Raw genomic sequence first — 115,343 nt, 5'->3', positions numbered from 1 at the left:
GCGACTCAAGCGCTTGAAAAAGGTCTAGTCGATACCATAGAAACCAGTGATGACACATTGCTTAAGTATCAAGATGAGCGAAAAATATATAAAATTAAATATAAAGTTAAAAAGAGCTTAAGCGACAAGCTTGCTATCGGGTTGAGTAACACTGTTAACAAAACCGGTATATCATTATTGTCTCGTTTAAAAGGGTTAAACCCATAAAGGTTTCCGTTATTAAATGATAAAAAAACCCGCAAATTTGCGGGTTTTTTTCATTATTACACGCACAACTTTAGTCAGTTGATTTGTGATAATCCTCTAAGTCTTTTGCTGCATTAGGGTCGTTAAATACGGCCTCATCTAGTTCACCTTCAGATTTAGCCACTACACATGTCACCATGCAATCGCCCGTTACATTGACCGCTGTGCGGGTCATATCAAGTAACCTATCAACGCCAATAATTATGGCAATGCCCTCAACAGGTAAACCAACTTGATTCAGGACCATGGCAAGCATGATTAATCCTACGCCAGGAACACCAGCGGTGCCTACAGACGCTAAAGTGGCGGTTAAAACTACCATTAAGTAATCTGAAATTGTTAGATCAACACTGAAGACTTGTGCAATAAATACCGTAGCCACACCTTGCATGATTGCTGTACCGTCCATGTTAATAGTGGCACCGAGTGGAATTGTAAATGACGCAACTGAATTTTTTGCCCCTAATTTTTTAGTGGCTGTTTCAAGTGTAATAGGCATTGTTGCACTTGAACTTGAAGTGCTAAATGCAAATAAACAGGCATGCTTCATTTTTTTCAAAAAGATAACAGGGTTTAATCCAGTTAAAAATTTCAGTAATAAACTGTAATTAATAAATGCATGGAAAAATAATGCAGCCACAACAACACCAAAATATTTAGCTAAGCTGACTATCAAGTTCAACTCGATAGTAGTGAAGAGCTTTGCCATTAAACAGAATACCCCATAAGGAGCTACGTTCATTAATAAGGTAACTAATTTTAAAATCACGGTATTTAAATCTTCAAAAACAACCGCTACTCGTTTACCTGCACTGCCGCCAAGTGCCATGGCAATACCAAATAGTAATGCAAATACAATAACTTGTAACATGTTTCCACTGGCCATGGCATCAATTGGATTGGTTGGGAACATGCCAATGATTACTTGTGCAAGAGTTGGTGCTTCTTTTGCGCTATACGTCGCTTCAGAAGGTAAGTTAATCCCTTCCCCTGGATTAACTAATAATGCCAAGGTAATCGCAACCGTAATTGCAATTGCGGTAGTAATAAGATAAAGAGCGATTGATTTACCGCCTAAACGGCCTAATTTTTTCGGATCACTTAAGCTACATGTACCACAAACAAGTGAAACAAATACCAGTGGTACAACTAACATTTTCAAACTGGCGATAAAAATTTGTCCACCAATATGAAATAAACCATCAACAAAAAAGCCTTTAATTGGCAAAGAGAATAATCCAAGTGGGATTAGATAATCGTCTTCGCCAGCTAATATTGCTTGGAATATGAAGCCTACAGCAACCCCCAGAAACATACCTATCATGATACGGGTGGTTAAACTCATTGAACGGATTTTTGACATAGTAACAATCTATTTTTTATAAATTTGCCATAGCCTACCAGCATGCAGATTTTTATACAGAAAAAATCGATAAATATGAAAAAAAAATATGGATCAAAAAAACAACAAAAAACAAATAAAAGTTGTGATTTCCAAGCGTGTTATAGGTTAATATTGAGTAAATGTATTATTTAAATAATTAATAACAAAGCTAGGGAGAGGGCAATGCCTTTAATGCGATGGCTCAGTGTCATACTGTTAAGTTTTTTTATCACTGCGTGTGGTGGCGGTGGAACACTTGAAAAGGACGGTGGAGGCCTTGATGGAGGGGGCACTGATTCTCCTTCATATACACTAAGTATTAATGGTTTGTCAGAAACCACTGGTGAAGCTGCTAACGACGTTTCTTCTGAACAACGTTTAGTGCTCGTGGCTAAGTTATTGAAAGATGGTGTAGCAGCACCTAATGTAATTGTCACTTTTACTACTGATGGCGGGTATGGTGTGCTTGATCCTGAATCAGGCACTGTCAAGACTGGAACTGATGGTAGCGCTAAAATATACCTTTCCGTGGGTAATACAGCTGGAGCCGGTACCGTTAATGCGTCGGTCACAATTAATGGTGAAACGTTTAACACCACAGAGCCTTTTACTTTTACGTCGACAGGTGATCAAGACAGTACAGCCCAAGACACTTATACAGTTACTCTTCAAGGCTATAGCCAAGATACCGGAGCAATTTCAAATAGTGTAACAAGTCAAGCGCCTTTAGACTTAAGAGCAACTTTAAAGCAAAATGGCGAAATAGTCGCTGGCAAGCGTATTTTGTTCACGCTGACAGATGGGATTGGCCTATTACAGCCCACAACAGGCTCAGCATTAACTCAAAATGATGGTATTGCGACAATCGAACTTACTGCAGGTAAAGATGCGGGAGCAGGTAAAGTGACTGCCACTTATAATGTCGGTGGGGAGTCTTATTCTGGAACTTTTGATTTTCAGACTACGGGTGGCCAGGGTAGTGATACAGGGGTCTCGGGTACTATAACTCTAGAGCTAAATATCTTAGATCAAAATGGAGCAGTATTTACAGAGCTAAATCCGGTTAGTAAAGATAATAAAGGTGTTGTTTCTGCTACATTAAGAGATGATGGTGTGCCACTTGCTTCTCAATTAATTAGTTTTACATCTAAATTCACGGGTAAAATCACCCCAGAGTTAGGTACTGCATTAACTGATCAGAATGGTGTAGCCGTAGTAACACTAAGCAGTGGCAACTTCAAAGGAGCTGGTCAAGTTGTTGCAAGCTATGAATCTGAAAGTAACGAGATAATAACAAAAACAGCTGGCTTTGTTTCAAATGGTGACGATGCTCCGGTTGAAAGTGCTCAAGCAGAATTAGATATTAAACTTCTCAAAGGGTGTAATGCTAATTGGGATACAAATCGCAATACTGTCGCATTAAATCCGCTAGACCCTTCTAGTGGTTGTACAGTGACCAATACATTTTCATCCGATTCACTTATTGACGTACTCATTAAGGTTGTAGACACCAGTAGTGGTGATGGTATTTCAGGGATTATTGCTGAGTTATCTACAGATTTAGGTCAATTACTTCCTGATTCAGGAAAAGCCTTAACTGATAACTTTGGATTTGCGCTATTAAAACTACAACCAGGAGCAAGTAGTGGAGCCGGTACTCTAACTGCTACAGCAAAAGATACAAACTTAAATAAAGCATTTTCAATTAGTACGGCAGAATTAAAAGTATCAATAGATAATGGCTTGCCTAATTTATTAGATAGCTTAGGTAATCCAATCGAGGGTCAATATCAGCCACTAGCTGCAGGTGCAACAACCGTTATAACTGTTGAAATTAGAGATACTAATGATGATTTAATCGTAACGCCTTTTGATGTTCAGTTTACATCAAGTTGTGTTGAGAGTGGTAAATCAATTGTTGATGAAAAAGTGATCAGTATTGGTGGTATTGCTACGTCAACATATAGAACAAATGGCTGTAAAAGTGCACAAGGTGATACTGTTATTGCAACAGTATTAACAGGGGGCACGCCCGAAATAGCGTCAGTTAATATTCCTGTTTCTGAAGCTGATGTGGCGTCGATTGAATTTATTTCAGCGACTCAAAATGTAATTGCGTTAAAGGGTACTGGTGGTGTTGGTCGTAAAGAAAATAGTGAACTAACATTTAAATTAATCGACAAAATTGGCCAAGATGTTACGAGTAAACGCTTAGATTTCCGTCTTACTTCTACTAATGGTGGGATCAGTTTATCGCATCATAGTGTTGACACTGATGCTGCTGGCTTGGCCCGAGTTCAAGTGAATTCAGGTTTTGTGCCGATGGCAGTGCGAGTGCAAGCATGTTTTATTCCTGATGAGCAAATACCAGCCGATCAAAATGATAATGTAACTTGCTGGCAAGATGTATATACGCAATGCCAAAAAGCAGAGGCAGACCGTGACCAAGGAGTAAGCTGTCCAACAGGTAACTTGTCGTTGGTGTCATTGGATCAGCAAATTATCACCGTGTCTGATTTACTCTCTATTAGTACAGGGCTTCCTGATAATAATAGTTTTACCGCTTCGATTACTAACTATGCTACAGAGACTTTGCAATACGATAATGAAACGTTTGATATAACAGTGCTCATTGCAGACCATTTTAATAACCCGGTTCCAGATGGTACCTCAGTGTATTTAACAACAGAGGGGGGCGCTATTGGTACTTTAGATGGTGAAGAGGGCAATCCACAACTAGAGTGTCTCTCTGTTGATGGTGCATGTACAGTGCAATGGCGAAGCCAGAACCCTAGACCATTTACTGAAAATAAATGGGGAAATAAATTATCTGATTACAACCCTAAAAAGCTGCTACGTGTTAAAGCAAAATATTTGGAGGATATAGTTGGCGTTACTAATCCTACATTTGTACAAAGTAATGCCGTCACACTTACTCAGTTAAATGCAAATGCAAATTTTGCAGGATTGGTTGAAGAAACACGTAACTGCGATTTATATAAGAATAACCCTGCGCCTTGTATTGATGGGATTTTGAATGCTAACACGAATGAATTAGGTGTACCGCTTGGGGCACGTGCTACAGTTTTAGTTACAGCTAAAGGGCAAGAGTCTTTTATTGATATTAATGGTAATGGCCTATTCGATAGCAATGAATACTATTCAGGCTATGACTTAAATGAAGCGTTCGTTGATCATAATGAGAGCGGAACTTACGACGGTTTATCGGCAATTTATGACCCAGTGACAGCTTCATTAACTAAAGATGCACAAAGCTGTACAGATGGCTCAGATACTGATCCATGTAGTGAGTTTGCAACGAACGGAGCCCATTTTGAGGAGCCAATAGGTGATATAGACTCTAACGGTATGCATACATTACTAGATGGCAAATATAATGGGTTATTATGCACCGAAGCAGCACAGGCTGCTAACATGTGTAATAAAGAGCTTATTGATGTACGCCGTTCATTTGAAGTTATTATGTCCGGCAGTACAGTTTATTACCGTTTTGTAATTGACAAAGAATCATTACGTAATAAGTTTGCTGCGGCGTTAGCTGAAATTGAGTTAGATGACGCTGGTAATCCCACTGGAAATCTTTCAATAAATGCTCTGGGAGTAGCCAATAGTATTGATAGCTGTGAAAACATCACTAATCAATATGATGTTGGGACTACATCTGAGGTGATTCTTGGTCTTGAGGAGAGTGTTAACGATCAAATGTGTGATATCACAGAGCTCAATATTGCAAGCTATGATTCGGGTGTTCAGTTAGCTTCGTTATCTTTTAATTTTTATTACTCTGATATTTACAATAACCCGTTAGCTGCGGAAACAAATGTTGAGATAAGTACAGAAAACGGAGATTACAGTGGTACAGACGGATTTGTGATTGGCAATTCTTCAGCAACAAATGCTGCATTAATTGGCCTTTCTATAAGTCGTGAAGCGGAGCCGAATAAAAAATCTATTGGATTTTTAAAGCTTTCATTTACTTCGCCTAAAGAGAACAATACCACTGCACAATTACAAATTAGTGATGATGGTTAGCTAGTTTCAAACATTTAAATAAAATAAATGCCAACCATAAGGTTGGCATTTTTGTTGCTATTCTATATATTCCACTGCAAATACCTTAAAACACCGTTTTGTCTAAATTAACGACAATAATTGTTTAATTATTCATTAAAAGCAGAAAAGTTTGTATTAAAAGCTTGTAACAATTGGTGTTTGTAGATATACCTATAAATATTCGCGCCCGTAAATGGGCAAAACACATTTAAAATACTTGGTTAGAAATAGGCAACTATGGGCAAATCGCTAGTAATTGTAGAGTCTCCTGCTAAGGCTAAAACAATTAATAAATATTTAGGAAACGATTTTATCGTCAAGTCCTCTATTGGGCATGTACGAGATCTTCCTACCTCCGGTTCAGGCAAAACCAAAACGGCTGCTGTAAAAACACCTGCAGAAGTACGTAAAATGGCACCAGAAGAAAAGGCCGCGTACAAAAAACAGCGTGATTATACAAATTTAGTAGCTCGAATGGGGATTGATCCAGATAAAGGCTGGGAGCCACATTACGAAGTATTACCAGGTAAAGAAAAAGTTGTTCAAGAATTACAAAAGCTCGCTGAAAACGCCGACCAAATCTATCTCGCAACGGATTTGGATAGGGAAGGAGAAGCGATTGCTTGGCACCTGCAAGAAATTATCGGTGGAGAGCCAGAAAAGTATAAGCGTGTCGTATTCAATGAGATAACTAAAAATGCCATTCAGGCCGCCTTTGAGGCCCCTGGTGAGCTAAATACCGACATGGTCTATGCCCAGCAGACTCGTCGCTTTTTAGATCGTGTTGTAGGCTTTATGGTATCGCCATTATTGTGGCAAAAAGTTGCCCGTGGTTTATCCGCTGGACGAGTACAGTCTGTCGCAGTACGTTTGTTAGTTGAGCGCGAGCGTGAAATTAAAGCGTTTATTCCTGAAGAGTTCTGGGATATTCATGCCGATGTGAAAAATACAGAGTCGGCACTTCGTTTAGAGGTGTTCAAGCAAGGTGATAAAGCCTTTAAGCCAGTCAATGAAGCGCAAGCTATGGCAGCTACTGCATCTTTAGAGCAAGCTGAATATAAAGTTGTTAGTGTTGAGGAAAAGCCAAGTAAAAGTCGTCCTAGTGCGCCACTAATTACTTCAACAATGCAACAAGCTGCGAGTACGCGTTTAGGCTATGGCGTTAAAAAGACCATGATGTTAGCGCAACGTTTGTATGAAGCAGGTTATATCACCTATATGCGAACTGACTCAACCAACTTGTCGAAAGATGCAGTTGCAATGTGTCGCGAGTATGTTTCGCAGCAGTTTGGTGATAAGTATTTACCAAAAGAAGCTATTAGTTATAGTTCAAAAGGCAATGCACAAGAGGCGCATGAGGCGATCCGTCCTTCAAGTGTTACTGTGTTATCTGGTCACCTAGATGGCGTAGACCCGGATGCTAAAAAGCTTTATGAGTTAATTTGGCGTCAATTTGTTGCGTGTCAAATGGTCCCTGCTGAATATGACTTAACAACATTAACTGTTACTGCCGCCGATTTCCAATTAAGAGCCAAAGGACGGGTGTTACGTTTTGATGGTTGGACTAAAGTACAACCAGCAGTTCGAAAAAAGAACGAAGAAGATCAATCACTACCAGCTATTAAAGAAGGCGAGATATTAAGCCTTGTTGAACTTGATCCAAAACAGCATTTTACTAAGCCGCCAGCACGCTTTAGTGAAGCGAGTTTAGTAAAAGAACTTGAAAAGCGTGGTATTGGTCGTCCATCTACCTATGCATCGATTATTTCAACGATACAAGATCGTGGATATGTCCGTGTTGAAAGCCGTCGTTTCTTTGCAGAAAAAATGGGTGAAATTGTCACCGACCGTTTAGTTGAGAACTTTACTGATCTGATGAACTTTGACTTTACTGCAAAAATGGAAGGCCGGTTAGATGACATCGCTGAAGGTGAGCGTGTCTGGACACAGGTACTTGACAAGTTTTACGCTGATTTTTCTACACAACTGACTTTAGCCAGTGGTGAAGAAGATGAAGGTGGGATGCGTAAAAATGAAATGGTCGAAACTGATATTGACTGTCCAACATGCGGCAGAAAAATGGGTATTCGAACAGCCTCTACTGGCGTTTTCTTAGGCTGTACAGGTTATAATTTACCGCCAAAAGAACGTTGTACTACCACTATGAACTTAGTGTCAGGTGATGAAGCGGTTGCCGCTGACGTTGAAGATGTCGAAACCGAAACATTGATGCAAATGAAGCGTTGCCCAATTTGTGAAACGGCAATGGATTCATACCTGATAGATGAAACTCGTAAATTACATGTTTGTGGTAATAACCCTGCTTGTAAGGGCTATGTCGTTGAGCAGGGCACGTTTAAAATTAAAGGCTATGATGGCCCTATCATTGAATGTGATAAATGCTCATCAGATATGCAGCTTAAATCAGGGCGCTTTGGTAAATACTTTGGCTGTAGTAATGATGAGTGTAAAAACACCCGTAAATTACTGCGTAACGGCGAAGCAGCGCCACCAAAAGAAGACCCTGTTCAGTTACCAGAATTAGAGTGTGAAAAATCGGATGCATACTTTGTGCTACGTGACGGCGCTGCAGGTATTTTCTTAGCAGCGAATACCTTCCCTAAATCACGGGAAACTCGCGCCCCTAAAGTGGAAGAGTTACAGCGTTTTAGAGATCGTATTTCACCTAAGTTTTATTATCTAGCTGATGCACCAGTAAAAGATCCTGATGGTAACTTAGCAATTGTTCGTTATAGCCGTAAGAATAAAGAACAATATGTAATGACTGAGGTTGACGGTAAAGCAACAGGCTGGACTGCACATTTCAATGCAGGAAAGTGGGTTGAAGAGGCAAAGAAGAAAGCCGCACCTAAGAAAAAACCAGCCGCTAAAAAGGCAACAGTCAAGAAAGCCGCACCTAAAAAAGCCGCTGCAAAAACAAAAAAGGACGCTGAGTAGAATACTAAGCTCTGAAAACAAAAAAACCGGAATGCACACCCTTGTGTCAATTCCGGTTTTTTTATATCAAAAATTATGCCTTTAGAGGCATTTTTGACGTTAGATTTTTACGTCAGTGACTTTTTTATAGCCTTCTGATTCAAGTTCATCATTTACGCACTTTAGTACGTATGGTTTAAGCTCTTCATTGCTGATGTCGTCGTCTTTAGCCCAGTTTAAACACATCTCAGTGTATTCTTTAATTGTTTCGGCGGAAGCTTCAACAGCATCGTCAGCAACAGCAAAAGTTGCATAAACTGCAAATAATGGCGCTACGATAAGCGCTAGCAATGCTTTTTTCATTCGTGTATTCCTAAAAAATGTAGTGACTGCTGTTTTATATTCAAAAACAACAGTGATCCAATCAAGCAACATGCTGTTGGTAAGTGATTCTTAAACGAAATGACAATAAAAGATAACGAAATATTTTTATCGTAAAGACAAATATAATGTAATAAGAGACGGTAAAATAATGAGAAACTTATGTTAATCAATGCTATCTTACGCCAGCTATCAATTTAGGAATAATTATGTCTCAAAGCCAACTACCTGACACCACACCTCGTGTTGCATCTAAACTAGAACAGTTTGTTGAAAGCTTTATTTTTCGAGCCCGCTGGCTACTAGCTCCCTTTTTTATAGGCTTACTCGTTGCAATTGTACTGTTACTTTTGAAGTTTTTTAAATACCTGTATCAAATGGCGATAAATACATTTAGCGCTACTAATGAGCAACTACTGGTGGGTATTTTGACCTTGGTTGATACCGCATTACTGGCAGGATTATTATTAATAATTATTTTTAGTGGCTATGAAAATTTTGTTTCTAAATTAAATATTGGTAATCATGAAGATCGCCCTGCATGGATGGGTAAAGTAGGTTTTTCTGGTCTTAAAATGAAATTGATCAGCGCAATTGTTGCCATTTCTGCAGTCGAACTGTTAAAGGTGTTTATAAGCTCTACTAGTCACTCAAGTGATGAATTGATGTGGAAAGTAATAATTCATGTTACTTTTGTGATATCAGGTGTGCTATTTGCTCTCACTGATTTTATAAATAGCAAAACTCACAATCATTAAATAGCAGATAACGCAACGCTATCTGCCTATATGTTTTGTTATTTAAAGATACTCAACCACATAGCCTTTAAACTCGGTTCTTTTGCGTACATATTCATACCCATTTTAAAAATACGAGCGGCAAATATACGTAAGTAATAAAAACAGCCAATACTGAGAAGCAGGGATAAGAGTGCTTGCCAAATTGGTATTTCAACTAATGACATGCGCACCGGCATAACCGCAAATGCCGTGATCGGCAAGTAACTAAGCACGATTGTTAAAACACTGTTTGGTGCATCGATAACAAAAAATGCAATCACAATAGGTGCCAATGGCAGCATCATTAAGGCACTTTTACTACTGTGATTAGGATCATCAATACCCGCTGCGATCGCAGCCATAAATGCAGCGCAGATGCCAAGACCTACAATCGCATAGGCTAACAACCAAGGCAGTAATGACCAATTAACAAAGTCTAAATTGAGGGCTTGTTGTTTAATGATAACGGTAAAAAATAGCATCGATAAAATAATCGATAGCAAGGTGCCAATCATGGTTTTTACTGCAAGTAATATTTGCCCAAGTAGCTTACCATCTATCCATGTTTGTGGTGTCATGGTGGCTAGCAATTGCTCCGTTACGCGGTTTTGCTTTTCACCGGTAATACTGACAAAGAGTTGGCCAAAGATCCCAAACATCGCAACAAATAATAATATCAGTACCCCAAATGCTGTGTATGTTTGACTACGATCAGCTTGATTTTTCAAAAGCTCGTCAAGTACCCTATGTTCAATTGAAATATTTTTCGTCAATCCTAGTCGTTGTTGCTCGCTTAAGCCTAAGCTATCAAATTGAGCTTGTTGCAATTGCGCTCTAAGGAGCGATTGCAATGTTGTTTGCCATGCTGATTTTACAGCCGTTATTAACGTATATGAGTGAGTCGCTTGGTCAAACTTAAGTACGCCATCATAGCCAGTATCCTCAGCTAAATTTGCAATGATGGCAGTTAAATCATCATGTTTGGTAAACTTAAATTGTGTCGATGTAGGCTCTGTTTTGACGCTAAACTCGAGGTTGCTTGCTAAATGATAACCTTGTTCAAGTTGACTGTTTGCAGTGGCAAAAAAATAAATAACTCCAGCAATAGCGAGCATGATCAACTTCGAAATAATTTCTTGTTTTAATTTAAAAAAATGCAAGAACTCCCATTTTGCAACAATCCAGAGCTGTTGCTGTGTAAGCGATGATTTATTCATAGCGTCGTTCCTTGATCCAGTTTAGCGTTATGCTCAGCTACTGCGTGTAAATAAATTGCATGCAGTGACTGAGCTTTATTTTTGAGTTCACATATTTCCCCGATGCTGATTAACTGAGGAAGTAACTGGTTAAGTGATTGGTGTTGCTTTAGGGTGATAGTTAGTTGCTGTGCTTTTATTTGCTCAACACAATAATGTTCACATAGTTGCTCAAAGTAAGTTTGATTAATTGGATCGTTGAATACGACTTGAATACTATTATTTTGCGCGCTTTGAAGTATATTACTGAGTTTGCCGTATAAAACACTTTCACCTTGATTTAATAGCAATACCCGATCAGCAAGTTTTTCTACCATCGCCATCTGATGTGCACTTAAAATAACGGTCATGCCTTGCTGTTTTAATTGCGCTAAAAATTCAACAACTAATTCCTGATTAATAGGATCTAAGCCAGAAAATGGCTCATCTAAAATTACCCATTTGGGCTTATGTAAAATTGCAGTGATCAATTGGATTTTTTGTTGGTTCCCTTTAGAAAGTGATTTTAAGGGGTCATTCAATCGTGCGGTTAAATTAAATTTAGCTAACCAATAGTCACAGCGCTGCGTAAATTCGCTATCTTTTACGCCGTGTAATGCTGCAAAAAATTGTAGATTTTGTTTTATTGTTTTTTCTGGATAGAGGCCTCGGTCTTCTGGTAGATAGCCCAGTAAATGTGCCGGAATAGATGAATACGCTTGTCCTGCATCATTGAGTTGAATAGAGCCACTATCTGGAGAGGAAAAACCAACGATCATTTTTACTAATGATGATTTCCCCGCACCATTGGGGCCAAGTAAAGCAAAAATCTCTCCTGGTTGCACATCAAATGACAGCTTATTAACCGCAGTAACCGTTTTATAGTGTTTTTCAAGGTTGTTAATAATTAACGACATGTGATCCCTACAATATTGTTTTTTTTGAGTTTAATCGGTTACAACCAAGAATGTAACTACTACCAGAGATGAAATTGTAAGCAAAGATTATGCAATAATTAAATAAGAAGTGTGCAGACACTGCAGTTAATACATATTTGCAAAGCTAATATAGTAAAATTACAAGTTGATTAACTTTTCCTTGATGATAGTTGGGTATTTATTAATATTATTTTCAATTGATTAATAATGAGTGCTGTAGTCTTACAGTTACTTTAGATGCGGTTCATGATGAAGCAAAACGACGGATAGTTTCGCTTTAATGAGCGGTATGATTTAGTCACTTAGGGTGCAAATCTTCGCCATTATAGGCATAATGAACGCGATATTTCGCGAATTCGGTGTAAGCAATGATAAAACAGTTTTTAGACGATCCAACTTTATTACTCAACGCTGTTGGTGAGGGAATATATGGCTTTGATTTAAGTGGTAATGCGGTATTTGTAAACCCCGCTGCTGAACGCATGACTGGATGGCATGCAGATGAGTTGCTGGGTAAAAAAATTCATCAGTACCATCATCATAGTCATGCTGACGGGCGGCCATATCCAGCAGATGAATGCCAGATTTATTGCACTATGTTTGACGGCAAGCATCGGCATGTTAAAGATGAGGTATTTTGGCGTAAAGACGGCAGCTGTTTTGCGGTAGAATATACATCTACACCCGTTTATAAAAATAATCAGTTGATCGGCGCTGTCGCGATATTTCGCGATGTATCAAAACAACACCAGACAGAGCACGCACTGCGTGATGCTTTAGCGCAAGTGAATCACTTAAGTGAGCAATTAAAAGAGCAAAATAGCTATTTGATAGCAGAACTTAATGAAGATTGGCAAGAGTCTGGTTTGGTAGGCAAAAGCCACGTATTTCAAACCATGCTTGAGCAAATAAAACTTGTTAGCCCGACCGATAGCACGGTGTTGATTTTAGGTGAGAACGGCACAGGAAAAGAATTAGTCGCTCGTAACTTACATCGCTTAAGTGGGCGCAGTGGGCAATCCTTTATTAAGGTCAATTGCGCCGCATTTACGCCAAGCTTACTTGAATCTGAGTTATTTGGTCATGAAAAGGGGGCTTTTACGGGGGCTAAGGAGCATCGTAAAGGACGTTTTGAGTTGGCTAATAATGGCACCATTTTTTTAGACGAAATTGGAGAGCTTGCTCTTGAAGCGCAAAGTAAGTTGTTACGGGTATTGCAAGAGCATGAATTTGAACGTGTTGGCAGTAGCCAAACACGTAAAGTTAATATTCGTGTAATTGCTGCGACTAATCGTGACTTATGGGCAATGGTGCAGTCAGGATGCTTTAGAATAGATTTATATTATCGACTAAATGTATTTCCAATCACAGTTCCACCACTGAAAGCGCGTAAAGAAGATATTCCATACTTGTGTAGTAATTTGATTGCGCAATTAAATAAACGTCTTGGTAAACAGCTCAAAGGACTCAGTGAGAAAGCCATAACACAGCTACAAGCGTATGATTGGCCGGGTAATATTCGTGAATTACAGAATGTACTAGAGCGAGAGGCTATTTTATCAAAGCAGTCTGTATTGCAGTTATCGCAACCACTTGATGCCAATGCTAGCGCTAACCTAAACACGGATCTGAGCCTTGACGAAGCGCAGAGACAGCATATCATCGCAGTATTAGAGCTATCAAATTGGCAAATTTCTGGCAGTCAAGGCGCGGCAGTTAAATTAGGCATGCCGGAGAGTACGTTACGATCAAAAATGCGCAAGTTGATGATCCGTAAAAATCGTTAAATATCACGATACTCGCTAAATATCGCGATTTTAGCGAATTTACTAAATAAAAATTCATTAATATTCAGTTGCTTAATTTAATTTCAGTTTGGTCTGAAACTTGCAAACTTACAGGCCTAACCGTCACAGTAAGTAGTTATTATGAAATTTGATATTAAAGAAGAAGATATGATCATCAAGCCCTATAAGCATGAAGGGCCTATTTATATCCGTGAGCAAAAAGGATTTTTCCAGCGTATTCGCCGTAACCTTGGTTGGTTACTCATGCTTACATTCATTCTTATTCCTTGGATCCCATACAAAGGCCAGCAAGCGGTATTGCTAGATGTTGCGAGTCAAAAGTTTGCTATTTTTGGGCTGACCTTACTGCCCCAAGATTTTATGATCTTGGCGTTGTTATTTATGTTAGGCGCTTTTGCGTTGTTTTTTGTTACCAATTGGCTTGGCCGGGTATGGTGTGGATATACATGCCCACAAACAATTTGGATGCTGATGTTTTCATGGGTGGAGCAACGTATAGAGGGAACACGTAATCAACGTATAAAGTTAGATAAATCCGCGTGGACGTTATCAAAATGGCAGAAAAAAACAATCAAGCATAGCGCTTGGTTAATCATATCATTGTTTACAGCAACGTCATTTATGGCTTACTTTATTCCGGCTAAAAGCTTGTATGGAGATATGTTTACTCTGCAATGGTCGGGCATCACTAGTTTTTGGGTATTTTTGTTTGCCTTTTGTACTTATGGAAATGCCGGTTTCTTAAGAGAAAAAATGTGCACCATTGCTTGTCCATACTCACGGTTTCAGGCTGTAATGTTTGATAAAGATACATTACTTGTCACTTACGATAGTGCGCGTGGGGAAAGTCGTGGTCCACGTAAACGTAAGGCCGATCCTAAAGCGTTAGATTTAGGTGATTGCGTAGATTGCAATTTATGTGTGGAAGTGTGCCCTGCAGGGATTGATATTCGTAACGGCTTACAATATGAATGTATTAACTGTGGTTTATGTATCGATGCGTGTGACGACACAATGGATAAGTTTGGCTATCAAAAAGGCTTGATCAAGTACGCAAGCGAAAAACAGATGGCTGGCGAGCAAACTAATCCATACCGGTTGAAACTGGTTGGTTATGGCGCACTCACGGTTTTATTAATGGTCAGTATGTTAGCGTGGTTAGTTCAACGCACGCCAATCGAAGTGTCAGTACTGCGTGATCGTAATGCATTATATCGAGTAAATTATGAGGGCTTAGTTGAAAACCCTTACACCTTGACAATAATTAATAAAACACAACAGTTACTGCATTACCGAGTAGCGATTACCGGTCTTGATGTGGCTAAGTTACAGAGCCCTCAACTTACAGCTGTCGAGCCTGGTCAAATGAAGCGCATCCCGGTCACTGTGGTTGCAGATGGCTATGATTTACCAAATAAGCTCAACCAACTTGATTTTGTGATCACAGCCGAAGAAGACCGCGGTATTAAGGCATCAATAAGTAGTGTTTTTTATCGTAACTAAGTTATGCAGAGTGAAATTGAGCTGCTTTATCGTTCATTGTTTGGTGAACAAAGGTTTTAGCTTGCACTAAACATTTAAACAGACGATGGCGAACATCCACGCTAAGGCCTGCATTGTGAATAATGCGTTGCATTTGATTGATTACGATAGCTGAATCAAAAATATAAGCGCTAGCAATACATCCATTACGAACCATGGCAGAGGCCAACACTGTAAGTTGTTGCTCTGCCTGAGGAGTTGCAGCCAACAGGTTTTGAGAATTACTAATATATCCCCATGGTTTATTGGCAAGCTGACTAACCTGCTCAAATAAGCCATTGCTAAATGCAGTCACTAAACTGGCGTTAAGATTACCGTAAAAATCAGCAATGATAATATTTTGATCGCGGTGTAAACTAACCTGCCCATGTTTATTGCTAAATTTCAACGTGCTTCCTTGTGAGAAAATTTAAGAGAGCGAATTTTATACAATTTAAACGCGGAGTCTAGGTATTTTTTAATTTTTTATCAATTTGCATTAATTAATCAGTGAATAATATATAACCAGATTAAAAATGTCAGAATAGGGCCTAAATATAATTACCAATAGACCCTCGCAATAATTATTTTGTAAGCAGGTGATCTAATGCACCTTTAATTGCAGCCACCTGTGCTGTAATACATAGCTCATCTGTTGCCGTCGGACTATCTGGGTACACTTCTGTCGTCGTGACATACTGTGCATTTGTAAAGCCCATGCATAAACCGAGTTCTCGTGCTGCATAATTGATCACACCATGTTGTTCTAATGGCACTCCAATGAGTTGATTGTTTTCATCACTGGGGGCAATTTGAGTCACATTAGCAACAGTGTCAATAATCGCTTTTTGGAATTGCGCTTCAGGTTTATTGCTATCAGCGACAAGATAAAAACCATCAGGAATATTCCAATTAGTGTTCACCTTGCCATCACGAGCCGCAAGTGCAGGGCGAAACTCACTGTTGTCAGTGTCAGTTGTTTCATGCAGATCAATATGCGCTAATAAAGGTATATTTTGTGCTTTAATATAATTTATTAGTGCTGCTGACTCTGGTGCTGGGCTTGGTGAATAAAACGAACGATTTGGATCTATGGCTGCTGGGTTCCAGCGATTAATGGTTTCATATCCCCACGGGCTAATACAAGGAGCAACCAGTAAGTTAAACTCTTTAGCATATTTCATACCTAGCGTTTTCATAAAATGTAATGCGCCATGAACACCGCTTGTTTCATAGCCATGTACGCCACCGGTGATCAATATGCTCGGTTTATTCGATGCCCACTGTTTTGATCTAATAATAAAAAGAGGGTAGCGAGTAGGATCAAAACTGAGCGCACCATATTGCTCAACCTCGAAATTATTATCCAGTTCGTTGATTAAAGTTACAACTTCAGATTGATAACTACGTTTAATCGTTTGTAGGTTAAACCAGCACTGTTTATCTTTATCATTCCAAGTCGTGCCTTGAGTACCTATTGGATAGTTATTTTCGCTCATAGAACCTTCATTTATTACAATAAAGGTTTAGCTTATCGCTGTACTAACCTCACTGCAACTAGCTGCGACTAATACACAACTGTGAATTATATTTATAAGCTGTTTGTGGACTCATATAAATTGGCATTTTGGCGCTTATGGGCTTCAAATAAATAAGCCCTTAGATGTTCTTTCCCTTGATGAATATGAGTGATCTTGGCAGCCATGCCTCGCTTACTAAAGCGTACCGGTTTGATGTCGATAGTAATATTTTTTTTGTTTGGAAGGGTTAATTTTATCTGTTGCTCAATCGCTAAAGGAGCTTTTTGAGTCGTTGATTTTAGAAAAAGTCCAGTACTTGAGATTGATTCAACTTCAAAGTCTTGGCTCTGAATATTGAGGTTCTCGCCACGCCAACAGCGCTTTATTCCTTGTGTGTCGATGACCTCTGGTGCGCTTAATACAGGGGTTACAACGCCTGTTTTATCAATTCTAATTTCAAGTGGAAACCATAATTGATAATCGCCAACTTCAGCCAGTAGTGTTAATTTTGTATTATTTAGTAATTCAGCAATATTGGCAGGGATAGAGCTTTGTAATGTCAGTGTATGATTGTCCCTCAATTTTGAAGGAACCGTCACTTGGAAAAGATCTGATATAAAATTTAGTTCTTCATTGGTCATATCCATTTAGCATCTAATCCCATGCGCGCGATAATGTAGTTAATACCGTATTTTTAAGTCGAGAGTTTAATTTCATACAATAATGTATAACGGCAGTGTAGTAACATACTTGAGTTATTTAACAAAATAAGCATATTGTGCGCCACAAAGTCGTCTTTTTGGATTGTTAAAATATATAAGAGCTAGCACTTTTATACACTGTCAGATGATAAATCTACCCTTATTTATTCTTACATGATAGTTTTTTGTTTGTTTAATGAACAGCGGCTAAGTTTTATTGCTAAAATAACGTAAATTACTGGACCTGATAAAGTTATTAAGGGTATTTTTAAATTGCGATTTCACTCTTATATTGTTTACATTAATCAACTGCTCTTTACGAATTTTCTCACGCCGAATATTTTCATCTGCTTACATTCCTTTAAATTATTCTGGTGTACTTCCAAGTGCATGTTTTTATGCACACGTAATTAATGGGCAATATATATGGACTATATTTTCTATCAACAATCAATAATTAACTTCGTTGCACAATATGCTGGTAATTCTAAATCACAATTAACAGTGATGGTTGATGACACGCGCAGTATTTTAAGAGTTGATGCGTATAGGCTTTTTGAAAATATTCTTTTAAATTATCAACAATTGGGAGTAATTGAATATAGAAAAGTAGATTGCCTACTTAAAAGTGTTGCCGTGAATTTGAAAACTTCAAGTGAGTCTGAGTATTTTCTCGTTTCACAGTCAGCAACCTGGTGGAAAGAATGGCATTTCACGCTATTGATGCGTGTAAAAACGAGTCAAAATAATGCTGTTATCGTGCAAAATAGTGATTATTCAGCGCAAGATAATAAACCACTAACCCGTCAGCATGATTTGAGTGAGTACGTTAATTATTTATGCAAGTGCCAATACCGTTGTGTAATGTATGTATGCTCACTAAGGATATAATCCTTATAAACCAACGCTTTGTCGATGTGTTCGGTTACACTGTTGACGATGTTCCAACACTTAATGATTGGTGGCTTAATGCTTACCCAGATCCACATTATCTTGTGGGTGCGACAAACGTGGCAACAAGCTCTTAGCTTTGCGTTAGAAAATGATACTGATATTGAAAGGCTTTACATAGTGCATTACAAATCCAGCAAGCAGTAAATAAATTAGCTATTAAGCATGAATATATAGATGTTGGCTATATAACACTAAGCATGGGCATTAAAACTTTGCATAATCCCCAAACTGGCGATTATATCTATTTTGCTGATGCGGCAGATAAAGCTTTGTACCAAGCAAAAAGACAAGGGCGTAATTGTATCGTTGTTAGTGAAGATTGATACAAAAAATCAGCTGAGCGCTGCTAGGCATATTTGAAATAGCTGCGCTCAAGCACAGCTATAGTTCATCTGCGATTATTTTAAAATGGCCATTATCAATTCCTTTTAACGTATAGTCACCAATACGATAGCGGATTAAACGTAAAGTAGGGTGGCCAATATGTGCTGTCATCCTTCTTACTTGGCGATTACGTCCTTCGGTAAGGGTAATACTGAGCCAACTGGTTGGAATGTTTTTTCGCTCTCTAACGGGAGGATTACGTGGCCATAAAGTTGGCTCATCTATGCGTTTAACAACTGCTGGTAATGTTAATCCGTCTTTGAGCTCGACGCCTTGGCACAGTTGTTTAATTGTTGCATCAGTTGGTTCACCTTCAACTTGTGCCCAGTAAGTTTTACTGGTTTTTTTGTTTGGCGCTGTTAAAGTGTTTTGTAATTTCCCACAATTAGTGAGCAATAGCAGGCCCTCACTGTCTCTATCTAATCGTCCTGCAGCATATACATCTTTAATGGTAATAAAGTCAGCTAAGGTTTGTCTGTTTGCTTCATCAGTAAACTGGCACAGCACATCAAATGGTTTATTAAATAAGACAATTTTTCGCTCACTGGCGGCAATGGCTGGTTTTATCTCGCGCTTTATTGAGTTATTCACTTTTTTGGTTGTAATTGCACCGCGATTATAGCTACGGCCGCTATTTCGGCGTTTTGCTGTATTATTTGGTTTAGCTGTTGTCATTGCTAGATGCACCGTGCGGGTTTTGGTAAGCCAGCAATTTTAGTTGCTTGCTTAGCTGGGCCTTTAGGAAAAAGAGTATACAGATAAATACTATTGCCTTTATCTTCACCCAGTGCTTTTGCCATTGCTTTAACTAACATTCTTATTGCTGGGCTGGTGTTGTACTCCAAATAAAAATTACGCACAAAATGAATCACTTCCCAGTGTTGGGAGGTTAATTCAATGTTTTCTTGCTCGGCAATAACGCAGGCTAATTGTTCACTCCATAACGAGTGATCAAGTAAGTAACCTTGTTTATCCGTGTCGATAATTTGATTATTAAATTCAAGCATGTATTACCACGTAATAGAGTGAGATGTTGCTAATGTTAGTGCGACAAAGTCGTCATAACTAAGCGAGTGATCGGGCTGATTGATTGTGATATCTCGTACCTTGGCGTCATCAGCAAGTATTAATAAGTGCGTTGCAAGCTGTCTAAATTGGGCAATAGCAAAGCATGCGTCACTTAATAATAATACTTTGTCTGTTGACTGGATCAGGTTAACTAATTGATCCGTGTTGTAATAGCCAAGTGGCTTGGAAAATATGTGTAAAGTGCTCATAAGTTCACTATGTGTTGTTGCTGGGCAATAAGTTGAGTCTGCTGCTGATAATTAAGCGCTTTTACTTCTACTAACAAGTTATGTTTATCAAGGCCATACTCGAGCAGAGACTTTTCACATACATAAATGTTTTCAACATCGTAAATTTCTAGCGTTCTGATGGTCTTAAAGTAGTTCTTTAAACCTATATGCTCAGGTTGTTGATGTTTTTTTAGGGCAAGTACCGCAGGGCCGCTAAATAACCAACTAATATTTTGCTCAACAGCAGCGAATATTAATGTCATATCTAATGCATCACGAATATGTAAATCATCGAAAGGACTATGGTGGCTTAAAACTAATACATTGATCATTTAAATTGCACCCATTTATCCGCATCACTGGCAAGCATTGCAAACTCAGCTAACCCTGCGACTGCAAAAAAACCGGTATTATTTATATCAAGGCCACGCTTTTCGGCAGCAGTAACACACAACATAAGATGAATCCCTTGCTCATGTAATTGTTGCCATAAAGCGTTAATTGCTAATTCATCAGCTGCCAAATCTAGTTGCTCGCTGGCATGAAAAACGCCGTTTTGATACAAAAAAATGGCATCAATGTTATGCCCTTGTGTTAAACATGCTTGTGCAAATTTAACCAAACGTTGCGTGGTATCATGATCCGATGGTGCGCTGTGCAGAGAAAGTACAAATCGTGCCAAAACTATTCCAATAAAAAAGCCCCTAAAGAGGGGCTATTTTAACAGAACTATTTAATTAGTCATTATTTGCGCCAAGCAGTGCAAGCAATGAAGTAAACAAGTTATATACACTTAAATATAAAGAGACTGTAGCGCGAATATAGTTTGTTTCGCCACCGTTGATGATGCGGCTTGTATCAAACAAGATTAAGCCAGACATGATCAATACAACCGCTGCATTCAATACCATAAACATTAGCGAGCTGCCAATGAAGATATTAACAATGCTGGCCACAATCACAACAATAAGGCCTACCGTTAAAAAACCGCCCATAAAAGAGAAGTCTTTTTTAGTATTTAGTGCATACGCAGACAAACCAAAGAAAATCAGTGCAGTTGATCCTAACGCTTGCATGATAAGCATTGGGCCATTTGGCATCGCTGCATAATGGTTAAGTAACGGACCAAGTCCCGCACCCATTAAACCCGTAAAAGCGAATACCCATGCAACGCCTGACGCGCTTTCGGCTTTTTTATTTACAACAAATAAAAGGCCAAATGAAATAAGAGTAAAAACTAACCCCATAAAATAAGGTAGTTGTAATGCCATTGAGATACCAGCCGTCACAGCACTAAATGCTAATGTCATGGCCAGTAAGAAATAGGTGTTTTTAAGTACCTTGTTTGTTTCAATGGTCGACATAACCGGTCTAGCGGTATTGTACGAATGATTAAATGCCATTTTAGAGCTCCTTTAGAAACCTATTGTAAGTTCCGATAATTAAACTGAAGTTAGATTACCAAGACTTCTATATTTGGGCAAACCTTTGTAGTTCAATAGACCGATAATTAAAAAGAAAAGTTCAATTTAGTGTGATTTTTACTCAGGGGTGAGTTAAGAATAAACAAATCAATGATTTTTTAAGCACTTGAACACTTTTTTGAAAAAAAAGCTTCACAAAGAGCACTGCCTTCTCTATTATGCAGGCCGTGCGGAGAGATGGCAGAGTGGTCGAATGCACCGGTCTTGAAAACCGGCAGGGGTTTATAGCCCCTCTAGGGTTCAAATCCCTATCTCTCCACCACCTAATTAAAATAATTGCGAGTACACTCTTATTCGTGATTTATAAATGTTTCGGAGAGATGGCAGAGTGGTCGAATGCACCGGTCTTGAAAACCGGCAGGGGTTTATAGCCCCTCTAGGGTTCAAATCCCTATCTCTCCACCATATAAAACAAAAGGGCCGTTGATAATCAACGGCCTTTTTGTTTCTGAAGTTCTCCATAAAGATTGACTAAGACAATGTATTTTCATAATGCGCCAAATAACATGCACTTCATATAAATCCGGATAAGCCTTTAAATAAATTAACGGATCAAATCACACGCTAAACTATTGGTCGATTTTATCTGATAAGTTAATTGTTATCGGTGGAGTTGTTAGCTACTTGCAAGGCTTTGGTAATATCATTCATCGGGGCGCTGTGACTCTTCTCTGACCTGCGATATCAGATCATCATTCTTGTTCAAAGCAATAATGACTGTTTTATTATTATCTGGTGGTGCACCCAATGCTTTTTCTTTTAACTGTGAGTCAGAATCTAAGTTTGATCGTGGGAGTGTTGATGCACATCTTTCTTTGGTCTGGCCAATGACGTCCTATTCTGACATAAAAAATGGTAAACTAACAGCCAATACGTCGCGAATCTGATATTTATTATGATCTATTTTTGAGCGTAATATGGTAACTCATTCCTGAGCGAACTTTTTTGCTAGCTTGATAGACCGTTGAAATTTATTCATTGTTTATATTATCAAGCCATTGATGAGCTTCATTCAAAATTAAATTGTTTCTAATCTTTCATATATATCGGGTACATCCCAGTCAAAAATAGCGCGATCCTTCTTAATTAAATTATTCACGTCTTCGATGATATCGTTGCGATGGGCTGCTAACTCTAATTTTTTATTTTAGCCATTTCAGTTCACCTTAGAATTTATAGATAAATCTAGATTAGGCTTTTATTCATGCCAGTTCTGTGCGAAAGCGAACAGATTTAATGAGAAATTTGTTGCAAGCTTTTAGATGAAAACCCTATCAGCGAAACAATAATTTATTGTTTATCATTTTTAATCTGGAGCAAATACGCCATGTTACATACTCTGAATAATTTAAAAAATTTAGCTATTCATGCATCGGATGGAGATATTGGGCTTACCAAAGATTTTTACTTTGATGATAAACATTGGGTGATCCGATATCTGGTGGTCGAAACTGGATCTTGGCTATTAAGTAAAAAAATATTGCTTTCACCTATATCAATCAAAGAGTTGAATCAGAAACCACAGACGCTCACTGTTACAATTTCAAGAAAACAAGTTAAAAACTGCCCTGACATGGATAGCGAAAAACCAGTTTCTAGGCAGTATGAGCTAGAATACATGCGATATTATGGTTACTCACATTATTGGGATAACACTGATATATGGGGTGGTTATTCAAGCCCTAATATGATGTCACCTGGTTATTATAGTGTCGCACCAAAGCCTGATAACTTAGATGCACCAGATAATTTCGCAGATGTTGATGCAGCATTATCTCAAGATAATGATCATCATCTACGCAGTAGTAATGCAGTAACGGGTTATAAACTTGATGTCATAGACGGTGATCTGGGTCACTTACATGGTATGTTGATAGATACCGACACCTGGGAAATTCGTTATTTGATTATTAACACCAGTAATTGGTGGTTGGGTCATCTGGTTTTGATTGCCCCAAAATGGATTAAAGAGGTGAGTTGGCCCACTTCTAAAATCTATGTTGATATGACGCAGCAGCAAGTAAAAGATGCACCCACTTTTGATCCCTCAGTGCCTTTCAGTCTAGAGCATGAGCAAAGTCTGCAAACTCATTATGGTCGTAATGGTGAATAACAATATTACCTTTGAGTTAGGTGTTTGCTTGTCTTAGTTACGTTATTTATTTAAAAATTGTTATGTTAGTAAGTCATTTATTTCAAATATTTTATTCGAGAGTTTGGGTTTAAATCCCTATCTTTCGATCTTATAAAAAAAAAGGCCTAGTACTTACCTTTATTAATGCTCCATTGAATCTATACACATTCGTTGGTATGACGCGTGAGGTAGTAATATAGAAGACTTCAAACACTATTTATCAGCGGCAGTAGTAAGTTGTATACCTATGTTAATAGGCTACGTTTTTTTAAGTAATGAGCTAAATCTTTCTATATCAGAGCTTGTAACAGATTCATATATGCAGGCTTTTTTGAAGAGCTAGTCTTTAGAGCTGCTTTGTTTGGTATGTTGTTTCGCTTTTATCTTTGGGGTCATCTCAGCAGCACTAATTAGTGCTATAATATTCTGCTTGGGTCATATTTATCAATGACATGATGCCATTTCAGCGCAAATGGCTGTTACCATCTCAACAATAGCAGATACATGGTTTACTTGGTTATATTGCGAATGCGGCTTACGTTATATTTAATATGTCTGGTGGCGCAGCTGGCGATTTAAAAGAAAATCTATTCAAAGCAAAAGCCATTATTCTGAGTATCGTTTACGTTAACCTACATATCCGACGTGGGAAAAAGCGTGAAGTAACACTCTCGTCACTATTTCAAAATCAACCATATAGTTCGTCTAGGTTTATTAGAACACCCACTCAAAATATTTAATGGAGATAATGATGCTTGGATTGTTTTGGTCATGATAGTTTTTAGTTCACCTTTTGTATTACTGCTAATAATTAAACATTACTTTTTTTAGAAAACATTAGTTAAAAGAGAGTTGTTTTTCTTAGAACAAGCAAAGAGAACCGATACTGTCTTAGCGATGCAAAAGAAATTAGAGATTCTAGTTGCAAGAGTCATTGAACTTGAAGAAATAGTGACCACAGTAGCATTGATTTATCGAGAAAAATCGATCAACTGTAAATTTATAGCCTCTGTATATACAGAGGCAAAATTATACTTTTCTGTAAAGTGAATAACGCTAAACTCTATAACGGTTTAAAACTGGATCTTGCTTAGGTTAAACGGGCATCAAAATTACCCTATCATGATTGTTGTATGATTTATCATCGTAAATTACGACCATAGTCTCTATTTCGATGTTGTAAAACATCATGCATTCTTAGTATTTATTCAGGTATGATTTTAAGGACGCATTATGAAACATCGGCTTGCAAAAAGTGTTGGGTTATCATTACTTTCACCTGTGATCATTGGCAGTGTGTTAGGAGTTTATTATGCATTAACGCTCAATACCGATCCGCTGACTACCTTTTTCCAGTTACTTATGAGTGCGATAGCTAACGCGCATATTGTCGGTTTAACCATGGCTGCTTTTGTAGTACCCGGATATTTATTGATGTACAAGTACGCGAAAGTTAATTATTCGGGAGTACTGACATTAGGTTTACTCGGTGGTGCAATTTTTAGTTACTTACTCAGTGCAACAGGTGGTATGGTCTTTTTAATTAATACCGCGATGTCAGCTTTAGCGGCGGGACTGTTTTTATATGGATTAAGGTTAGGTGCGATAAAACAACAACCTCCTCAATAGCAGAATTATTAACCAAGCTTGCTGAAAATTAGGGCAAATTGCTTTTTTTTGCCCTGAAAAGGTTTCAATTATTGGCGACAAAGAGTACCTTTAGCTACTGTATGTTTGATAAGAAGTAGTTTGGTATGCAAAAGCAAGAATTTTACCAGTCATTAGTTAAACAAACTGAATCGCTAATTACTGGTGAACCTAACATTATTGCCAATATGGCGAATATTAGCGCGCTGTTATTTACGTCACTCGATGATGTAAATTGGGCTGGTTTTTATTTGATGGATTCACCAACTGAATTAGTGCTTGGTCCGTTTCAAGGTAATCCTGCATGTATCCGAATTCCTGTCGGAAAGGGTGTCTGTGGAACTGCCGCTGCAACTGCACAAACTCAACTAGTTGAAGATGTACATGCATTCGCAGGTCATATTGCCTGTGATGCAGCGTCTAATTCTGAAATAGTAATACCTATTCATAAAAATGGTGAAGTATTTGCTGTTTTAGATATCGACAGCCCAAGTATTGCTAGGTTTGATGTTGATGATAAGCAAGGTTTAGAAGCACTCGTCGCATGTTTTGAGGCAACTATTGCATGAAAGACTTAGTAAATGTACAGGATTATCTGTTTGCCATCACTGATGTAGGTGATTGGGAAGGGGATGAAGAGCATGTAGCGGAAACGCTCAACGATTTAATTCATATTGCATGGGATCGTCTTCCTGATGACACTGAATGTGAATTAATTGATGAAATAATTAACGGTATTTGGGAACACCTTCGAGGCGATATGGCTGTAATTGAAGCCGACTTTGAAGAGTTGGTCGACTGGGTAACACACTACGTCGATTCGTCCCTTGATGAAAAGATGTGAAAAATAGGTTCTAAAATGGAAACCACAAACAAGCTAAAAGATATTAATGAAGTATTGGAATTTTTATACCAAGAATTCCCAGAATGTTTTAAACAAAAAGACGGTATCAAGCCGCTGAAAGTAGGTATCTTTAAAGATATCGCTGAGCGAATTGAAGGTTCTGAAAAAGTAAGTAAGACGCAAGTACGTCAAGCGCTGAGAAAGTATACGTCTAACTGGCGTTATTTAGAAGCTGTTACTAAGTCTGAGTTTCGTATTGATCTTGATGGAAATCAAGGTGCTAAAGTGGAGCAAGAACATATTGATCATGCTCAAAAAGCACTTGAAGAAAGTCGTGCGAAAATGGCTAAACGTAAAAAGTCACAACGTCCACGTAATGATTCAGACACAAAATCTTACAAAAAGAAACCAGGCCAATTCGCTAAACCAGGCGATAAAAACGCTAAAGTTAATGCCACACCAGCAAAAGCTGCGCCGGTTAAACGTTCAGGTAAAATTGAACCTTTACCAGCAAGTGAGGTCAAGGTTAATAACAAAGTTAAAGTTAAACTTGGCCAAGCCCTTGTTAATGCAGTAATCACTGAAGTGAACAAAGAAGACGTTCATGTAGAGTTGGTAACTGGCATGCAAGTTAAAACTAAAGCAGACAGCCTGTACATTATTTAAGCTGTATATAAATTAAGGAGTTGTGTATGAGTCAGAAGTTTAAGCTCATTCCGTTAGTTGCCGCCCTGTATTCAGGTTTATTATTTGCATCAGATATTGCTGATGTTAATGATGTAGTTACAGCAAAAGACTTGCCAGTACTTACGCAAGAGAGTCAGCATAGTACGGCTAGCAAACGGGTGACAAACTTATTTACTCGTGCACATTATAAACCAATTCGTTTTGATGACGCACTTTCAAGTAAAGTGTTTGACCGTTATATCGAATCCCTTGATTTTAATAAAAGCGTCTTTTTGGCTGCGGATATTGCCTCATTTGAGCAATACCGCAACCAATTTGATAATGCATTAACGACCGGTAAACTTGATTTTACCTTTGATATTTTCAACCTAAGCATGCAGCGTCGTTTTGAGCGTTATGAGTATTCTTTAAAGTTACTTGAAACACCAATGACCTTTGATAATGCGGATGAATATTACTTTGATCGTGAGGATGCTGATTGGGCAAAAACGCAAGCTGAGTTAGACGAGCTTTGGCGTGAACGTGTAAAATATGATGCACTACGATTAAAAATGACCGGTAAAGATTGGCCTGGTATAAAAGAATTATTAACTAAGCGTTATCACAATGCACAAAAACGTTTAGTGCAAACCAATAGTGAAGATGTATTTCAGATAGTAATGAACTCTTTTGCGCGAAGTATTGAAGCACATACCTCCTATTTATCGCCACGCAGAGCTGAACAGTTCAAAATGGACATGGATCTGGAACTAGAAGGTATTGGTGCAGTACTAAGCTACGACGAAGACTACACGGTTATTCGCAGCTTGGTTCCAGGTGGACCTGCTGATAAATCGGAGCAAATTAAAGCTGATGACCGTATTATCGGCGTTGCTCAAGACAAAGAAGAATTTGTTGATGTCATTGGCTGGCGTTTAGATGACGTAGTTGATTTAATCAAAGGACCAAAAGGCACTAAGGTGCGGTTACAATACTTAAAAGGTGCTGATGATCATGGCGCGCCTAAAGTAGTTGAAATTATTCGCGATAAAATTCGCCTCGAAGATAGAGCTGCAAAATCAGAAGTATTCAAAGCAAAATATTCTGATTTAACCAGCAAAATAGGTGTTATTGAGATCCCTGGTTTCTACAACAACTTGTCTAAAGACGTTAAAGTAGAATTGGCGAAATTAAAAGAAGCCAAAGTAGATGGCATTATAATTGACCTACGTCAAAATGGTGGTGGTTCATTATATGAAGCAACACAACTATCTGGTTTGTTTTTTGACCAAGGTCCAGTAGTACAAATTCATACTCTAAATAATCGCATTGAAGAGCAAAAAGACCGTGATGGTGTTACGTTTTACGATGGCCCCCTTACGGTGCTTGTTGATCGCTACAGCGCATCTGCCTCTGAGATTTTCGCCGCAGCGATGCAAGACTATGGTCGAGCAGTAATACTTGGTGAGCAAACGTTTGGTAAAGGCACTGTGCAGCAGCATAAGGGCTTAGGCCGTGCTTACGATTTATACGATAATCCACTTGGCAGTGTGCAATATACGATTGCAAAGTTCTATCGTATCAATGGTGGTAGCACACAGCATAAAGGTGTGATCCCAGATATTTCATTCCCATCAGCAATTGATCCAGCGGAATGGGGCGAAAGCCAAGAGGATAATGCATTACCGTGGGACAGTATCGTACGCGCCAAATATAACTCGGTTGATGACTTACACCCAGCCATTGCTTACTTAAGCAAAGCGCATGCTGAACGCATTAAATCAGAACCAGAGTTTAATTATGTTTTTCAAGATATTACGCGTTATAAAGAAGAGAAAGACCGGAAAACTATTTCTCTTGTAGAAGCGCAGCGTATTAAAGAAAAAGACGATGGTGAAGCGCGTGCATTAGCTCGTACTAATGAAAGGCTTACTCGTTTAGGTGAAAAACCGATTGAGAGCTTGGATGATGCGCCTGATGTCTTAGACGACTTAGATCCATTCCTAGAAGAAGCTGCATTAATTACCCAAGATTATATTAAGTTTGGTCGTGTAGCTAAGAAATAACTTGTTTTACATATTAATAAAAAAGGCGCTTTGGCGCCTTTTTTGCTGCCTAAAACTCTTGATATTGCTATAATTACTGATTAAACGCTGACAAAAGTAAGTAACTTAGTTAGGCTAAGCGTCGCGTCTGTGCTAAAAAATAATAATTAAACGCGCATAAAAATGCGCGTAGGAGTCTCAATTTTGAATTCACAAAAAGAAAAACCCATCCTACAGGCCAGCTTTTTCGATGCCTTGATCCCAATTTCTGTACTGATTTGTTTATTAGGTGCTGCGGTCTATTTATTTGGCGATAGTTCGTCATCAGGGCCGAATCAAATTGCGCTACTGTTTGCTACATTTACAGCTGCACTTATTGGCCTTAAAAATGGCTATACTTGGAAAAAACTTGAACAAGCTATGATAGAAGGGATCACTCTATCTTTGGGCGCTATATTAATTTTGTTAATGGTTGGCGCGCTGATCGGCACTTGGCTGCTGTCAGGCACTGTACCTACGCTTATTTATTATGGTTTACAGGTAATTAATCCTAGTTGGTTTTACGCAGCAAGCTGTTTAATTTGTGGCATTGTAGCAATGAGTATTGGTAGCTCTTGGACCACGGCGGCGACAATAGGTGTAGCGCTACTCGGTGTTGCTACTGGCCTTGGATTAGAGCAAACAGTGACGGCCGGTGCCGTAATATCTGGGGCTTACTTTGGCGATAAACTCAGTCCACTGTCTGAAACAACAAATTTAGCTCCTGCGGTTGTGGGAGCTGATTTATTCGAGCATATTCATCATATGCTATGGACGACTGTACCAAGTTTTGTGATTGCACTAATCATCTTTATTTTTATGGGCTTTAATGCCACAGCGTCAAGTGAGGCTGGGCGTATTGATGAAATAACCGCTATTCTACAACAAAACTTTAATATAGGTTTAGAGATGCTGGTGCCACTGATTGTTTTACTGGTGTTAGCAATTAAAAAAATGCCTGCATTTCCGGCAATTTCAATCGGTGCGGTACTTGGTGCAGTATGGGCAATGATTTTTCAATCAGACCTAATTGCAACACAAATTGATGGCTCTCAGGGGCAAATTGTCGGTTATTTTAAATTGGTTTGGAGTACATTTTTTGATGGCTTTAGTATCCTCACAGGCGATGAAAAAATGGATTCATTACTCAGTGGTGGTGGAATGTCTGGCATGTTAACCACAACGTGGCTGATTATGACGGCATTGATGTTTGGCGCCATTATGGAAAAAACAGGTTTATTAGATATTTTTGTAAAAAGTATTCTTAAAATTGCGAAAAGCACTGGCTCTTTAATTACTGCTACTATTGCGACCTGTATTGGTACCAATGTAATTGCTGCAGATCAGTATATCGCTATTGTGGTCCCTGGTCGGATGTTTAAAGAAGAATATGCAAAGCGTGGTTTGAAACCTGTTAATTTATCAAGAACATTAGAAGATGGCGGGACGATCACCAGTCCCCTGATCCCTTGGAATACCTGTGGTGCATATATGCAAAGTGTATTACTGATCAACCCATTTGATTATGCGCTATATGCATTTTTTAATCTTATAAATCCATTACTAGCTGTTATTTATGCTTACCTAGGCATTAAAATTTTACGTATTAAGCCAAAACAATAGCCATAAATTATACGCTCCTCTGCTAAGAGGAGCCACTTTGGAGTTTCACATGACTGCATTAAAAAAACCTCAAGCACAGTATCTTAAAGATTACCAAGCTCCACCATTTTTAATTGATCACATTGATTTGACCTTCGATTTATTGCCGTTAAACACCCGTGTTACGAGTGTAATGACGATCACGAAAAAAATAGCTGGTGTGGCAGATTTAGTGCTTGATGGCATTGATTTGACACTGATCTCAATTACTGTAGATAACAACGCATATACAGATTATGACCTACTTGATGAGCAGCTTGTGATCCATAATTTACCAGCGCAATGTCAGCTTACAATCGTTAATGAAATAGCGCCAAAAACTAACACATCCTTAGAAGGTTTATATCTATCTGGCGGGGCGTATTGTACACAATGTGAAGCGCAAGGTTTTAGAAAAATAACCTATTATCTTGACCGCCCAGACGTACTTGCAAGCTTTGACGTGACGATTATTGCTGACGAGCAGTTTACTCATTTATTATCAAATGGTAATAAATTAGCGGAAGGTAAATTAGACAATGGCCGTCACTTTGCAAAATGGCAAGACCCATTCAAAAAGCCAAGTTACTTGTTCGCACTTGTTGCAGGGGACTTTGATGTACTTGAAGATACCTTTGTTACGCAAAGTGGTCGTACAATAGATTTAGCCTTGTTTGTTGATAAAGGGAATTTACCGAAAACCCCTCATGCGATGGCATCACTTAAAAAATCAATGCAGTGGGATGAGCAGCGTTTTAATCTTGAGTATGATTTAGATATTTACATGATCGTTGCTGTGGATTTTTTCAATATGGGCGCGATGGAAAATAAAGGTCTGAATATTTTCAACTCTAAATGTGTGTTGGCTAATCAAGAAACCGCCACTGATAAAGATTATCACACTATAGAGTCAATCGTTGGTCATGAGTATTTTCATAATTGGACAGGAAACCGAGTGACTTGTCGTGATTGGTTTCAACTGTCGTTAAAAGAAGGCTTAACAGTTTTTCGTGATCAAGAGTTTAGCAGTGATTTAGGCTCGCGGGCACTGAATCGTATTGATGCGGTTAAAGTAATGCGTACTCATCAATTCAGTGAAGATGCCGGTCCTATGGCACATCCGATCCGTCCTGAACAAGTGATTGAGATGAATAACTTCTATACAGTAACTGTGTACGACAAAGGCGCTGAAGTTATCCGTATGATGCACACGTTATTGGGAGAAGAAAAGTTCCAGCAGGGCATGGCACTTTATTTTCAGCGTCATGATGGGCAAGCCGTTACCTGTGATGATTTTGTTGCGGCTATGAGTGATGCCTCAGGTATCGATTTAACTCAGTTTAAACGTTGGTATAGCCAAGCTGGCACACCACGGCTAATCGTAAAACAAGAGTATGATAAGCTCAGTGGTACTTTTTCACTGCATATAGAGCAGCTGGCACCGCTTAATCAGCCAGAAAATGCGCCATTACATATCCCATTTGCTATCGAGCTACTTAATCAACAGGGCGAGTCTGTCTCTTTACAGTTTGAAGGACAGCCACTTGATCATGTCTTAGATGTTACAACAGCGCAGCAAACGTTTAGCTTTGATGGTTTAACCGCGAAGCCTGTAGCGGTGCTACTAGAGGATTTCTCTGCGCCGTGTATTGTTGAGCAACAAAATACAGCCACTGAATTATTACACATTATGCGCTTTGCGCGCAGTGACTTTTCGCGTTGGGATGCTCAACAACAATTGTTCATTGGGGCGGTTAAAGGGGCCATTATAACACCTGAAAATAATCAATTGGATCCAGCAATTATTACTGCATTACGTAGTTTATTAGTTGATCAGGAGGGAGATTTAGCTTTAATTGCTGAATTATTAAAGCTGCCTAGTTTTGATACCCTCGCAGCTGAGTTTAATGTGATCCCTGTGGATCAATTGGTTGCGGTGACAAATCAGTTTGAGTTACAAATTGCTCAGCAACTGCGTAGTGAGTTCTTAGACTGTTATCAAAGTTTAATTGATGACGGCTCTGTAAGTGCAACAGCTGTCGCTATACGTGCATTAAAAGGTATGTGCTTGCATTATTTGGCAAAAATTAATGAGCTTGATATCAATCAACTTCTTGTTAGTACTGCTAATTCACACAATATGACCAATGTACTCGCCGCGCTCAGTGCAGTGGTAAAAGCTGATAATCCATTAGCAAAAGAGTTGTTAAACCAATTTGACAGTCAGTGGCGCCATGATGTGTTAGTGATGGATAAGTGGTTTGCATTGCAAGCAATGCAAGGTGGCGATGACGCCATTACTAATATCAAAAAGTTATATGATCACCCTTGTTTTGATTTTTCAAACCCAAACCGTGTCAGGGCACTAGTGGGCAGTTTTAGTCATTTTAATACCGCACAGTTTCACCGTGAAGATGGTACAGGTTATCAATTGCTAGGTGACTTACTAGTTAAGCTTAATGCAATCAACCCCCAAAATGCATCACGTATGTTAACGCCATTTATGTCATGGCGCAGATATGATGAGGTACGTTCAGTTGCAATCAAAGCTCAGCTGCAACGCCTAGCTTTGCTTGATAATTTAAGTGATGACTTGTTTGAAAAAGTTGATAAAGCACTACAATAAATTATGATCGAATATTATTTTTTACTGAACTTAACCTACAAGCAGTGCATGGATTACTACGAAGGTAAGTATACATCAGTTCAAGTAATTGAAGATGGTGGCAAAAAAGTACGTTTTGCCGCCAGCCATTTGCGTCCTTTTATTTCCTCTTTAGGGGTAAGAGGGCGCTTTCGACTTTTGCTTACTCCAGAGTATAAATTTTTACGTTTGGAGCGTATTGCCTAAAACAATATTTTAAAATAATCACTTATAATATTGTTTTTTTGTTAATTCGATTTGTCCTATTGTTAATTTACGTGTATAAATTATCTGGTAGGACGTCTTACCATTAGGTTAACGTCAACTAAACAGAAAAATTATGACCGATTGAACGCGTTCTATTTGTAATTTCTTTATTTCGCTTCTATCGTTACGACTACACTAAAAACAATAACTTGATCACAAAATTACCCGCGACAGGGGGAACACACAATGATAAGAAGATCGCTTTTTGTTAAAAATAAACTAGTACTAGGCATCGCAGCCGCTACTTTAGGGTTATCAGCAGCACACACACAGGCTGCAACGTTTGAGGCTGGAGGGTTTGATATAACCTTCGACTCTGCTTTTTCTTATGGACAAAGTATCCGTGTTGAAGACCGAAACTTTAACTTAATAGGTAAAAGTAATAACCCGTCTTTTGATTGGACAGGTTATAACTCTGTATTAAATCCAATTTATTCAGCGCAAGATGTCTGGGCCCAACCTGGCTCTTACTCTAATAACGGCGACGCTGGTGATTTGAACTTTGATAGCGGTGAATCTTTTTCAAAGCTGTTGAAAGGGACGCATGATTTATCTATCAACAAAGATAACTATGGTCTATTTACTCGATTTATGTATTTTTATGATTTTGAATTGATGGATGGCGATCGTGCCTATGTTAATCCAACTTCAGGGCAAGGAGTTGATCCTTGTGATGATAAAGACACAAAGAAACAAAGCTGCGCAGATATTCGTCTATTAGATGCTTACGTATGGGCTAACTTTGATTTAAATGACGGCAATAACCCGCTTTCTATTCGTCTAGGACAACAAGTTATAAATTGGGGAGAAAGTACATTAATTTCTCACGGTATTAACGTAAATCCGGTCGATATTGATCGGTTAAAAGCGCCGGGTGCAGAGCTTAAAGAAGCTTTTATTCCAGTTGGTATGTTATGGGCATCTTTAGGGATCACTGAAAATGTGACTTTGGAAGGCTTTTACCAATACCAATGGCATGAAACACGTTTACCTGCAGCTGGAACGTATTTTTCAACCAATGACTTTGCCGCTGAAAATGGTTATCAGCAAAATGTACAGCTTGGTTTTACCTCCAACCCAGATATCGATTTAGCGTTTTTAACTGATAGCTTAAATAATTTGATGACTACCTTTGGTCAAGCTGCTGCCGCTAAAGGGATCGACCCTGCAAGTCCCGCAGGGCAAGCATTATTGGCACAAACTTATCTGGCATACCCTACTAAAGTCGCTCTTAAAGGCAAAGGGGATGATGGTAAAACTGAGCCTGATGATGGTGGTCAATATGGTTTACGTTTAGGTATGTTTTTACCAGATTTTTATGACACTGAAGTTGCACTTTACCATGTAAACTACCATAGCCGCCGTCCTCTTATTTCAGGTCGCGTATCTAACTTTACACAAGCGTCACTGGCCCAAGATTTAGCCATGTTAGCAACGACTAAAATTACCTCTGACAATGTCTCTGATTTAAAAGCATTTGCTAAAGCAACCAATGAGTATCCAGAAGATATTAAATTGTATGGGTTAAGCTTTAATACATCAATTGGTGAAACGGCGTTTGCTGGTGAGTTCACCTTCCGTGAAGACGAACCACTACAAATCGATGACGTAGAATTGCTTTATGCTGCTATGCCTGAGCAATTAGCGTTAGCGGGACTTCGTCCTGAGTTTGCCGGTATTTCACAAATGAGTCAGGGTAACGCAGTTAGTGTTGTAGGCCCTGGGGAATTAGCAAAAGGTTATATTGAGCGTAATACTAGCCAATTGCAGTTTACAGCAACACATTTATTTGGCCCATCACTGGGTGCAGATAGCTGGGCTGTAGTGGGTGAAATTGGCGGCGTGCGCATAAATAATATGCCTGAATACGATGAAATGCGTTTAAATGTTTCAGGCACTGGTCGAAGCGGTATTATGACCGGCCCTAATGCAGATGATTACTCAACACTTCATATGGCTTTGTCTAATGGCCCCGAACAAAAAGAGTTTGCGACAGCATCATCATGGGGATATCGCTTAATTGCTAAAGGCGATTATTACAACTTCTTTAAAGGAGTTAATTTTTCACCTCGCTTTGTTTTCTCACATGATGTAAATGGTAACACACCAGACCCGATGTTCTTGTTTATTGAAGATCGCAAGTCACTTGGAGTGACAGCCAACTTTAATTATCAAAATGCATGGTCATTTGACTTTAGCTACAACTCTTTCTGGGGTGGTGGAGATACCAATACTTTCTCAGACCGTGATTTTGTTTCTTTTAATATTAAATATTCAATTTAAGGGTATCATGATGATAAAAAAACCTACCCTCATTGCACTAACGCTATGTAGTTTATTTTCTACAACAGCGGTCGTTGCAAAAATGACGAGCGAAGAAGTTGCGCGCTTAGGTGCAGATCTAACCCCATTAGGTGCTGAAAAAGCGGGTAATGCTGATGGCTCAATTCCGGCATGGACAGGTGGTATTACTAAAGCACCGGCAGGTTATACGCCGGGAATGCATCATCCAGATCCGTATGCTGACGACAAAGTACTTTTCACCATTGATAAATCAAATGTTGATAAATACAAAGCAAATTTAAGTCCTGGTCAAGTAGCTCTTTTTGAAGCGTATCCAGATACGTTTAAAATGAACATCTATACTACTCATCGCAGTGCTTCAAACCCACAGTTTGTCTATGATGCAACAAAACAATACGCACCAACTGCAGAGTTGATTGAAGAAGGTAATGGGATAAAAAATACTGCTATTGGCATTCCTTTTCCTATTCCAAAAACTGGCTTAGAGGCAATTTGGAACCATTTATTACGCTACCGTGGTCTGTCAATTGAGCGTTTTGGCGGTCAAGCGGCTCCAACAGCCTCAGGTTCGTATAATATGGTTGGCTTTGATGAGCAACTGTTAGTTAAGTACTCAGATCCAAAAGCAACACCTGCAGAGTTACAAGAATCTAATATTTTGTTTAAATTTAAACAAAAAGTCACCGAACCTGCGCGTTTAGCTGGCACGGCGCTATTAGTTCATGAAACCATGGACCAAATTTTAACTCCACGACAAGCGTGGACTTACAATTCTGGCCAGCGTCGTGTTCGTCGCGCGCCTAATGTTGCTTATGATGCACCAGGAACAGCAGCTGATAGCTTGCGTACAACCGATGATTTCGATATGTTTAACGGTTCGCCAAACCGCTATACATGGACGCTCAAAGGTAAGCAAGAGCTTTATGTACCATACAATAGTTATAAGCTACACAGTGATAAGTTACAGTATGACGATATTCTGATGGCCGGTCACATCAACCCGGAACATGTGCGTTATGAAAAACACCGTGTTTGGGTTGTAGAAGCAGATCTGAAAGGCGACACTCGTCATATTTATAAGAAGCGCGTATTTTATATTGATGAAGATAGCTGGCAAGTTCAAGTGACGGATATCTATGATAACCGTGACCAAATGTACCGTGTAGCGATGGCTCATACAATTAACTATTACGATGCGCTCACTAACTGGAGTACGTTAGACGTTTACTACGATTTGAATTCACGCCGTTACCTAGCGATTGGTTTAGATAACCAAGAGAAAATGTATGATTTCTCACAATCGTTTAATGATAATGAATTTACCTCAAGTGCACTGCGCCGCGAAGGTCGTTAATACACTCTAAGCACCTGGAATTATCTAGGTGCTTTTTTATTATTTCAAATCGCGTTTGTCACTCTGACACGCACTGGGTCATGACACTAACCGAGTCCCCCGACTGCACGTTATATACCGACAAACACATTCTTTTCAAGGCGATTTTAATTTATGAAGTACATGCTTTATGCAGGTCTTGCCGCTGTGGCGAGCCTTTCAACTCTTTCTATTGCAGCTGAACCACTTGCTGCAATTGTCGCAACTAAAGCAGATAAAACCCTGTTGACTGATATTGAATACACAGGAAAGCAACTGGTCGCTGTTGGAAAACATGGCACTATAATTACAAGCAGTAATGCAAAAAATTGGCAACAAGCGAGCGTTCCAACGCAAGTGTTATTAACGGCGGTTGCTTTTAGTGGCAGTGAACTTGGTTGGGCTTGCGGGCATGATGCGACTATTATTCATACCAATGATGGTGGTGCAAACTGGCAGTTGCAACAGGTGAACACGCAATTAGATAAACCTTGCTTAGATATTTTATTTACCAGTGAGCTCCACGGCTTTGCTGTGGGTGCCTATGGTATGTTTTATGAAACCAGTGATGGTGGCAAACATTGGCAAAAACGTTTTCTGGATTCTTTATTATTTGCTGATGATAGAGATTACTTAAATGATTTAAAAGAATCAGATCCACAAGGCTATGAAGCCGAAACTGCATCAATATTGCCGCACTTTAATCGTATTGTCACAACAAAAGATAAACTTATGTTAGTGGGCGAAATGGGTTTGTTAGCGCACAGTACAGACAACGGAAAAACATGGCAACGCGATGAAGAAATCTACCGTGGTTCTTTTTTTGCTTATGCCAGCGATGAACAAGGGCAAGAAATAGTTGCGGGTTTAAGAGGCAATATTTTTAGCCGTCAGGTAGGTGAGCAATGGCAACCAATAAGTAATAATAAAACCGCCACAATCAATAGTATTATCGCTAGCGGTGATAATCAATGGTTGTTACTTGCCAACAGCGGTGTGATTTTCCACTATAAAAATAATCAACTTACTATTGAGCAGTTAGCGGATGGTAAAGCAATTCTTGATGCCGTTATTTTTGAAAATCAATTGGTTATGGCATCAGAAAATGGCATTAAAGTGAAGGGGATGGCTCCATAATGCACACAATCGTCAATTTTTTAGAGAAAGCAGTTTTTCGTCATCGATTAATGATGGTGATAAGTTTTATTTTAATAACATGTTTTTTAGGTTTTAAAGCCACACAAATCCAACTTGATGCTTCATTTAATAAAAATATTCCACTTAATCATGATTATATGAAAGTGTATTTAAAACATGAAAAGCAATTTGGTGGCGCAAATAGTATTTTGATCTCAGTGTGTGATGATAGCGGTGATGTTTTTAATCCTGAGTTTTTCACCCAATTAAAAGCTGTTCATGATCAGTTATATTTTATTCCTGGGGTGAATCGTCCGTTAGTGAATTCAATTTTTTCACCCAGTGCACGTTTTGTTGAAGTTGTTGAAGACGGCTTTGCGGGTGGGCCAATTATTCCCGCCAATTTTACTGCTGATCAACGAGGTTTAGCGGTTGTTAAAGAGAATATCGAAAAAGCGAAAGTCGTAGGCAGGATGATTGCCTCTGATTATTCGTGTGCGATGGTAACCGCGCAGTTGATGGAAACTGATCCGCAAACGCAAGAAAAATTAGATACGTTAGCGTTTGCACAAAAGCTAGAAAGCGAAATTCGAGAGCCATTGAGCACTGATAAAGTAAGTATCCACATTATTGGTTTTGCCAAAATGGCCGGTGATATTGCCGAAGGTGCGAAAGGGGTTGTGTTATTTTTTGCTATTGCTATCGCGTTTACTTTCATCATGGTGTGGTTATTTTGCGGCAGCATCAAGCTCACTATTTTACCTATAGCCTGTTCAATTATTGCCGTGGTTTGGCAGTTAGGGATATTGTCGAGCTTAGGCTTTGGTCTAGATCCAATGTCGATTCTAGTACCATTCTTAGTGTTCGCAATCGGCGTAAGTCATGGCGTACAGATGATCAATGCAATAGGTAAAAAAGTCGCCGAAGGAAGCAGTAATACGCGTCTTTGCTGTCAGGCTAGTTTTAGATCACTGTTAATACCCGGTGGTATTGCATTGCTGTCAGACACGGTCGGCTTTTTGACGTTACTAACCATAGATATAGGTATAATTCGTGAACTGGCTATCACAGCAAGTTTAGGTGTGGCTGTTATTATTTTTACTAATTTGATTTTATTGCCAGTATGGGCATCGTATATGCGCTTTGAAAACACAGTGCATATTCAATCAGGCAACAGCGAAAAACCAAACTTACTTGATTCAATTCGTGATCTGTTAGTCAAAGCCACGGATCCAAAATGCGCGAAAATCATTATTGGCTGCACCTTAGTATTGTTTGCTGTAGGTTATTGGCAAGCAGGGAAAATGCATATCGGCGATTTACATGCAGGTGCACCGTCATTGCATCAAGATGCCCGTTATAACCAAGATACCTTTTTAATATCGGACAAATATACAATTTCATCCGATATTCTAAAAGTGATTGTCGAAGCTTACCCTGCAGCATGTACAGAGCACGACGTAATGGATCGCATTAGTCGTTTTCAATATAAAGTTGAAAACTTAGCAGGTGTTCAATCAGCAGTATCCCTAAGCTCAGTAGCGCAGTCGGTTAATGCCGGGTACAACGAAGGTAATTTAAAATGGCAAAGTTTGCCTCGTAATACGGCAAGTTTGGTGCAATCTACCTCACGAGTCGAAACCAGTACCGGTTTACTCAATGGTGATTGTTCAGTTATGCCTGTGATTATCTTTTTAGATGATCATAAAGCGCAGACCATTGAACATATCATTGCCAGTGTTAAGCAATTTGCCATTGAAGAACAAACCGATATGCTGCAGTTTAAGTTGGCCTCAGGGCCTGTCGGCGTCATGGCTGCGACGAATGAATCAGTTTCTGCTGCACAATTACCTATGATGTTATACGTTTATGGTGCAGTTATTATTTTATGCTTGATTAGCTTTAAGAGTGTAAAAGCGACCATAGCGGTAGTGTTACCCTTGTATATTGTATCGACTCTTGCGCAAGCTTTAATGGTACAACTTGAAATCGGTCTGACGGTTTCAACGTTGCCAGTGATTGCACTAGGTGTAGGTATTGGGGTGGATTATGGGATTTATATTTTGTCATCGATGATGGGGCAATTAAAGCAAGGTGTTGCCTTACCAGTGGCGTATCGTAATGCACTAGTTGAGCGTGGTAGTGCGGTGTTATTTACCGGTATCACGTTAGCTATTGGTGTGAGCACCTGGATTTTCTCTGATCTTAAGTTCCAAGTGGACATGGGAATATTGTTAACCTTCATGTTTTTAGTCAATATGCTTGGCGCAGTATTACTTTTACCAGCAATTGGTAGTTTGATCTGGACTGACCAGAAAAAATAATGTGAATAATTTTGCTCCTAAATGGCCTGTAAAGGCCATTTATATCTATAATTTGTGAATAGATGACCAAATAGCTGAAATGCTTAAAATGTTTTCATCGAAAGGGCTGTTTATTAATTTTAAAAGGGTTAGAATTTGCCTGACTCCACACAATAAATTGCTGTACAAATTTTCCATCTAAGTAGGTGGTATAGATTTAAGGAACATGTAATGACACGAAATGAAGGGCAAGCCTCGGTTATCTTAGATAATGTCTGTAAGCTGATCCAGAAAAAAGTTCACGCTGATAATGTGTTACTCGTTGAGAAATTCGCCAAATCCTTGTACAGCAATATGTCTAAAGAAGATTTGGCACATCGCAATGATAGTGACTTATATGGCGCTGCACTTAGCCTATGGAACTCGCTAGAAAAAAATACCTCTGATGATGCGGTGATCCGCGTTTTCAATCCTGAAGTAGCAAAAGATGGCTGGCAGTCATCACACACAATCGTCGAAATTATCGCTAAAGATATGCCATTTTTAGTTGATTCTGTTCGTATGGCGATGACCCGCGAAAATATCGCATCTCACTTGCTATTACACAGCCCACTTAAGATTCAACGCGATAAAAACGCTAAAATTTCGGCTTTATCAAATTTAAAAGCCGAACAAGAGTCTAGCTCTACAAAAACAGTGTTTTTTATCGAAATTGATCGCCAAACAGATTCTTCAGTGATTGACTCGTTCAAAAAAGAGCTTGAGTCAGTGTTGAACGATGTGTCTACTGCGGTAGAAGATTGGCAACCGATCCGCAAAAAGTTAATTGCGGTCAGTAAAGAATTACCAAAACGTAATCATAACAACAATGCAAGTGAAGTTGCAGAGACTGTTGAATTCTTAGATTGGTTAGTAAAAGATAATTTTACATTAATGGGCTATCGCCAATACGATTTGTCGCCAGTACAAGGCGATTACCAGCTCAAAGGTAAAATCGAGGGCAGCTTAGGTTTGATGAAGAATTCAACCGAAGAGCATTCTCGCCTGTTATCTGAATTACCAGAAGTTGCCCGTCAAGAAGCCCGTAGCAATAACCTGTTGATCCTTACAAAAACCAATTCGTTATCACGCGTACATCGCCCAGCATACATAGATTATGTAGGGATTAAACGTTTTGATGATGAGGGGAATGTGATTGGCGAAGACCGTTTCATCGGGTTGTTTTCATCAAGTTTTTATAACAACAGCGCCGCTGATGTGCCAGTTTTAAAAAGTAAAATAAATCGCATCATGGAAATGTGTGATTTTGCCAAAGGCACTCATGCTTATAAAGCGGTATTAAATATTCTTGAAACCTATCCGCGTGATGAACTTGTTCAGGCCCGTGAAAGCGAGTTACTTGAAGTTGCAATGGGTGTTTTACAAGTACAAGAGCGCGATATGTGTCGCTTATTTGTGCGTAAAGATGCCTATGGTCGTTTTTTCTCTTGCATGGTCTATGTTCCGCGTGAGCGTTATAACACAGCACTGCGTCGTGAAACACAAGATATTTTAGGCAATGCATTTAATTCAGACGATAAAGTCGAATTTACTACCTTCTTCTCTGAGTCTACACTGGCGCGTACTCATTATACCGTGCGTGTGACTGACAACAATATAGAATATAACGTGAAAGACATCGAAAATAATTTAGTAGAAGCCGCTCGTACTTGGGAAGATAAATTACAATCAGCACTGTTAGAGTCTGCTGGTGAAGCACGTGGTAACGAATTAAACCGCAAATATTGTAATGCGTTTGCTCGTTCTTACAAAGATGAAGTACTGCCAAGTGCCGCTGTTGTTGATATTGAAAAGCTTGAACTATTGAATGACGATAACAAGCTTGAAATGTTGTTTTACCGTCCGCAAGAAGAAGCGAACAGCAACATTGTACGTTTGAGCTTATTCCACAAAGATGAGCCAATCCATTTATCAGACGTTATGCCAATGCTTGAAAACTTTGGCTTGCGCGTCATTGGTGAAACGCCTTATTCGGTTAAAACCAGCGATGGCCGTATCAACTGGATCATGGATTTCTCAATGCTACTTGATAGCAAAGGCATTGCAGATTTCGATAAAGTATCAGCACGTTTTCGTGCCGCACTTACTAGTGTGTGGAGTAACCGTTTAGAAAATGACGGCTTTAACCGTTTAGTGTTAATGGGTGGCTTAACTGGTCGCGAAGCCTCAATTTTACGCGCTTATGCAAAATACATGCGCCAAGTTGGGGTTACTTTCTCGCAAACCTACATCGAGAGCACATTAGCTAATTACCCGCACATTGGTTCGCAAATTGTTAATTTATTTGCTAAAAAGTTCTCTGTTAAAAGCCCTGCTAGTGTTAAAACGCTTGATAAGCTAATTGCGCAAATTTATGTAGAACTTGAAAACGTTGCTAACTTAGATGATGACCGTATTATTCGTTTATACGTCGATATGATCATTGCTACGCTGCGTACTAACTACTTCCAAAAAGATGACATAGGTCAGTTTAAGTCTTATGTGTCGTTCAAAGTAAATCCAAGCTTAATTCCAGATATGCCATTGCCATTACCGGCATTTGAAATATTTGTTTATTCTCCACGTGTAGAAGGTGTGCATTTACGTGGTGGTAAAGTTGCGCGTGGTGGCTTGCGTTGGTCAGATCGTCGTGAGGATTTCCGTACGGAAGTACTTGGTCTAGTTAAAGCACAACAAGTAAAGAATACAGTTATTGTACCTGTAGGCTCAAAAGGCGGCTTTGTTTGTAAACAACTGCCTACGGATCGTGACGCATTCTTCAAAGAAGGCCAAGAGTGTTACAAAATCTTCATTCGTGGTTTATTAGATATCACAGATAACATTATCCAAGGTGAAATTGTGCCGCCGGTTGATGTAACTCGTCATGATGAAGATGATGCATATTTGGTTGTAGCAGCTGATAAAGGTACAGCTACTTTCTCTGATATTGCCAATGGCATTGCCAATGAATATAACTTCTGGCTAGGTGATGCATTCGCATCAGGTGGTTCAGTAGGTTATGACCATAAGAAAATGGGTATTACGGCCAAAGGCGCATGGGAATCGGTTAAACGCCATTTCCGCGAAATGGACATTGATACACAAACAACTGATTTTACGGTAGTTGCAATTGGTGATATGGCTGGGGATGTATTTGGTAATGGTATGTTGTTATCCAAGCATATCCGTTTACAAGTGGCATTTAACCACATGCATATCTTTGTTGATCCAAACCCAGATTCAGCAACGTCTTACCCAGAGCGCGAGCGCCTATTTAACTTACCTCGTTCATCGTGGGAAGACTACAACAAAGACTTGATTTCAGCGGGCGGCGGGGTGTTCTCACGTGCGGCTAAATCAATCACTTTAACGCCAGAAATGAAAAAAATGTTGGGCACTAAAAAAGCCAGCATGACACCAAACGAGTTGATCAAAGCATTCTTAATGATGGAATTCGATCTATTATGGAATGGCGGTATTGGTACTTACATTAAGAGCAGTAAAGAAAGCGATGCAGATGTAGGCGACCGTGCAAATGACGCCCTACGTATCAATGGTAGTGAGCTTGGTGCAAAAGTACTCGGTGAGGGTGGCAACTTAGGTGCAACCCAATTAGGACGTATTGAATTTGCTGCTAAAGGCGGTCGCGTTAATACTGACTTCATCGATAACGTAGGTGGTGTTGCGTGTTCTGATAACGAAGTAAATATCAAAATTTTACTTAATGGTTTAGTTACAGCCGGTGATTTAACGCGTAAACAACGTGATGAACTACTGTATTCAATGACCGATGAAGTTGCACAACTGGTACTGAAAGATTGTTATCGCCAAACGCATACACTGTCAATTACGCAATCAAAAGGCTCATCAACGCTTAAAGAAAAAGTACGCTTTATTCATGCCCTTGAAAAAGATGGCAAGTTAAATCGTGCAATTGAATTTATTCCAAGCGATGAAGAGTTGGCAGAACGCGCTGCAGCGGGTAAAGATTTAACTCGCCCAGAGTTATCTGTGCTTGTGTCGTACGCTAAAATGGTACTTAAAGAGTCACTCGTGACTGACGACATCACAGAAAATCCATATTATCGTCAGCTATTAGTGAAGTCTTTCCCTTTACCACTACGTGAAAAGTTCAATACTGCGATGGATAATCACCCACTGCGTAAAGAGATTATTGCTACTAAATTAGCTAATAATATCGTTAACGATATGGGTCTGAACTTCATGGTACGTATGCATGAAGAAACTGGCGCAAACGAAGCTGAAATAGCGTTATGTTACTCTGTTGCCAGTGAAGTATTCCAAATGCGTGATACTTGGTCTGCAATTGTTGATCTTGATAACAAGATCCCAGCCGCAGTGCAAACTGAAATGTTGTATCAGTTACGTCGTACAGTACGCCGAGCAACACGTTGGTTCTTACGTCATCGCAATAAAGCGCAAAATATTGAGCAAACAATTGCCTTCTTTGCACCGACCTTCGCTGATTTAAGTGCAAACTTAACTAACTACATGGTTGAAAAAGAAAGTGAACGTTTATCTGCGGCCGCAGACAAGCTTATTGAAAGTGCAGTGCCAGCTGAGCTTGCAACACGCATTGTATCGCTCTCTAGCTTGTTCTCAGTAATGGACTTAGCAGAAGTTGCTGCAAATTCAGGGCGTAGTATTGATATGGTATCTAATACCTACTTCAAACTAGGTGCACGGATGGGACTGCATTGGTTCCTTGACCAAATTACTCATCAGCCGGTGGCGAATCATTGGCAAGCATTGGCCCGCGCTTCATACCGTGAAGAACTTGATTGGCAACAACGTACACTATCTGAAGTTGTTTTAAATAACTTTGCTGGTGATAACAAAGATGTTGACGGTCAAATTGATCAGTGGATGGACAGCCAAGATTTGTTACTACAACGCTGGAAGCAAATGTTAGCTGAATTTAAGACTTCACAAAGTCATGATTTTGCTAAGTTCTCAGTTGCATTACGTGAACTTATGCTACTTAGTCATAACTGTGATACATCTGCAAAATAAGCAATTGACACTGACTGGTTATTTTCTCACATGAAAATAATGAGTTAATCGTTAAAATTGTTATACAATACCCCAGCCTAGTCTGGGGTATTTTTTTATTAAGAGGATTATTTATGTTTTACGATCTTGCTCGCCGTTTTATGTTCACCCGTGATGCGGAATGGGCCCATGAATTTGCACTTCATAACTTACGCCGTTTTAACAATACCCCATTCAGTGCTGCATGGTCGCAATCAGTGGCAGATCGTCCAGTCGAATTTTTAGGTTTACAGTTTAAAAACCCAGTAGGATTAGCAGCTGGCCTTGATAAAAATGCAGAATGTATTGATGCGTTTGCAAAGATGGGTTTTGGCTTTATTGAGATAGGTACTGTGACACCTCGTCCACAAGTCGGTAATGACAAGCCGCGAATTTTCCGTCTGCCAGAGTCAAATGCAATTATCAATCGTATGGGCTTTAATAATAAAGGTGTTGATAACCTAATTAATAACGTTAAGGCTGCTAAATACGACGGCATTCTAGGTATCAATATTGGTAAGAATAAAGATACCCCAAATGAACAAGGTAAAGACGATTACATCCACTGTATGCGTAAAGTGTTTGAACATGCCTCATATATTACTGTCAATATCTCATCACCAAATACGCCTGGACTTCGTGATCTGCAATATGGTGCTGCACTGGATGATCTATTGCAAAGCCTTAAAAATGAGCAGCTTGATTTGATCGCCAAACATAATAAACAAGTGCCAATGCTAGTAAAAATTGCTCCAGACCTTGATGCTGTGCAAATAGCTCAAGTTAGTGAATCATTATTAAATAACAACATCGATGGTGTAATAGCGACGAATACTACCTTAGAGCGCGCTGCGGTGCATGGACAACAATATGCTGATGAAGCCGGAGGCCTGTCAGGTCAGCCAGTACGTGAGCGATCCACTCATGTAGTGCAAGAATTAAAACGTTTAACCGCAGGTAAGTTGCCGATCATTGGAGTGGGCGGAATTGATGATGCTGCCAGTGCGAAAGAAAAATTATCAGCAGGTGCAGATCTTGTACAGGTATACACTGGATTTATATATAAAGGACCGCAATTGGTAAAAACGATCCTGCAAGGCTTATAAGGATCCGTTATTTAAGCTTTTGATCGTTCAATAAATGTTCTAAAGAAATATATATTAATTGGTCAAAAGCCGCTATACTACAATATTCATAAGATTAATTAGTAGGGGCGTAGGGAACGCATGTTACAAGCATCAAAGCAGTGGAAATGGATTGCTTGTCCAGTAAGAAATCGTTTATTGATCGATTTAGATCAAGATATGCAGCTGTGCACGCCTTATAAACTACGTCAACTCACCGATGCTATTTTAACCCAACCTAACTTTAGTTTAGAAGATGCCGCCTTTTATCAGCAGGTTTACCAATATCTTGCTGGATTTAATCTATGGAATGGCGCACAGCTATGTCAAATTGCGCTCAATGCGACAGCAGCTAAATTTTATTTAAAGCCAATGCTGGCAAAAAGTTGGTTTTTCGAACCCTACAAAGGCAATGAGCCCAGTATAGAAGCAGTTATAAAATTGCAAACTAGCGAACAAAGTGGTGAGTTTTTGATTGTTGACCACTGTAAAGAAGCCTCTTTATGCATTTGTCTATCTGAGCATTTTAAGCTTGATGAAAACTTAAGTCTTAATCAATTTGAAGCTATTCGTATACTTAACAATCGTGTCCATCCAATTTATAACCACGCACAAAACAGTAAAACAGCCTAGCATATTTTTTATAGTTCCTTTGTTTATCGCGTGTTTGTCGCCCAACCTATGTTATAATCCCGCGCAATTAGCTATTAAGGGTTATTACTTTGCATTTTATCGCACTTACTTCTATCGGAATCGAAAATTTATTGGTTGATGAACTTACTGACATTGGCGCTACGGTGACCAAACAAACAGTCGGTTCTGTGCGTTTTGACGCCGACACTACATTAGCACAAAAGGTCTGTTTAATGAGCCGCTTCGCGACACGAGTGCTGATGTTGATCGAAGAGAAAGAGGGCGTAAATAATAAAGAAAGCCTTTACAATTTTGCTCGCTCACAGCCTTGGCAGGAATGGTTTGGTCCAACGCAAACTTTTGCAGTCGACTTTAATGGTACCAACGACTCACTTAAAAATACCCAGTTCTCAGGTTTAGTGATCAAAGATGCGATTGTTGATTATTTTAATGATTTATTTGAACAGCGGCCAAACGTTGATAAACAAGATGCCAATGTACGCGTTGTTGCGCGTTTATCGCGTCAAGGTGTGGCCATGTATATCGATTATTCAGGGCCGCGTTTATCTGAACGTGGTTACCGAGAAGGTCAAGGTAAGGCACCTATTAAAGAGCATTTAGCGGCAGCACTGATCAAACGCAGTGGTTGGCTTGAGAATGTTCAACAGCCGCTATTTGATCCCTGCTGTGGTGCTGGCACTATTTTGATTGAAGCTGCTGGCATGGCGCGTAATGAAGCGCCGGGTTTATTCCGTGAGGGATTTGCATTTGAGCGCTTACCAAGTTTCCGTATTGCTAAATACAAAGAGTTAAAAGAGCAGCTTACAGCACAAATTACAGATCCTAAATTATGGCTTATTGGTCATGACAATGACGCTAATGTACTAAGCAAAGCAGTAGATAATGCTCGTAGAGCTGATCTAGGTGATGTGATCAAGTTTAAACAAAGCGATGCAACTAAGCTTACCTCAGTGGCAAAATTACCAGGTGTGGTTATTTCAAATTTACCATATGGTGAACGTATTGGTTCGATGGCTGAGTTGGTAAGTTTACACAGTGCTTTAGGTACAGGCTTTAAAAAACATTTTAATAACTGGAAACTTGCCCTACTAGGCATGGATGAGAGTTTATTTAAATTATTAAAGCTGGTGAAACTCAAGCGTTATAAATTTAAAAATGGTCCACTTGATGTGGTACTTAATTTATATCAACTTGATGACAAACAAGTCAGCCAAACAACTGAAGATAAGCCTGCATTGAACTTTGAAGGTTCAATGTCGTTTGCTAATCGGGTTAAAAAGAATAAGCAAGGCTTGAAAAATTGGCTCAAACAAAATGATGTGCAGGCCTATCGTGTCTACGATGCTGACATTCCTGAATACAATGTAGCCGTTGATATTTATGGTGATTCAGCGGTAATATTTGAGTACGCTGCGCCGAAAGAAATTGACGATGTAACAGCGCATAAACGTTTACAAGACGTGATTTCGTTAACCTCACAGCAGCTCAATATCGCACCTGGAAATATTGCTGTAAAAGTACGTAAAAAGCAAAAAGGTGAAGAGCAATACACACCAATGGCTAAGCAAAATCGTACTCAAGTAGTTGAGGAGTTTGGCGCGAAGTTTAAAGTCAATTTATTTGATTACTTAGATACTGGCTTGTTTTTAGACCACCGTCTTGCTCGTCGTTATATCCAAGAAAATGCCAAAGATAAACGCTTCTTGAATTTATTTGCCTACACAGGGACAGCCTCTGTACATGCAGCTCTGGGTGGCGCTAAAGCGATAACCACGGTTGATCTATCGAAAACCTATTTAAAATGGGGCCAAGATAACTTTGACCTGAACAATATCAGTAATACCCGTTATCGTTTTGAACAGGCTGATTGTTTGAAGTGGCTTGAGCATGCCACAAGCCAATACGATTTGATCTTTTTAGATCCGCCAACGTTTTCAAATTCAAAACGCATGAAAGATGCTTTTGATGTACAAAATGATCATATTAAATTACTGACATGGGTTAAAAAAATTCTCAGTCCATCTGGCACGTTGATTTTCTCGAATAATATGCGTGGCTTCACAATGGATGAAGTGGGCTTGATTGGCTTAGGCTTAAAAGCTGTTAATATTTCAGAGCAGACGATTTCTCCTGACTTTAAACGCAATAAAAAAATACATAATAGCTGGTTGATAACCCATGGCTAAGTGGATTTTGTATCATACCGATGGCTGTCATTTATGTGAGCAAGCGCAGGGCTTGATCACGCCGTTGTTGGGTGATGATCTGTTACAGCTTGTTGATATTATGAGTGATGAAGAATTAATTACAGAATATCAGACCAGTATACCCGTTTTAAAAAGCGATCAAGGCCCGCAATTATTTTGGCCTTTCACTGCGCAAGATGTGCGTCAGTTTTTTACGCAAACAGAATAAGAGTAAACAGATAGTATGGATTTAATTAGAATTTCTAAAGCTCAACTCGCGTATGGTACGCATCCACTGTTAGACAACGCTGATGCCGTCATCGAAACTGGTGAGCGTGTGTGTGTGGTTGGTCGTAATGGTGCGGGTAAATCAACGTTACTAAAAGTCCTTGATGGCCAAGTTATTTTAGATGATGGTGAAATAAATCAGTTAGGTAGTATTAAAATATCTCGTCTAGAGCAAGATCCACCAAAAGGAGCTAGTGGCTCGGTGTTTGATTATGTTGCTCAAGGTATGCCTGAGATTGCAAATTTATTAATTGATTTTCATCACGTCAGCACTGAGTTACAAACTGACTGCACAGATAAACTACTTAATAAACTTGAACGTTTATCAAATCAACTCGAAGCTGCAGATGGTTGGCGTTTTGATAGTAGAATTCAACTTGTATTAACACAGTTAGAATTAGCACCAGAAGCCAAACTTGAATCACTTTCTGGTGGCTGGTTACGCAAAGTTGCCCTTGCACGGGCACTTGTCAGTGAGCCGGATTTATTATTACTTGATGAGCCTACTAACCATTTAGATATGGAAAGTGTAATGTGGCTTGAACAATTCTTAAAAGAGTTTAAAGGCGGTATTGTCTTTATTTCTCACGACCGTGCGTTTATTCGTGCAGTGGCGACGCGGATCTTAGACTTAGATCGCGGTAAGCTGATTTCATACCCTGGCGATTATGCTACTTATTTAGAGCAAAAAGCCCATGATTTAAAAGTAGAAGAAACGCAAAACGCATTATTTGACAAACGCTTAGCAGAAGAAGAAACGTGGATCCGCCAAGGTGTAAAAGCACGTCGAACGCGTAATGAAGGCCGTGTCCGCGAGCTTAAACAGCTACGTAATGAACGCAAACAGCGTGTTGATCAAGTGGGTAAAACTGACTTCAATATTGAAACGGCAGACCGTTCAGGAAAATTAGTATTTGAAGCTAAACATCTAAATCATGCATTTAATAAAGACAAAGTAATTGCCAATGACTTCTCTACATTAGTTATGCGTGGCGATCGTATTGGCTTAGTTGGCCCTAATGGTATTGGTAAGACGACTTTATTAAAACTGCTATTTGGTGATATTGAAGCTGATGCAGGGATTGTAAAGCAAGGGGTGAACTTAGAGTTTGCTTACTTTGATCAATACCGCCAAAAGCTTGATGAAGAAGCCACCGTACAAGATAACGTTGCCGAAGGTAAGCAAGAAGTAATGATGGGCGGACGCTCACGTCATGTACTCGGTTATTTACAAGACTTTTTATTCCCGCCTGCGCGTGCTCGTACACCGGTTAAAGCACTCTCTGGCGGTGAAAAAAATCGCTTATTATTAGCTAAACTATTTTTAAAACCATCAAATATTCTTGTGCTTGATGAGCCGACCAATGATTTAGATATAGAAACCCTCGAGCTGTTAGAGGATATTATTAATCAGTATCAGGGAACCGTGTTAATTGTAAGCCATGACCGTGAGTTTATTGATAATACCTGTACCAGTGTTTGGGCATTTGAAGGTAATGGGGTAATTACAGATATTGTCGGTGGTTACAGTGATTATGAAGCCTATGCTAATTATTTATCACAGGAACAAAAAAAACAGCTAACTACACCTGCTAAAAAAGAAGCAGTCGTTGCACCAGCTCCTGTGGCTAAAGCAGATAACAAAAGTAATAAACTCTCTTACAAATTAAAACTTGAATTAGAACAATTACCCAGTAAGCTGGAACAACTTGAACAAGCATTAGAAGCGCAGCAAGTTGTGGTTAATGACGCTGATTTCTTTAAACAAGATGCCAGTGCGACAACCAAAGAATTGAACCATTTAGCACAACTTGAGTCTGACCTTGAAGCCGCTCTGGAGCGCTGGGAAGAACTTGAAGATTTAAAGAATCAGTAGTAAGGATTAAAATGAAATATAAATTACTCGCGGCTAGTATTCTAGCTACGATGAGTACATCAGCAATCAGTGCAACATATCAGTTGACAGAGCTGAGTTCTTTAGACGAAGCCAAGCATAATTACGTAAAAGATGTCAGCGAAAGCGGCTATATTATCGGGCAGTCTAACGGCTTATATAACTTACCCATAGATGTGAGTTACATCGATTTTACGGATAACTTAATTAAAAATGCATATAGCAACCAAGAAAACTACTTTGAGTTAATTGATAAAGAAATTACCTTTACCTTAGATGATATTGAAAACAATAATGCAGCGGCGACTAACCCAGACGCACATAGTTTTATGCTTTCATTTTTATCAGCACAAGCTAACAACCCAGAATATCAAAAATTGGCTAATATCATCGGTTACAATATTTTGGACGGTATAGCGCAAGAACAAGTTCTTTTTGATGTTGCATCAGTTGATTATGATGGCCTAACACGATCAGTTAGCAATAACTATAATGCAGTAGCAGAAGACGGTATTACGGTAGGTTGGGGCAGTGCGCCTTATGAAAAAACCAGTTTTCTTCCTGATGGTGAAACTGAAGAAGAAACACAATTTGTGCGTGATTTTATCTCCCGTGGCGTTGTTATATCACCATCCGGTTTAAATGTGCCATTAGTGCCAGAATATGCTGAACATGGCGGCTTAAGTTCAGCCAACGGTATAGTTAAAACCAACACAGGATATATTGTAGTCGGGCAAGTATCAACGGGGATCCCAGTTGATAGACAAGAAAATATTGATGATAACTGTGATGGTGAAGATGAACCTGTCAGTGTTTGTATTGAAAATTTGCATAGAAGTACATCATCACGACTGTTTGATAGCCGTGCTATTAAGTGGACACTTGATACAAACTTAAATATTACTAAAACTGAACCGCTTGGTTTAGGCCTTACGCCAGAAGAGGATGACGGGTTTGCATTTATAAGTAATGCACTCGCTGTTAATAGTAATGGCATTGTTGCTGGTTACTCTGACATTCGTGATAATGATAGATCGTCAACAATCAGAGCATTACCTGTTTATTACAAAGACGGTAACGTTGTTGAAATCCTCAATCAAGAAGATGATTGGACTGGTGGTAAGTCAGTAGCCATTAATGAAAATAACATTATTGTTGGCTATGGTATAAAAAGAATTGAAGGCGCTGATCGTCTTAAGTTTTTCTATCATGATATTGCCAGCAGCAGTACTGTATTCCCAAAAGATTTCTTTAATAGTTCTACTTCAGTTGCCAATGATATTAATGATAATGGTTATATTGTTGGTGAAGGTGAAACTGACGTATTTAATGTTGGTGCGCGTCGCCGAGAAGGTTTCCTGTACAAGATTGGTGAAGATGCGATTACAAACATAAATGATTTACTGCCTTGCTATGAAGCAGACGGTGAAACTCGTTATGGTTATGTCGTTGCAGAAGCGAAAGTGATTAACAATAAAAATGAAATTTTTGGTGTTGCTACTAAAACAGTAGAAAAAACTGATTCATTAGGTGGTATTGTTCGTGATATTAATGGTGAGATAGAATACGAAAGTATTGCCGTGCCAGTGAAGTTATCTCCTATTAATGGGACTATTGATAGCTGCTCTGATCCTGAAACTGACACATATGAGCGTCAATCGTCTAGTTTCCCTTGGTATACGTTATTATTACTTCCTCTAGTTGGTCTACGTCGTATATTTCGTTAGTTTTTGAAATTATTACTGGGTGATCCAGCTAACGGTCACTTAGTATTGAAAAAAAACCCTGCTTTGCTAAGCAGGGTTTTTTTTGTCTATACTTTAAATTAGAAACAGTTATTTTTTATGACGATTTAACCATGCTTTACGCACTGAACGACGCCATAGTAAATCAACACCGAAGTAGCCTATTACTGATGCGATACAAGCACTGATCAAAGAGCCAACTAAAAAAGCAGGGCCAATAGTTGTTAAGCTTTCCATAAACCATTGCCAACTTGGTTGAAATGCAAAATGTTGTTCCGGCTGTCCTAACACTAATGTGCCAATTAAATACGAACAATAAAAGATAGGTGGCATGGTTAGCGGATTAGTGATCCAAACTACTGCGACAGAAATAGGAAGATTTACTCGTAACGGAATTGCCAATGCAGCAGCAAGCACCATCTGAAAAGGAACCGGAATGAAAGCAAAGAATAAACCGACGGAAAATGCCCCACGAGCTGAACGACGATTTAAATGCCATAGATTGGCATCGTGGAGTAAACGACCAAAAATTTTTAAATATTTATGATGTTTAACTTTATTGTGATCGGGTAAAAACCGTTGGATCGTTTTTTTAGCCATTTAAAGCAACCATTTACATCTGTTTGGTTAAGCGTTGGGTTTGTCGTTGGTTGTATTATAACCGTTTTTTATTATCAGACCCTTGTATTTACAGTTTTCGCGTTATCTCTGTTAATTGCGAGTCTCTATTTTAAGCCGTTTTACAGTGTATTGTTAGGTTTTATTTGTGGAATTTTGTGTGTATGGGTACATTTTACCAGCTTCTACGCAATTTCCAGCTTGGCTTTGGATGAAAATAAACCATATCTAAGTAATATTACGATTGTTGAGGTTATTTCTCAGCGTGATCACTATTATTTAAAAGTTCGGCTCAATAAGATAGATAATCAACCTCTATCAAATATTAAGCCTCCTTTTGCATTGCTGACTTTTAATAACGACCAGTTACTTAAGGTGGGTGATCATGTTAAAACGTGGCTTGAATTAGAAAAATATCGCAGCCAAAAAAATTATGATGTGTTTGATAAAGAGCGTTACGCATTTAGTGAGCGACTATTTTTTAAAGGCAAGCAAGTTGGTAGTATTATCGAAATCTCTAATAACTATGAAGCTGACCTAATTGAAAAATACCGTAATTTTATCAAACACACCTACCAACATAACTCGCTAAATTGGCTGTATTATCCGCTACTGACTGGCGACCGCAGTGCTATGAGTTTTTCACAAAAGCAAGAATTACAACAATTTGGTATTAGCCATTTATTAGCCATTTCTGGATTACATATTGGCTTGATGTTTAGTATCGGTTTTTTTATAACCCGCTACTTAATAAGTTTTTTTATTTTTGTGGTTAAACCAACAGTACAGCAGATCAATTTGTCGCTTATTTATAGTTTAGGTGGATTTGTGCTTGCTTTTAGTTATGTGTACTTAAGTGCTTTTATCGTATCGGCAACTCGCGCTTTGATCATGTTAGGATGTTATTTAGTTATTTATTACTTTGCTAAACAGGCACTGCGCTGGCGATTTATCTTGTTTGCATTAGTATGTGTATTGCTCATCGACCCATTTAGTTTACTTAATCCAGGACTTTATTTTTCATTCACTGCGGTAGCAATTATCTTTTGGGTTTTTAGTGTCATAACCATAACCAGCTCCGGCTTTTTAGCCATCATAAAAACACTCATTACCCTACAGTTTGCTTTGTTTATTGGTTTATTACCGCTATCGCTTTATTATTTCAATGGGGTCAGCGTAATTGGCTTAGTTGTTAATTTAGTGGCTATCCCATTACTTGGTTTTATTATCATGCCTTGCTTAGTATTATTTTCCGCAATCAGTGTATTTATTGATATTAGCGGGTTGATTAGTGTGTTTGATTCATTATTACAGCATATTTATCAGCTCTTATTGTTGATCCCACAGAATTTTCGTTGGTTTGATACCACAAATTTTAGCCAGCAATTGCTTGTTAGTAGCTATATTGCAGCAATAATTGTGTGTTTTTTGCCCTGGCGTTTGTTGGCATGCATACCATTACTACTGGTTGTACTCGATCACTATTTACTGACCAAACCGCGCTGGCAGCTTAATGTATTCGATGTGGGTCATGGCACCATGGTGTTAGTCAGTAATCAAGACAAAGGTTTTATTTATGATCTTGGCCCAATTTATTTTAATACATTTACGCGGGTCAATAGCACCTTAATACCCTATTTAAAAAGAAACGGTATTGATGTTGAAGTTTCGCTTATTAGCCACATGGATAAAGACCATGCCGGAGGGCTTACCCATTGGTTAGAGCATGGTTACCAGCATACTTTTAAATTGCTACAACCAACTGGCCCAGAGCAAGTTTGCAGAGCGGGCGAATATAGTTTTTATGACTTAATCATTACCGTGAGCGAGCCGGCACAGCATTTAATAACTGACAATGATAACTCTTGTGTAGTGCATATCAGTGATGGCAGGTTCAGTGTTTTGCTTCCTGGTGATATTTCAACAAAAAGAGAAGCACAACTAATCCAGCAGCAAGGTGTGCTTAAAAGTACGGTATTATTGAGTCCTCACCATGGTAGTAATACCTCATCAAGTGATGCATTTATTCATGCGGTTGCTCCTGAGGTTGTTATTCATTCAACGGCATATAAAGGGCAGTGGCAATTTCCACGTACAGAAGTTTTAGCACGTTATGCTAAGCAGCACGCTTTACAATATACAACAGCTGAAAAAGGGCAGGTTAAAATTGAGTTTTATCAACATCACTACACAGTAAACCTAGCTCGTGAAGATGAAAGTTATTGGTTTCTAAAAGATTGAGTTTAGTTTTGTGCAACTGGAGGCTACAATAGCCACAGATTATGAATAAGAGAGTACTATGGACCAAACTACATCACAAATTTATAAGCGTTTATTGACGTATGTGGGGGATTATAAAAGCGTTGCCATTTTTGCTGTGATTGGCATGATTGGCTACTCAGCTATGGATGCTTTATTTATCCAACTAATGAAGCCATTTATAGATCAGGGCTTAAATCAACGCAACGCTGAAGTATTAAAATACGCACCATTTGTTGTCATCGCGTTAGTGTTTGGCCGGGGTATTTTTAACTATATCTCGTCTTATTGTTTAAGTTATGTGGGTTCACAAGTTGTCCGCTCGTTACGTCAGCAATTATTTGAGCATATTTTACATTTACCCGTTGCCTTTCATGATCAAAATTCAACTGGGGATTTAATTTCAAAAATAACGTTCGATACCGAGCAAGTGCAGCAAGCGATCACCAAAGCAATGCTTATAGTAGTCAGAGAAGGCGCATTTGTGGTGTTTTTACTGGCTGTTATGTTTTATACAAGTTGGAAGCTGTCATTAATCTTTTTGATCATAATCCCCCTGGTGGCAGTTATTGTTTCCGTTGTATCAAAACGTTTTCGTCTTATCTCTAAAAATATTCAATCGGCAATGGGGCAAGTTACCCGTAGCTCAGAGCAAATGCTCAGTGGCCATAAAGTGATTCATGGCTTTGGCGGTCAACAGCAAGAAATAACCCAATTTGCAAAAATTAATAATCATAATCGTCAGCAGCGTATCAAAATGGATGCCACTAAAGCACTTAGTGTGTCTGTGATTCAAATTTTGGCTGCAAGTGCAATGGCAGTTATTCTCTGGGTGGTTTCTATGCCATCAATGATTGATACAGTGAGCTCTGGGGATTTTGTGGTGCTTATTTCATCGATGATGATGTTATTACGCCCTTTAAAGCAATTAGCTAATGTAAATAGCGATTTACAGCGTGGCATATCCGCAGCGCAAAGCATTTTTTTAGTGCTTGACCAAGAGGCCGAAAAAGACGTTGGTACAATTAGTGTAGATAAAGTAAAAGGTATGATTGAAGTTAAAAATGTCACCTTTAATTACCCAACGAAAGCAGAAGCTGTATTAAAAAACTTATCGCTCACTATAAAAGCGGGCGAGAGTATTGCGTTAGTTGGGCGTTCAGGTTCTGGTAAATCAACTATTTCAAACTTATTACCACGTTATTATGACTTACAACCGCCAAGCGAGATTTTACTCGATGGCGTGCCACTGGCGGATTATAAGTTAACAGATTTACGTCGCCAATTTGCTCTAGTATCACAGCAAGTAGTGTTGTTTAATGACACCATTGCCAATAACATCAGTTATGGTATTGCACGTCCACTTAGTGATGACGAGGTCTTGAATGTGGCAAAACAAGCACATGTGTGGGAGTTTGTGAAAGATTTACCCGACGGTCTAAATACCATGGTCGGTGAAAATGGCGTTATGTTATCTGGCGGGCAACGCCAGCGTATAGCGATTGCAAGAGCAATCTTAAAAGATGCACCAATTTTGATTTTAGATGAAGCAACTTCTGCATTAGATACAGAGTCTGAAAAACTGATCCAGCAAGCTTTAGAAGCATTAATGAAAAATAAAACCTCTATTGTGATTGCTCACCGATTATCAACAATAGAACAAAGCGACCACATCTATGTTATTGATAATGGTCAAGTGATAGAAAGTGGTGATCACATCAGCTTACTGGCTAATGATGGCACGTATGCAGCGCTTTGCAAGATGCAATTTGGTGAGCACGGGTGAGTAAATTAGAACAAAGCTGGTATCGAGGTATAAGCTTTCTTACCGTATTACTTTTACCACTGAGTGGATTATTTTGGTTTATAAGTAATCTGCGTAAATTAGCGTATGCGCTAGGTTTATTGAAGGCATATCAAAGCCCTGTGCCAGTTATCGTGGTAGGTAATATTAGCGTCGGTGGTAACGGGAAAACTCCCTTTGTGATCTGGCTTGCGGATTACCTACAGCAGCGTGGCTTAAGGGTTGGCATTATTAGTCGAGGCTATGGCGGCAACAGTGATAGCTATCCACTCACTGTGACTGAGCATACTGATACGACTCAGGCAGGTGATGAGCCGGTACTTATTCAACGCAGGCTTGACTGCCCTGTAGTTGTAGGCCCAGATCGACAAGCTAATATAAAGCAATTAATTGCGCAACATCAGCTTGATGTGATTATTTCCGATGATGGTATGCAACATTATAAAATGGCCAGAACAATAGAGTGCTGTATTGTTGATAGTCAACGACGTTTTGGCAATGGCTTGTTAATGCCTGCGGGGCCACTGAGAGAAACACAAAAACGTTTAAAATCAGTTGATTTGGTTATTGAAAATGGGGGGAATGCCATGTTTAATTATCAGCTAAGAAGTGCTGATTTAGTAAATGTTGCCACTAATATAGCCACTAAAGTCCCGCTTTTGAGAGGTCACGCAGTGAGCGCCATTGGTAATCCACAACGTTTTGAAAATAGCTTACGTCAACAAGGCATTACATTGCTAAGTTGTCATCATTTTCGAGATCATTATGGTTATACAGCACAAGATTTCATAAAATTTAATGATGAAATAGTGTTTATGACGGAGAAAGATGCGGTAAAATGTCACTCATTTGCAAAACCAACGTGGTATTTTTTACCTGTTGACGCAGAGCCATCCCCTGCGGTGGTATCTAAACTTAACTTATTACTGAGAGAAAAAGGGATCCTAGATGGCCTTTGATACAAAATTACTTGAAATAATTGCTTGCCCAGTGTGTAAAGGCAAATTACGTTTAGACAAAGAAAACAGTGAATTGATCAGCACAGCTGCAAAACTTGCTTACCCTATTCGAGATGATATTCCTGTATTACTAGAAAATGAAGCGCGTGAATTGAGCTTAGAAGAGATTGAAAAGTGGAATTCGTAGTCGTTATTCCAGCGCGCTTTGCATCGAGTCGTCTACCAGGTAAACCCCTTGCTGATATTTGTGGCAAACCTATGATTCAACATGTTTATGAAAAGGCGATGGCGTCAGGGGCTAGTAAGGTCGTAATAGCCACCGATCATCAACAGGTTTTTGATGTTGTCAAAGGCTTTACTAATAATGTCTTAATGACTCGAGATGATCATCAGTCAGGCACTGAACGGCTAGCTGAAGTTGTTGATTTATTATCACTTAATAACGATATTATTGTAGTGAATGTGCAAGGTGATGAGCCTTTATTAGCCGCTGAAAATGTCTCGCAAGTTGCAGCTTTACTTGCTAATTCAAGTGCGCCAATGGCGACCTTGAGTGCCGCCATTGAGAATGTCGATGAGATCTTTAATCCCAATGCAGTTAAAGTCGTCAGCGATGTAAATAAAAATGCACTGTACTTTTCTCGTGCCAGCATTCCCTATGATCGTAGTCATATGTACACTGGTGAGAATAACGGATTAGACACACAAGATTTTCAACGTCATGTGGGTATTTATGCATACCGCGCTGGTTTTATTAAACAATACATCTCACTGACGCCATCCCCATTAGAGCAACTTGAATCTCTTGAGCAATTACGTGTTTTATATCATGGCTATAAAATAAAAATAGAACAGGCAAAAATAACACCCCAAGCAGGGGTTGATACGCCTGATGATTTAGCGCGTGTAATTGCTATACTGCAAAGTCATTAAGTGGTGAACACGTTCACATTACTCAAGGTTATAGCAAAGCACCTTGATTTTTATATTATAGAAAAACCTGCCGGGCTTAATTTCCATAGTGAAGAAGGCCCAGGTTTTGTAGTACTCGCTGAGCAACAACTCGCAGAAAAGTTATATGCTGTGCACCGCCTTGATAAAGTGACATCAGGGCTAATAATTTTAGCACGCAGTAGTGAAGCGGCTGCAAAGCTGACAGTTTTATTTACTGCTCATCAAGTTAATAAATTTTATTTGGCGATAAGTGATTGCAAACCGAAGAAAAAGCAAGGTTGGATCAAAGGGGATATGGCTAAATCACGCCGTAGTACCTATAAGCTACTAACAAGTAAAGAAAACCCAGCCATAACTCGCTTTTATTCTATTAATTTTAAAGCCAATAGAAGGGCATTTATCTTAAAGCCTTACTCGGGTAAAACGCACCAATTACGGGTCGCGCTAAAAAGCCTTTCTGCGCCGATTTTAGGTGATGTAATATACGGTGGTACTGCTGCTGAGCGCACCTATTTACATGCTTTTGCACTAAGTTTTGTGTGGCAAGGTAAACTACAGCAATTTAGTTTGTTACCGCATTACGATGATGAGTTTACAACATTAATTGAACATGAAAATTTTCAGCCTTGGCAGACACCATGGCAACTGGATTGGTAAATGAGTGAAAAAGTAACCGATATCCGTTTTGGTGGTATCAAAAGATTATATGGCAACACTGAATTTGAATGGCTACAACAAGCCCACTTTTGTGTTATTGGTATTGGTGGCGTGGGCTCGTGGGCGGCAGAGGCTCTAGCACGTACTGGAGTTGGTAAAATAACCTTAATTGATCTTGATGATATTTGTGCAACCAACGTGAATCGGCAAATACATGCATTAACAGGCACGGTGGGTGAAGCAAAGGTTGTCGCAATGAAGGCCCGCTGTGAATTGATCAATCCACTGTGTGAGGTCAGTGTTGTCGATGATTTTATTACTTTAGATAATATTCGTGAGCATATAAGTGGTTTTGACTATGTCATAGATTGCATTGATGCAGTAAAAGAAAAAGCGGCATTAATAGCGCATTGTAAACGTAACAAAATACCGGTGATCACCACCGGTGGTGCTGGCGGTCAAACTGATCCGAGTCAAATCACTTTTGGTGATGTAGCAAAGACCACCCATGATCCATTACTGGCAAAAGTCCGATATATTTTGCGCAAGCAGTACAACTTTAGTAGCAATCCAAAGCGAAAATTCAACATCGATTGTGTTTATTCAACTGAGCAATTGGTATATCCAAGTACTGATGGCAGCGTTTGTCATGCTAAACAGGGGGCTGATGGCTCCATGAATATGGATTGTAACAACGGTTTTGGTTCAGCGACTATGGTAACCGGAAGTTTTGGTTTTTTTGTCGCAGCAAAATCAATACGTAAATATTTAGATCGCTGCGCACGTACCGTGAAAAATTAGTTTTTCTGTTCTGCCATGGTTTGAATACGCTCAACCATGGCTTTAATACCGTTGCCTCTGGAAGGACTAAGGTGCTGGATAAGCCCTAAATGATTAAACTGTGCAAATGCGTCAGTGTTAATAGCTTGTTCAGGGGTTAAACCATTATAAAGCGACAGAATAATCGCTAATAACCCTTTTACTATACGGGTATCTGAGTCACCAATAATAACCAAGCAATTTTCTTCAAGGTCAAAATCCAAATACAGCCAAACTTTACTCTCACAGCCAGGTACAAGGGCATCGCTGGTTTTTAAAACAGCCGGCATAGCTGGTAATTGTTTACCTAGTAGCATTATTTCACGGTATTTTTGTTGCCATGATGGCGAGCTCTCAAGCGATGAAGCAATTTCTTTAAACGTTTTAATCATGTCTTATCCATAATTAGTCTAATAACTCTAAGCAATTTTGCAAAGCAGCGATAAATAAATCAACATCGCTATGGTTATTATAAAATGCAAAGCTGGCTCGAACACTGCCATTAATACCTAAATGTTGCATTAATGGCTGCGCACAATGATGACCGCTGCGAACTGCTATACCATAACCATCTAAAAGTGTTGCTATATCGAAAGGGTGTTCGTCTTTATAATTGAAACAAAGGGTACCAATATTGTTCTCAATGTTGCTATAAACGGTAATTCCTGCGATGGCTTGCAGTTTTTCTGCCGCATAATTAAAAATTACTTGTTCATGAGTATATACATTAGTCTTATTTAAACTGGTTAGATAATCGATTGCAGCTGCAAAAGCGATCACTGCAGCAATGTTTGGTGTACCTGCTTCAAACTTTGCTGGTGCCTGACGAAATATTGTTTTTGCTAATGTAACAGTTTCAATCATTTCGCCACCAGTTTGATACACAGCTAAACTATTTAATCGATCATAACGACCATATAATCCTCCTAATCCGGTCGGCCCGAGCATTTTATGAGCCGAAAAAACATAAAAATCACAACCAAGTTGAGGTAAATTTGGCTGTAAATGCAGCGCAGCTTGCGCACCATCCACTAAGGTAATTGCGTCATGGCGTTTTGCGGCATGTAATATTGGGTCAAGATCTGTGATATTACCAAGTGCATTAGACGCGTGAGTGATAGCAAGTACAGATGGCTTATGCTGACTGATGAATTCAACACATGCTTGAACATCAAAGCTGCCATTTTTTTGTAACGGAAGTGCCAGCAGCTTTGCTCCCGTGCGCTTTGCTAACTGTTGCCATGGCACAATATTAGCGTGATGCTCTAAGGCTGAAATGATGATGGTTGAATCATTATCAAGCTGCTCAGTTAAACCATTCGCAACTAAGTTTATTGCCTCAGTAGCTCCTTTGGTCCAAACTAACTCATTTGCGTCGATATTAAAATAATTGGCAACGGTCTGTCTTGCTTGTTCATAGGCGTGGGTTGCTTGTTCGCTTAAGCTATGGCGGCCACGATGAACGTTAGCATTATTACGTGCGTAAAAATGCTCAGTCGCGCTGATAACTGACAGTGGTTTTTGGGTGGTTGCAGCCGAATCAAGATAGACCAGCGGTTGCCCGTTGATGAGTTGTTTTAGGGCAGGAAAGTCTGCGCGAATTTTTTCTATATTAAACATAACTTTTCAACATCAAGCACACCAAAGCCGAATTAAAAACTGAACCGGAATTGTAATGGCTTTGTGATATTTCTCAAGGACTAGATACAAAAAAGGCCGCAAATGCGGCCCTTTTTAGCATCAACTATAAAATTAACGCTTGTCTGTTGCTACGTAATCACGGTGTGTGTGACCAGTATATAGCTGACGTGGACGGCTGATCTTATGACCAGGTTGAGATAACATCTCGTCCCAGTGTGTGATCCAACCAACAGTACGTGCCATTGCGAAAATCACAGTGAACATGCTTGTTGGGATACCAATTGCTTTTAAGATAATACCTGAGTAGAAGTCTACGTTAGGGTAAAGTTTCTTCTCAACAAAGTATGGGTCTTCTAATGCAATTTGCTCAAGTTTCATTGCAATATCTAGCAACGGATCTTGAATATTAAGCTCAGCAAGTACTTCGTGACAGGTTTGACGCATTACAGTTGCACGCGGATCGAAGTTTTTGTAAACACGGTGTCCAAAGCCCATAAGACGGAATGGGTCCGACTTATCTTTTGCTTTAGCAACGTATTCGTCGATGCGATCAACAGAGCCAATTTCTTCTAACATGTTTAAACATGCTTCGTTAGCACCGCCATGTGCAGGGCCCCAAAGTGATGCGATACCTGCGGCAATACATGCATATGGGTTAGCACCAGAAGAACCAGCTAAGCGTACTGTAGACGTTGATGCATTTTGCTCGTGATCAGCGTGAAGCATAAAGATTTTATCCATTGCTTTAGCAGTCACTGGATTAACTTTATATTCTTCAGCTGGTACAGAGAACATCATATGTAAGAAGTTTTCTGCATAGCTTAAATCATTGCGTGGGTAAACGAATGGTTGACCTACGTTGTATTTATAAGCCATCGCTGCGATAGTTGGAAGCTTAGCAATTAATTTTACAGCACTTGTTTTACGTTGTGTTGCATCAGTAATATCAAGATCTTCATGATAAAAAGATGATAATGCACCAACTACACCACATAGCATAGCCATTGGATGGGCATCAAAACGGAAGCCTTGGAAGAAGTTTGCAATTTTCTCATCAAGCATCGTGCTATGTGTGATTTGTGATGCAAAATCAGTATATTGCTCTTTAGTTGGTAATTCACCGTTTAACAGTAAATAACACAACTCAACATAATCTGAGTCTTCGGCTAGTTGTTCAATTGGGTAACCACGGTGAAGTAATATCCCTTTGCCACCGTCGATATATGTAATTGAAGATTCGCAAGAACCAGTCGACATGAAACCTGGATCATATGTGAAATGACCGTGAGCACCTAACGTACGTACATCGATTACATCCTGACCAGCAGTACCTTGGTAAATTGGAAGTTCGATTGGATCTAGACCATCAATATGGACTGTGGCTTTCTTATCCGCCATCTATTTATCTCCTATTAAGATAACAACTCTGATTGTTATGTTCTGAATCTGTTTAAGCACATCCTTTTCATTTTAACGTGAAAGAGGGGGTTAAAGTCAATTTTTATAAACATTATGCACAAATGTATAATAAATATTCTGACGGGATTAAATATTATACCATTGGCTAATTCGCAAATAGCTCTAACTAAACAAGAATTGTAAAAAGACCTTTGGCTATATATACTATCGAAGGTTTTATACCGTATTGTCTGTAGGTAAACGTTATTTTTACAGCTAATCTTTGCAAAAATGTGAATTTTAGTCGTAACAAAAAGCTTTACTTAGATAGTTCCATCAGAAAAATCGTTTTCTGGTGGGTTAAGAAAAACAAGTAGATGAGCTCCTAGTGGGCAAGATGGGCAAGTAACTGTGAAAAAGCAAAGACCTGTAAATCTAGATCTAACAACTATATCAATGCCGGCAACGGCTAAAGCATCAATTTTTCACCGCGTCACCGGTGTTGCGTTATTTTTTGCTTTAACGTTTGTCATTTGGGCTTGGTCTGAGTCTCTTTCTTCTGCTGAAGGTTTTGAATTCGTCAAGGGTCTGTTTAGCGGATTCATTGCCAAATTTATAGCTTGGGGCACCATTTCCGTATTGGCATACCACCTTATCGGCGGTATTCGTCATATCATTATGGATATGGGACATTGGGAAGAACTTGAATCAGGTAACCTCAGCGCTAAAATTGCTATGGCACTTGGCGTTGTGGCTTCTGTTCTAGCAGGGGTGTGGATATGGTTTTAAATCAAGCAACTCTAAAGCGTGATGGTGTACAAGATTATGTCTCATTACGTACCACGGCACTAGTAATTACCGCGTATGCGATTTTTATTATCGGCTACTTCTTATGTACACCAGAAGTTACTTTTGAAGCATGGCAAGGCCTGTTTTCAAACCTCGCAATGAAAGGGTTTACGTTAATTACCCTCGTTTGCATTATGGTTCATACCCGTATTGGCCTTTGGCAAGTACTGACTGATTACGTGAAAAATGCAACATTACGCGCTGTTTTAGGGTTTGTATTAAACCTTATGGCCGTTGCATACGTAGCTATTGGTCTAATCGTTTTATGGGGTGTTTAAGTGAAATATTCTGTTCGTGAATTTGATGCCGTTGTGATTGGCGCAGGTGGTGCGGGTATGCGCGCAGCACTTGCAATCACTGAATCAGGTAAAACCTGTGCGCTTATCTCTAAAGTATTCCCAACCCGTTCTCACACTGTGTCTGCACAAGGTGGTATTACGGTTGCTTTGGGTAACTCACATGAAGATAACTGGGAATGGCACATGTACGATACTGTTAAAGGTTCCGATTTCATCGGTGACCAAGACGCTATCGAATATATGTGTAAAACAGGCCCAGAAGCAATTACTGAATTAGAAAACATGGGTCTACCATTTTCTCGTTTTGAAAATGGCCGTGTTTACCAACGTCCTTTCGGTGGTCAATCGAAGAATTTTGGTGGTGAGCAAGCTGCACGGACTGCGGCTGCAGCTGACCGTACTGGTCATGCGTTATTACACCTTCTTTACCAGCAAAACGTTAAAAACAAAACCAATGTATTTTCTGAATGGTATGCATTAGATTTAGTTAAAAACGATGATGGTAATGTTGTTGGTTGTACTGCAATCGATATCGAAACCGGCGAGGTTGTTTACTTTAAATCTAAAGCTGTTGTACTAGCAACGGGTGGCGCAGGTCGTATCTTCGCATCAACGACTAATGCACACATCAATACTGGTGACGGTGTTGGTATGGCAACTCGTGCCGGCATTTCTATGCAAGACATGGAAATGTGGCAATTTCACCCAACCGGTATTGCTGGTGCGGGTACGCTAGTAACAGAAGGTTGTCGTGGTGAAGGTGGTTATCTTTTAAATAAAGATGGCGAGCGTTTCATGGAACGTTATGCACCGAATGCAAAAGATTTAGCGTCACGCGATGTTGTTGCTCGTTCAATGATGACAGAAATCCGTGAAGGTCGTGGTTGTGATGGTCCTTGGGGTCCACACATTAAGCTTAAGCTTGATCACTTAGGTGAAGAAACGCTTAATCTACGTCTTCCTGGTGTATGTGATCTTGCTAAAACATTTGCTCACGTTGACCCTGCTAAAGAGCCAATTCCAGTAATTCCTACTTGCCATTATATGATGGGTGGCGTACCAACCAATGTAAATGGGCAAGTACTACAAATCGATGCCCAAGGCAATGAGAAAGTAGTTGAAGGCTTATTTGCAGTTGGTGAGATTGCCTGTGTATCTGTACACGGTGCAAACCGCTTAGGTGGTAACTCATTGCTTGATTTAGTGGTATTTGGTCGTGCAGCTGGTAACTTCTTAGGTACATACCTAAATGATGTTGAAGTATCTAAAGATGCCTCTGAGTCAGATTTAGAAGCGTCACTTGCTCGCTTTAATCGTTGGGAAAACTCAACAATTGGTCAAGGCGAAGATCCAGTCCAAATCAAGAAAGATCTACAGCAATGTATGCAACTTAACTTCTCGGTATTCCGTGAAGGTGAGTCAATGGCAGCAGGTCTTAAAGAACTTAAAGAAATTCGTGAACGTCTGCAGCATGCGCGTCTTGATGATAAATCATTAGACTTCAACACTGCACGTATCGAATGTCTAGAGCTAGATAACATGATGGAAACAGCGTACTCAACTGCAGTCGCTGCAAACTTCCGTACAGAAAGCCGTGGTGCACACTCTCGCTTTGACTTCCCAGATCGTGATGACGAAAACTGGCTATGTCACTCTGTTTTCAATCCGGTAACGGATGAAATGAGCAAACGTGATGTTAACTATGCGCCTAAACTGCGCGAAGCATTTCCACCTAAAGCACGTACCTACTAGGAGCGAGACGATGGCACAAGTACAATTTTCTGTTTATCGTTATAATCCAGATGTTGATAACGCCCCACGTATGCAAGAATATACTTTGCAAACGGAAGAAGGCCACGACATGATGGTTTTGGATGCACTTTTATTATTAAAAGAGCAAGATCCAACGTTATCATTCCGTCGCTCATGCCGTGAAGGTGTATGTGGTTCTGACGGTGTTAACATGAATGGTAAAAATGGTTTAGCATGTATTACTCCTTTATCTACGCTACAAAAAAATGGCAAAGGTAAAATTGTAATACGTCCATTACCAGGTTTACCTGTGGTACGTGACCTTGTTATTGACATGAGTCAGTTCTACACTCAATACGAAAAAGTTAAACCATACTTAATTAATGACACGCCAGCGGCGGGTGAACGTCTTCAATCAATCGAAGAACGTGATAAGTTAGATGGCTTGTATGAGTGTATACTATGTGCATGTTGTTCAACATCGTGTCCTTCGTTTTGGTGGAATCCAGACAAGTTCATAGGTCCAGCTGGTCTTCTTCATGCTTACCGTTTCTTGGCTGATAGCCGCGATACGGCAACTGAAGAGCGTTTAGCTGATTTAGACGATGCATTCAGCGTGTTCCGTTGTCACAGTATCATGAACTGTGTTAGCGTTTGTCCTAAGGGTCTTAATCCAACTAAGGCAATCGGACAAATCAAATCAATGTTAATAAGCCGTTCGGTTTAATAATCTTGATAAATGTAAGATGGCTAATGTGAATTGGCCATCTTGTTATTACAATTAATTTCTGCGCTAAAGAAAAGGGCTTATAAATGCACGAAGGTGTGATGAAGGCATGGCTAGAATCTTCACATTTAAACGGCGGCAACGTTGCTTATATAGAAGAGCTTTATGAAGCGTATTTAGACAATGCGACTTCTGTGCCAGAAGAATGGCGAGAAGTGTTCGAACAATTACCAAAAGTTGATGGTGTGGATGTTGAAGTTAAGCATTCAGAAGTTCGTGCACAGTTTGCGGCGCTTGCGAAAAACAAGCATAGAGAAGTAGTGGTAGCAGAAGGTGGAAGCAGTGACCCTAAACAAGTCAAAGTTCTCCAGCTTATAAATGCTTTCCGTTTCCGTGGTCATCAAAATGCCAACCTAGATCCATTGGGCATTTGGCAACGTGAACGTGTTCGAGACTTAGAGCTTGAATATCATGAATTATCTAAAGCTGATTTTGACCGTGAATTTAACGTGGGATCGTTTGCCGTAGGCCGCGATACCATGCCTTTAGGTGAGTTATATCAAGCTCTAATGACCACATACTGTGGTTCTGTTGGCGCTGAGTATATGCACATCACATCAACTGAAGAAAAGCGTTGGTTACAGCAACGTTTAGAGTCAGTGCAATCACGTCCAACATTCAGTAAAGATGAAAAGTTGCGTATCCTTAAAGGATTAACCGCAGCAGATGGTCTTGAAAAATATTTAGGGGCTAAGTTCCCCGGTGCTAAACGTTTCTCACTTGAAGGTGGTGATGCATTAGTACCAATGCTTAAAGAGCTTATTCACCGTGCTGGCGAAAGTGGCCAACAAGAAGCGGTTATTGGTATGGCTCACCGTGGTCGCTTAAATGTTCTTGTCAATGTACTTGGTAAAAACCCATCAGAACTATTTGATGAGTTTGCTGGCAAGCATAAAGAAACATTAAGCTCAGGTGATGTTAAATACCACATGGGTTACTCTTCGGATTTTGCTACTAAAGGTGGCAAAGTTCATATGGCTCTTGCCTTTAACCCATCGCATCTTGAAATCGTAAACCCAGTAGTTATGGGCTCGGTTCGTGCACGTTTAGACCGTTTGGGTGACAGTTCAGGTATTAAAGCACTACCTATCACCATTCATGGTGACTCGGCAGTGGCAGGCCAAGGTGTTGTTCAAGAAACCTTTAACTTATCGCAAACAAATGCGTTTAGTTGTGGTGGTAGTATTCGCATTGTAGTGAACAACCAAGTTGGTTTTACTACAAGCAAACAATACGATGTACGTTCAACAGATTACTGTACAGACATCGCAAAAATGGTGCAATCGCCTATTTTCCACGTTAATTCAGATGACCCTGAAGCGGTTGCATTTGTTACGCAAATCGCACTTGATTTCAGAAATCAATTTAAACGTGATGTGGTTATTGATTTAGTTTGTTATCGTCGTCACGGCCATAATGAAGCGGATGAGCCGAATGCGACTCAACCGATCATGTACCAAAAAATCAAAAAACACCCAGTGCCACGTTTGATCTACGCAGATCAGTTAATGGCTGAAGGCTCGTTTACTGAAGATGAAATTAAAGCACTGGCTGATGACTACCGTAATGGTTTAGACGAAGGCAATTGTGTTGTTGAAGAAATTCAACCAGAAACATCACACTCATCTGATTGGGCTAAGTATGTTGGCCATGAATGGAGTGTTGATTACGATGCCAGCGTTCCAGTTGAAAAATTAAAAGAACTAGGTAACAAAATAGCAAGTTACCCTGAGCAATATAAAGCTCAGTCTCGCGTTAAAAAGATTTACGATGATCGCAAATTAATGGCTAACGGTGAGAAACCACTTGATTGGGGTATGGCAGAAACACTTGCTTATGCAACGATCGCAACTGAAGGTACTGATATTCGTTTAACAGGCCAAGATTCAGGTCGTGGTACTTTCTTCCACCGCCATGCAGTTGTACATAGTCAAACTGATGGGGCCACTTACACGCCTTTACAGCACTTAAGTGAAGATCAAGGTACTTTCCAAGTATTTGACTCAGTGCTTTCAGAAGAAGCGGTTGTGGCGTTTGAATATGGTTATGCGACAGCAGAGCCAACATCACTAGTACTGTGGGAAGCACAGTTTGGTGATTTTGCTAACGGCGCACAAGTTGTATTTGACCAATTCTTAAGTTCAGGTGAGCAAAAATGGGGCCGCTTATGTGGACTGACCATTTTATTGCCACATGGTTATGAAGGGCAAGGTCCTGAACACAGTTCGGCACGTTTAGAGCGTTTCTTACAGCTATGTGCTGATCACAACATGCAAGTATGTGTGCCTTCAACACCGGCACAAGTATATGCAATGTTACGTCGTCAATCAGTAAGACCACTGCGTCGCCCACTGATTGTTATGACACCTAAATCATTGTTACGTCATCCACTTGCAACGTCGTCGCTTGAAGAGCTTGCAGAAGGTGTATTCCATAATATGATCGATGAAATCGATGATATTGATGCTAAGAAAGTAGAACGCGTAGTATTTTGTAGTGGTAAAGTTTACTACGAGCTATTACAAGAGCGTCGTAAGCTTGAGCAAGAGAATGTTGCTATTGTGCGTGTTGAACAGTTATACCCATTCCCACATGATGAAATGGAAGCCATTATGGCGCGTTATCAACATGTGAAAGACTTTGTTTGGTGTCAAGAAGAGCCGCAAAACCAAGGTGCTTGGTATTGTTCACAACACCACTTTGTAGATGCAATCCCACAAGGTGCGAAGCTTAAATATGCAGGTCGTAAAGCCTCTGCTTCTCCAGCGTGTGGTTATATGTCAGTGCATACTAAAGAACAACAAGCGCTTGTCGCAGACGCGCTTACTATTGAAAATAAAGGATAAGCAATGAGCACAGAAATTAAAGTTCCTGTTCTTCCTGAGTCGGTTGCTGATGCTTCCGTTGCTACATGGCATGTAAGTGTTGGCGACAAAGTAAGCCGTGATCAGAACTTAGTAGATATCGAAACAGACAAAGTTGTTTTAGAAGTTGTTGCACCACATGATGGTGTGATCACTGAAATTTCACAAGAAGAAGGTGCAACCGTACTTGGCGACCAAGTGATCGGTATCATTGGTGAGGCTGATGCAGCTGCGCCAACTGAAGACGCAAAGAGCGAAGCTGCACCAGCTTCAGACAAACAAGAAAACGCGCCAGCGGCGCAATCAGCACCAGCATCAGAAGGTAAAGAAGTGGACATTAAAGTACCTGTACTTCCAGAATCAGTCGCAGACGCGACAGTAGCTACTTGGCATGTGCAACCAGGTGACGCAGTAACACGCGATCAAAACCTAGTTGATATCGAAACTGATAAAGTTGTTCTTGAAGTTGTTGCTCAAGAAGATGGCGTAATGGGTGAAATTATTCACGCAGAAGGCGATACAGTACTGGGTGACCAAGTTATCGGTAAAGTTAAAGCCGGTGGCGCACCAGCTGCAGCCCCTGCAGCAAAAGAACAAGCTCCAGCTGCTGATTCTAGCGATAGCTCAGACGTGTTAACACCTTCAGTGCGTCGTTTAATCGCAGAAAAAGGCCTAGATGCTTCTAAAATTAAAGGCTCTGGTAAAAATGGTCGTGTGACAAAAGAAGATGTTGATCAATTCTTGAAGTCACCAGCTCCTGCGGCGAAAGCTGAAGCAGCGCCAGCGGCACCAATGGGTGACCGTACACAAAAACGCGTGCCTATGACACGTTTACGTAAAACCATTGCTAATCGTCTTCTTGAAGCGAAAAACTCTACTGCAATGTTAACGACATTTAACGAAGTTAACATGAAACCAATCATGGATCTTCGTAAGCAGTATCAAGAAGTGTTCGAGAAACGTCACGGTATCCGTTTAGGTTTCATGTCTTTTTACGTAAAAGCAGTGACTGAAGCACTAAAACGTTTCCCTGACGTAAATGCATCAATTGATGGCGATGATATCGTATACCACAACTATTTTGATATCAGCATTGCGGTTTCTACGCCACGTGGCCTAGTGACTCCAGTACTAAAAGATTGCGATAAGCTATCTGTTGCTGAAATCGAAAAAGGTATTCGTGAATTAGCACTTAAAGGTCGTGATGGTAAGTTAACACTTGACGACATGACTGGTGGTAACTTCACTATCACTAACGGTGGTGTGTTCGGTTCGTTACTATCAACACCTATTATCAACTTACCGCAGTCTTCAATTTTGGGTATGCATAAAATCCAAGACCGTCCAATGGCTGTGAATGGTAAAGTTGAAATTCTTCCTATGATGTATTTGGCATTATCTTATGATCATCGCCAAATAGATGGTAAAGAATCTGTTGGCTTCTTAGTAACAATTAAAGAGTTACTTGAAGATCCAACTCGTTTATTACTGGATGTTTAATTCAGTAGTATAAAATATAAGCTGTGAGTCATATTCACAGCTTTTTTTTTGCGCCTTTGGTCGTACTGGGGTTTTCATGTTAAGCCTTGGGATCTATACTAGGTGCGCAATTTGGGATAGCTGTCTATTTATAAAAATAGTCAGCTCTTTTAGTATAAAAAATTGGATAAAGCATCATGAATTTGCATGAGTATCAGGCAAAACAACTTTTTGCCGAATATGGTTTACCAGTTTCTCAAGGTTTCGCTTGCGATACACCTGAAGAAGCTGCAGCAGCTGCTGAGAAAATCGGCGGTGATATGTGGGTTGTTAAAACTCAGGTTCACGCAGGTGGACGTGGTAAAGCTGGCGGTGTAAAGCTAGTTAAAACTATCGACGAAGTTAAAGCGTTTGCAGCTAACTGGTTAGGTAAAAACCTAGTTACTTACCAAACAGACGAGAATGGTCAGCCAGTTGCTAAAATTTTAGTAGAAAGCTGTACTGATATCGCCAACGAATTGTACTTAGGTGCAGTTGTTGACCGTGCATCTCGCAAAGTTGTTTTCATGGCGTCTACTGAAGGCGGTGTTGAAATTGAAACTGTTGCTGAAGAAACACCAGAGCTTATCCACAAAGCAGAGATCGACCCATTAGTAGGTCCTCAAGCTTACCAAGCACGTGAACTAGGTTTTAAATTGGGTCTTAACCCAGTACAAATGAAACAGTTCGTACAGATCTTCATGGGTCTTGGTAAAATGTTTACTGATTTCGATTTCGCACTACTTGAAATCAACCCGCTTGTTATCACTGATGAAGGTAACCTTCACTGTCTTGACGGCAAAATCGGTATCGATGGTAATGCACTTTACCGTCAACCTAAAATGCGTGATTTCCACGATCCATCACAAGAAGATGCACGTGAAGCACATGCAGCAAGTTTTGAACTTAACTACGTTGCATTAGACGGTAACGTTGGTTGTATGGTTAACGGTGCAGGCCTAGCAATGGGTACTATGGACATCGTAAACCTACACGGTGGTAAGCCTGCAAACTTCCTGGATGTTGGCGGCGGCGCGACTAAAGAACGTGTATCTGAAGCATTCAAAATCATTCTTTCAGATGACAACGTTAAAGCTGTTTTAGTTAACATCTTTGGTGGTATCGTTCGTTGTGACATGATCGCTGAAGGCATCATTGGCGCAGTTAAAGAAGTTGGCGTAAACGTACCTGTAGTTGTACGTTTAGAAGGTACTAACGCTGAGCTAGGTCGTGAAGTTCTTAAGAATTCTGGTCTAGATATCATTGCTGCTGAATCACTAACAGACGCGGCTGAAAAAGTTGTTGCTGCTGCGGAGGGCAAATAATGTCTGTATTAATCAATAAAGATACAAAAGTTATCTGTCAAGGTTTCACCGGTGGCCAAGGTACTTTCCACTCAGAGCAAGCGCTTGAGTACGGTACACAAATGGTTGGCGGTGTAAGCCCAGGTAAAGGCGGTCAAACGCACCTTGGTCTTCCAGTATTTAACACTGTACGTGATGCTGTAGAAGCAACAGGTGCAACTGCATCAGTTATCTATGTACCAGCACCTTTTTGTAAAGATGCTATCTTAGAAGCAATCGATGCGGGCATCGAGCTAATCGTTTGTATCACTGAAGGTATCCCTACACTTGATATGGTTGACGTTAAAGTTAAACTAGATCAAACAGGTACTCGTATGATCGGTCCTAACTGTCCAGGTGTTATCACTCCTGGTGAGACTAAGATTGGTATCATGCCTGGTCACATCCACAAACCTGGTAAAGTAGGTATTGTTTCTCGCTCTGGTACTTTAACGTACGAAGCTGTTAAACAAACTACAGATGCAGGTTTCGGTCAGTCTACCTGTGTTGGTATTGGTGGCGACCCAATTCCTGGTACTAACTTTATCGACGTTTTAGAAATGTTCGAAAAAGATCCACAAACTGAAGCGATCGTAATGATCGGTGAAATCGGTGGTACTGCAGAAGAAGAAGCTGCAGAGTACATCAAAGCTAACGTTACTAAGCCTGTTGTTTCTTACATTGCTGGTGTTACTGCACCAGAAGGTAAGCGTATGGGTCATGCTGGCGCAATCATCGCTGGCGGTAAAGGTACTGCTGATGAGAAATTTGCTGCATTAGAAGCTGCGGGCGTAAAAACTGTACGTTCACTTGCTGATATCGGTAAAGCACTTAAAGAAAAAACTGGCTGGTAATAACCTGCTATGTTTTGAAAAAAGGCTCACTTAGTGAGCCTTTTTTTTGCCATTATTTATAAAGTATTATGTTTAGATAATGATAAATTTCCGAATCTCTAGCTGTTTATTTAATAATAAAAATCAATAGCTTGTTTCAATAAACTCTACTGGTAATAATCAAAACTGCCGTTATAATGTGCGATTGCTTTTTATCATTGGAAGATCTAGCAGTAATGCGAATAATTTATTTTACAGTCTACCTTGTATGCTTTTGTTGCTCTTTCAATTTATTTTCATCTACTTCATTTCGTACCGCATTTTTAGTAACCGAACAACGCGCATTAGCTGAACCAAATCAGTTGATCGAAGAATTAGTTATTACACAAGCAGCTCAGCGTATTTCTACCACTGAACACGCTTATAATAATACTTTGTTAGCGCGGCTGTATTTATTTAAAGGTGATATCGCACGCTCACAAAGTTACTTTGAACTTGCCCAACAACAACTGCCTAAAGACGATGATTGGATCCAAGGTTATTGGTTAATGTATCGGAGTGTTTTTTCTTTAGAAGAAGGGCTGTTACCTGAAAGTATTAAACAAATCCGCTTAGCACAAAATGCCTTTATTCAAGCAAACGATTTAGAGATGTTGGTACAAGCTGAGTCAATTGAAGGGGCTCTGTTGCTCTGGCAAGAGGAATACCCTAAAGCAATAGAAATTATCGAAAATGCCTACATTGAAGCCAAAACTGCGAATATGTCATCAACTACCATGCTTTATGTTTATGATAGTTTAGCTGCATATTATTCGACCATGTCACTATTTGAGAAAGGTGAGCAATATGCAGTTTTAGCACGCGATCTCGCCAGTAAAAACGGCAATGTTGTCAATGGTTTGCCTGTTATCTATATCTTATGCATGACATATGAGCGCGCCGAAAAACTTGATTCAGCGGCGGTTTGTTATGAAGAAATGATAATGTTATCAGCAATGGTAAAAGCACCGCGCTATCTTTTTTTAGCGCCAGCTGGTAAAGCAAATGTCGCTCTGAAGCAAAAAAAATATTCGCAAGCGTTGCAACTACTATACTTGGCTAAAAGTTATGTCAATAAAGTGATTGTAAATCCAGCGCATATAATTGCGTTAAATAATGGATTTGCTAAAACTTTCTTAGCATTACAGCAACCAGAGCAAGCACTTGAATATATTCAAGCATCAGAGTTATTGTTGACTGATTACGATAGGCCGCTTAATAACCGTTACAGCCGGAATACACTCAGCTTAAAGGCGCAAAGCCTAGAACAATTAGGTCGTTTTGCAGAGGCTACTAATGCACTGAAGTTATTGATTAAGCTTACAGAGCAAGCAAAAGAAACAACGCAGCAGAAACTCGAGCAAGAAGCACGCTCACGATTTGAATCTACTCAACAAGATATCAAATTGCAGTTGGCTGAAGAGAAATTAAAATACCAACAAATTACTTTAGATAAGTTAGCTAAAGAAGGACAGTTACAAGCAGCCTATTCTGTTATTGGTATATTAGCGATATTAAGCATTACAATTTTCGCATTAAATCAACGCAAAGCATATTTACGAAGCCAACGCAGAGCAAATACAGATCCACTCACTGGAGCTCATAACCGTCGCTATATTCTCGATTTTATTGCAGCGCAACTTATCGGGAAGCAACAAAACTTTTCAGTTTCAATTTTAGATATTGATCATTTTAAACAAGTAAATGATCAATATGGTCATGATATCGGTGATCAAGCCCTAATTGCTTTTAGCGCGTTACTTACAGAGCAGTTAGCTGATACTGAGTATCAATTTGCTCGCTTTGGTGGTGAAGAGTTTATTGTGGTAATGCCAAACTTAACACTTGCACAAGGGCATGATTTTATCGGTAACTTATGCATTTGTTTAAAATCGTTAAGCTTGACCGATAAAAAAATCACTTTAACAAGCAGTGCTGGTGTAGCACAAATGCAGCCAGGACTCGCCCTTAATACGTTATTAAAAGTTGCTGACACAAACCTTTACCATGCTAAAAATACTGGCAGGGATAAGGTCTGTAGTTAACCTGAACTTAGCTTAAGGGGTTCATTATCGACAAGCTCGCTATTATAGATAATGATTGATATGTTGAAAAAATCGCACAGTGATATCTTGGCGCTCTATATTAATAAATAATGGTTCGATGAGTGTACGGATCACACTTTCAACTTGATTCATAAACCGACCGTGGCCAATTCCTTGTTCGTCTTTTTCACTGGCAACAATAACAAAATGCAGTGAATCTACTAGTTTTTCATCATGCCAATAATGACTATATTGCGTTTTTTGATCGTCGGTTGAAAAACTTAGCTTTTGCAATTCATGATTGCCATCGTTGTTATCAGTCTTACTGTTTCTAATTATTGGCATCGTACCATTTGCTATCATCGCCGCTAAATGTAAATTTTTGGCGGCGCATTGCTTAATAAATGCGTCATAAAAGTGCTGGTAAAACTCTGTGAATGTTGGCTTATTAAGTAAATGATGAAACTGAGTTTTAATAGTACGTGTTATTGGGATCGCAAATGTCGTATAGGTCATCTCATTATGTTCTGCAGGGAGTGTACAATGGCGGCTTTGGTAGCGAGGGTAGAGTCCTCTGAGTTTATAACCGTAGCTTTCTTTACATCCTTTCGCTTTGGCGAACAAGTCATAGGTTAAATGTTGATGATCACGCACTTTTATTGCTGCTTCATCGATCAATAATGTGCTTTGTAGGTATTCGAGTACTTTTTTAACCCGAGTATGGAATATGGCAGCATTCGCACGCAAGTCTTCACCAGTAGCAAGGAAGAGTAAGCGAATTTTTTTACTGGGTTTGCTGCTGTCGTAAATGCATTTATGCGCTTCATGGTAACGCGGGTTATAAAAGAATAAAATTTGTTTTTCTGTTTGTAAACAATACGACTCTTCATGAAACCTAACAACGGGGAGCTTATCGTTTGCTATCAAATGTACATTGTGTAGCTCGTATTCATCACATGAAGAGAATAGCTGTCGTGCTAAACGTTCATAACATTGCTGTATATTACTAAAACGTGCGTATAAATCGGCACTGGGTACGAACTCCGCTAAGATATATTGGTTTGCGCGTGCAGTAGTTGGGATATAAACGCGATGCTGTGAAAGTGAAGCCATTATTTTCTCCTTAAAAGAATTACTTTAATGACGTCACTGTAGCTTGGTTGAATGACTGTTTTATTGCGCTAGAACAATTTATCGTCATTAAGAGATTAAATAACAACCCAGGCGTGGTTCTTTAGCTAGTATTTTCCGCTAAGCACACAATATGTAATAAACCCGCATCTATTACTGTATGTTAAGGTTTGTTTTTATAATATACCCAAACCACCTCAATATGCAGAATTCAGCGTTTCACAGGGGCTTAATATCAAGGCGTTACTTTGTAACAATGGTAGTCCCTTTTAAGAAGTAACAACGATGAGAGTAAGTGCCTGCGAAACGCCCAACGGGTTGGTTTAAAAGCGATTTATACTGCGTTATTGATTTTACCAATAGAACCACTATTATTTGCAATCAATGCCTTGCCTAAATCGCTTTTAATTCCAACTGAAACTCGCATCTTGGGGTGGTTTGGGTATAATGCAGTAGTTTTGTCACCATGCACTATTGTGAGGATTGTATTCCTATGGCGGAAATTGAGAATCGCCCAAGTAACTTTATAAGAACCCGTATTGATGAAGATTTAGCATCAGGTAAACATGCGTCTACACATACTCGTTTTCCACCAGAGCCAAATGGTTTTTTACATATTGGTCATGCTAAATCAATTTGTTTAAATTTTGGTATTGCGCAAGACTACAGTGGTCAATGTAATTTACGTTTTGATGATACTAACCCTGAAAAAGAAGATATTAACTACGTTAATTCAATCAAAGAAGATGTTCAGTGGTTAGGTTTTAACTGGGATGGTGAAATAAAGTATTCGTCAAATTATTTTGATACTTTGTATGACTATGCTGTAGAGCTTATTAATAAAGGCTTAGCCTATGTGTGCTTTTTAACAGCTGATCAAGCGCGTGAATATCGCGGCACGTTAAAAGAGCCTGGTAAAAATAGTCCAACCCGTGATACTAGTCCTTCAGAAAACTTAGCACTATTTGAAAAAATGCGTGCTGGTGAATTTAAAGAAGGCGAGTGTGTATTACGCGCAAAAATCGATATGGCCAGCTCATTTATGGTGCTGCGTGATCCTATTATTTATCGTGTGCGTTTTGCTCATCATCATCAAACCGGTGATAAATGGTGTATTTACCCAATGTATGACTTTACGCACTGTATCTCAGATGCGCTAGAGGGCATTACCCATTCATTGTGTACACTTGAATTTCAAGATAACCGCCGTTTATATGATTGGGTGTTAGATAACATCAGTCTTGAATGTCATCCACAACAAATTGAGTTTTCAAGGTTAAACCTTGAATACACTATAATGTCAAAGCGTAAGCTAAATGATTTAGTGGTCAATGAGTATGTTGAAGGGTGGGATGATCCGCGTATGCCTACCATTGCAGGTCTTCGCCGTCGTGGTTATACACCAGCATCAATTCGTGAATTTTGCTTACGTATTGGCGTAACCAAACAAGAAAACATGGTTGAAATGGGCATGCTTGAAGCCTGTATCCGTGAAGACTTAAACGAACATGCTCCACGTGCCATGGCCGTTCTCGATCCGGTTAAAATCATCATTGAAAACTATGCTGTTGATACCGTTGAAACCTTATCAATTGCAAATCATCCAAATGATGAAAGTATGGGTCGTCGCGATGTTCCGTTCACCCGTGAAATTTATATTGAACGTGAAGACTTCAAAGAAGAAGCAAATAACAAATTCAAGCGCTTAGTACTTGATAAAGAAGTTCGATTACGTGGTGCTTATGTTATTAAAGCAGAGCGTGTTGAAAAAGACGAAAATGGCGAAATAACCACGATTTTCTGTAGCTATGATCCACAAACGCTGGGCAAAAATCCAACTGATGGACGTAAAGTGAAGGGCGTTATCCACTGGGTGTCAGCCAGTGAGTCAATCACCGCAGAAGTTCGTTTATATGATCGGTTATTCAGCGTACCAAATCCTGCAGCAGCTGAAGACTTTGCAACAACTTTAAATCCTGATTCATTAGTGGTTTTAGCAAACGCAAAACTTGAGCCATCACTTGCTAATGCAGAGCCTGCACAAGGTTTTCAATTTGAACGTACAGGGTACTTCAGCCGTGATACTAAGTCAGAGAACATTGTATTTAACCAAACAGTTGGTTTACGTGATTCTTGGACTAAAACACAGCAGTAGTTTTTTTCCCTTCGCTCAAAGGCGAGGGGATAAAAGTAACAGATATAAAAAAACCTGCAATTTGCAGGTTTTTTTTATTCAGCTAATAAATTATTGGCTATCAGCAAATGCTTTACATGCTGCAGTGTCAGTACACTCGCCATACAAATAAAGAGAGTGGTTGGTTAATTTAATACCATTTTCTTCTGAAATTTCAAGTTGACGACGTTCAATCATTTCATCTTCAAATTCAACAACTTTACCACATTTTAAACATACTAGGTGATCATGGTGTGTGCTACCAGAGAGTTCAAATACAGACTTACCGCCTTCAAAATGGTGACGGCTAACAATACCCGCATCATCAAATTGGTTAAGTACGCGGTACACAGTAGCAAGGCCAATTTCTTCACCTAGGTCCAAAAGAATTTTGTAAACATCTTCAGCGCTGATGTGTTGGTTATCTGGAGATTGTAAAATCTCTAAAATTTTAATACGCGGCAAAGTTACTTTTAAGCCGGCTTTTTTTAATTCCAAGTTATGATCAGTCATTAAATCTGTCTCAATTATATTTGGTTATACTAGACACCTTACAAAGATGTACACGACACATTAGCAACGATAAGAATAACGTGCCTAGTCATTAAGTGCAAAGATCAATTGCTAGAAATACTTATAAAATGTGTAATAGGAAAACGAACGTCACTATTTTATACGATTACTAGCAATAAAGTGCATTTAATCAGCAAGTTCACTTAAACACATTTCTTCATAAACTTGTGCTGACCATGCTTTTACACGTTGTTCAGTAAGCTCTGGTTGACGGTCTTCATCAATGCCTAAACCAACAAAATGGTTGTCATCAGCCATGCCTTTCGAGGCTTCAAAATCATACCCTTGTGTTGGCCAATGACCCACAACAATAGCGCCACGCTCAGTAACGATGTCATTGATCATACCCATCGCATCAAGGAAGTATTCAGCGTAGTCTTCTTGATCGCCACAGCCAAAAATAGCCACAAGCTTGCCTTCAAAATCAACTTCTTCTAATTCAGGGAAAAAGTCATCCCAATCACATTGTGCTTCACCATAATACCAAGTAGGAATGCCAAATAAGATTAAATCAAATTCTGCGATCTGTTCTTTTGAACTTTTAGCAATATCATGCACAGCCACTAACTTTTTACCCAATTCTTTTTGGATCATTTTAGCTACGTGTTCTGTGTTACCTGTGTCACTTCCGAAAAAAATACCTACACTTGCCATGGATTTAAAACCTTTTATCTATCAATAGCCAATCTTTCTTGTAAAATAGTTTCAATCAGCGCACTGCGGCTAATATTTTGTGCATCGGCCATATCGCTTAACGCTTGATATAACTGCGATGAAACTTTAAATTCGACACGCTTTAAACCACGTGCTTTATCTCTTTTTATTTGATTACGTTTATTTACCTTTAACTGAACCTCCCTTGGTAGGGGATTCGTTTTTGGTCTGCCGGGGCGTTTTTCGTATTCAAATAAATCGAGCGTTGTTCTATCTGTTTCAGACTTAGCCATGGTTAACCCACACCCGCACCTTGCCAAAAAACTTGAATAAGTCCTTTAGCGATAAAACCAGAACACCCTAAAAATAGCACAAGCCATACTACATAACGGCCAAATTTAGGCACATTACCTTTTTTTAGTACGTCTTGGATAGCCATACCGATAAAAAAGAACACACCGGCTAAGCCAAAGTACAACCCAAGGGTATCAAATTCGTTAATTAACTGACTGACCATCAACGTATAACCTTTAAATTAAACGGCGCGTACTATAGCATATAAAATTGTAATAATTTAGTGCGCTAAGTCAAAAATACGTGATTAAATTTTGCTTTATTAAGCCATTAAAAAATCATTGATAGACTTATTAACCGCCATTGGTTTTTGGGCATGCAACCAATGACCTGCGCCATGAATAATTTTTGCTTTTGCGTTACTAAATTGAGCCATAATAGCTTCACGATATTCAGGCAATATATAATCAGAATCGTTCCCTTTGATAAATAAAGTATCGCATAAACAAGAATCATTTGCTTTAATATTTGCTAAAATATTGCGATATTTTTCACTTAGGGTAGTCAAATTAAAGCGCCACTGCAGTTCACCAAGTTCGTTTTTCGCATAGCTTTTTAGCAAAAACTGGCGAACACCTAATTCAGGTATTAGCTGCGTCATTAATTTATCCGCTTCTTTGCGGTCATTAATAGCATGGCTTTTTACCAGCTTTAATGCCGCAATGATATCATCATGACGACTTTGATATGCAACAGGAGCGATATCTAATACTACGAGTTTATTTACTGAGCTTGGATTAATATGTGCTATTTGCATAGCAACTTTCCCGCCCATAGAATGACCGACTAAATGGGCTTTATCAATACTTAAATGGTCCATTAAGGCGAGTACGTCGTCAGCCATTGCCGGGTAATCCATAATATCACTGTGTGGTGAACGGCCATGGTTACGTAAATCAAGATTCGTTACTGTAAAATTTTCTGCCAATGCATTGGCTATAACATTTAAATTTTCCAGTGAACCAAACAATCCATGGATCAAAATTACATGCGGCCCTTGGCCAGTTTGTTTGTAATTTAACAGCATCACAGTTTCCAAAAACAATCTCATAAAAGTGTGCCTAGTTTGCCTAGTGAAATAACAAATTGCAAAACATAGAGAATTAAATCAGGTTTGGGTATAATCAGCATGGATGAAAAAAATGTGACCCGTAACGACAGGAATAACATGAAAAAAATTGACATAGACGACGAGTTATATCAATACATTGCAAGTAACACTCAAAGTATAGGCGAAAGCGCCTCAACTATTTTACGTCGTTTATTAAATATTCACGGCGAAAATGATTTAGCCGCGAAAGAAAAACCAGAACAGCCCGTCACGCATGAGGTTGCAAAGACGACTCAAACAACTGAACACACCTCATCGACCGAGAATAAAAAGTCAGCCGCTGTCACACCATTGACACAAGCGCATGCCAGTGTTTTTAATATACTCAATAAAGAAGAGTTGGCGATGCAAAAAGGCGTAGTAGGGCGCTTTTTGTTTATTTTATCTGCTTTACATAGAACTCATAAAACTGATTTTTCAGCGGTATTGGATGTGCAAGGGCGTGATCGCGTTTACTTCGCAACCAGCAAAGAAGCGTTAGTAAACAGTGGCAGCAGTATGAATCCAAAAAACATTACCGACAGTGAATACTGGGTAATGACCAACTCAAATACTACCCGTAAGAAAATGATGCTACACGAAGTGGCACTTGGCTTAGGCTACAGTGCTGAACAAGCTGAAAAAATTCGAGACTACTTATAAAGGAAATGTAATGGCGATTCATTCCGGTGCAGGGAAACCTGCAACACAATCAGATTTAGTAAATGTACCAAAATTAGTGTCTGCTTATTATTTAAATGAACCCGATCTAGAGCAAAACCCTGAACATTGTGTTGCTTTTGGTACTTCAGGGCACCGCGGTTGTTCATATGATGTGAAATTCAATGAATCTCACATTCTCGCCATTACTCAAGCAATTTGTGATTACCGAAAACAAAATAATATTTTTGGACCGCTGTTCTTAGGTAAGGATACGCACGCGTTAAGTGAGGCGGCTTACAATTCAGCGATTGAAGTGCTTGTTGCTAATGAAGTACAAGTGATCACGCAAGAAAACGACGATTTTACACCTACACCGGTGATTAGCCACGCGGTCGTGTGTCATAACAAATTACATCCTCATGAATTAGCTGACGGTATTGTTGTTACACCTTCACATAATCCTCCAGAAGACGGCGGTTTTAAATATAACCCACCTAATGGTGGCCCGGCAGATACTGACGTTACTAAGTGGATAGAAGACAGAGCAAATCAACTACTACTAGAAGATTTAGTTGAAGTTGAGCTATTCCCATTTGCAAAAGCTGCCCGTTCAGGTTTTATTAAATACCAAGATTTAATGACTCCTTATATTGAAGATTTGATTAATGTTGTTGATGTAAAAGCGATTGCAAAGGCAAATATTAAAGTGGGTATTGATCCGCTCGGTGGTTCAGGGATCAACTTTTGGCCTATTATCGCCGAAAAATTTGCTTTAGATTTAACAATCGTTAATGAAAGTGTCGATCCGCGCTTTGCATTTATGCCACTTGATAAAGATGGCAAAATTCGTATGGATTGCTCATCACCTTATGCGATGGCAAACCTAATCGCCCTTAAAGATGATTTTGATATAAGCATTGGCAATGATCCAGACTATGATCGCCATGGTATTGTAACTCCTGACGGCTTAATGAATCCTAATCACTTTTTAGCGGTTGCCATTGATTACTTATTAAATCATCGTGATTGGTCCAAAGACGTTGAAATTGGCAAGACACTTGTTTCAAGTGCGATGATTGACCGAGTAGTTGCCCGTAATAATCGTCAAGTACGAGAAGTACCTGTTGGTTTTAAATGGTTTGTCGAAGGGCTAAGTACTGGAACACTCGCGTTTGGCGGTGAAGAAAGTGCCGGGGCATCATTCCTTCGTTTTGACGGTACAGTATGGAATACCGACAAAGACGGTTTCATCATGGGATTATTAGCCGCGGAAATTTTAGCTGTAACAGGAAAAACCCCATCAGCACTTTATAAAGAGCTTGAGCTCGAATTTGGTGCGCCTATATACAAACGTATAGATGCACCTGCAAGTTCTGCCCAAAAAGAGCGACTTAAAGGGCTAAGTGCGAAAGATGTTACGGCAGACACACTTGCGGGCGAGCCTATTTTACAAAAGCTAACTCATGCGCCTGGTAATAATGCCGCTATTGGTGGTTTAAAAGTAGTTACTGAAAACGGCTGGTTTGCAGCGCGTCCATCAGGGACTGAAGACATTTATAAAATTTACCTTGAATCATTCAAAGGTGAAGAACATTTAGCGCTATTAGAAAAAGAAGCCAAGAAGTTGGTTGATTCAGTGATTAGTTAATAACGCTTAGACTATTTTATAACGGCTGATTTATTCAGCCGTTTTTGTTTCTCATTTGCATAATAATATGAAGGCATTTGGATTATGACAGCCAACTCAGAGTATTTAAACGAATTACAACAGCAAGGCGATTTTTTAACTCTCAGCCGTAATAATGAATGGCACTTAGCACCGAGTGCTTTTACTTTAAGTAATGGTACCACTGTAACTATTCATGACACCGGCGTTATAGAGTTTCAACCAAAATGCGCTACTACAATCGATGTGGTACTTTCAAGTGCGATCCATGGTAATGAAACAGCACCTATTGAAATTTGCGATGAATTAATTAAGCGTATTATCTTAGGCGATTTACAACTAGCACAGCGTGTACTGTTTATTTTTGGTAACCCGCAATCAATTAATATTGACAAGCGTTTTGTAGAAGAAAATCTAAACCGTTTATTTAATGGTCATCACACTGTCGAAGGTGTAAAGATGAATAATGAGCGCACACGAGCGGCCAAGCTTGAACAATATGTTAGTGACTTTTATCAACGCGGTGGGCAGCAGCGAGAGCGCTGTCATTACGATTTGCATACTGCTATTCGTGGTTCAAAAAATGATAAATTTGCTGTATATCCCTTTTTACACGGTAAACCGTGGAAAAAATCGCAACTACAGTTTTTATTAAGCTGTGGAGTAAATACGGTGCTAATGATGAAATCACCAGCCACCACTTTTAGTTACTATTCTTCTTTTGTTCATGGTGCAGATTCATTTACCGTTGAACTTGGTCAAGTAAAACCGTTTGGTGAAAATGATATGAGTCGTTTTGCGAAAACCAAAGCGACCCTAATCGCATTAATTAGCCAAAAAGAAGTGATATATAAAGAATTTGATGCAAGTGACTTTGAGTTATTTGCTGTGCACCGATCAATCAATCGCACTGAACACGATTTTTCGTTTCCTTTTTCGGATGATGCCGAGAATTTTACCGGGTTTAGCAAAGGTGATTTACTCGCAACGGATGGTCAGACCTGTTATTACGCAGATGTTGAAGGCGAAGCAATTATATTTCCTAATGCCGATGTTGCCCTTGGACAACGTGCATTATTAACGGTAATACCATTACAACTGACTGATAATATTATTTAATTTGTTGCTTTGCAGGTCAGCTCAAATCGTTAACTATATGATTGTATATACTTTATGCTCTTGTATAGTTAACTTTCCAATGCCACTGTCGCCAATTAACTTTGTTTCGTCTATGATTAGTTGAATAACACTTTACGTTAACGTAAAGTGTTAGCAGCTTTAATTTAAATACAGTACAGTTTCTGCAAAGTTTATCCTGCAGAGCACAGCCAATAATAACAACTGACTTGTACTGTTTACGACAACAAAAGAAGGTAGGTTATGAGCAATCCAAATAACGTATCGCTGAATATTAGTCATGATCTCTCATTTATTGACGGTCATGCCTTGAATATTCCGACCTTGAGTATTTTAAACGAGGATGGCGATATCCACGACGGTGCAACAGCCCCCGATATTGATGAAAGTACTGCGCTGCGGTTATATGAAACAATGCGTTTTATTCGTGCACTTGATGAGCGTATGCAAGCTGCTCAACGCCAAGGCCGGGTAAGCTTTTACATGCAATGTTTAGGCGAAGAGGCGGCAGTGACAGCGTCTGCTGCGGCACTTGATCAAGACGATATGATCATGGCGCAATACCGTGAGCAGGCTGCACTTCATTATCGTGGCTTCACACTTGATCAGTTTATGAATCAAATGTTTTCAAATGAGTTGGATTTAGGTAAAGGTCGCCAAATGCCAATTCACTACGGTTCAAGTGCACTTAATTACATGACTATCTCATCGCCGCTAGGCACTCAAATACCGCAAGCAACAGGTTACGCGTACGGGCAGAAAATTAAACACATAGATGCAAAATCAGGTGAACTAAGCTCAACGATAGATAACATAACTATCTGTTACTTTGGCGAAGGGGCTGCTTCAGAAGGAGACTTCCATGCTGGTTTAAATATGGCCGCAGTGCATAAGTCACCGGTTATATTTTTTGCTCGCAATAACGGTTATGCGATTTCAACTCCTGCGGATGAGCAATTTAAGGGCGACGGCATCGCTTCTCGTGGCGTAGGTTACGGTATTAAAACGATTCGTGTTGATGGTGCTGATGCACTTGCTGTTTATGCCGCAACTAAAAAAGCCCGTGAACTTGCCACTAAAACAGGTGAGCCGATTTTAATTGAATCGATTGCATATCGCCTTGGCGCGCATTCTACATCAGATGATCCTAGTGGCTATCGTTCAAAAGACGAAGAAGCAAATTATCAATCTTGTCCAATCGAACGTTTTCGCAAATGGTTAATTAAGCAAAACTGGCTTAATGAAGAAGAAGACAATAAAGCCAAAGAGCAAATTCGTGAAGATATCCTAGCCGCATTAAAACGCGCTGAAGTGATTGCAAAACCGGCCTTAGAAGAGTTGGTGTCGGATGTATATGATACACCGATCCCTTCTTTGCAACGTCAATACGAGCAATTGAAAACGCATATCAAGCAACACCCCGATGCTTACCCAGTGACTGCAGGGAGAATTAAGTAATGGCTAAAATGAATATGTTACATGCGATTAATTCAGCCCTTGATATAACTATGGCTGAACATCCGCAAGCGTGTATTTTTGGTGAAGATGTTGGCTATTTTGGCGGCGTATTTCGCGCAACGTCTGGACTACAAGAGAAATATGGTCAGCACCGTGTATTTAATACACCATTAACCGAACAAGGGATCATGGGTTTTGCTAATGGCTTAGCAGCGTTTGGCGCACCAGCACTTGCTGAAATTCAATTTGCCGATTATATCTTTCCAGCCTTTGACCAAATAGTAAATGAGTCTGCTAAATTTCGTTATCGTAGCGGTAACGAGTTTAATGTTGGCAACCTGACTATCCGTACTCCTTACGGTGGTGGTATTGCCGGTGGTTTATATCATTCGCAATCACCTGAAGCTTATTTTGCACATACCCCGGGACTTAAGATTGTTGTCCCTCGCAACCCTTACCAAGCAAAGGGCTTATTACGTGCTGCAATTAAAGATGATAATCCAGTTATTTTCTTTGAGCCTAAACGTTTATATCGTGCATCAACGGGTGAAGTTCCTGAACAAGATTACAGCATTGAACTTGGTAAAGCTGAAATAGTTAGTGAAGGTACGGATGTAACACTACTTGCTTGGGGCGCACAGATGGAAATCATCGAAGATGCTGCAAAACGTGCAAGTGAGCAGGGTATTAGTTGTGAAGTGATTGATCTACGCAGTATTTTACCATGGGATATGGAAACGATTGTTAACTCAGTGACAAAAACAGGGCGACTTATTGTTAGCCATGAAGCACCAATCACTAATGGTTTTGGTGCAGAAATTGCGGCGACAATCCAACAAGAATGTTTTTTGCATTTAGAATCACCTATCTTACGTGTTTGCGGCTTAGATACTCCGTATCCATTAGCGCTTGAAAAAGAATATGTACCTGATGCGTTGAAAGTGCTCGCAGCAATCAAGCAATCGGTCGAATTTTAGGAGTCATCATGGCAAAAGATTTTATTTTACCGGATATCGGTGAAGGTATCGTTGAATGTGAAGTTGTTGAATGGTTAGTAGCCGAAGGCGACACCGTAGCTGAAGATCAACCGATTTGTGATGTAATGACAGACAAAGCACTGGTGCAAATTCCTGCGGTTCATGATGGTGTGATCAGTAAGCTCTATTATGCTAAAGGGGATATTGCTTTAGTGCATGCCCCGCTGTTTGCAATGGATGTAGCTGGTGAGACTACAGCCGATCATACTCAACCAGAAACAACCAGCGCGATAGTACACACGCAAACAAATACTCACTCTGAAGTCGTTGAGGATTTTATCCTTCCCGATATTGGTGAAGGAATTGTTGAGTGTGAAATTGTTGAGTGGTTAGTCAGCGAAGGCGATTTGATAGAAGAAGACCAAGCCGTTTGTGATGTAATGACAGATAAAGCACTCGTACAAATTCCAGCTAAATATACCGGCACAGTGGTAAAACTTTATTATGCTAAAGGGGATGTTGCACAAGTACACAGTCCACTTTTTCAAATGTCGATTGCAGGCACTCAAGCAAACGTTGTCGATATCAATGATGCATTAGTGAAAGCACAAACCAAAGCGGTAGAGCAAAAACCAGCAGTAGTTGAAAAGTCAGTGACAGCCCCTGTAATTAATAAAAAGGCGGTCGCATCACCGGCAGTAAGACGCAAAGCACGTGAACTTGATGTTGATCTAACCACAGTCCCAGGCAGTGGTAAGAATGGCCGTATTTACAAAGAGGACATTGAACAGTTTGTGAAAGGGGAAGTGCCAAATAGTATTGATACATCACCACTGCAAACGAAGCCTGACGTTACGAAAACCACAGCTAGCGACACTGGCGGCATGCGCATTGAGCCAATTAAAGGCATCAAAGCAGCAATGGCTAAACAAATGGTTGCTTCGGTAACGACTATCCCACATTTTACATTTTGTGATGAGATTGATTTAACAACTTTGATTGCTTTGCGCAGTGATTTAAAAGAGCAATATAAGCAACAAGGCGTTAAATTGACAATGATGCCATTTTTCATCAAGGCCTTATCGCTGGCTATGAAAGAATTTCCGGTATTAAACTCGAAAATAAATGATGAATGCACTGAGCTTAGCTACTTTGATGATCACAATATCGGTATGGCAGTTGACTCTAAAATTGGTTTGTTAGTGCCAAATATCAAACAATGTCAAACAAAGAGTATTGTTGATGTAGCCAATGAAGTAACGCGATTGACGGATGCTGCCCGTGAAGGACGTGTTAGCCCTGACGATCTCAAAGGCGGCACAATTAGCATTTCTAATATTGGCGCGATTGGCGGAACAGTTGCGACGCCAATTATCAACAAGCCAGAAGTGGCGATTGTGGCATTGGGTAAATTACAACATCTACCGCGTTTTGATGCCAAAGGGCAAGTGGTGTCTGCTGCAATTATGCAAGTTAGTTGGTCAGGCGATCACCGAGTGATTGATGGCGCTACGATAGCGCGATTCAATAACTTGTGGAAATCGTATTTAGAAAACCCAGCCAAAATGATGATGGCAATGAGTTAATACTTTTTAATTACTTTTAAAATATTACCTATTTTAAAACCAGCTTAATGCTGGTTTTTCTTTTACAAATAGTTGTTTTTAATTAATATACAAGGGTTACTGAAAAGTAATAAAGGCCCTATTAGGGAATATAAAAAATAACACTAAGGAAATACAATGGAACATTATATGAATGCGTTGCGCAGCTACGCGGATTTTTCAGGTCGTAGCCGTCGTAAAGCTTACTGGATGTTCGTATTATTTAATACGATTTTCTCAATTGTATGTAATGCAGTTGATAGCTTATTAGGTACAATGTTTATTGGCACTATCTATAGCCTCGCGCTATTGATCCCAGGTCTAAGTGCTGGTGCTCGTCGTCTTCATGATACGAATCGTTCAGGTTGGTGGCAGTTACTTTGGTTAGTACCAGTAATCGGCTGGATTGTTTTAATTGTTTTCTATGCACAAAATTCGCAAGAAGGGGAGAACGATCATGGCCCAAATCCAAAAGAAGTTGCTCTAGAATCCGCTACTGTTTAATTAAATAATGAATAATACCAATTGACTTAAATATTTAACCATTCTAGCGAGCTAAATAAAGCGCTAACTGCGTTATAATTTTTCAAGTAGAACAACTACATGTCAAAATTTATGCCTTTTTATCACTGTATTTATCTGTCGCTATAAATGGTCAGTAACTTAACACGATTGGTATAATGAAAAGCTCAGCAGTCGCTGAGCTTTTTTATATCAGTGACTTACACCTCAAATAAATATAAGCCATAGCCAACGAGTAAAGCGGGAATTGCCGAATATATTGTTGCCACAAATGCGGCACGTGGTGCCATTGCGATTGCAGGGAAAAGGGCATCGCCGTCATTTGATATTGCATTCGCAGCTAAGGCACTAAAGGGAATGATGCCTTGAATATACAATGTAGTTACCACTATTTGTGGTCCACAGCCAGGTAAAAAACCAATCAAAACGGCAATTAAAGGCGCTAAGTATGCATAGTGAGTAAACCAGGCTTTTAAATCTACACCGGCTAATGTAACTAATAACTCAAATAGCACGAACGAGGCAACTACCCATGCCGTGACAAAATGGGTGTCTTGTAAAACTTTATATAGCTTTGAAGGGGGCGTTATAGTTTCTTCTTCTGAAGTTACTTGTTGATAGCTTTGACCTTTAGACGACAGCGCCCAAGTGGTAACAGCCAATAGCGCCATAATAGCGCCAAATAAGGTTATTGATTCAGCAAGTAGAGCGTCAAAGGCTGAAAAGTCAGTATTGAAAGCAATCATTATTGCCACAATAAGACTGGGCATCATAATAATTTGCCAAATTGATTTACTGACTATAATTGCCTTACTAGGCTGATTTAAGCACTCATCAGCATAATCATTTTTTGCTGGGCGAAGATAATCTTGCTTATGAAATGCATTGACTAAGGAGCCGCTGATAATACCAACGCTCAGGCCAATAATCATAATAAGTAAGCCTTCGAGCGGCTTAGTTGCTAATAGTAAAAATGCAGCATCACCCATGGTCGCTGTTAATACAGCAACGATAGAGCCAAAGCTCGCTTGTCCTTTGGTAAATTGTGTCACTACTATGATGGCGCCTCCGCAGCCAGGCAAAGCACCGAGTAATGAAGCAAAACTAATTTCTAACAAGGGGGATTTTTGACTTAAATAGCCAAGCTCTAAGTGAGGCAACCGATCGATGGCGTAGTAATAGATAAATAAAGTGGCGGCAACAAATATACTAACTTGAAAAAACGCATCACTCATTGCCGTCAATGTCATTGCTCGCAAAGGAGCATAAGCTAAACAACACAACAACAATAGCGGTAATATCAGCCGTTTATTACTGGTAATAAAATGTGTGGACGTTGGAAAACTAATTTTGGGCAGTGAAAGTGAAAACATAAGTGCAACCTAAAAACTATCTAAGTTGCACTTTAGATTTAAATCAAATGAAAATCAATATCATTTGTGTTATTTTCTTTGGAATTCTGAGTTCGCATTCCATTTGGGCCATTGTGGTTGCTCTGAAATATCAAAACCTACTTGATAAAACAGTTGTAAGTCTTGTACAGCTCCCGATAGATCCCATTCGTCACGGTATCTGTCACATGGTTGATGGTAACAACCACGTAGCACTAAGCTCATGCGTTTACGATAATTAGCCGTATCTTCGTCAAGTGCTTCACTGCCACCACCCGCATACATCGCTGGAATACCCATGTTGGCGAAAGCAAAATGATCAGAGCGATAGTACCCGCCTGAAGATGGTTTAGGATCGCCCGAGACCGTGCGCCCTTGTGCATTAGCTGCCTGTGCTAATAGCGAGTCCATTTCTGATTTACCAATACCAACCACGCTGATATCTTTTACTTTGCCTAACAAGTTCAAGCTATCCATATTAATATTAGCGACTGTCTTATTTGCTGCTATCACTGGGTGTGCAGCATAATACTTAGATCCTAATAAACCTTGCTCTTCAGCTGTCACTGCCAAAAAAGTCATTGAGCGGCTAGGGTGCTTTGGTAAGCTTGCAAACGCTTCAGCTACTTCAATTAAGCCTGCAGTGCCTGTCGCGTTATCATGTGCTCCATTGTAGATTTGGTCGCCTTTACGGTTTTTATCAGTACCTAAGTGATCCCAGTGTGCTGAGTATATAATATGCTCATCTGGTTTTTCACTACCGGGTAAAGTCGCAATGAAGTTATATGAAATTGATTTTTTGATGGTGTTTTTAACCGCAACAGACGCTGTTAAATCGCCCATATCAACATGATAAGCGCCTTTTGCTGCATTGGCTTTCGCACTGGCAAAATCTAAACCTGCTTTAGTGAAAAGCTCGTTAGCAACCTCTGTGGTTACCCAACCTTCAACAGCGACTCTGTCCATATTATTGTTTTCTTTTTGAAAACCAAACTGCTCGCCGCTCCATGAGTTTTCAACCACAGACCAAGGGTAAGAGGCCGGTGCAGTTTCATGAACGATGATAGCCCCAGCAGCACCTTGACGGCTGGCTTCTTCGTATTTGTAAGTCCAACGGCCATAGTAAGTCATGGCATCACCGGTAAACAAAGCAGGATCTTTAGTGGCAAAACCAGGGTCGTTGACTAAGATCACCACAGTTTTACCCTTAACATCTAAACCTGCGTAATCATTCCAATTATATTCTGGGGCATTAACACCATAACCAACAAATACCAGTTCAGAGTCTTTAATACTTTGGCGTTCGCTAATGCGACTGCTGCCCATTACCATGTCTTTTTTATACTGGTAATCTTTGCCGCCGATAGTTAACACCATGTTTGGATCTGCTTCAAGAGACACCAACGGAACTTCTTGTAAGAAGCTGTCGCCATTACCTGGTTGATAACCTAGTTTTTTAAATTCTTCAGTAAGGTAAGCTAGTGTGAGTTCTTCACCTTTTGAAGATGGAGCGCGGCCTCCAAATTCATCGGAGGCAAGCACTTTGACATGCTCTGCGAGTTGTTGGGCATTGATTGAATAATACCCTTTGCTAACATCATCAGAGGTGAGACTTGTTGTTGCACATCCTGCAAGTACCGCAGTTGCAAGGAGTGTCAGAGAAAAATAACGTTTCATAGTCGCTCTTTTTTTGTTTTAAGTGAGCTCAGTATAAGAACTTCTATTAAAGAGAACCAGTTTTTGCGGTAAACTCCAACCATAATAATTGTAAAGCTAAAGATACTCATGAAGCGTTTTACCCCTTACGAACAATGGCATAGCCCCAGTTTAGAAAATGGTGCATTTAGCCATTTAAATACACTGTTTTCTTTAAATGGTTTATCCGACTGGCCGCAATGTGCGTGGTTTTCATCATTTTTAGATGCTAAAAATGCAAATCAGCAAACAATTCGCTTTGTTGATGACGCCTGCTTTAGTGAGGAAGAGCGCTATTATGAGCAAATCATTTTTGATACCGGTAAAGTACCAACGCGACAACAAAATTGGCATGACTTATTTGGTGGACTTATCTGGTGTTTATTTCCTAAAACTAAAGCATTAATCAATCAACGCCATGTTGAAGAGATCACACTTCATGGCACTAAAGTACGCTCAAAACACCGCAATGCCTTAACCTTGTTTGATGAATGTGGGGTTGTTCTTGCTGTAAGTGATGATGTTTGGCCTGCGTTACTTAAAAATCATCAATGGCAGCAGGCATTTATTGAGCAAAGAGCGTTGTGGGGGAAAACCATTGCGCCATTTATGTTCGGCCACGCTAATTATGAAATGCTAACAAAGCCGTATATTGGTCTGACAGGTAAAGCATTATTTGTAAAAGTACCGAGTGACATATTTTGTAAAGATTTAGCCCAGCAGTATCAGTATATTGATCAAACCCTTTATGAGATGATTAGCGTCGATAACTGTTTAAGGGACAATAGCCAGCTCTCACCATTACCACTGCTAGGCGTACCAGGCTGGTATGATAATAATAACCCCGAGTTTTATAGTAATACAGATTACTTTAGACCAAAACGAAGGACACGAACATGATAGAAGTTACGGGGCTTAAAAAGAAATTTAAGCTAACTAAAGACCATAAAAAAAACAAAGTCGATAAAATAGATCCCCGTGAAGATAAAGATTATTTTCATTCGGTGCGAGATGTCAGCTTTCATTGTAATAAAGGCGAAGTGCTGGGCTTACTCGGCCCTAATGGTGCAGGAAAAACCACCACGCTAAGAATGATCTCGACAGCGTTAAAACCCGATGAAGGGCAAATAATTATTGCTGGTGAAGACATCATAAAAAAACCACTATTTGGTCGTAAGTCTATTGGTTTTCTATCTGGCAGTACCGGTTTATATGGCCGTTTAACGGTAAAAGAAAATATCGAATATTTTGCAAAACTGCACGGTATGAGTAAAGACGCGATTAGGTCACGGTGTGAAGAGTTATTTGATTTACTCGACATGCATAGCTTTATTGATAAACGTGCTGATAATTTATCAACGGGTATGAAACAAAAAGCCAATATAGCCCGCGCAGTTGTGCACCACCCGGCAGTCGTAGTACTTGATGAGCCGACCACTGGATTAGACATAATGACCACTCAAACGGTGATCGAGTTTATCAAACGGCTTAAAGCGCAAGGGACTCCTGTTATATTTTCAACCCATCATTTAGATGAAGTAGCGCTACTGTGTGACCGCGTTGCGGTGATCAACGAAGGTATCAGTTGTTTTGACGGCAGTCTTGACGAATTTAAAAAAGTGGGTAAAAGCGACGAACTAAATCAAGCGTTTATGAATATTTTGACGGAGAAAAATAATGTTTGAAGTATTTAAAAAGGAATTAAAAGAGCTATTACGTGATAAAAAAACACTCATTTTTATTGTCGCATTGCCAGTTGCTATCTTTCCATTATTATTTGCGGTGATGGCATTTATTAGTTCTCAAGCAACACTTGAAGCCGAACAAAAAGTTCATACCTATGCCATTATCAATGGCGAATATGCGCAATCATTCACAGATAAAGTTTTTTACCATAAAAGTTTTCAATTATACAAAGGTGAACACACCTTTAATACAGTTGCAGAGCTTACTGAGGCCGTTAAAGCTGGCACCATTGATATGGGTATTTTCTTACCCGCAGATGCCAAACAAAACCTTGATGACGCAAAACAGAGCCAGTGGCAAGTGGTTTATAACGATGCCAAAGCGATTAACTTTTTATTCGACAGAGTAAAAGAGCTTGCTAAAGAATTTGGTAATAAGCTAAGAGCTGAAAAACTATTGAGTTATGGTGTTTCAGTTGAGCAACAAAGTGCGATTATTGATCCAATCAAAGTTGTAAAAGTTGATACCGCTGATAAACGAGAAAATTTAGGTGAGAAAATAGGCGGCTTTATTCCTTACTTACTGATTCCATTAGTTTTGATGGGAGCAACATACCCAGCAATTGATTTAGGTGCAGGTGAGAAAGAACGCGGCACATTAGAAACGTTACTACTGACACCAATCACCCGTACGCAACTTGTATTAGGTAAATTTATTACTTTACTTGCAGCGTCAATCGCCACCACAACGATAACCGTGTTGAGTATGGGCGTATGGATCAGTATCGCGATTTCTTTCATTGATTTGGATGTGATAAAAACAGCATTTAGTTCATTACGAGTATTAGATCTGGCACTCATTTTTATTATTTTATTACCCGTAGCGGCGATTTTTTCTTCTCTTGCGTTAGCAATATCGATTTATGCGCGTAGTTTTAAAGAAGCACAAAATTATATGACACCACTGAGTATGGGGGTGATATTTCCTATCATTGTTGCTTTATTACCGAATGTTGAACTAACAGCTAAAACCGCATTTATTCCGGTTACTAATGTGGCTTTAGCGATTAAAGAAATTATCAAAGGTACGATTGATTACACGTTACTTGGACTAATCTTTTTAGCGACCGTGATTGTTGCCGGTGCACTATTAGCATTTTGTGTTAAATGGTTTAATAAAGAAGAAGTCTTATTTAGGTAACAAGTTGTAAAGAAGTAGGCTGGGCGTAGTTGTTACAATACTCTCAGTTAAATAATAAAAAATGACGGGCTAGCTCGTCATTTTTTATTACTTATTTATAGTTTCATGGTTAAAACTAAGAATCGATAAAAAGCTCAAAGATAACTTTTTTAATTGCTCTATAATATAGTTTGTTTTGAAAGCAAACTGGCAATTTTGATGCGCTACCCTCTGACATTTTCTAATTTATTTCGCAGTAATAAACTTTCTTTATTAGCTTTGCTGTTTTTTTTCATCTTCGCAACTCCTGCTTTATATATTTATGAGCAAAAAGCACGCAAAGATGTTTACCAGATTGCCCAAACCACACTACAGCAAGAGCTTGATACAAAAGCACAAATATTAAAAGGGCATTTAAAAGACAGTGTCTCGTCAATCAACTTTTTAAATGTCACGCCGCCTATCAGTGGTATTAGTCGAGCCGCTGCAAATAACCTTATTGATCCTCTATTAAATACGCCCATCGCAATATGGCAAACGCGCTTAGCTGAAATATTTAGTGGCTTTATGCGCACTGACCAGCAGCTATTACAAGCCAGATATATTACCCTTGCTGATAATGGTCAAGAAATTGTCCGTGTTGATAGGATCAATGATGTTGTGGTGCGCCTCGAGGGAGACTTATTACAACAAAAAGGGCAACGGGATTACATGCTTAATGCCAGCAGGTTAGATAGTGAATCTGTCTATATATCACCGATTAACTATAATCGAGAGCATGGTCAAATTCAGATACCCTACGTGAGCACCTACCGAGTTGCGAAGCCGGTATTTAATGAACAAGGAGCAATATTTGCTGTATTAGTAACAAATTATTTTGCTGACGAGTTATTTAATAGTGTTACTTTTAGTTCATCTGCTGGGGTTGATGTTTATCTGTTAAATGATCAGCAGCAGTTTTTATTTCACCCAGATCCTAAACTACGATTTGGTTTTGAGTTTGGTCAAGACATTACTTGGTCAAGTGTATTTAGTCAAAGCCAAGATATGAGCAGCCAAGCGACTTTACCTTTTCATGATTTACCAAGTCATTATTATTTAAAACAACGTATTAGTTTAGAAAATAACATTAGCATGTTGCCCCTTGAACTTGCGGTATCAATTAATACCGATATTTTGTTAACAGACGTTGCTAAGCGCCGTGATCATTTTGTGTTGGTAATTATTTCACTTTTCACTGCTTTGTGGTTATTAGTGTGGTTATACCAAAGGTATATAAACCGCAAATTAGAGCTTCACACCTTGAAGGAGCGTAATAACAAGATTATTGAAAATTCTCTCGATGCAATTTTAACAGTACAAGAGGATGGCCTTATCAGTAATGCTAATAAAACAGCATTACAGTGCTTTGATATCATTATTGATCACACCCAGTTTACGCAATTATTGTCGCTAGCAGAAGGTGATAAGTCATGTATTGATGAAACAATAGCACAGGGATCAAAACCATCATTTGAAGGCGTATTTATTGACCCGCAAGATCAACAACACTTTTACTCAATTACACTTACTAGCGTGTTTGATATCTTTACCCAGCGCTACCAAGTAGCAGCGATTTTACGAAACATTAATTCACTTAAACAGACCCAAGTTGAGCTTGAAAAACTCAATAGTACGTTAGAGCAAAAAGTGCAACAACGCACAACTGAACTTGAAAGTGCGATTGAACAAGCTTTGGCAGCCAGTAAAACTAAAAGTGATTTTATTGCTAATATTTCCCATGAAATACGTACGCCTATGAATGGTGTATTAGGGATGCTGGAAATGCTCAAAGAGGACACGCTAACGCAGCAGCAACAGCAATATTTAGATCTGGCCAATAGCAGCGCTAACTCATTAATGACATTGATTAATGACATCTTGGATTTTTCAAAAATCGAAGCTGGTAAACTTGATATTGATAATCACAGTTTTGATGTGATTACTGTATGCAGTGATATGATCACCTCAATGGCACTGCAAGCACAGCGTAAAGGCTTAGAAGTGTTTTTGTATACTGATAAAGTTATTGACCGTATGTTAGTCGGAGATAGCCACCGATTAAAACAAATATTAATAAACTTACTTAATAATGCATTCAAATTTACTCATCAAGGTGAAGTCAGTTTGACTGTTGGGTGTCAGTATCTTACTGAAGAAAAGTTATTAATGAGCTTTGTTATTGAAGACTCAGGCATCGGCATTGCTGAAAAAAATATCGATAAGCTGTTTGAGGCCTTTACTCAAGAGGACACCAGTACCACTCGCCACTTTGGAGGCACAGGGCTTGGTTTATCAATTTGTCGTAAGCTGGCACAATTGATGGGCGGTGATATTAGTGTAACCAGTGAAAAGGGCAAGGGAAGCTGTTTTACAGCGCAAGTGCAATTACATATTGCAGCTGAGAAAAGACTTAATACTGCCGTTGAGTTGGCAAAAGATATTCAGGTTGGCGTGCTGATAGATAGCGACAGTGTATATAACAATGTCACTAATTTATTGATTAAAAATTGCCAAGTAGCGGCCAATAATATTCAACGATTTGACTACCAAGCACAATATCAAGAGTTAAAAGTTGATTTACTGGTTGTTGATAATGATCACCCATACTTACAAACACTGATTAATTTATGTAATAAGCAGAATAAAAAATATGTATTAATCTTGCGTGATTTACTGCTTAGTAAAAAAGCCAAAGAGCAGGTACCTGAAAATTGCCATGTGCTAAATAAGCCGCTTACTCAAGATCAATTTAGCTATAAGTTAGCAAGTTTGTTTGGTGTTAATAATAGTTTTTTGGTTGCTAGCCAAGGTAGTGAGCAAACAGAATATGTTGAATACGATTTATCAAACTTTAAGGTATTATTGGTTGATGATAATATGATCAACCTTGAAGTTGCCAAAGCAATATTAAAAAATACCGGTGTCACTATTGTATGTGCCAGCGATGGCCTAGATGCGCTAGAAATATTAAATACAGAGCACACACCTTTATTTGATCTGCTTTTAATGGATTGCCAAATGCCAAGCCTCAATGGCTATGACACAACCTCTGCAATTCGCAGCAGCAAAGCTGGTGCTGACTATGCAAAAGTGCCTATTATCGCTATGACAGCCAGCGCTATGGCAGGTGACAGAGAGCGTTGTATTACAGCTGGTATGAATGATTATATTACCAAACCCATAAAGCCAAAAGTTTTGAAAGATAAATTAGCTATGTGGTTAAAATAAACCACACAGTCTAAATTTTAAGCTACTGATTTTTCAGGTTTAGCCTTTGGTCCACCAAGATTTTGATTAAGTTTGGTAATATCAGCAGAATTAATCACTGTTTGAGTGTCAGACCAGTGTAGCAATTCGATACGACCATTTTCTTGCTCTACTACTGCGGTACAACTTTCTATCCAATCGCCATCATTACAGTAAACAATGCCATCAACGACTTTGAGTTGTGGGTGATGAATATGACCGCAAATAATACCGTCTACGCCTTGCTTTTTAGCCTCATGAATAGCAGCATTTTCAAATGCCTCTATTGCTTCACGCGCTTTATGAACGCGGGCTTTTATCCAAGCAGCAAGTGACCAATAGTTACCACCATATAGGCGTCGAATACGATTAGTCCAGCGATTTAAAAACAGTAAAAAGTCATAACCTGTATCACCGGCAATACTGATCAGTTTGTTATACCTAGTTGCTGAGTCAAAATCATCACCGTGAACCAGAAGAAATCGTTTGTTGGCTTTGGTTGTGTGAATAAACTGCTGGTGGACTTCAATACCAAATAGGCTGTTATTGACGTAGTGTCGGAATGTTTCATCGTGATTGCCGGGAATATAAATCACTCGAGTACCTTGAACTGCTTTGGCTTGAATACAAGCTAATACTTGATAGTGACTAGGGTGCCAATAAAAATTTCGCTTCATAGACCATAAATCGACGATGTCACCCACTAGATAAAGGGTATCGCACTCAATACTATTTAAAAAGTCGAGTAGGTAATCTGCTCGACAATCTTTATAGCCTAAATGTACATCGGAGATCCAAACAGCTGGGTAGTACTTTTTATCACTTTTTTCGATGTCGTGCATAGGAGGTTACTCACGGTGTAATAACAACAAAGTTAAGCAACTTGAATGACGTTTATAAGACTGTTTGACGAAACATCTATGACAATTAATAATCGTGCAAAAACAAAAAAACCGCATTACGCGGTTTTTTGTTACAGAGGGTGCTGATGATTAAGCGTTCATGGCCGCTTTGATTGCTTCAACAGCGGTATCAATATCTATCATTAATTTTTCACCAGTACGGCGATTTTTCAACTCAACCTTGTTTTCATCAAGATTACGCTCACCAATTACCAACGTGAAAGGTACACCGAGTAATTCCATGTCGTTAAACATCACACCTGGGCGCTCTTTACGGTCATCAAATAACACGTCTAAGCCTGCGGCTTTTAAACCGTCGTAAAGGTTATTAGCGATATCCGGTATACGATGCGATTTATGCATATTCATTGGCACAATGGCTAAATCGAACGGGGCGATTGGCTGTGGCCAAATAATGCCGTATTGATCATTATTTTGCTCAATAGCCGCTGCGACAATACGCGATACACCAATACCATAACAACCCATAGTCATTATTTGGTTCTTACCGCTTTCGTTTAATACTCCCGCTTTCATCGCTTCTGAGTACTTAGTACCAAGCTGGAAGATATGGCCAACTTCGATACCGCGTTTAATATGTAAAGTACCATTACCACATGGACTAGGATCACCTTCGACAATATTACGTAGATCAGCAACTTCATACTCAGTTACATCGCGATCCCAGTTAATACCGCTGTAATGCTCGTCATCTTTGTTAGCACCAGCTACAAAATCAGCCATTACGTTGGCTGTACGGTCTACTAAAATTGGCATTGTTAAGCCAACAGGGCCTAATGAACCCGGTTTAGCACCAATGGCTGCAATTATGTCAGCCTCGTTTGCCATTTCCAGTGGAGAATCTACTAATGGATGTTTTTCAGCTTTAAGTTCGTTAAGCTCATGATCTCCACGTATTACTAATGCAACTAAACCACGTTGACCATCTTCATTTGGCGCGCCGTAAACAATCAGTGTTTTAACACTGCGATGAGGTTTTACACCATAGTGTTTCTTTAGCTCGTCGATAGTTTTCGCATCAGGTGTTGGGAATACTTTTAATTCTTTTGCGGCAGCAGGGCGCGCTTCACTTGGCGCTAATGCTTCTGCTTTTTCGATGTTTGCTGCATAGTCACTTTTATCACTAAAGGCGATAGCATCTTCACCTGATTCAGCTAACACATGAAATTCATGAGATACACTACCACCGATAGAGCCGGTATCAGCAATAACAGGACGGTAATCAAGGCCTAAGCGATCGAATATATTACAGTATGCTTTGTGCATTACTTGATAAGTTGCATCTAAACATTCTTCACTTAAATGAAATGAATAGGCATCTTTCATAGTAAATTCACGCGCGCGCATAACCCCAAAACGAGGACGACGTTCGTCGCGCACTTTTGTTTGTACTTGATACAAAGTAAGCGGTAATTGTTTATACGAACTTACTTCTTTACGAACAAAGTCGGTGATCACTTCTTCATGGGTTGGTCCTAACGCGAAAGTACGATTGTGACGGTCAGTAAAACGCATAAGTTCTGGGCCAAACTGCTCCCAACGGCCAGACTCTTCCCATAGATCCGCAGGTTGAATAACAGGCATCAACATTTCGATTGCACCTGATTTGTCCATTTCTTCACGCACAATGTTTTCGACTTTTCGTAACACGCGTAATCCAGAGGGTAACCAAGTATATAGGCCCGACGCGACGCGACGGATCATGCCCGCTCTTAACATTAATTGATGCGATACAATTTCAGCATCTGATGGCGTTTCTTTAAGTGTTGCGAGTATATATTGACTGGTACGCATGTTTATTCCGATAGTTATAAAATTATTATTTCAATTGGGCACTCAGTTTAGCAGCGGTTGCTTTTACACTAAAGCGCTAAGTGTGTTTTTCTAACTTTTTTCTATGCTAGTGACATAGTTATGCTCGTCGTTTACTTGCCAACGGATATTAAAATCATACAAGGTCATTCCATAACTTTGTTCACCCTCTTTTTGCTTTTTATAGGCAGGGCGAGGATCTTGCTTAAGTACATTACTAATAAAGTCATGCAACTCTGGGAAGTTGGTTTGCTGTTCAATAAACGCCTGCACTTGCGGGCTAAACTCAACGGTCATTTGCGTTTCTGGGCGCGTGTCAGCAAAGCCTGCAGTGGCATCAACCATGGCATCTGAATAAGGTAAATATGGTTTGATGTCTAAAATCGGGGTGCCATCAAGTAAATCTATGCCTGCCAATAATAAACACAGCTGGCCATTTTTATACTCTATGCCTTCAAGCTTGACGGCACTCATGCCTATGGCATTGGGTCTAAAGGTCGCGCGCGTGGCAAATACGCCTTTGCGCTCATTACCGCCTAAACGCGGTGGCCTAACCATGGCTGAGTAGCCTTTATCAGCAGTTTCATGAAAGCGAAACAATAACCAAATATGACTAAATTCATCTAAGCCACGAACAAATTCTTCACGGTTAAAATCAGCAGCAAATACCAACTTAGCTTTTGCTTGTGGAACTAAACGCGGTTGGCGAGGAATGGCGAACTTTTGTTTATAAGGAGATTGAATATGGCCAATAGCCGTTAGTTGAAAATCGCTCATGTAACTCAATTACTGTTAAAGATACGATATTCTAACCGCTAACAACAAAAAAGGCAGCTCGAAGCTGCCTTTTACTGCTAAATAACCTCAAAATAGGTTAAGCATTTCTTAGAACATATATTGGAATGAAACCGATGCTACATCCATTTCTGGATCAATTTCATCTTTTAGTTCATAGCGTTCATACTCAAAGCGTACCTGCATGTTGGTGGTGAATGCGTACTCGATACCTGCACCATAAAATACATCGCCTCCACTTTGATCTGCTGATATCTTACCAATAGCAGGAAGGTCGCTGGTTACCTCAGCATCCCATTCTAGCCAACCACCTTTAGCATAGACAGAGAAGCTATCCGTAATAGGGGCAGCTAACCGTGCGGCCAAAGACACACCATCAACTTCAGCATAGCTATCAATATCGCTTACTTCATCAAAGTTTTGATAGGCAAGCTCTAAACTTAAATACTTATTAAATTGCGTACCAACGTAACCCTTAAGCATCTGTGAGTCGTCGTCAAAATCGATGTCGTTTTCAGAATCTTCAAATTGGAATGAGTATTGGCCGTAACCAATACCTGTATATACGCGAGGGTAATCCATGTTTGTTGTCTCTGCGCTAGCTGCAGTATTAAAACCTAATAATGCTAATGAGATAGCAGAAAGTGAAATTGATTTAATCATTTAATAGCTCCTTTACAAAATAAAAAATATAACCTTTAAATTACCGGTTACTCTTAATATTGCATGGTGCGTGCCATGATTAATTTGGCTTAAAAACAGCCAGTTATAGTCTTTTATAGCATATAAAGCATACCAATGAGCGCTATTTAAACGCTCGTTCAGTTTGGCTGGAGAAAAGATTTCTGACTAGGATGTAGCTTTTACAGATAGATAGTTTAGGTGATCAGGGTTCTGATTTATGCAATAAAGTTTCAGTTTCTATGGCAATCTCTTTCATCTTAATTGCGTAGTTTTCTAATTTTTTGTCTTCATTACTCACTGCGATGTATTCTGGCACTGCTACGGGATAACCTGTTTCGTCCATGGCAACAAAGCTAATTACACAGTGGTTAGTCTCAACTAGATTACGCGTTTTCGGATCGCCACAGCGAACTTGTATAAAGATTTGCATACTGGTTTTGCCAGTGTGGGCAATTTTAGCTTCAACTTCAACAATTTGACCAACTAGAATAGGGCGACGAAATTTAACCCCAGCGACAGATACAGTGACACAGTAATGACCACTCCAACCAGCAGCGCAGGCATAACCTGCTTGGTCAATCCACTTCATGACGACACCGCCATGAACCTTCCCGCCAAAATTCACATCGGTGGGCTCTGCTAAAAAACGGAATACAACATTAGACGACGGCATAAAAATATCTCACTCATATATAATTCTTATTAGCATAGCGCAAAAAAGGGGCCGAAGCCCCTGCAATTTAGGATAGGTTTATAATTTATATGTAAAATATTATTTTAACGCTGTATCAAGCGCTTTAATTGTATTTAGATTACATATTTGGGTAGTTGGGACCACCGGCTCCCTCAGGTGTTACCCAGGTGATGTTTTGGCTCGGATCTTTAATATCGCAGGTTTTACAATGCACGCAGTTTTGTGCATTGATCACAAACTCGTCTTTGCCGGCAATTTGCTGTATCTCATACACACCCGCCGGGCAATAGCGCTGAGCAGGCTCGTCAAATTTAACTAAGTTAACATCGATAGGAATAGCGCTATTTTTTAGTTTTAAATGACACGGCTGAGATTCTTCATGATTGGTATTTGATAAAAACACCGAAGATAATTTATCAAAGCTGAGTTGACCATCAGGCTTCGGGTAATCAATGACGCTGGCCTGATTTTTATCAACTAGCGTTGCGTGATCTGGGATATTATCTTTAAAAGTAAAAGGTAATGCCCCTGCAAAAATATTTTGATCAAGGGTGTTATACGCACCACCAAGAAATTTTCCTAGCTTATGCATAACAGGGCCAAAGTTACGTGATTGGTATAGCTCTTTATAAGCCCAACTTTGTTTAAATGCTTCGCTGTAGTCAACTAAGTCAGTATGCTGTTGCTCGTTTGTAAGCGCGTTAAAGATCACCTCAGCGGCAATCATACCTGACTTCATCGCTGTGTGGTTGCCTTTGATTTTGGCAAAATTCAAGGTGCCCGCGTCACAGCCGACCAACAAACCACCCGGGAAGTGCATTTTTGGTAATGAGTGCAAGCCACCTTTTGCAATCGCACGAGCGCCATAAGCAATACGTTCGCCACCGGCTAATACATCTTTAAATATTGGGTGGTGTTTCATGCGCTGAAATTCATCAAACGGGCTTAAATGCGGGTTTGAGTAATTTAAATCAACAATTAAGCCGACTACAACTTGATTATTATCACTGTGGTACATAAACGCACCACCGTTAGTATCTGCACTTAAGGGCCAACCGGTGCCATGAACTACCGTGCCTTGCTTGTGTTTAGCAGGATCGATTTGCCAAATTTCTTTAAAGCCTAAACCATAATGTTGCGGTGAGGCATCTTGATCAAGTGCAAATTGATTGATCAGCTGTTTACCTAAGTGACCACGACAACCTTCAGCAAATACAGTGTATTTAGCACGAAGTTCCATGCCAGGCATAAAGCCATCTTTTTCATTGCCATTGCTATCAAGGCCCATATCGCCGGTAATAATGCCTTTTACTGTGTCATCTTCAATAATCAGTGAGTGTGCGCTAAAACCTGGGAAAATCTCAACCCCTAGGTTTTCTGCTTGCTCTGCAAGCCAGCGGCATACATTACCCATAGAGACAATATAGTTATCAGTATTATGAAATGTTTTAGGTGCGGCAAAGTGAGGGATAGCGGTGGCTTTGCTGTCATTATTAAACCAATATATTTCATCACTGGTTACTTTAGTGGTCACTGGCGCGCCAAGTTCTTGCCAATTGGGCAGTAACTCGTCCAAAGCGGTGGTTTCAAATACTGCGCCCGATAAAATATGGGCGCCCACTTCAGAGCCTTTTTCAACCACGCAGATCATGCACTCTTGTTGTTTTTCTTGTGCTTGTTGCGCTAATCGTATGGCGGTAGCTAAGCCTGCAGGGCCTGCGCCGACAATAACGACATCAAATTCCATGGTTTCGCGTTCGACCATATTAACCTCTTTTATGTGACGGACCTGTGCCTTTACAAGGGCAATTTCATACTTGCAAATGAAACGTTACAGGCGATGAATAGTTTAAGGTTATTTTAGGTTGACGTTTACGTCAACAGGAAGTAGTCTGATTTCATAAAATAAATAGGTTGACGTACACGTTAGCTTGTAGGTTTAAATAATTATGGAGTTCCTATGAAAGTTCTCGTTCCAATAAAAAGAGTTATCGACTACAACGTAAAAGCACGCGTTAAAGCAGATAATAGCGACGTTGATCTAACTAATGTGAAAATGGCACTTAACCCATTTTGCGAAATTGCCATTGAAGAAGCTATCCGCTTAAAAGAGGCGGGCACTGCCACTGAAGTGATTGCTGTAACCATTGGTGCTAAAGCATCTCAAGAACAATTACGTACAGCACTGGCACTGGGCGCCGATAAAGCGATTCATATTGAGACTGACGAAAAATTAGAATCACTGCACGTTGCAAAGCTGCTTGCTAAAATCGTCGAGCAAGAAGCCCCTGAACTGGTAATTTTAGGTAAACAGTCGATTGATTCAGATAACAATCAAACAGGTCAAATGCTGGCGGCTCTTACTGGGCGCGGGCAAGGTACGTTTGCATCAAAGGTCGACATAGCAAATGGCACTGTTAATGTGACGCGTGAAGTTGATGGCGGTTTACAAACAGTTTCATTAAAGTTACCGGCCGTAGTCACAACAGACTTACGTTTGAATGAACCTCGTTATGCATCATTGCCAAATATTATGAAAGCCAAACGTAAACCACTTGAGGTAATTGCAGCTGATAGCTTAGGTGTAGACTTAACCCCGCGTATCGAACTTGTTGCGGTACATGAACCGGCAAAACGCAGTGGCGGTATCATTGTTGATGATGTAGCGCAGTTAGTTGATTTATTAAAAACACAAGCGAAGGTGATTTAAATGAAAACATTAGTTATAGCAGATCATGACAATGGCAGTTTAAAGCCTGAAACTTCTAAAACCATAAACGCAGCATTAAAGCTTGGTTTTGCTGTTGATGTACTAATTGCTGGTGAAAACGTAGCACCAATGAGTGAAATAGTGGCCAGTATTGCAGGTGTAAACACCGTGCTGGTGGCTGATCATAGCGAGTATGCGCATCAGTTAGCTGAAAACATTGCAGATTTAGTGTTATCGCTTGCGCCAGATTATTCGCATCTTGTTGCTAGTGCCACTACAACGGGCAAAAATTTCATGCCACGTGTTGCCGCATTACTTGATGTTGCACAAATTTCAGAAATCATTGATGTGGTTGACGCTGATACATTTAAACGCCCAATCTATGCAGGTAATGCCATCGCAACTGTAAAATCACTGGATAGCAAAAAAGTGCTCACCGTTCGTGCAAGTAGCTTTGATCTGCAAAGTGAGCAAGCTCCCGCTGAGAGTCGTGTTGTTGATTCTGTGTTTAGCAGTGAATTAAGCGCATTTGTAAGTGTTGAGCAAACCGAATCTGAGCGCCCAGAGTTAACTGCTGCGCAAGTGGTTATATCAGGTGGACGCGGTATGCAAAATGGCGAGAACTTCTCATTACTTAATGGTATTGCTGATAAACTAGGCGCGGCAATTGGTGCGTCTCGTGCTGCGGTTGACGCCGGCTTTGTACCAAACGATATGCAAGTGGGTCAAACCGGTAAGATCGTTGCGCCTAACTTATATATTGCTGTAGGTATTAGTGGCGCAATTCAGCACTTAGCGGGTATGAAAGATTCTAAAGTGATTGTGGCTATCAATAAAGATCCCGATGCGCCAATCTTCCAAGTGGCGGATTATGGTTTAGTAGCAGATTTATTTGATGTGCTACCAGAGCTTGAACAAGCACTCTAATTTATAACGATTCTGGTTGTTAAAAGCTGTTGTGATCAGTTCGCTGATCACGCGGCTTTTTTTCTTTTATTTTACCAATCAGAAAGTCTGTAATATCTAACTAAGCAATTACCATGAATAAAGAGTATCACCTGTCGTTTAGTGAGTTGGGTGCATTATTTTTTAACACAGATTGCCTTTTTACACTTTTTTTGCGCAAAATGTCAGGACACGCTAAGCTGAGGCTAAATGACTAGAAATTTAGAACTAAAAAATTAATAATCAATAAGCTAGCTTCACCCTTATCCCTTACACTTTTTAGAATACGTTGAGACCTCGCAGTGAAAACCAAAGCAATCCGCAATTTTTATATCAATGAAGAGCAGTCGGTCTATTTGCTTTCGCACCATGACGCAAAAAAACACCGCCAATGGTTGAATATCTGTATTAAGCAACTCACTAATTTAGGCTACAGCCAGGTTGAAATGATTGGCTCGGGTGCTTTTGGATTTGTATTTGCGGGTTTAGATGAGCGTAAACTTCCTTGGGTGTTTAAATTTTCACGTATCACCTTGGCGCAAAGTGTACGTGATCGACTTGAGGACGAAGCGTATATGCTCTCGCAAGTTGATAACCCATTAGTGCCTAAGTTTTATGCTTTTGAACGGATAAAAAAGCAGGGCATTTTAATGATGGCCCGCGCGCTGGGCGAAGACTTAGAAAAAGTATCACTTAAAAAAGGCCGCTTTAGCGCCGCAGCAATCACCAGTTTAGCGCTAAAACTACGTAATGTATTAATAGACCTTCGCACTCAGCAAAATGGCATAACGCCACAACCGATTGTGCATGGCGATATCAAGCCTTCTAATCTAGTGTGGGATGAACATACCCAAGGCTTATCGCTGGTGGACTGGGGCAGCTCTGTGTATGCCCAAATAGACAGTAATGGCGAGCCAATTACCAGTAACTTTATGGATTTAATGTCTGGCGATTTAAGTACCACCAATGCGCGGATGGGGGATGTGTATTTTATTGGTGATGAGCAAATGTCAGGTGCTAAATCATCGCCGCGTTTTGATGAGCAAGGCGTGGCGTCCACCTTATACGCACTGGCTTCTGCACAGTCATGCCGATTTGGCGCGCAAGTGATCCCAGCCAGTTCATTAGGGCTCCCTATGGAGCTTGCAAAAGTGATTGACGGTATGCTCTCTAAAAATAAAATTACAAGAGACGGGGCGGGTGATTACTTTATGCGTAATATGCCTGCTATGGCTAAAGCATATTTACCAGAGCTCAATTTAGCTGAAGATGTGCGAGCCAATATTCCATTTTGGTTTGGTAACGATGACGAACGACCTGATACTGTGGTTTATAGCTCACGTAAACAATTTTTACGCCAAGCCGACCACAATCAACAACTGCTTGATGTAAATGACGCTCAATTGGACCGGTATTATAAAGAATTCCTGTTTGATACCGGTGATACTGAAAAAGCATTTTTAGCCTCTATCAGCCGATTAGCAAAATACCCAGTAGTAGGGGGCTTAAGCTTTCATTGGAAAGAAGAATCACTGTTCGTTGAATCATCACTGATCATGCATGATGAAAGTTTAGGCCATGCTTTTACCCAAGCGGTTAATAATACCGTGATGTTGGCACAAGGCATTCATCAAAAAGGCTTATTTAAGTGTTGTTTATTTGATGCAAGAAAGACCATTCAACTGGAGCGTGATGGCACAGGGGCATTTAAGTTTGAACAACTTCCAGAGCTTGACTATGAGGTAATGAATTTAAAAAGCTCAGAAGTCACCCGACCACATTCTTATTTTGAAGACGGTAAAGATCCGGACGAGCAACTGCAGCTACCTAAAAAAGTGATCAAATGCGTATTTGAGTTAAACCAAATACATCATACCGGCTGCATTATTTTTGAAGCTTTACCAGATAGAATGAAAATACATCATTACTATCGTTTGTTAGATGGCACTAAAGAAGCACAGTTTAAGCGCTTGCTTAATAAGTTGATGCAATATGCGGTGAGCATTACTGATGTGGGGGTTGCCGGGTTTATGAAACTACCTTACAAAAATACCCGTGAGTTTGCCTTGTGTGATCGCCAGCCTGATTTTTTCTATCCTAAAGATCCTAAACGTTTTGGCGCTTAATTTTGCCGTATAAATACGTTAAACTAATGCATCAATAAAAGGATAAATAATGGCAAAAACTAAGCCCGCAATCACTATGCAAAGCTTTGGTATTTATACAAAGTGGGACTCATCATCAAAAGCCTTACCGCAAATTCAAGCATTTACCACAAAAGTACCCGCACAACTCGATGTGGAGTTTGGTTTTATCATTAATATTAAAAAAGCCAAAGGCGAAAAGCTTCATTATTGTATTTATCATCCTGACATACCGAATGCTGATGGTGAGGTAATGCCACCATTTGACGGCTTTGAATACGTTAAAGACAATGACTGGCACTTTTACCTAGGTGATACCTTATGGGAACCTATAAGCAATAAGATAGGCGATTGGCGTATGACCATAGAGCTAAATGGTAAACTGATTGCCGATAAAACATTTTCAGTGTTTGAACAAGAGTCCATGTCAGAAATTGAGTTTTGGCAAAAGCGCGGGTATTAAATACTTTATGTGTATATAGGCTTATTGTATTTGTAGTAAGTGTAATTGTTGAAAATAAATTAGGACGAGGTGGTTACTCCACCTCATGAAATAAATTAGATTTTAATTACTTTGAGCCAGCTCATTTCTAATAATCTCTGCGCCTGCGGTTAACGCATTGAGCTTACCTCTTGCAACTGCGCGAGGTAGCGGAGCCATACCACAGTTAGTACACGGGTAGAGCTTGTCAGCATCGACAAACTGCAGTGCTTTACGTAGCGTATTTGCCACTTCCTCTGGTGTTTCTATGGTATTGGTGGCAACGTCAATGGCACCTACCATTACTTTTTTACCGCGAATAAGTTCAAGTAGTTCCATTGGTACATGAGAGTTGTGACATTCTAATGAGATAATATCAATATTAGATTGCTGCAGTTTTGGAAATGCTTCTTCGTATTGTCGCCATTCTGAGCCTAACGTTTTTTTCCAATCTGTATTGGCTTTGATGCCATAACCATAACAAATATGCACGGCCGTTTCGCATTGAAGGCCTTCAATGGCTCTTTCTAAACACGCAATTCCCCAATCATTTACCTCATCAAAAAACACGTTAAATGCAGGCTCATCAAATTGAATGATATCAACCCCCGCAGCTTCTAGTTCTTTGGCTTCTTGATTAAGAATTTTGGCAAATTCCCAAGCGAGCTGTTCGCGGCTTTTATAATGGTCATCATAAAGTGTATCTATCATAGTCATAGGACCTGGTAGCGCCCATTTGATCGGTTGTTTGGTTTGGCTGCGTAAAAACTTAGCATCATCAACAAAAACCGGTTTTATACGACTAACAGGACCTACCACAGTAGGTACACTGGCATCATAGCGGTCACGAATTCTCACCGTTTTACGGTTTTCAAAATCTACACCGTTAAGGTGCTCAATAAATGTGGTAACAAAGTGTTGGCGTGTTTGTTCGCCATCACTGACAATATCAATACCAGCGCGTTGTTGCTCTTGTAGAGAGATCCGTAATGCATCGTGTTTGCCGTCAATTAATTCATCACCTTGAAGTTTCCAAGGTGACCAAAGAGTCTCTGGCTCTGCAAGCCATGAAGGTTTAGGTAAGCTGCCAGCAGTTGAAGTCGGTAATATTGTTTTGCTAATAGATGTTTTCATAATAAATAATGCCATTTATTTGGGTTAACTTTTTAAGTTGCGATTGAATCTAACGATTGAACTCGCTATTACGCGTAATTAGCAGACCATTGCTCAAGCACTGTTTGATATGGCTTGATGAAGTGCTGCTCAGCAAATTTCCCCTGTTCATTCGCCAATTTACTGCGCTCTTCACGGTCATAAACAATTTGCGTGAGTGAATGATCTAGGTTCTTCAAATTTGGTTGATATGATTTCCCCGCAGTCGCATTGGCATTATAGATCTCTGGTCGGTAGATTTTTTGAAATGTCTCCATTGTGCTAATAGTACTAATAAGCTCAAGATGAGTGTAATCATTTAGCAAATCACCAACAAAATAAAAGGCTAAGGGCGCTACACTATTTGGCGGCATAAAATAACGCACCTGCAAGCCCATTTTTTTGAAATATTGCTCAGTCAAAGACGGTTCATTTGGCTGATATTCAACACCTAACGCAGGGTGTTGATTTTCAGTACGATGATAGGTCTTGTTATCCGAAACACTTAGGCATATTACTGGCGGCTTTTTAAAGTGCTTTTTGTAGCTGTCAGAACTAATAAAATATTTAAATAGTTTGCCATGCAGCTCGCCAAAGTTATCAGGAATACTAAATTTAGGCTGATCTTTATTATGTTCTTGCAGTAATACACTAAAATCATAGTCGCGCACATAGGAGGAAAAATTATTTCCTACAATGCCTTCAATGCGTTTGTTAGTGTGATGATCAACAATATTTGTTTTCAATATTTCAATCGATGGAAAGCTATTACCACTGCCAGCAATATCCATATCAACAGAGATGATTTCAAGCTCTACAGAATAACGATCCGCTTTTGGGTTATCCCACTGCGCCAAGGCATTAAAACGGTTATCGATCATTTTTAAGGCGTTGCGTAAGTTTGCTTGGCGATAACTGCCTCTGGCCAAGTTTGCAAAATTGGTAGTGATACGTGTATTAGCTGCTGGATGATAATTTTCATCGAGACAAATACTCTTAATAGTAAATGTGAAATCTTTAGTCATGGTGATCTGTATCCAATTATCTGATTTAAAACCTGCGTTTATGCTGTGCTCTTGAGCGAATTAACGTTACTGATCTCTCGGTAAGTGATGTTCACAGTTTTTGTGTTGTGCCTGATGGCTTGATTAAAACCGCTGTAAAACTGTGTTGCCTCTAAGAGTTGAGCTATTTATACGTGTATCGGTACATGAATAAAAACGGTTTAATTTCACCTAAAACATGAGCTGTATTCATCAACTAATAATATTGCACGCCATTAGCGATAAATTATCTGAAGTGGCACTTGAAAAAACAGAGTTCCAACTTGGCTATCCAAACATTTAGACTTCTAGATGGGTGACTTGTATTTATTTCATCTAAAACATGAGGATTATTCAGGGCTTAATGTAGCCAAATATATCAATAGGCATCAGTTATATTGATATACTCGCGGCCAATATGGTGAGTGATAGCTGCTCAATAGGAAATAGAATCGCATTCATTTAGCATGAGTGCTCCCAAATTATAATAAGAGATAAACGCAATGAGTGAATTGATAATGTTGATTTTATACTGCGCCTTACTTGGCAGTGGCGTAGGTTTTTTAGCAGGGCTGCTAGGTATTGGGGGCGGACTGGTTATTGTTCCTGTGTTGAGTATTATTTTACTGCATTTTGAAATTCTACCAGCTGAGCAAGTCGTTATTGCCGCAATTGCAACGTCATTAGCATCAATATTATTTACATCAACGTCTTCCGCAATCGCACATCATAAAAATGGCAATGTTCCATGGACTCTTGCTCCTTGGGTAATGACGGGCGTTGCACTGGGGGCGCTTATCAGTGGCTTTATAGCGGCACTATTACCTGAGCAGGTTGTTCGCTTAGTGTTTGCTGTCACAGTGGTACTTATTGCGATAAAGATGTTTGTAAGTAATAAGCGTGAGCCATCGGTTGAGCGTGACATGCCCAATAAAGGTGTGTTAACCATTATGACCACTATCACCGGCGGCTTGTCTGCGATGATCGGTATTGGCGGAGGCGCGCTTTTGGTACCATTGTTAACGTTCTTCTCAGTCGATATGAAAAAAGCCATAGGGTGTGCATCCGCATGCGGCATTGTTATCGCATTATTTGGTTCAATTGGTTACATCAGCTCAGGTAGCGGCCATTTTGCACTAGAAGATGGATTTGCTGGATTTGTGTATTTACCAGCGTTATTCGGTATTATTTGCACATCCTGGTTTACCGCCCCGTTAGGCGCCAAAGCCACCCATTACTTACCAGTCTCGTTAGTCAAAAAAATCTTCGCCGCATTATTGCTAGCAACCGCTGTCAAAATGATTATGTATTAAATGAAAGGGTGCTGCAGTGATACGATTAGAGCCAATAATTAATCAAATCGGCTCTATTTGCGTAGGCTAGCTCTTTAAACGCAGCGAACCTTAATTTCTTTGTGAATAATTCACTAAAATTTTATTGCACAAAGAGGAAAGAATGAGAAATAAATGAGGGCTTAAATCTGAGAAAGCTAAGTCGTTTTTTAAATGAAAGTACATTAGAACATTTATGAAAAGTATCCGTATAAACGCAAAAAAGCTGGCACTGCCAGCTTAATTATTAAAACATTTGTTAGCACCTAGCACCTAGCACC

General features: G+C 39.6%; 93 protein-coding genes, 2 tRNA genes and 1 pseudogene (1 of these 96 running past the window's edge). 63 read left to right on the top strand and 33 right to left on the bottom strand.

The window, feature by feature from the left end:
• On the top strand, positions 1-207 hold the end of the coding sequence (gene sohB / locus H5163_RS07250; protein ID WP_182734788.1) for a protease SohB. The gene continues 810 nt to the left of window position 1, outside the view; 207 of the gene's 1,017 nt are visible here — the last part of the coding sequence; its start codon lies off the left edge, out of view; its stop codon occupies positions 205-207.
• Between the two features lie 70 nt (positions 208-277).
• Here sohB and H5163_RS07245 read toward each other — a convergent pair whose 3' ends face one another.
• Entirely contained in the window at positions 278-1,609 is a 1,332-nt protein-coding gene (locus tag H5163_RS07245) for a dicarboxylate/amino acid:cation symporter (protein WP_145233756.1), read from the bottom strand.
• 204 nt (positions 1,610-1,813) lie between these two features.
• Here H5163_RS07245 and H5163_RS07240 point away from each other — a divergent pair, with 204 nt between their 5' ends.
• Positions 1,814-5,683, top strand: coding sequence for a hypothetical protein (locus tag H5163_RS07240; RefSeq protein WP_182734786.1), 3,870 nt, complete (start codon positions 1,814-1,816; stop codon positions 5,681-5,683).
• 258 nt (positions 5,684-5,941) lie between these two features.
• Complete coding sequence (gene topA, locus H5163_RS07235; protein WP_182734784.1) at positions 5,942-8,662, top strand: type I DNA topoisomerase; 2,721 nt, start codon at positions 5,942-5,944, stop codon at positions 8,660-8,662.
• Positions 8,663-8,761: 99 nt separating this feature from the next.
• Here topA and H5163_RS07230 read toward each other — a convergent pair whose 3' ends face one another.
• On the bottom strand, positions 8,762-9,004 hold the full coding sequence (locus H5163_RS07230; RefSeq protein ID WP_149981038.1) for a hypothetical protein: 243 nt from the start codon (positions 9,002-9,004) through the stop codon (positions 8,762-8,764).
• 227 nt (positions 9,005-9,231) lie between these two features.
• Here H5163_RS07230 and H5163_RS07225 point away from each other — a divergent pair, with 227 nt between their 5' ends.
• Positions 9,232-9,780, top strand: a complete 549-nt coding sequence (locus H5163_RS07225; RefSeq protein WP_145233766.1) for a TIGR00645 family protein — start codon at positions 9,232-9,234, stop codon at positions 9,778-9,780.
• Between the two features lie 38 nt (positions 9,781-9,818).
• Here H5163_RS07225 and H5163_RS07220 read toward each other — a convergent pair whose 3' ends face one another.
• Together H5163_RS07220 and H5163_RS07215 are read right to left on the bottom strand one after the other, a co-directional pair.
• Positions 9,819-11,018 (bottom strand): ABC transporter permease, encoded by a 1,200-nt coding sequence (locus H5163_RS07220; protein WP_182734782.1) that lies wholly within the window; start codon positions 11,016-11,018, stop codon positions 9,819-9,821.
• On the bottom strand, positions 11,015-11,953 hold the full coding sequence (locus tag H5163_RS07215; protein ID WP_149981041.1) for an ABC transporter ATP-binding protein: 939 nt from the start codon (positions 11,951-11,953) through the stop codon (positions 11,015-11,017). Before H5163_RS07215 ends, H5163_RS07220 begins: the two co-directional genes overlap by 4 nt.
• Before the next feature lie 389 nt (positions 11,954-12,342).
• Here H5163_RS07215 and H5163_RS07210 point away from each other — a divergent pair, with 389 nt between their 5' ends.
• Both H5163_RS07210 and ccoG read left to right on the top strand, forming a co-directional pair.
• The gene (locus H5163_RS07210) at positions 12,343-13,761 is read left to right on the top strand and encodes a sigma-54-dependent Fis family transcriptional regulator (RefSeq protein WP_149981042.1); all 1,419 of its coding nucleotides are present in this window, start codon (positions 12,343-12,345) and stop codon (positions 13,759-13,761) included.
• 141 nt (positions 13,762-13,902) lie between these two features.
• Positions 13,903-15,285 carry a cytochrome c oxidase accessory protein CcoG gene (gene ccoG / locus H5163_RS07205; RefSeq protein ID WP_145233771.1) on the top strand — a complete coding sequence of 461 codons (1,383 nt, stop codon included), beginning with the start codon at positions 13,903-13,905 and terminating at the stop codon, positions 15,283-15,285.
• A gap of 1 nt (position 15,286) precedes the next feature.
• Here ccoG and H5163_RS07200 read toward each other — a convergent pair whose 3' ends face one another.
• The 3 genes from H5163_RS07200 to H5163_RS07190 all read right to left on the bottom strand — a co-directional run bounded on the left by H5163_RS07200 (position 15,287) and on the right by H5163_RS07190 (position 17,470).
• Positions 15,287-15,712, bottom strand: a complete 426-nt coding sequence (locus H5163_RS07200) for a hypothetical protein (protein WP_182730962.1) — start codon at positions 15,710-15,712, stop codon at positions 15,287-15,289.
• 175 nt (positions 15,713-15,887) lie between these two features.
• Complete coding sequence (locus H5163_RS07195; protein WP_182734780.1) at positions 15,888-16,802, bottom strand: M14 family metallocarboxypeptidase; 915 nt, start codon at positions 16,800-16,802, stop codon at positions 15,888-15,890.
• A gap of 92 nt (positions 16,803-16,894) precedes the next feature.
• On the bottom strand, positions 16,895-17,470 hold the full coding sequence (locus H5163_RS07190) for a hypothetical protein (protein ID WP_182734778.1): 576 nt from the start codon (positions 17,468-17,470) through the stop codon (positions 16,895-16,897).
• A 480-nt stretch (positions 17,471-17,950) separates the two neighbouring features.
• Here H5163_RS07190 and H5163_RS07185 point away from each other — a divergent pair, with 480 nt between their 5' ends.
• Both H5163_RS07185 and H5163_RS21510 read left to right on the top strand, forming a co-directional pair.
• Positions 17,951-18,415, top strand: a complete 465-nt coding sequence (locus H5163_RS07185) for a hypothetical protein (protein ID WP_182734777.1) — start codon at positions 17,951-17,953, stop codon at positions 18,413-18,415.
• Between the two features lie 182 nt (positions 18,416-18,597).
• Positions 18,598-18,801: pseudogene (locus H5163_RS21510) on the top strand (GGDEF domain-containing protein); the annotation flags it as partial.
• A gap of 58 nt (positions 18,802-18,859) precedes the next feature.
• Here the strand turns inward: H5163_RS21510 and H5163_RS07175 are convergent.
• From H5163_RS07175 to H5163_RS07150, 6 genes are read right to left on the bottom strand one after another with little or no spacing between them, the layout of a single operon-like run.
• A complete protein-coding gene (locus H5163_RS07175; RefSeq protein ID WP_145233782.1) occupies positions 18,860-19,537 on the bottom strand; it encodes a pseudouridine synthase in 678 nt (225 codons plus the stop codon).
• Positions 19,538-19,539: 2 nt separating this feature from the next.
• On the bottom strand, positions 19,540-19,869 hold the full coding sequence (locus H5163_RS07170) for a TusE/DsrC/DsvC family sulfur relay protein (protein WP_145233784.1): 330 nt from the start codon (positions 19,867-19,869) through the stop codon (positions 19,540-19,542).
• Positions 19,870-19,872: 3 nt separating this feature from the next.
• The gene (locus H5163_RS07165; protein ID WP_145233786.1) at positions 19,873-20,139 is read right to left on the bottom strand and encodes a DsrH/TusB family sulfur metabolism protein; all 267 of its coding nucleotides are present in this window, start codon (positions 20,137-20,139) and stop codon (positions 19,873-19,875) included.
• On the bottom strand, positions 20,136-20,492 hold the full coding sequence (tusC, locus tag H5163_RS07160; protein WP_145233789.1) for a sulfurtransferase complex subunit TusC: 357 nt from the start codon (positions 20,490-20,492) through the stop codon (positions 20,136-20,138). Before tusC ends, H5163_RS07165 begins: the two co-directional genes overlap by 4 nt.
• Positions 20,489-20,842: a sulfurtransferase complex subunit TusD gene (tusD, locus tag H5163_RS07155; protein WP_145233791.1), complete on the bottom strand. Its 354-nt coding sequence runs from the start codon at positions 20,840-20,842 to the stop codon at positions 20,489-20,491. Before tusD ends, tusC begins: the two co-directional genes overlap by 4 nt.
• 55 nt (positions 20,843-20,897) lie before the next feature.
• The gene (locus H5163_RS07150) at positions 20,898-21,563 is read right to left on the bottom strand and encodes a Bax inhibitor-1/YccA family protein (RefSeq protein ID WP_145233793.1); all 666 of its coding nucleotides are present in this window, start codon (positions 21,561-21,563) and stop codon (positions 20,898-20,900) included.
• A gap of 252 nt (positions 21,564-21,815) precedes the next feature.
• On the opposite strand from H5163_RS07150, the gene H5163_RS07145 reads away from it, so the two are divergent.
• The 22 genes from H5163_RS07145 to H5163_RS07040 all read left to right on the top strand — a co-directional run bounded on the left by H5163_RS07145 (position 21,816) and on the right by H5163_RS07040 (position 53,651).
• A tRNA-Ser gene (locus H5163_RS07145) sits at positions 21,816-21,906 on the top strand.
• A 52-nt stretch (positions 21,907-21,958) separates the two neighbouring features.
• A tRNA-Ser gene (locus H5163_RS07140) sits at positions 21,959-22,049 on the top strand.
• Between the two features lie 922 nt (positions 22,050-22,971).
• The gene (locus H5163_RS07135) at positions 22,972-23,757 is read left to right on the top strand and encodes a PRC-barrel domain-containing protein (RefSeq protein ID WP_182734775.1); all 786 of its coding nucleotides are present in this window, start codon (positions 22,972-22,974) and stop codon (positions 23,755-23,757) included.
• Between the two features lie 1,254 nt (positions 23,758-25,011).
• Entirely contained in the window at positions 25,012-25,407 is a 396-nt protein-coding gene (locus tag H5163_RS07130) for a hypothetical protein (protein ID WP_145233799.1), read from the top strand.
• A gap of 125 nt (positions 25,408-25,532) precedes the next feature.
• A complete protein-coding gene (locus H5163_RS07125) occupies positions 25,533-25,994 on the top strand; it encodes a GAF domain-containing protein (RefSeq protein WP_145233801.1) in 462 nt (153 codons plus the stop codon).
• A complete protein-coding gene (locus H5163_RS07120; RefSeq protein ID WP_064666123.1) occupies positions 25,991-26,269 on the top strand; it encodes a hypothetical protein in 279 nt (92 codons plus the stop codon). The genes H5163_RS07125 and H5163_RS07120 overlap by 4 nt, the downstream gene beginning before the upstream one ends.
• Before the next feature lie 15 nt (positions 26,270-26,284).
• Positions 26,285-26,935, top strand: a complete 651-nt coding sequence (gene proQ, locus H5163_RS07115; RefSeq protein ID WP_182734773.1) for an RNA chaperone ProQ — start codon at positions 26,285-26,287, stop codon at positions 26,933-26,935.
• Positions 26,936-26,961: 26 nt separating this feature from the next.
• Positions 26,962-29,001, top strand: coding sequence for a carboxy terminal-processing peptidase (gene prc / locus H5163_RS07110; RefSeq protein WP_182734771.1), 2,040 nt, complete (start codon positions 26,962-26,964; stop codon positions 28,999-29,001).
• 162 nt (positions 29,002-29,163) lie between these two features.
• The gene (nhaC, locus tag H5163_RS07105; RefSeq protein WP_145233807.1) at positions 29,164-30,642 is read left to right on the top strand and encodes a Na+/H+ antiporter NhaC; all 1,479 of its coding nucleotides are present in this window, start codon (positions 29,164-29,166) and stop codon (positions 30,640-30,642) included.
• Positions 30,643-30,691: 49 nt separating this feature from the next.
• On the top strand, positions 30,692-33,286 hold the full coding sequence (pepN, locus tag H5163_RS07100) for an aminopeptidase N (RefSeq protein ID WP_182734769.1): 2,595 nt from the start codon (positions 30,692-30,694) through the stop codon (positions 33,284-33,286).
• A 3-nt stretch (positions 33,287-33,289) separates the two neighbouring features.
• Positions 33,290-33,511, top strand: a complete 222-nt coding sequence (locus tag H5163_RS07095) for a DUF2835 family protein (RefSeq protein ID WP_182730953.1) — start codon at positions 33,290-33,292, stop codon at positions 33,509-33,511.
• 246 nt (positions 33,512-33,757) lie between these two features.
• Entirely contained in the window at positions 33,758-35,854 is a 2,097-nt protein-coding gene (locus H5163_RS07090) for a DUF1302 domain-containing protein (protein ID WP_145233813.1), read from the top strand.
• A 10-nt stretch (positions 35,855-35,864) separates the two neighbouring features.
• Positions 35,865-37,229: a DUF1329 domain-containing protein gene (locus H5163_RS07085; RefSeq protein WP_145234104.1), complete on the top strand. Its 1,365-nt coding sequence runs from the start codon at positions 35,865-35,867 to the stop codon at positions 37,227-37,229.
• 153 nt (positions 37,230-37,382) lie between these two features.
• On the top strand, positions 37,383-38,384 hold the full coding sequence (locus tag H5163_RS07080) for a YCF48-related protein (protein ID WP_145233815.1): 1,002 nt from the start codon (positions 37,383-37,385) through the stop codon (positions 38,382-38,384).
• Positions 38,384-40,708, top strand: a complete 2,325-nt coding sequence (locus H5163_RS07075) for an RND family transporter (RefSeq protein ID WP_182734767.1) — start codon at positions 38,384-38,386, stop codon at positions 40,706-40,708. The genes H5163_RS07080 and H5163_RS07075 overlap by 1 nt, the downstream gene beginning before the upstream one ends.
• A 210-nt stretch (positions 40,709-40,918) precedes the next feature.
• A complete protein-coding gene (locus H5163_RS07070) occupies positions 40,919-45,760 on the top strand; it encodes an NAD-glutamate dehydrogenase (protein ID WP_182734765.1) in 4,842 nt (1,613 codons plus the stop codon).
• A gap of 113 nt (positions 45,761-45,873) precedes the next feature.
• Positions 45,874-46,884, top strand: coding sequence for a quinone-dependent dihydroorotate dehydrogenase (gene pyrD, locus H5163_RS07065; protein WP_182734763.1), 1,011 nt, complete (start codon positions 45,874-45,876; stop codon positions 46,882-46,884).
• A gap of 120 nt (positions 46,885-47,004) precedes the next feature.
• Positions 47,005-47,535 (top strand): cell division protein ZapC domain-containing protein, encoded by a 531-nt coding sequence (locus H5163_RS07060; protein WP_145233823.1) that lies wholly within the window; start codon positions 47,005-47,007, stop codon positions 47,533-47,535.
• 89 nt (positions 47,536-47,624) lie between these two features.
• The gene (rlmKL, locus tag H5163_RS07055; protein WP_182730951.1) at positions 47,625-49,742 is read left to right on the top strand and encodes a bifunctional 23S rRNA (guanine(2069)-N(7))-methyltransferase RlmK/23S rRNA (guanine(2445)-N(2))-methyltransferase RlmL; all 2,118 of its coding nucleotides are present in this window, start codon (positions 47,625-47,627) and stop codon (positions 49,740-49,742) included.
• The gene (locus H5163_RS07050) at positions 49,735-49,971 is read left to right on the top strand and encodes a glutaredoxin family protein (protein ID WP_182730950.1); all 237 of its coding nucleotides are present in this window, start codon (positions 49,735-49,737) and stop codon (positions 49,969-49,971) included. The genes rlmKL and H5163_RS07050 overlap by 8 nt, the downstream gene beginning before the upstream one ends.
• 15 nt (positions 49,972-49,986) lie before the next feature.
• A complete protein-coding gene (locus tag H5163_RS07045; RefSeq protein ID WP_145233830.1) occupies positions 49,987-51,906 on the top strand; it encodes an ABC transporter ATP-binding protein in 1,920 nt (639 codons plus the stop codon).
• 11 nt (positions 51,907-51,917) lie between these two features.
• On the top strand, positions 51,918-53,651 hold the full coding sequence (locus H5163_RS07040; protein WP_145233833.1) for a DUF3466 family protein: 1,734 nt from the start codon (positions 51,918-51,920) through the stop codon (positions 53,649-53,651).
• A 108-nt stretch (positions 53,652-53,759) separates the two neighbouring features.
• Here H5163_RS07040 and H5163_RS07035 read toward each other — a convergent pair whose 3' ends face one another.
• Positions 53,760-54,269, bottom strand: coding sequence for a DUF2062 domain-containing protein (locus H5163_RS07035; protein ID WP_145233835.1), 510 nt, complete (start codon positions 54,267-54,269; stop codon positions 53,760-53,762).
• Positions 54,270-54,494: 225 nt separating this feature from the next.
• On the opposite strand from H5163_RS07035, the gene H5163_RS07030 reads away from it, so the two are divergent.
• Genes H5163_RS07030 through tcdA form a run of 7 tightly spaced genes read left to right on the top strand, consistent with a single transcriptional unit; the run spans position 54,495 to position 61,721 of the window.
• Positions 54,495-56,528, top strand: coding sequence for a DNA internalization-related competence protein ComEC/Rec2 (locus H5163_RS07030; protein ID WP_310736641.1), 2,034 nt, complete (start codon positions 54,495-54,497; stop codon positions 56,526-56,528).
• Between the two features lie 58 nt (positions 56,529-56,586).
• The gene (gene msbA, locus H5163_RS07025) at positions 56,587-58,332 is read left to right on the top strand and encodes a lipid A export permease/ATP-binding protein MsbA (protein WP_145233839.1); all 1,746 of its coding nucleotides are present in this window, start codon (positions 56,587-56,589) and stop codon (positions 58,330-58,332) included.
• Positions 58,329-59,309 (top strand): tetraacyldisaccharide 4'-kinase, encoded by a 981-nt coding sequence (gene lpxK / locus H5163_RS07020; RefSeq protein WP_182734759.1) that lies wholly within the window; start codon positions 58,329-58,331, stop codon positions 59,307-59,309. Before msbA ends, lpxK begins: the two co-directional genes overlap by 4 nt.
• Positions 59,299-59,496 carry a Trm112 family protein gene (locus tag H5163_RS07015; RefSeq protein WP_145233843.1) on the top strand — a complete coding sequence of 66 codons (198 nt, stop codon included), beginning with the start codon at positions 59,299-59,301 and terminating at the stop codon, positions 59,494-59,496. The genes lpxK and H5163_RS07015 overlap by 11 nt, the downstream gene beginning before the upstream one ends.
• Entirely contained in the window at positions 59,484-60,242 is a 759-nt protein-coding gene (gene kdsB / locus H5163_RS07010; protein ID WP_145233845.1) for a 3-deoxy-manno-octulosonate cytidylyltransferase, read from the top strand. Before H5163_RS07015 ends, kdsB begins: the two co-directional genes overlap by 13 nt.
• A 3-nt stretch (positions 60,243-60,245) precedes the next feature.
• Positions 60,246-60,920, top strand: coding sequence for a TIGR01621 family pseudouridine synthase (locus tag H5163_RS07005; RefSeq protein ID WP_257325926.1), 675 nt, complete (start codon positions 60,246-60,248; stop codon positions 60,918-60,920).
• On the top strand, positions 60,921-61,721 hold the full coding sequence (gene tcdA, locus H5163_RS07000; protein WP_182730946.1) for a tRNA cyclic N6-threonylcarbamoyladenosine(37) synthase TcdA: 801 nt from the start codon (positions 60,921-60,923) through the stop codon (positions 61,719-61,721).
• Here the strand turns inward: tcdA and H5163_RS06995 are convergent.
• The 3 genes from H5163_RS06995 to H5163_RS06985 form a co-directional block, all read right to left on the bottom strand.
• Positions 61,718-62,131 (bottom strand): SufE family protein, encoded by a 414-nt coding sequence (locus H5163_RS06995; protein WP_145233851.1) that lies wholly within the window; start codon positions 62,129-62,131, stop codon positions 61,718-61,720. The genes tcdA and H5163_RS06995 overlap by 4 nt on opposite strands.
• A 13-nt stretch (positions 62,132-62,144) precedes the next feature.
• Entirely contained in the window at positions 62,145-63,359 is a 1,215-nt protein-coding gene (locus H5163_RS06990) for an aminotransferase class V-fold PLP-dependent enzyme (RefSeq protein ID WP_182734757.1), read from the bottom strand.
• 132 nt (positions 63,360-63,491) lie between these two features.
• Positions 63,492-64,778, bottom strand: a complete 1,287-nt coding sequence (locus H5163_RS06985; RefSeq protein WP_145233855.1) for a citrate synthase — start codon at positions 64,776-64,778, stop codon at positions 63,492-63,494.
• A gap of 411 nt (positions 64,779-65,189) precedes the next feature.
• Between H5163_RS06985 and sdhC the strand changes: the two genes are divergently transcribed.
• The 9 genes from sdhC (at position 65,190) to H5163_RS06940 (ending at position 77,107) form a co-directional block, all read left to right on the top strand.
• The gene (gene sdhC, locus H5163_RS06980; protein WP_145233857.1) at positions 65,190-65,567 is read left to right on the top strand and encodes a succinate dehydrogenase, cytochrome b556 subunit; all 378 of its coding nucleotides are present in this window, start codon (positions 65,190-65,192) and stop codon (positions 65,565-65,567) included.
• Positions 65,558-65,905, top strand: a complete 348-nt coding sequence (gene sdhD / locus H5163_RS06975; protein WP_145233859.1) for a succinate dehydrogenase, hydrophobic membrane anchor protein — start codon at positions 65,558-65,560, stop codon at positions 65,903-65,905. Before sdhC ends, sdhD begins: the two co-directional genes overlap by 10 nt.
• Positions 65,906-67,678, top strand: a complete 1,773-nt coding sequence (gene sdhA, locus H5163_RS06970) for a succinate dehydrogenase flavoprotein subunit (protein ID WP_182734755.1) — start codon at positions 65,906-65,908, stop codon at positions 67,676-67,678.
• A gap of 10 nt (positions 67,679-67,688) precedes the next feature.
• Positions 67,689-68,405 carry a succinate dehydrogenase iron-sulfur subunit gene (locus H5163_RS06965; RefSeq protein ID WP_016709644.1) on the top strand — a complete coding sequence of 239 codons (717 nt, stop codon included), beginning with the start codon at positions 67,689-67,691 and terminating at the stop codon, positions 68,403-68,405.
• 86 nt (positions 68,406-68,491) lie between these two features.
• Entirely contained in the window at positions 68,492-71,311 is a 2,820-nt protein-coding gene (gene sucA / locus H5163_RS06960) for a 2-oxoglutarate dehydrogenase E1 component (protein ID WP_145233864.1), read from the top strand.
• A 3-nt stretch (positions 71,312-71,314) separates the two neighbouring features.
• The gene (odhB, locus tag H5163_RS06955; protein WP_182717861.1) at positions 71,315-72,829 is read left to right on the top strand and encodes a 2-oxoglutarate dehydrogenase complex dihydrolipoyllysine-residue succinyltransferase; all 1,515 of its coding nucleotides are present in this window, start codon (positions 71,315-71,317) and stop codon (positions 72,827-72,829) included.
• 176 nt (positions 72,830-73,005) lie between these two features.
• On the top strand, positions 73,006-74,172 hold the full coding sequence (gene sucC, locus H5163_RS06950) for an ADP-forming succinate--CoA ligase subunit beta (protein ID WP_145233868.1): 1,167 nt from the start codon (positions 73,006-73,008) through the stop codon (positions 74,170-74,172).
• Positions 74,172-75,044, top strand: a complete 873-nt coding sequence (gene sucD, locus H5163_RS06945) for a succinate--CoA ligase subunit alpha (protein WP_145233870.1) — start codon at positions 74,172-74,174, stop codon at positions 75,042-75,044. The genes sucC and sucD overlap by 1 nt, the downstream gene beginning before the upstream one ends.
• 215 nt (positions 75,045-75,259) lie before the next feature.
• A complete protein-coding gene (locus H5163_RS06940; RefSeq protein WP_182734753.1) occupies positions 75,260-77,107 on the top strand; it encodes a diguanylate cyclase in 1,848 nt (615 codons plus the stop codon).
• A gap of 42 nt (positions 77,108-77,149) precedes the next feature.
• Here the strand turns inward: H5163_RS06940 and H5163_RS06935 are convergent, their stop codons facing one another.
• A complete protein-coding gene (locus tag H5163_RS06935; RefSeq protein ID WP_182734751.1) occupies positions 77,150-78,220 on the bottom strand; it encodes a DUF3083 family protein in 1,071 nt (356 codons plus the stop codon).
• 511 nt (positions 78,221-78,731) lie between these two features.
• Between H5163_RS06935 and glnS the strand changes: the two genes are divergently transcribed.
• Positions 78,732-80,393, top strand: coding sequence for a glutamine--tRNA ligase (glnS, locus tag H5163_RS06930; RefSeq protein WP_145233878.1), 1,662 nt, complete (start codon positions 78,732-78,734; stop codon positions 80,391-80,393).
• Between the two features lie 90 nt (positions 80,394-80,483).
• On the opposite strand, the gene fur is transcribed toward glnS, so the two are convergent.
• The 5 genes from fur to H5163_RS06905 all read right to left on the bottom strand — a co-directional run bounded on the left by fur (position 80,484) and on the right by H5163_RS06905 (position 83,019).
• On the bottom strand, positions 80,484-80,924 hold the full coding sequence (fur, locus tag H5163_RS06925) for a ferric iron uptake transcriptional regulator (RefSeq protein ID WP_145233880.1): 441 nt from the start codon (positions 80,922-80,924) through the stop codon (positions 80,484-80,486).
• A gap of 186 nt (positions 80,925-81,110) precedes the next feature.
• Positions 81,111-81,638 (bottom strand): flavodoxin FldA, encoded by a 528-nt coding sequence (fldA, locus tag H5163_RS06920; protein ID WP_145233882.1) that lies wholly within the window; start codon positions 81,636-81,638, stop codon positions 81,111-81,113.
• A gap of 14 nt (positions 81,639-81,652) precedes the next feature.
• Positions 81,653-81,931, bottom strand: a complete 279-nt coding sequence (gene ybfE, locus H5163_RS06915) for a LexA regulated protein (protein WP_016709654.1) — start codon at positions 81,929-81,931, stop codon at positions 81,653-81,655.
• Between the two features lie 2 nt (positions 81,932-81,933).
• Complete coding sequence (locus tag H5163_RS06910) at positions 81,934-82,155, bottom strand: DUF2788 domain-containing protein (RefSeq protein WP_054204660.1); 222 nt, start codon at positions 82,153-82,155, stop codon at positions 81,934-81,936.
• Between the two features lie 99 nt (positions 82,156-82,254).
• Entirely contained in the window at positions 82,255-83,019 is a 765-nt protein-coding gene (locus H5163_RS06905) for an alpha/beta fold hydrolase (protein WP_145234106.1), read from the bottom strand.
• A gap of 141 nt (positions 83,020-83,160) precedes the next feature.
• Here H5163_RS06905 and seqA point away from each other — a divergent pair, with 141 nt between their 5' ends.
• The 7 genes from seqA (at position 83,161) to H5163_RS06870 (ending at position 91,091) form a co-directional block, all read left to right on the top strand.
• Entirely contained in the window at positions 83,161-83,745 is a 585-nt protein-coding gene (seqA, locus tag H5163_RS06900; protein ID WP_182734749.1) for a replication initiation negative regulator SeqA, read from the top strand.
• Positions 83,746-83,755: 10 nt separating this feature from the next.
• On the top strand, positions 83,756-85,393 hold the full coding sequence (gene pgm, locus H5163_RS06895; RefSeq protein ID WP_182730940.1) for a phosphoglucomutase (alpha-D-glucose-1,6-bisphosphate-dependent): 1,638 nt from the start codon (positions 83,756-83,758) through the stop codon (positions 85,391-85,393).
• A gap of 84 nt (positions 85,394-85,477) precedes the next feature.
• On the top strand, positions 85,478-86,530 hold the full coding sequence (astE, locus tag H5163_RS06890; RefSeq protein ID WP_145233889.1) for a succinylglutamate desuccinylase: 1,053 nt from the start codon (positions 85,478-85,480) through the stop codon (positions 86,528-86,530).
• Between the two features lie 261 nt (positions 86,531-86,791).
• Positions 86,792-88,006, top strand: a complete 1,215-nt coding sequence (locus H5163_RS06885; protein ID WP_145233891.1) for a thiamine pyrophosphate-dependent dehydrogenase E1 component subunit alpha — start codon at positions 86,792-86,794, stop codon at positions 88,004-88,006.
• Positions 88,006-88,983 carry an alpha-ketoacid dehydrogenase subunit beta gene (locus H5163_RS06880; protein WP_145233893.1) on the top strand — a complete coding sequence of 326 codons (978 nt, stop codon included), beginning with the start codon at positions 88,006-88,008 and terminating at the stop codon, positions 88,981-88,983. The genes H5163_RS06885 and H5163_RS06880 overlap by 1 nt, the downstream gene beginning before the upstream one ends.
• Before the next feature lie 8 nt (positions 88,984-88,991).
• Entirely contained in the window at positions 88,992-90,569 is a 1,578-nt protein-coding gene (locus tag H5163_RS06875) for a dihydrolipoyllysine-residue acetyltransferase (protein ID WP_182734747.1), read from the top strand.
• Between the two features lie 156 nt (positions 90,570-90,725).
• Complete coding sequence (locus H5163_RS06870) at positions 90,726-91,091, top strand: DUF805 domain-containing protein (protein WP_182730938.1); 366 nt, start codon at positions 90,726-90,728, stop codon at positions 91,089-91,091.
• A 218-nt stretch (positions 91,092-91,309) separates the two neighbouring features.
• Here H5163_RS06870 and H5163_RS06865 read toward each other — a convergent pair whose 3' ends face one another.
• Both H5163_RS06865 and H5163_RS06860 read right to left on the bottom strand, forming a co-directional pair.
• Positions 91,310-92,482, bottom strand: coding sequence for a putative manganese transporter (locus H5163_RS06865; protein ID WP_182734745.1), 1,173 nt, complete (start codon positions 92,480-92,482; stop codon positions 91,310-91,312).
• Between the two features lie 69 nt (positions 92,483-92,551).
• A complete protein-coding gene (locus H5163_RS06860) occupies positions 92,552-94,177 on the bottom strand; it encodes a M28 family metallopeptidase (RefSeq protein WP_182734743.1) in 1,626 nt (541 codons plus the stop codon).
• A gap of 108 nt (positions 94,178-94,285) precedes the next feature.
• On the opposite strand from H5163_RS06860, the gene H5163_RS06855 reads away from it, so the two are divergent.
• From H5163_RS06855 to H5163_RS06840, 4 genes are all read left to right on the top strand, one after another.
• Entirely contained in the window at positions 94,286-95,095 is an 810-nt protein-coding gene (locus tag H5163_RS06855; protein ID WP_145233905.1) for a DUF3025 domain-containing protein, read from the top strand.
• Positions 95,092-95,880 (top strand): ATP-binding cassette domain-containing protein, encoded by a 789-nt coding sequence (locus tag H5163_RS06850; protein ID WP_182734741.1) that lies wholly within the window; start codon positions 95,092-95,094, stop codon positions 95,878-95,880. The genes H5163_RS06855 and H5163_RS06850 overlap by 4 nt, the downstream gene beginning before the upstream one ends.
• Positions 95,873-97,081, top strand: coding sequence for an ABC transporter permease (locus tag H5163_RS06845; protein WP_182734739.1), 1,209 nt, complete (start codon positions 95,873-95,875; stop codon positions 97,079-97,081). Before H5163_RS06850 ends, H5163_RS06845 begins: the two co-directional genes overlap by 8 nt.
• A 198-nt stretch (positions 97,082-97,279) precedes the next feature.
• Positions 97,280-100,330, top strand: coding sequence for an ATP-binding protein (locus tag H5163_RS06840; protein WP_182734738.1), 3,051 nt, complete (start codon positions 97,280-97,282; stop codon positions 100,328-100,330).
• A 17-nt stretch (positions 100,331-100,347) separates the two neighbouring features.
• On the opposite strand, the gene H5163_RS06835 is transcribed toward H5163_RS06840, so the two are convergent.
• From H5163_RS06835 to H5163_RS06810, 6 genes are all read right to left on the bottom strand, one after another.
• The gene (locus H5163_RS06835) at positions 100,348-101,190 is read right to left on the bottom strand and encodes a UDP-2,3-diacylglucosamine diphosphatase (RefSeq protein ID WP_182734736.1); all 843 of its coding nucleotides are present in this window, start codon (positions 101,188-101,190) and stop codon (positions 100,348-100,350) included.
• 150 nt (positions 101,191-101,340) lie between these two features.
• Complete coding sequence (locus H5163_RS06830) at positions 101,341-103,065, bottom strand: proline--tRNA ligase (protein ID WP_149981092.1); 1,725 nt, start codon at positions 103,063-103,065, stop codon at positions 101,341-101,343.
• Between the two features lie 90 nt (positions 103,066-103,155).
• Entirely contained in the window at positions 103,156-103,860 is a 705-nt protein-coding gene (gene tsaA, locus H5163_RS06825) for a tRNA (N6-threonylcarbamoyladenosine(37)-N6)-methyltransferase TrmO (protein ID WP_145233914.1), read from the bottom strand.
• A gap of 108 nt (positions 103,861-103,968) precedes the next feature.
• Positions 103,969-104,541, bottom strand: a complete 573-nt coding sequence (locus H5163_RS06820) for an outer membrane beta-barrel protein (protein ID WP_182734735.1) — start codon at positions 104,539-104,541, stop codon at positions 103,969-103,971.
• A 223-nt stretch (positions 104,542-104,764) separates the two neighbouring features.
• Positions 104,765-105,235 carry an acyl-CoA thioesterase gene (locus tag H5163_RS06815; protein WP_145233918.1) on the bottom strand — a complete coding sequence of 157 codons (471 nt, stop codon included), beginning with the start codon at positions 105,233-105,235 and terminating at the stop codon, positions 104,765-104,767.
• A gap of 139 nt (positions 105,236-105,374) precedes the next feature.
• Positions 105,375-107,021, bottom strand: a complete 1,647-nt coding sequence (locus H5163_RS06810) for an electron transfer flavoprotein-ubiquinone oxidoreductase (protein WP_182734734.1) — start codon at positions 107,019-107,021, stop codon at positions 105,375-105,377.
• Positions 107,022-107,216: 195 nt separating this feature from the next.
• Between H5163_RS06810 and H5163_RS06805 the strand changes: the two genes are divergently transcribed.
• The 4 genes from H5163_RS06805 (at position 107,217) to H5163_RS06790 (ending at position 111,518) form a co-directional block, all read left to right on the top strand.
• The gene (locus H5163_RS06805; RefSeq protein WP_182734733.1) at positions 107,217-107,966 is read left to right on the top strand and encodes an electron transfer flavoprotein subunit beta/FixA family protein; all 750 of its coding nucleotides are present in this window, start codon (positions 107,217-107,219) and stop codon (positions 107,964-107,966) included.
• Positions 107,967-108,893, top strand: a complete 927-nt coding sequence (locus tag H5163_RS06800; RefSeq protein WP_145233926.1) for an electron transfer flavoprotein subunit alpha/FixB family protein — start codon at positions 107,967-107,969, stop codon at positions 108,891-108,893. It begins immediately after the preceding gene.
• A gap of 320 nt (positions 108,894-109,213) precedes the next feature.
• The gene (locus H5163_RS06795) at positions 109,214-111,037 is read left to right on the top strand and encodes a protein kinase domain-containing protein (protein WP_145233928.1); all 1,824 of its coding nucleotides are present in this window, start codon (positions 109,214-109,216) and stop codon (positions 111,035-111,037) included.
• 49 nt (positions 111,038-111,086) lie between these two features.
• Entirely contained in the window at positions 111,087-111,518 is a 432-nt protein-coding gene (locus H5163_RS06790; RefSeq protein ID WP_182734732.1) for a DUF3859 domain-containing protein, read from the top strand.
• Positions 111,519-111,620: 102 nt separating this feature from the next.
• On the opposite strand, the gene H5163_RS06785 is transcribed toward H5163_RS06790, so the two are convergent.
• On the bottom strand, positions 111,621-112,670 hold the full coding sequence (locus tag H5163_RS06785) for a methionine synthase (RefSeq protein ID WP_182734731.1): 1,050 nt from the start codon (positions 112,668-112,670) through the stop codon (positions 111,621-111,623).
• Positions 112,671-112,738: 68 nt separating this feature from the next.
• Positions 112,739-113,713, bottom strand: a complete 975-nt coding sequence (locus H5163_RS06780; protein WP_182717840.1) for a DUF1852 domain-containing protein — start codon at positions 113,711-113,713, stop codon at positions 112,739-112,741.
• 521 nt (positions 113,714-114,234) lie between these two features.
• On the opposite strand from H5163_RS06780, the gene H5163_RS06775 reads away from it, so the two are divergent.
• Positions 114,235-115,044, top strand: a complete 810-nt coding sequence (locus H5163_RS06775; RefSeq protein WP_182734730.1) for a sulfite exporter TauE/SafE family protein — start codon at positions 114,235-114,237, stop codon at positions 115,042-115,044.
• Positions 115,045-115,343 lie beyond the last annotated feature (299 nt).

The sequence above is a fragment of the Pseudoalteromonas sp. SG44-8 genome (assembly GCF_014164125.1).
In the GTDB taxonomy this organism is placed as follows: Bacteria; Pseudomonadota; Gammaproteobacteria; order Enterobacterales; family Alteromonadaceae; genus Pseudoalteromonas; species Pseudoalteromonas rhizosphaerae.
This window is presented reverse-complemented; position numbering and strand designations above follow the sequence as displayed.

What these genes read in the sequence shown, in the direction of transcription:
- H5163_RS06815 (WP_145233918.1), bottom strand. Translation starts at nt 105,235, where the DNA reads ATGCCGTCGTCTAATGTTGTATTCCGTTTTTTAGCAGAGCCCACCGAT.
- H5163_RS07070 (WP_182734765.1), top strand. Translation starts at nt 40,919, where the DNA reads ATGACACGAAATGAAGGGCAAGCCTCGGTTATCTTAGATAATGTCTGT.
- H5163_RS07090 (WP_145233813.1), top strand. Translation starts at nt 33,758, where the DNA reads ATGATAAGAAGATCGCTTTTTGTTAAAAATAAACTAGTACTAGGCATC.
- H5163_RS06880 (WP_145233893.1), top strand. Translation starts at nt 88,006, where the DNA reads ATGGCTAAAATGAATATGTTACATGCGATTAATTCAGCCCTTGATATA.
- glnS (WP_145233878.1), top strand. Translation starts at nt 78,732, where the DNA reads ATGGCGGAAATTGAGAATCGCCCAAGTAACTTTATAAGAACCCGTATT.
- H5163_RS07080 (WP_145233815.1), top strand. Translation starts at nt 37,383, where the DNA reads ATGAAGTACATGCTTTATGCAGGTCTTGCCGCTGTGGCGAGCCTTTCA.
- H5163_RS07215 (WP_149981041.1), bottom strand. Translation starts at nt 11,953, where the DNA reads ATGTCGTTAATTATTAACAACCTTGAAAAACACTATAAAACGGTTACT.
- fur (WP_145233880.1), bottom strand. Translation starts at nt 80,924, where the DNA reads ATGACTGATCATAACTTGGAATTAAAAAAAGCCGGCTTAAAAGTAACT.
- ybfE (WP_016709654.1), bottom strand. Translation starts at nt 81,931, where the DNA reads ATGGCTAAGTCTGAAACAGATAGAACAACGCTCGATTTATTTGAATAC.
- H5163_RS06995 (WP_145233851.1), bottom strand. Translation starts at nt 62,131, where the DNA reads ATGATTAAAACGTTTAAAGAAATTGCTTCATCGCTTGAGAGCTCGCCA.
- H5163_RS07220 (WP_182734782.1), bottom strand. Translation starts at nt 11,018, where the DNA reads ATGAATAAATCATCGCTTACACAGCAACAGCTCTGGATTGTTGCAAAA.
- H5163_RS07230 (WP_149981038.1), bottom strand. Translation starts at nt 9,004, where the DNA reads ATGAAAAAAGCATTGCTAGCGCTTATCGTAGCGCCATTATTTGCAGTT.
- H5163_RS06885 (WP_145233891.1), top strand. Translation starts at nt 86,792, where the DNA reads ATGAGCAATCCAAATAACGTATCGCTGAATATTAGTCATGATCTCTCA.
- H5163_RS07165 (WP_145233786.1), bottom strand. Translation starts at nt 20,139, where the DNA reads ATGAGCACTTTACACATATTTTCCAAGCCACTTGGCTATTACAACACG.
- pepN (WP_182734769.1), top strand. Translation starts at nt 30,692, where the DNA reads ATGACTGCATTAAAAAAACCTCAAGCACAGTATCTTAAAGATTACCAA.
- seqA (WP_182734749.1), top strand. Translation starts at nt 83,161, where the DNA reads ATGAAAAAAATTGACATAGACGACGAGTTATATCAATACATTGCAAGT.
- H5163_RS06870 (WP_182730938.1), top strand. Translation starts at nt 90,726, where the DNA reads ATGGAACATTATATGAATGCGTTGCGCAGCTACGCGGATTTTTCAGGT.
- H5163_RS07085 (WP_145234104.1), top strand. Translation starts at nt 35,865, where the DNA reads ATGATAAAAAAACCTACCCTCATTGCACTAACGCTATGTAGTTTATTT.
- H5163_RS07040 (WP_145233833.1), top strand. Translation starts at nt 51,918, where the DNA reads ATGAAATATAAATTACTCGCGGCTAGTATTCTAGCTACGATGAGTACA.
- H5163_RS06985 (WP_145233855.1), bottom strand. Translation starts at nt 64,778, where the DNA reads ATGGCGGATAAGAAAGCCACAGTCCATATTGATGGTCTAGATCCAATC.
- sdhD (WP_145233859.1), top strand. Translation starts at nt 65,558, where the DNA reads ATGGTTTTAAATCAAGCAACTCTAAAGCGTGATGGTGTACAAGATTAT.
- H5163_RS06800 (WP_145233926.1), top strand. Translation starts at nt 107,967, where the DNA reads ATGAAAACATTAGTTATAGCAGATCATGACAATGGCAGTTTAAAGCCT.
- H5163_RS06905 (WP_145234106.1), bottom strand. Translation starts at nt 83,019, where the DNA reads ATGCTGTTAAATTACAAACAAACTGGCCAAGGGCCGCATGTAATTTTG.
- H5163_RS07240 (WP_182734786.1), top strand. Translation starts at nt 1,814, where the DNA reads ATGCCTTTAATGCGATGGCTCAGTGTCATACTGTTAAGTTTTTTTATC.
- sucA (WP_145233864.1), top strand. Translation starts at nt 68,492, where the DNA reads ATGCACGAAGGTGTGATGAAGGCATGGCTAGAATCTTCACATTTAAAC.
- H5163_RS07225 (WP_145233766.1), top strand. Translation starts at nt 9,232, where the DNA reads ATGTCTCAAAGCCAACTACCTGACACCACACCTCGTGTTGCATCTAAA.
- H5163_RS06830 (WP_149981092.1), bottom strand. Translation starts at nt 103,065, where the DNA reads ATGCGTACCAGTCAATATATACTCGCAACACTTAAAGAAACGCCATCA.
- H5163_RS07095 (WP_182730953.1), top strand. Translation starts at nt 33,290, where the DNA reads ATGATCGAATATTATTTTTTACTGAACTTAACCTACAAGCAGTGCATG.
- H5163_RS07045 (WP_145233830.1), top strand. Translation starts at nt 49,987, where the DNA reads ATGGATTTAATTAGAATTTCTAAAGCTCAACTCGCGTATGGTACGCAT.
- H5163_RS07150 (WP_145233793.1), bottom strand. Translation starts at nt 21,563, where the DNA reads ATGGCATTTAATCATTCGTACAATACCGCTAGACCGGTTATGTCGACC.
- H5163_RS06840 (WP_182734738.1), top strand. Translation starts at nt 97,280, where the DNA reads ATGCGCTACCCTCTGACATTTTCTAATTTATTTCGCAGTAATAAACTT.
- H5163_RS07175 (WP_145233782.1), bottom strand. Translation starts at nt 19,537, where the DNA reads ATGACAACAGCTAAACCAAATAATACAGCAAAACGCCGAAATAGCGGC.
- H5163_RS06875 (WP_182734747.1), top strand. Translation starts at nt 88,992, where the DNA reads ATGGCAAAAGATTTTATTTTACCGGATATCGGTGAAGGTATCGTTGAA.
- proQ (WP_182734773.1), top strand. Translation starts at nt 26,285, where the DNA reads ATGGAAACCACAAACAAGCTAAAAGATATTAATGAAGTATTGGAATTT.
- H5163_RS07050 (WP_182730950.1), top strand. Translation starts at nt 49,735, where the DNA reads ATGGCTAAGTGGATTTTGTATCATACCGATGGCTGTCATTTATGTGAG.
- nhaC (WP_145233807.1), top strand. Translation starts at nt 29,164, where the DNA reads ATGCGCGTAGGAGTCTCAATTTTGAATTCACAAAAAGAAAAACCCATC.
- H5163_RS06790 (WP_182734732.1), top strand. Translation starts at nt 111,087, where the DNA reads ATGGCAAAAACTAAGCCCGCAATCACTATGCAAAGCTTTGGTATTTAT.
- H5163_RS07120 (WP_064666123.1), top strand. Translation starts at nt 25,991, where the DNA reads ATGAAAGACTTAGTAAATGTACAGGATTATCTGTTTGCCATCACTGAT.
- H5163_RS07135 (WP_182734775.1), top strand. Translation starts at nt 22,972, where the DNA reads ATGTTACATACTCTGAATAATTTAAAAAATTTAGCTATTCATGCATCG.
- msbA (WP_145233839.1), top strand. Translation starts at nt 56,587, where the DNA reads ATGGACCAAACTACATCACAAATTTATAAGCGTTTATTGACGTATGTG.
- tcdA (WP_182730946.1), top strand. Translation starts at nt 60,921, where the DNA reads ATGAGTGAAAAAGTAACCGATATCCGTTTTGGTGGTATCAAAAGATTA.
- sucC (WP_145233868.1), top strand. Translation starts at nt 73,006, where the DNA reads ATGAATTTGCATGAGTATCAGGCAAAACAACTTTTTGCCGAATATGGT.
- H5163_RS07130 (WP_145233799.1), top strand. Translation starts at nt 25,012, where the DNA reads ATGAAACATCGGCTTGCAAAAAGTGTTGGGTTATCATTACTTTCACCT.
- H5163_RS07245 (WP_145233756.1), bottom strand. Translation starts at nt 1,609, where the DNA reads ATGTCAAAAATCCGTTCAATGAGTTTAACCACCCGTATCATGATAGGT.
- odhB (WP_182717861.1), top strand. Translation starts at nt 71,315, where the DNA reads ATGAGCACAGAAATTAAAGTTCCTGTTCTTCCTGAGTCGGTTGCTGAT.
- H5163_RS07075 (WP_182734767.1), top strand. Translation starts at nt 38,384, where the DNA reads ATGCACACAATCGTCAATTTTTTAGAGAAAGCAGTTTTTCGTCATCGA.
- H5163_RS07015 (WP_145233843.1), top strand. Translation starts at nt 59,299, where the DNA reads ATGGCCTTTGATACAAAATTACTTGAAATAATTGCTTGCCCAGTGTGT.
- H5163_RS07190 (WP_182734778.1), bottom strand. Translation starts at nt 17,470, where the DNA reads ATGGATATGACCAATGAAGAACTAAATTTTATATCAGATCTTTTCCAA.
- H5163_RS06965 (WP_016709644.1), top strand. Translation starts at nt 67,689, where the DNA reads ATGGCACAAGTACAATTTTCTGTTTATCGTTATAATCCAGATGTTGAT.
- H5163_RS06785 (WP_182734731.1), bottom strand. Translation starts at nt 112,670, where the DNA reads ATGAAAACATCTATTAGCAAAACAATATTACCGACTTCAACTGCTGGC.
- H5163_RS07170 (WP_145233784.1), bottom strand. Translation starts at nt 19,869, where the DNA reads ATGCTTGAATTTAATAATCAAATTATCGACACGGATAAACAAGGTTAC.
- H5163_RS06990 (WP_182734757.1), bottom strand. Translation starts at nt 63,359, where the DNA reads ATGTTTAATATAGAAAAAATTCGCGCAGACTTTCCTGCCCTAAAACAA.
- H5163_RS07125 (WP_145233801.1), top strand. Translation starts at nt 25,533, where the DNA reads ATGCAAAAGCAAGAATTTTACCAGTCATTAGTTAAACAAACTGAATCG.
- astE (WP_145233889.1), top strand. Translation starts at nt 85,478, where the DNA reads ATGACAGCCAACTCAGAGTATTTAAACGAATTACAACAGCAAGGCGAT.
- prc (WP_182734771.1), top strand. Translation starts at nt 26,962, where the DNA reads ATGAGTCAGAAGTTTAAGCTCATTCCGTTAGTTGCCGCCCTGTATTCA.
- H5163_RS06855 (WP_145233905.1), top strand. Translation starts at nt 94,286, where the DNA reads ATGAAGCGTTTTACCCCTTACGAACAATGGCATAGCCCCAGTTTAGAA.
- H5163_RS06850 (WP_182734741.1), top strand. Translation starts at nt 95,092, where the DNA reads ATGATAGAAGTTACGGGGCTTAAAAAGAAATTTAAGCTAACTAAAGAC.
- pgm (WP_182730940.1), top strand. Translation starts at nt 83,756, where the DNA reads ATGGCGATTCATTCCGGTGCAGGGAAACCTGCAACACAATCAGATTTA.
- H5163_RS06935 (WP_182734751.1), bottom strand. Translation starts at nt 78,220, where the DNA reads ATGGCTTCACTTTCACAGCATCGCGTTTATATCCCAACTACTGCACGC.
- H5163_RS07210 (WP_149981042.1), top strand. Translation starts at nt 12,343, where the DNA reads ATGATAAAACAGTTTTTAGACGATCCAACTTTATTACTCAACGCTGTT.
- H5163_RS06820 (WP_182734735.1), bottom strand. Translation starts at nt 104,541, where the DNA reads ATGATTAAATCAATTTCACTTTCTGCTATCTCATTAGCATTATTAGGT.
- pyrD (WP_182734763.1), top strand. Translation starts at nt 45,874, where the DNA reads ATGTTTTACGATCTTGCTCGCCGTTTTATGTTCACCCGTGATGCGGAA.
- H5163_RS07195 (WP_182734780.1), bottom strand. Translation starts at nt 16,802, where the DNA reads ATGAGCGAAAATAACTATCCAATAGGTACTCAAGGCACGACTTGGAAT.
- H5163_RS06860 (WP_182734743.1), bottom strand. Translation starts at nt 94,177, where the DNA reads ATGAAACGTTATTTTTCTCTGACACTCCTTGCAACTGCGGTACTTGCA.
- H5163_RS07060 (WP_145233823.1), top strand. Translation starts at nt 47,005, where the DNA reads ATGTTACAAGCATCAAAGCAGTGGAAATGGATTGCTTGTCCAGTAAGA.
- H5163_RS06810 (WP_182734734.1), bottom strand. Translation starts at nt 107,021, where the DNA reads ATGGTCGAACGCGAAACCATGGAATTTGATGTCGTTATTGTCGGCGCA.
- H5163_RS06775 (WP_182734730.1), top strand. Translation starts at nt 114,235, where the DNA reads ATGAGTGAATTGATAATGTTGATTTTATACTGCGCCTTACTTGGCAGT.
- tusC (WP_145233789.1), bottom strand. Translation starts at nt 20,492, where the DNA reads ATGATCAATGTATTAGTTTTAAGCCACCATAGTCCTTTCGATGATTTA.
- sucD (WP_145233870.1), top strand. Translation starts at nt 74,172, where the DNA reads ATGTCTGTATTAATCAATAAAGATACAAAAGTTATCTGTCAAGGTTTC.
- H5163_RS06910 (WP_054204660.1), bottom strand. Translation starts at nt 82,155, where the DNA reads ATGGTCAGTCAGTTAATTAACGAATTTGATACCCTTGGGTTGTACTTT.
- H5163_RS07035 (WP_145233835.1), bottom strand. Translation starts at nt 54,269, where the DNA reads ATGGCTAAAAAAACGATCCAACGGTTTTTACCCGATCACAATAAAGTT.
- H5163_RS07185 (WP_182734777.1), top strand. Translation starts at nt 17,951, where the DNA reads ATGGACTATATTTTCTATCAACAATCAATAATTAACTTCGTTGCACAA.
- ccoG (WP_145233771.1), top strand. Translation starts at nt 13,903, where the DNA reads ATGAAATTTGATATTAAAGAAGAAGATATGATCATCAAGCCCTATAAG.
- topA (WP_182734784.1), top strand. Translation starts at nt 5,942, where the DNA reads ATGGGCAAATCGCTAGTAATTGTAGAGTCTCCTGCTAAGGCTAAAACA.
- H5163_RS06835 (WP_182734736.1), bottom strand. Translation starts at nt 101,190, where the DNA reads ATGCACGACATCGAAAAAAGTGATAAAAAGTACTACCCAGCTGTTTGG.
- tsaA (WP_145233914.1), bottom strand. Translation starts at nt 103,860, where the DNA reads ATGAGCGATTTTCAACTAACGGCTATTGGCCATATTCAATCTCCTTAT.
- H5163_RS06940 (WP_182734753.1), top strand. Translation starts at nt 75,260, where the DNA reads ATGCGAATAATTTATTTTACAGTCTACCTTGTATGCTTTTGTTGCTCT.
- fldA (WP_145233882.1), bottom strand. Translation starts at nt 81,638, where the DNA reads ATGGCAAGTGTAGGTATTTTTTTCGGAAGTGACACAGGTAACACAGAA.
- H5163_RS06845 (WP_182734739.1), top strand. Translation starts at nt 95,873, where the DNA reads ATGTTTGAAGTATTTAAAAAGGAATTAAAAGAGCTATTACGTGATAAA.
- H5163_RS06865 (WP_182734745.1), bottom strand. Translation starts at nt 92,482, where the DNA reads ATGTTTTCACTTTCACTGCCCAAAATTAGTTTTCCAACGTCCACACAT.
- H5163_RS06780 (WP_182717840.1), bottom strand. Translation starts at nt 113,713, where the DNA reads ATGACTAAAGATTTCACATTTACTATTAAGAGTATTTGTCTCGATGAA.
- H5163_RS06805 (WP_182734733.1), top strand. Translation starts at nt 107,217, where the DNA reads ATGAAAGTTCTCGTTCCAATAAAAAGAGTTATCGACTACAACGTAAAA.